The organism is Flagellimonas sp. (genome assembly GCF_965222555.1).
GTDB lineage: Bacteria > Bacteroidota > Bacteroidia > Flavobacteriales > Flavobacteriaceae > Flagellimonas.
In genome coordinates, this window is sequence record NZ_CBDCUG010000004.1 from 1 (window position 1) to 115,343 (window position 115,343).

98 protein-coding genes and 2 pseudogenes (1 of these 100 running past the window's edge) are annotated in these 115,343 nt (G+C 38.2%); 63 read left to right on the plus strand and 37 right to left on the minus strand.

What is annotated here, in order from left to right:
* Positions 1-2,848: 2,848 nt before the first annotated feature.
* From fabZ to ACOQO1_RS04565, 20 genes and pseudogenes are all read left to right on the plus strand, one after another.
* A pseudogene (gene fabZ / locus ACOQO1_RS04470) lies at positions 2,849-3,263 on the plus strand (3-hydroxyacyl-ACP dehydratase FabZ); the annotation flags it as partial.
* Entirely contained in the window at positions 3,260-4,045 is a 786-nt protein-coding gene (lpxA, locus tag ACOQO1_RS04475; protein WP_420601661.1) for an acyl-ACP--UDP-N-acetylglucosamine O-acyltransferase, read from the plus strand. The pseudogene fabZ and the gene lpxA, both read left to right, overlap by 4 nt.
* Positions 4,046-4,049: 4 nt before the next feature.
* Positions 4,050-4,617, plus strand: a pseudogene (efp, locus tag ACOQO1_RS04480) (elongation factor P).
* A 6-nt stretch (positions 4,618-4,623) separates the two neighbouring features.
* On the plus strand, positions 4,624-5,559 hold the full coding sequence (locus tag ACOQO1_RS04485; protein ID WP_420601662.1) for a UDP-3-O-(3-hydroxymyristoyl)glucosamine N-acyltransferase: 936 nt from the start codon (positions 4,624-4,626) through the stop codon (positions 5,557-5,559).
* Positions 5,560-5,624: 65 nt separating this feature from the next.
* A complete protein-coding gene (gene sucD / locus ACOQO1_RS04490) occupies positions 5,625-6,497 on the plus strand; it encodes a succinate--CoA ligase subunit alpha (RefSeq protein ID WP_420601663.1) in 873 nt (290 codons plus the stop codon).
* A 108-nt stretch (positions 6,498-6,605) separates the two neighbouring features.
* Positions 6,606-7,352: a 3-oxoacyl-[acyl-carrier-protein] reductase gene (gene fabG / locus ACOQO1_RS04495; protein ID WP_420601664.1), complete on the plus strand. Its 747-nt coding sequence runs from the start codon at positions 6,606-6,608 to the stop codon at positions 7,350-7,352.
* A 5-nt stretch (positions 7,353-7,357) separates the two neighbouring features.
* Entirely contained in the window at positions 7,358-9,388 is a 2,031-nt protein-coding gene (locus tag ACOQO1_RS04500; protein ID WP_420601665.1) for a VWA domain-containing protein, read from the plus strand.
* A 10-nt stretch (positions 9,389-9,398) separates the two neighbouring features.
* Positions 9,399-10,211: a prohibitin family protein gene (locus ACOQO1_RS04505; RefSeq protein WP_420601666.1), complete on the plus strand. Its 813-nt coding sequence runs from the start codon at positions 9,399-9,401 to the stop codon at positions 10,209-10,211.
* 202 nt (positions 10,212-10,413) lie between these two features.
* Positions 10,414-11,271, plus strand: coding sequence for an ATP phosphoribosyltransferase (gene hisG / locus ACOQO1_RS04510; RefSeq protein WP_420601667.1), 858 nt, complete (start codon positions 10,414-10,416; stop codon positions 11,269-11,271).
* Complete coding sequence (gene hisD, locus ACOQO1_RS04515; RefSeq protein WP_420601668.1) at positions 11,271-12,554, plus strand: histidinol dehydrogenase; 1,284 nt, start codon at positions 11,271-11,273, stop codon at positions 12,552-12,554. The genes hisG and hisD overlap by 1 nt, the downstream gene beginning before the upstream one ends.
* 35 nt (positions 12,555-12,589) lie before the next feature.
* Entirely contained in the window at positions 12,590-13,636 is a 1,047-nt protein-coding gene (gene hisC, locus ACOQO1_RS04520) for a histidinol-phosphate transaminase (protein WP_420602461.1), read from the plus strand.
* Positions 13,636-14,772 carry a bifunctional histidinol-phosphatase/imidazoleglycerol-phosphate dehydratase HisB gene (gene hisB / locus ACOQO1_RS04525; protein ID WP_420601669.1) on the plus strand — a complete coding sequence of 379 codons (1,137 nt, stop codon included), beginning with the start codon at positions 13,636-13,638 and terminating at the stop codon, positions 14,770-14,772. Before hisC ends, hisB begins: the two co-directional genes overlap by 1 nt.
* The gene (hisH, locus tag ACOQO1_RS04530) at positions 14,773-15,354 is read left to right on the plus strand and encodes an imidazole glycerol phosphate synthase subunit HisH (RefSeq protein WP_420601670.1); all 582 of its coding nucleotides are present in this window, start codon (positions 14,773-14,775) and stop codon (positions 15,352-15,354) included. It abuts the gene before it with no gap.
* Positions 15,354-15,776, plus strand: a complete 423-nt coding sequence (locus ACOQO1_RS04535) for a GNAT family N-acetyltransferase (RefSeq protein ID WP_420601671.1) — start codon at positions 15,354-15,356, stop codon at positions 15,774-15,776. Before hisH ends, ACOQO1_RS04535 begins: the two co-directional genes overlap by 1 nt.
* Complete coding sequence (locus ACOQO1_RS04540) at positions 15,773-16,552, plus strand: HisA/HisF-related TIM barrel protein (RefSeq protein WP_420601672.1); 780 nt, start codon at positions 15,773-15,775, stop codon at positions 16,550-16,552. The genes ACOQO1_RS04535 and ACOQO1_RS04540 overlap by 4 nt, the downstream gene beginning before the upstream one ends.
* On the plus strand, positions 16,545-17,063 hold the full coding sequence (locus ACOQO1_RS04545; RefSeq protein WP_420601673.1) for a DinB family protein: 519 nt from the start codon (positions 16,545-16,547) through the stop codon (positions 17,061-17,063). Before ACOQO1_RS04540 ends, ACOQO1_RS04545 begins: the two co-directional genes overlap by 8 nt.
* The gene (gene hisF, locus ACOQO1_RS04550) at positions 17,064-17,819 is read left to right on the plus strand and encodes an imidazole glycerol phosphate synthase subunit HisF (RefSeq protein WP_420601674.1); all 756 of its coding nucleotides are present in this window, start codon (positions 17,064-17,066) and stop codon (positions 17,817-17,819) included.
* A gap of 2 nt (positions 17,820-17,821) precedes the next feature.
* Positions 17,822-18,421 (plus strand): bifunctional phosphoribosyl-AMP cyclohydrolase/phosphoribosyl-ATP diphosphatase HisIE, encoded by a 600-nt coding sequence (gene hisIE, locus ACOQO1_RS04555; RefSeq protein ID WP_420601675.1) that lies wholly within the window; start codon positions 17,822-17,824, stop codon positions 18,419-18,421.
* Positions 18,422-18,492: 71 nt separating this feature from the next.
* Entirely contained in the window at positions 18,493-19,641 is a 1,149-nt protein-coding gene (locus ACOQO1_RS04560; protein WP_420601676.1) for a vWA domain-containing protein, read from the plus strand.
* 16 nt (positions 19,642-19,657) lie between these two features.
* Positions 19,658-21,127, plus strand: coding sequence for a magnesium chelatase (locus tag ACOQO1_RS04565; protein WP_420601677.1), 1,470 nt, complete (start codon positions 19,658-19,660; stop codon positions 21,125-21,127).
* Between the two features lie 9 nt (positions 21,128-21,136).
* Here ACOQO1_RS04565 and ACOQO1_RS04570 read toward each other — a convergent pair whose 3' ends face one another.
* Positions 21,137-21,619: a hypothetical protein gene (locus ACOQO1_RS04570; RefSeq protein WP_420601678.1), complete on the minus strand. Its 483-nt coding sequence runs from the start codon at positions 21,617-21,619 to the stop codon at positions 21,137-21,139.
* Positions 21,620-22,295: 676 nt separating this feature from the next.
* On the opposite strand from ACOQO1_RS04570, the gene ACOQO1_RS04575 reads away from it, so the two are divergent.
* Together ACOQO1_RS04575 and ACOQO1_RS04580 are read left to right on the plus strand one after the other, a co-directional pair.
* A complete protein-coding gene (locus ACOQO1_RS04575) occupies positions 22,296-23,171 on the plus strand; it encodes an alpha/beta hydrolase (RefSeq protein WP_420601679.1) in 876 nt (291 codons plus the stop codon).
* The gene (locus ACOQO1_RS04580; protein ID WP_420601680.1) at positions 23,158-23,955 is read left to right on the plus strand and encodes an alpha/beta hydrolase; all 798 of its coding nucleotides are present in this window, start codon (positions 23,158-23,160) and stop codon (positions 23,953-23,955) included. The genes ACOQO1_RS04575 and ACOQO1_RS04580 overlap by 14 nt, the downstream gene beginning before the upstream one ends.
* A 1-nt stretch (position 23,956) precedes the next feature.
* Here the strand turns inward: ACOQO1_RS04580 and cysM are convergent, their stop codons facing one another.
* Together cysM and epsC are read right to left on the minus strand one after the other, a co-directional pair.
* Entirely contained in the window at positions 23,957-24,841 is an 885-nt protein-coding gene (gene cysM / locus ACOQO1_RS04585) for a cysteine synthase CysM (RefSeq protein WP_420601681.1), read from the minus strand.
* Positions 24,834-25,625: a serine O-acetyltransferase EpsC gene (epsC, locus tag ACOQO1_RS04590; protein ID WP_420601682.1), complete on the minus strand. Its 792-nt coding sequence runs from the start codon at positions 25,623-25,625 to the stop codon at positions 24,834-24,836. The genes cysM and epsC overlap by 8 nt, the downstream gene beginning before the upstream one ends.
* A gap of 94 nt (positions 25,626-25,719) precedes the next feature.
* On the opposite strand from epsC, the gene ACOQO1_RS04595 reads away from it, so the two are divergent.
* Positions 25,720-26,400 carry a DUF2461 domain-containing protein gene (locus ACOQO1_RS04595; RefSeq protein ID WP_420601683.1) on the plus strand — a complete coding sequence of 227 codons (681 nt, stop codon included), beginning with the start codon at positions 25,720-25,722 and terminating at the stop codon, positions 26,398-26,400.
* Here ACOQO1_RS04595 and ACOQO1_RS04600 read toward each other — a convergent pair.
* A complete protein-coding gene (locus ACOQO1_RS04600; RefSeq protein ID WP_420601684.1) occupies positions 26,392-26,799 on the minus strand; it encodes a glyoxalase in 408 nt (135 codons plus the stop codon). The two genes, ACOQO1_RS04595 and ACOQO1_RS04600, sit on opposite strands and share 9 nt — an antisense overlap.
* Positions 26,800-26,925: 126 nt before the next feature.
* On the opposite strand from ACOQO1_RS04600, the gene ACOQO1_RS04605 reads away from it, so the two are divergent.
* Together ACOQO1_RS04605 and ACOQO1_RS04610 are read left to right on the plus strand one after the other, a co-directional pair.
* Positions 26,926-27,825, plus strand: a complete 900-nt coding sequence (locus ACOQO1_RS04605) for a DUF72 domain-containing protein (RefSeq protein ID WP_420601685.1) — start codon at positions 26,926-26,928, stop codon at positions 27,823-27,825.
* A 217-nt stretch (positions 27,826-28,042) separates the two neighbouring features.
* Positions 28,043-29,560: a PQQ-dependent sugar dehydrogenase gene (locus tag ACOQO1_RS04610; RefSeq protein ID WP_420601686.1), complete on the plus strand. Its 1,518-nt coding sequence runs from the start codon at positions 28,043-28,045 to the stop codon at positions 29,558-29,560.
* 11 nt (positions 29,561-29,571) lie between these two features.
* Here the strand turns inward: ACOQO1_RS04610 and ACOQO1_RS04615 are convergent, their stop codons facing one another.
* Positions 29,572-30,855 (minus strand): dipeptidase, encoded by a 1,284-nt coding sequence (locus ACOQO1_RS04615; protein WP_420601687.1) that lies wholly within the window; start codon positions 30,853-30,855, stop codon positions 29,572-29,574.
* Between the two features lie 124 nt (positions 30,856-30,979).
* Between ACOQO1_RS04615 and ACOQO1_RS04620 the strand changes: the two genes are divergently transcribed.
* Positions 30,980-31,765 carry a hypothetical protein gene (locus ACOQO1_RS04620; protein ID WP_420601688.1) on the plus strand — a complete coding sequence of 262 codons (786 nt, stop codon included), beginning with the start codon at positions 30,980-30,982 and terminating at the stop codon, positions 31,763-31,765.
* 15 nt (positions 31,766-31,780) lie between these two features.
* Positions 31,781-32,134, plus strand: a complete 354-nt coding sequence (locus tag ACOQO1_RS04625) for a hypothetical protein (RefSeq protein ID WP_420601689.1) — start codon at positions 31,781-31,783, stop codon at positions 32,132-32,134.
* A gap of 470 nt (positions 32,135-32,604) precedes the next feature.
* Here the strand turns inward: ACOQO1_RS04625 and ACOQO1_RS04630 are convergent, their stop codons facing one another.
* On the minus strand, positions 32,605-33,468 hold the full coding sequence (locus ACOQO1_RS04630) for a sigma-70 family RNA polymerase sigma factor (protein ID WP_420601690.1): 864 nt from the start codon (positions 33,466-33,468) through the stop codon (positions 32,605-32,607).
* Positions 33,469-33,713: 245 nt separating this feature from the next.
* On the opposite strand from ACOQO1_RS04630, the gene ACOQO1_RS04635 reads away from it, so the two are divergent.
* The 3 genes from ACOQO1_RS04635 (at position 33,714) to ACOQO1_RS04645 (ending at position 39,779) form a co-directional block, all read left to right on the plus strand.
* On the plus strand, positions 33,714-35,225 hold the full coding sequence (locus ACOQO1_RS04635; RefSeq protein ID WP_420601691.1) for a DEAD/DEAH box helicase: 1,512 nt from the start codon (positions 33,714-33,716) through the stop codon (positions 35,223-35,225).
* Positions 35,226-35,336: 111 nt separating this feature from the next.
* The gene (locus ACOQO1_RS04640) at positions 35,337-36,575 is read left to right on the plus strand and encodes a glycosyltransferase (RefSeq protein ID WP_420601692.1); all 1,239 of its coding nucleotides are present in this window, start codon (positions 35,337-35,339) and stop codon (positions 36,573-36,575) included.
* 168 nt (positions 36,576-36,743) lie between these two features.
* Positions 36,744-39,779 (plus strand): carboxypeptidase-like regulatory domain-containing protein, encoded by a 3,036-nt coding sequence (locus ACOQO1_RS04645; protein ID WP_420601693.1) that lies wholly within the window; start codon positions 36,744-36,746, stop codon positions 39,777-39,779.
* 20 nt (positions 39,780-39,799) lie between these two features.
* Here ACOQO1_RS04645 and ACOQO1_RS04650 read toward each other — a convergent pair whose 3' ends face one another.
* Together ACOQO1_RS04650 and ACOQO1_RS04655 are read right to left on the minus strand one after the other, a co-directional pair.
* Positions 39,800-41,077 (minus strand): Kelch repeat-containing protein, encoded by a 1,278-nt coding sequence (locus ACOQO1_RS04650; RefSeq protein WP_420601694.1) that lies wholly within the window; start codon positions 41,075-41,077, stop codon positions 39,800-39,802.
* A gap of 114 nt (positions 41,078-41,191) precedes the next feature.
* The gene (locus ACOQO1_RS04655; RefSeq protein WP_420601695.1) at positions 41,192-42,115 is read right to left on the minus strand and encodes a phytanoyl-CoA dioxygenase family protein; all 924 of its coding nucleotides are present in this window, start codon (positions 42,113-42,115) and stop codon (positions 41,192-41,194) included.
* 67 nt (positions 42,116-42,182) lie between these two features.
* Here ACOQO1_RS04655 and ACOQO1_RS04660 point away from each other — a divergent pair, with 67 nt between their 5' ends.
* Both ACOQO1_RS04660 and ACOQO1_RS04665 read left to right on the plus strand, forming a co-directional pair.
* Positions 42,183-43,352, plus strand: a complete 1,170-nt coding sequence (locus tag ACOQO1_RS04660) for an acyltransferase family protein (RefSeq protein WP_420601696.1) — start codon at positions 42,183-42,185, stop codon at positions 43,350-43,352.
* Positions 43,353-43,454: 102 nt separating this feature from the next.
* Positions 43,455-44,297 carry a 1,4-dihydroxy-2-naphthoyl-CoA synthase gene (locus ACOQO1_RS04665; RefSeq protein ID WP_420601697.1) on the plus strand — a complete coding sequence of 281 codons (843 nt, stop codon included), beginning with the start codon at positions 43,455-43,457 and terminating at the stop codon, positions 44,295-44,297.
* Between the two features lie 294 nt (positions 44,298-44,591).
* Here the strand turns inward: ACOQO1_RS04665 and ACOQO1_RS04670 are convergent, their stop codons facing one another.
* On the minus strand, positions 44,592-45,926 hold the full coding sequence (locus ACOQO1_RS04670; protein WP_420601698.1) for a serine hydrolase domain-containing protein: 1,335 nt from the start codon (positions 45,924-45,926) through the stop codon (positions 44,592-44,594).
* Between the two features lie 46 nt (positions 45,927-45,972).
* On the opposite strand from ACOQO1_RS04670, the gene ACOQO1_RS04675 reads away from it, so the two are divergent.
* The 4 genes from ACOQO1_RS04675 to ACOQO1_RS04690 are packed head-to-tail and all read left to right on the plus strand — an operon-like array spanning position 45,973 to position 49,442.
* Positions 45,973-46,863 (plus strand): pirin family protein, encoded by an 891-nt coding sequence (locus tag ACOQO1_RS04675; RefSeq protein ID WP_420601699.1) that lies wholly within the window; start codon positions 45,973-45,975, stop codon positions 46,861-46,863.
* 20 nt (positions 46,864-46,883) lie between these two features.
* Positions 46,884-47,315: a 3D domain-containing protein gene (locus tag ACOQO1_RS04680; protein ID WP_420601700.1), complete on the plus strand. Its 432-nt coding sequence runs from the start codon at positions 46,884-46,886 to the stop codon at positions 47,313-47,315.
* Positions 47,312-47,974 carry a peptidoglycan recognition family protein gene (locus ACOQO1_RS04685; RefSeq protein WP_420601701.1) on the plus strand — a complete coding sequence of 221 codons (663 nt, stop codon included), beginning with the start codon at positions 47,312-47,314 and terminating at the stop codon, positions 47,972-47,974. Before ACOQO1_RS04680 ends, ACOQO1_RS04685 begins: the two co-directional genes overlap by 4 nt.
* Before the next feature lies 1 nt (position 47,975).
* Entirely contained in the window at positions 47,976-49,442 is a 1,467-nt protein-coding gene (locus ACOQO1_RS04690; RefSeq protein WP_420601702.1) for a M14 family zinc carboxypeptidase, read from the plus strand.
* Here ACOQO1_RS04690 and ACOQO1_RS04695 read toward each other — a convergent pair.
* Positions 49,439-49,606 (minus strand): hypothetical protein, encoded by a 168-nt coding sequence (locus tag ACOQO1_RS04695; protein WP_420601703.1) that lies wholly within the window; start codon positions 49,604-49,606, stop codon positions 49,439-49,441. The two genes, ACOQO1_RS04690 and ACOQO1_RS04695, sit on opposite strands and share 4 nt — an antisense overlap.
* Positions 49,607-49,646: 40 nt before the next feature.
* Here ACOQO1_RS04695 and ACOQO1_RS04700 point away from each other — a divergent pair, with 40 nt between their 5' ends.
* On the plus strand, positions 49,647-50,387 hold the full coding sequence (locus ACOQO1_RS04700; protein WP_420601704.1) for a 3-keto-disaccharide hydrolase: 741 nt from the start codon (positions 49,647-49,649) through the stop codon (positions 50,385-50,387).
* Between the two features lie 58 nt (positions 50,388-50,445).
* Here the strand turns inward: ACOQO1_RS04700 and ACOQO1_RS04705 are convergent, their stop codons facing one another.
* A complete protein-coding gene (locus tag ACOQO1_RS04705) occupies positions 50,446-51,387 on the minus strand; it encodes a 3-keto-disaccharide hydrolase (protein ID WP_420601705.1) in 942 nt (313 codons plus the stop codon).
* A gap of 95 nt (positions 51,388-51,482) precedes the next feature.
* Complete coding sequence (locus tag ACOQO1_RS04710) at positions 51,483-52,571, minus strand: vWA domain-containing protein (protein WP_420601706.1); 1,089 nt, start codon at positions 52,569-52,571, stop codon at positions 51,483-51,485.
* A 170-nt stretch (positions 52,572-52,741) separates the two neighbouring features.
* Here ACOQO1_RS04710 and ACOQO1_RS04715 point away from each other — a divergent pair, with 170 nt between their 5' ends.
* From ACOQO1_RS04715 to ACOQO1_RS04760, 10 genes are all read left to right on the plus strand, one after another.
* Positions 52,742-53,203, plus strand: a complete 462-nt coding sequence (locus tag ACOQO1_RS04715) for a (2Fe-2S)-binding protein (RefSeq protein WP_420601707.1) — start codon at positions 52,742-52,744, stop codon at positions 53,201-53,203.
* Between the two features lie 30 nt (positions 53,204-53,233).
* The gene (locus tag ACOQO1_RS04720) at positions 53,234-55,468 is read left to right on the plus strand and encodes a molybdopterin cofactor-binding domain-containing protein (protein ID WP_420601708.1); all 2,235 of its coding nucleotides are present in this window, start codon (positions 53,234-53,236) and stop codon (positions 55,466-55,468) included.
* Between the two features lie 4 nt (positions 55,469-55,472).
* Complete coding sequence (locus ACOQO1_RS04725) at positions 55,473-55,727, plus strand: MoaD/ThiS family protein (RefSeq protein WP_420601709.1); 255 nt, start codon at positions 55,473-55,475, stop codon at positions 55,725-55,727.
* A 43-nt stretch (positions 55,728-55,770) separates the two neighbouring features.
* On the plus strand, positions 55,771-56,757 hold the full coding sequence (moaA, locus tag ACOQO1_RS04730; protein ID WP_420601710.1) for a GTP 3',8-cyclase MoaA: 987 nt from the start codon (positions 55,771-55,773) through the stop codon (positions 56,755-56,757).
* A gap of 18 nt (positions 56,758-56,775) precedes the next feature.
* Positions 56,776-57,378: an NTP transferase domain-containing protein gene (locus ACOQO1_RS04735; protein ID WP_420601711.1), complete on the plus strand. Its 603-nt coding sequence runs from the start codon at positions 56,776-56,778 to the stop codon at positions 57,376-57,378.
* Positions 57,379-57,547: 169 nt separating this feature from the next.
* The gene (locus ACOQO1_RS04740; protein ID WP_420601712.1) at positions 57,548-58,330 is read left to right on the plus strand and encodes a sulfite exporter TauE/SafE family protein; all 783 of its coding nucleotides are present in this window, start codon (positions 57,548-57,550) and stop codon (positions 58,328-58,330) included.
* Positions 58,327-59,523 (plus strand): molybdopterin molybdotransferase MoeA, encoded by a 1,197-nt coding sequence (locus ACOQO1_RS04745; protein WP_420601713.1) that lies wholly within the window; start codon positions 58,327-58,329, stop codon positions 59,521-59,523. The genes ACOQO1_RS04740 and ACOQO1_RS04745 overlap by 4 nt, the downstream gene beginning before the upstream one ends.
* Before the next feature lie 4 nt (positions 59,524-59,527).
* A complete protein-coding gene (locus tag ACOQO1_RS04750; RefSeq protein ID WP_420601714.1) occupies positions 59,528-60,538 on the plus strand; it encodes an XdhC family protein in 1,011 nt (336 codons plus the stop codon).
* Between the two features lie 3 nt (positions 60,539-60,541).
* Positions 60,542-61,153 carry a nucleotidyltransferase family protein gene (locus tag ACOQO1_RS04755; protein WP_420601715.1) on the plus strand — a complete coding sequence of 204 codons (612 nt, stop codon included), beginning with the start codon at positions 60,542-60,544 and terminating at the stop codon, positions 61,151-61,153.
* The gene (locus ACOQO1_RS04760) at positions 61,146-62,234 is read left to right on the plus strand and encodes an amidohydrolase family protein (protein ID WP_420601716.1); all 1,089 of its coding nucleotides are present in this window, start codon (positions 61,146-61,148) and stop codon (positions 62,232-62,234) included. Before ACOQO1_RS04755 ends, ACOQO1_RS04760 begins: the two co-directional genes overlap by 8 nt.
* 197 nt (positions 62,235-62,431) lie before the next feature.
* On the opposite strand, the gene ACOQO1_RS04765 is transcribed toward ACOQO1_RS04760, so the two are convergent.
* Positions 62,432-63,058, minus strand: a complete 627-nt coding sequence (locus ACOQO1_RS04765) for a GntR family transcriptional regulator (RefSeq protein WP_420601717.1) — start codon at positions 63,056-63,058, stop codon at positions 62,432-62,434.
* 192 nt (positions 63,059-63,250) lie between these two features.
* Here ACOQO1_RS04765 and ACOQO1_RS04770 point away from each other — a divergent pair, with 192 nt between their 5' ends.
* Positions 63,251-64,330: a DUF2652 domain-containing protein gene (locus ACOQO1_RS04770; RefSeq protein ID WP_420601718.1), complete on the plus strand. Its 1,080-nt coding sequence runs from the start codon at positions 63,251-63,253 to the stop codon at positions 64,328-64,330.
* Here the strand turns inward: ACOQO1_RS04770 and ACOQO1_RS04775 are convergent.
* Both ACOQO1_RS04775 and ACOQO1_RS04780 read right to left on the minus strand, forming a co-directional pair.
* Positions 64,327-64,653, minus strand: coding sequence for an ArsR/SmtB family transcription factor (locus tag ACOQO1_RS04775; RefSeq protein WP_420601719.1), 327 nt, complete (start codon positions 64,651-64,653; stop codon positions 64,327-64,329). The genes ACOQO1_RS04770 and ACOQO1_RS04775 overlap by 4 nt on opposite strands.
* Complete coding sequence (locus ACOQO1_RS04780; RefSeq protein ID WP_420601720.1) at positions 64,643-65,071, minus strand: SRPBCC family protein; 429 nt, start codon at positions 65,069-65,071, stop codon at positions 64,643-64,645. Before ACOQO1_RS04780 ends, ACOQO1_RS04775 begins: the two co-directional genes overlap by 11 nt.
* Before the next feature lie 131 nt (positions 65,072-65,202).
* Here ACOQO1_RS04780 and ACOQO1_RS04785 point away from each other — a divergent pair, with 131 nt between their 5' ends.
* Positions 65,203-65,742, plus strand: a complete 540-nt coding sequence (locus ACOQO1_RS04785) for a hypothetical protein (protein WP_420601721.1) — start codon at positions 65,203-65,205, stop codon at positions 65,740-65,742.
* Between the two features lie 76 nt (positions 65,743-65,818).
* Here the strand turns inward: ACOQO1_RS04785 and ACOQO1_RS04790 are convergent, their stop codons facing one another.
* Complete coding sequence (locus tag ACOQO1_RS04790; protein ID WP_420601722.1) at positions 65,819-68,107, minus strand: CRTAC1 family protein; 2,289 nt, start codon at positions 68,105-68,107, stop codon at positions 65,819-65,821.
* Between the two features lie 119 nt (positions 68,108-68,226).
* Between ACOQO1_RS04790 and ACOQO1_RS04795 the strand changes: the two genes are divergently transcribed.
* From ACOQO1_RS04795 to ACOQO1_RS04805, 3 genes are all read left to right on the plus strand, one after another.
* Entirely contained in the window at positions 68,227-68,646 is a 420-nt protein-coding gene (locus tag ACOQO1_RS04795; protein ID WP_420601723.1) for a DUF3052 domain-containing protein, read from the plus strand.
* 103 nt (positions 68,647-68,749) lie between these two features.
* On the plus strand, positions 68,750-72,004 hold the full coding sequence (locus ACOQO1_RS04800; RefSeq protein ID WP_420601724.1) for a VPS10 domain-containing protein: 3,255 nt from the start codon (positions 68,750-68,752) through the stop codon (positions 72,002-72,004).
* Positions 72,005-72,011: 7 nt separating this feature from the next.
* Positions 72,012-72,662: a class I SAM-dependent methyltransferase gene (locus tag ACOQO1_RS04805; protein WP_420601725.1), complete on the plus strand. Its 651-nt coding sequence runs from the start codon at positions 72,012-72,014 to the stop codon at positions 72,660-72,662.
* An 8-nt stretch (positions 72,663-72,670) separates the two neighbouring features.
* Here the strand turns inward: ACOQO1_RS04805 and ACOQO1_RS04810 are convergent, their stop codons facing one another.
* Positions 72,671-73,294, minus strand: a complete 624-nt coding sequence (locus ACOQO1_RS04810) for a hypothetical protein (protein WP_420601726.1) — start codon at positions 73,292-73,294, stop codon at positions 72,671-72,673.
* Positions 73,295-73,507: 213 nt separating this feature from the next.
* Between ACOQO1_RS04810 and ACOQO1_RS04815 the strand changes: the two genes are divergently transcribed.
* Positions 73,508-74,302, plus strand: coding sequence for a hypothetical protein (locus ACOQO1_RS04815; protein ID WP_420601727.1), 795 nt, complete (start codon positions 73,508-73,510; stop codon positions 74,300-74,302).
* Positions 74,303-74,436: 134 nt separating this feature from the next.
* Here ACOQO1_RS04815 and ACOQO1_RS04820 read toward each other — a convergent pair whose 3' ends face one another.
* The gene (locus ACOQO1_RS04820) at positions 74,437-75,309 is read right to left on the minus strand and encodes a hypothetical protein (protein WP_420601728.1); all 873 of its coding nucleotides are present in this window, start codon (positions 75,307-75,309) and stop codon (positions 74,437-74,439) included.
* An 8-nt stretch (positions 75,310-75,317) separates the two neighbouring features.
* A complete protein-coding gene (locus ACOQO1_RS04825) occupies positions 75,318-75,722 on the minus strand; it encodes a hypothetical protein (protein WP_420601729.1) in 405 nt (134 codons plus the stop codon).
* Between the two features lie 148 nt (positions 75,723-75,870).
* Here ACOQO1_RS04825 and ACOQO1_RS04830 point away from each other — a divergent pair, with 148 nt between their 5' ends.
* Positions 75,871-77,022, plus strand: coding sequence for a helix-turn-helix domain-containing protein (locus ACOQO1_RS04830; protein WP_420601730.1), 1,152 nt, complete (start codon positions 75,871-75,873; stop codon positions 77,020-77,022).
* A gap of 908 nt (positions 77,023-77,930) precedes the next feature.
* Here the strand turns inward: ACOQO1_RS04830 and ACOQO1_RS04835 are convergent.
* From ACOQO1_RS04835 to ACOQO1_RS04845, 3 genes are all read right to left on the minus strand, one after another.
* Positions 77,931-78,596, minus strand: coding sequence for a DUF3226 domain-containing protein (locus ACOQO1_RS04835; protein ID WP_420601731.1), 666 nt, complete (start codon positions 78,594-78,596; stop codon positions 77,931-77,933).
* Positions 78,597-78,601: 5 nt separating this feature from the next.
* Positions 78,602-83,278, minus strand: a complete 4,677-nt coding sequence (locus ACOQO1_RS04840; RefSeq protein WP_420601732.1) for an AAA family ATPase — start codon at positions 83,276-83,278, stop codon at positions 78,602-78,604.
* Positions 83,279-83,475: 197 nt separating this feature from the next.
* Positions 83,476-83,688, minus strand: coding sequence for a helix-turn-helix transcriptional regulator (locus ACOQO1_RS04845; RefSeq protein ID WP_420601733.1), 213 nt, complete (start codon positions 83,686-83,688; stop codon positions 83,476-83,478).
* Between the two features lie 193 nt (positions 83,689-83,881).
* Here ACOQO1_RS04845 and ACOQO1_RS04850 point away from each other — a divergent pair, with 193 nt between their 5' ends.
* Positions 83,882-84,106 carry a hypothetical protein gene (locus ACOQO1_RS04850; protein WP_420601734.1) on the plus strand — a complete coding sequence of 75 codons (225 nt, stop codon included), beginning with the start codon at positions 83,882-83,884 and terminating at the stop codon, positions 84,104-84,106.
* A gap of 27 nt (positions 84,107-84,133) precedes the next feature.
* Here the strand turns inward: ACOQO1_RS04850 and ACOQO1_RS04855 are convergent, their stop codons facing one another.
* The 5 genes from ACOQO1_RS04855 to ACOQO1_RS04875 all read right to left on the minus strand — a co-directional run bounded on the left by ACOQO1_RS04855 (position 84,134) and on the right by ACOQO1_RS04875 (position 89,747).
* Complete coding sequence (locus ACOQO1_RS04855; protein WP_420601735.1) at positions 84,134-84,970, minus strand: tyrosine-type recombinase/integrase; 837 nt, start codon at positions 84,968-84,970, stop codon at positions 84,134-84,136.
* A gap of 333 nt (positions 84,971-85,303) precedes the next feature.
* Positions 85,304-86,356, minus strand: a complete 1,053-nt coding sequence (locus ACOQO1_RS04860) for a hypothetical protein (RefSeq protein WP_420601736.1) — start codon at positions 86,354-86,356, stop codon at positions 85,304-85,306.
* 21 nt (positions 86,357-86,377) lie between these two features.
* Complete coding sequence (locus ACOQO1_RS04865) at positions 86,378-87,472, minus strand: carboxypeptidase-like regulatory domain-containing protein (protein WP_420601737.1); 1,095 nt, start codon at positions 87,470-87,472, stop codon at positions 86,378-86,380.
* A gap of 476 nt (positions 87,473-87,948) precedes the next feature.
* The gene (locus ACOQO1_RS04870) at positions 87,949-88,695 is read right to left on the minus strand and encodes a LytR/AlgR family response regulator transcription factor (protein ID WP_420601738.1); all 747 of its coding nucleotides are present in this window, start codon (positions 88,693-88,695) and stop codon (positions 87,949-87,951) included.
* Entirely contained in the window at positions 88,686-89,747 is a 1,062-nt protein-coding gene (locus ACOQO1_RS04875; protein ID WP_420601739.1) for a sensor histidine kinase, read from the minus strand. Before ACOQO1_RS04875 ends, ACOQO1_RS04870 begins: the two co-directional genes overlap by 10 nt.
* A 219-nt stretch (positions 89,748-89,966) precedes the next feature.
* On the opposite strand from ACOQO1_RS04875, the gene ACOQO1_RS04880 reads away from it, so the two are divergent.
* Entirely contained in the window at positions 89,967-92,324 is a 2,358-nt protein-coding gene (locus tag ACOQO1_RS04880) for a TonB-dependent receptor domain-containing protein (RefSeq protein ID WP_420601740.1), read from the plus strand.
* A gap of 300 nt (positions 92,325-92,624) precedes the next feature.
* Positions 92,625-93,290: a phosphatase PAP2 family protein gene (locus ACOQO1_RS04885; protein ID WP_420601741.1), complete on the plus strand. Its 666-nt coding sequence runs from the start codon at positions 92,625-92,627 to the stop codon at positions 93,288-93,290.
* 33 nt (positions 93,291-93,323) lie between these two features.
* On the opposite strand, the gene ACOQO1_RS04890 is transcribed toward ACOQO1_RS04885, so the two are convergent.
* Together ACOQO1_RS04890 and ACOQO1_RS04895 are read right to left on the minus strand one after the other, a co-directional pair.
* Positions 93,324-93,497: a hypothetical protein gene (locus ACOQO1_RS04890; protein WP_420601742.1), complete on the minus strand. Its 174-nt coding sequence runs from the start codon at positions 93,495-93,497 to the stop codon at positions 93,324-93,326.
* A gap of 277 nt (positions 93,498-93,774) precedes the next feature.
* Positions 93,775-95,856 carry a lipocalin family protein gene (locus ACOQO1_RS04895; protein WP_420601743.1) on the minus strand — a complete coding sequence of 694 codons (2,082 nt, stop codon included), beginning with the start codon at positions 95,854-95,856 and terminating at the stop codon, positions 93,775-93,777.
* A gap of 185 nt (positions 95,857-96,041) precedes the next feature.
* Between ACOQO1_RS04895 and ACOQO1_RS04900 the strand changes: the two genes are divergently transcribed.
* The gene (locus ACOQO1_RS04900) at positions 96,042-97,235 is read left to right on the plus strand and encodes a DUF4249 domain-containing protein (protein ID WP_420601744.1); all 1,194 of its coding nucleotides are present in this window, start codon (positions 96,042-96,044) and stop codon (positions 97,233-97,235) included.
* Positions 97,236-97,293: 58 nt separating this feature from the next.
* On the opposite strand, the gene ACOQO1_RS04905 is transcribed toward ACOQO1_RS04900, so the two are convergent.
* Positions 97,294-98,382, minus strand: a complete 1,089-nt coding sequence (locus ACOQO1_RS04905) for an amidohydrolase family protein (RefSeq protein ID WP_420601745.1) — start codon at positions 98,380-98,382, stop codon at positions 97,294-97,296.
* A gap of 361 nt (positions 98,383-98,743) precedes the next feature.
* Here ACOQO1_RS04905 and ACOQO1_RS04910 point away from each other — a divergent pair, with 361 nt between their 5' ends.
* From ACOQO1_RS04910 to ACOQO1_RS04930, 5 genes are all read left to right on the plus strand, one after another.
* Positions 98,744-99,169 carry a hypothetical protein gene (locus tag ACOQO1_RS04910; RefSeq protein ID WP_420601746.1) on the plus strand — a complete coding sequence of 142 codons (426 nt, stop codon included), beginning with the start codon at positions 98,744-98,746 and terminating at the stop codon, positions 99,167-99,169.
* A 335-nt stretch (positions 99,170-99,504) separates the two neighbouring features.
* Positions 99,505-100,107, plus strand: a complete 603-nt coding sequence (locus ACOQO1_RS04915; RefSeq protein WP_420601747.1) for a hypothetical protein — start codon at positions 99,505-99,507, stop codon at positions 100,105-100,107.
* An 18-nt stretch (positions 100,108-100,125) separates the two neighbouring features.
* Positions 100,126-100,722 (plus strand): hypothetical protein, encoded by a 597-nt coding sequence (locus ACOQO1_RS04920; RefSeq protein WP_420601748.1) that lies wholly within the window; start codon positions 100,126-100,128, stop codon positions 100,720-100,722.
* A 302-nt stretch (positions 100,723-101,024) separates the two neighbouring features.
* Positions 101,025-102,080: a hypothetical protein gene (locus ACOQO1_RS04925; RefSeq protein ID WP_420601749.1), complete on the plus strand. Its 1,056-nt coding sequence runs from the start codon at positions 101,025-101,027 to the stop codon at positions 102,078-102,080.
* Positions 102,081-102,153: 73 nt separating this feature from the next.
* A complete protein-coding gene (locus ACOQO1_RS04930; RefSeq protein ID WP_420601750.1) occupies positions 102,154-105,120 on the plus strand; it encodes a response regulator in 2,967 nt (988 codons plus the stop codon).
* A gap of 104 nt (positions 105,121-105,224) precedes the next feature.
* Here ACOQO1_RS04930 and ACOQO1_RS04935 read toward each other — a convergent pair whose 3' ends face one another.
* From ACOQO1_RS04935 to ACOQO1_RS04965, 7 genes are all read right to left on the minus strand, one after another.
* Positions 105,225-106,409 (minus strand): exo-beta-N-acetylmuramidase NamZ domain-containing protein, encoded by a 1,185-nt coding sequence (locus tag ACOQO1_RS04935; RefSeq protein ID WP_420601751.1) that lies wholly within the window; start codon positions 106,407-106,409, stop codon positions 105,225-105,227.
* Between the two features lie 101 nt (positions 106,410-106,510).
* Complete coding sequence (locus ACOQO1_RS04940; RefSeq protein WP_420601752.1) at positions 106,511-107,857, minus strand: RagB/SusD family nutrient uptake outer membrane protein; 1,347 nt, start codon at positions 107,855-107,857, stop codon at positions 106,511-106,513.
* Positions 107,858-107,873: 16 nt separating this feature from the next.
* Positions 107,874-111,128 carry a SusC/RagA family TonB-linked outer membrane protein gene (locus ACOQO1_RS04945; RefSeq protein WP_420601753.1) on the minus strand — a complete coding sequence of 1,085 codons (3,255 nt, stop codon included), beginning with the start codon at positions 111,126-111,128 and terminating at the stop codon, positions 107,874-107,876.
* A gap of 249 nt (positions 111,129-111,377) precedes the next feature.
* Positions 111,378-112,592, minus strand: a complete 1,215-nt coding sequence (locus tag ACOQO1_RS04950) for a FecR family protein (protein ID WP_420601754.1) — start codon at positions 112,590-112,592, stop codon at positions 111,378-111,380.
* Positions 112,593-112,806: 214 nt separating this feature from the next.
* Entirely contained in the window at positions 112,807-113,466 is a 660-nt protein-coding gene (locus ACOQO1_RS04955; protein ID WP_420601755.1) for an RNA polymerase sigma factor, read from the minus strand.
* Between the two features lie 65 nt (positions 113,467-113,531).
* Entirely contained in the window at positions 113,532-114,449 is a 918-nt protein-coding gene (locus ACOQO1_RS04960; protein ID WP_420601756.1) for a helix-turn-helix domain-containing protein, read from the minus strand.
* Between the two features lie 160 nt (positions 114,450-114,609).
* Positions 114,610-115,343: the 3' portion of a type 1 glutamine amidotransferase domain-containing protein gene (locus ACOQO1_RS04965; protein WP_420601757.1), read on the minus strand. The gene runs 370 nt beyond the window's last position; only the last 734 of its 1,104 coding nucleotides appear in the window; its start codon lies off the right edge, out of view; the stop codon is at positions 114,610-114,612.

A 115,343-nucleotide genomic window follows, 5' to 3' on the forward strand; every position in this document is an offset into this window, starting at 1 on the left:
ACTTATTTTTTATTTATTGATTGTGAGCTTTATGTATATATTTATGATTGTGTGTTTATAATATTTTATATAACAAAACACTTTTTTTCTTCAATATTTTTAAAGTATACAGTAAATAACGAATCTTCCCACGTAATCTATCTCTTCCATTCCCATTCTCCATTCCTCCATCCTGAAAATATATATCAAACATGTATTATTACTCAATCCAAAACTATATAATTACGACGGGGAAATCATCCAATAACTACGGGGGAATCATCCAGGACTGGTGGGAATCGTCCATGACTGGGAGGAATCGACTAGACGGGGAAACGTCTATGGTGGGATAGACTGGTTACCGACATGTCTGCCTTCACAAAAATATAACGGAAAATGGGGTCACTTAGAATATCCTAAATCTTATGGTAAGGTTGGAAATCTTCCAGAGAATCTCTAAAACATTTCATGAATGATTTGATCTAACAGAAAAAGCTACGAAGGGATCTGTTCGCAAACAAGCAACTCCAGAGTACAAACTCTTGCCCATCATACTGTAATGCCAAGTGAAAAACTTCAGCGTTACAGGTCTGTAGCTACCAGGGTACATGTGATCATAAGTGGATCATTATAGGTAAAATACCCAACAGTAACACTAGACCCATGAGTTGTTTCGATGCTCTACACTAAAGTGAAGAGTATCAAGAGGCATTTTCTGAGAATATCAGGCAGGTGGTGAAACAAGAGGTCCTCACATTTCAACCCATTTTTTTCTGTGGATACAACTATGGCCCATTTAGAAATTTCTCCGGTATTAGCTTTGTTCCAGATGTAACAGCTGAGATATAGGACATTGAATTATTTAAGGTAACAGAAACGTTTTTTGTTTTATTATATTCTCAGTAGAAAACTCAAATGAATTAAACCCTTGTTCCACATTTGGTCGAGCCTAAGTTGGCCTGAAGTCCTTAACTTAGTGTGTGTGGAGAACGTTAGGTTTATCCTAGCTAGTGTTAGCCCAACAGTATCCTATTTGACCAGTAAGTGCATTTATATTTGGCACAAATTTTAAAATATTTACCTGCAAAGCTGTTTAGTGAAGTTGGGCATGAATAAAGCCCAGAAGGAGCACTTTTCCATTTGATTTCTATAATGCATATTTTGCAATTATTGACCTTTAAATTAATGGATGTGAATACTATCAGTTATCACATGGTTGCCAGGGTGATACGGGAGAAATATCTGACCTGAGGAAACCTGAGCACCCTTGTTTTCACGACATAGTCGAGGGTAATACACGTGTGTCGAAGGTGATACAGGTTTTGAGCCTATTGTTATAACGGTTCATGGCCTACTTATTGTCAGAAAAATAAAAAATCAGAACAAAATACTTCTACTTGTTGTTTCACTATCAGAAAGATAAGAAGATTTTCCTTATGATAGGCTTTGTTGGATCTGTTAAGCTTTGCTAGTTTTACGTAAAGGAAATGAGATCGAAGGTGATATAATCGTCATTGCATGTCTTTTTGAATACCATTAAAGGGATGACTTTGAACACGTTTGAAATTAAATATAAAATAATTTCAAAATTGGCTCCGATATGAAAGCTGTCAAATGTAAACAGGAGGGCCCTTTCACATAAGAAAAATTATATAGTTTATCTAGGTCTAGATGCCAAAAGGTTTCTATGGAAAACGTCATACAAAAGAAAATGGTACATATATATCAGTTGTTCAAATTGGGGAGGTTTTTTTTTGTCAGTTTGTGCCAGTGTCAATTTTATAAACATTACGGCCTGAATTTACATAGGCTTAATAAATCAAAACTTGTACAGAGCAACCATTTGGTACTCTGGGGGAGGGTATCCTTTCTACAAGAAACACATTGTTTTTTTGAAAAAGCCACACACACCCCGCCCGATGATATCCAAAACTCGAATTTTTTCGTCAAATTTGGGTTATTTAGAGCCAGAGACACAAAAACAACTGTCTGTTTCATCTAGTTCGTATGATATTAATTTAACAATACTATAAGTGTAATAAGACCAATATAAATCTCCACCTATTCCGTTATACTAGGCTAAACGAAAATGCAGCCAACGCAATGATATAAATGATGAAATTCAAATGTTACTGTACTGCAGAAACTTTGACAGCCATAGAAAATTTGTTTTTGGAAAACTTAAAATCCCATAAAAACTTTTGGGAAAAAATTTCATCTGAAAATGACATACTAAATATTATACTTACCCATACAAAAATAAGTTTTCTAAATACTGTTACCAATTTCTCAACAAATCATGAAAACTAGACACAAATAGATCTAATATTTAGATGCATTGTCATTGTTAACATTAATTGCTTTCACAGTTTTTTGCATGTACATGTATCAAGTATCAATCCAAAAATGTATTATATTAATATTTTTTTTTACTTGAAGCCTAGTTATAAGTCGATAGTTTAATGGAAAAAACGTCGTATTTTGTATGTTACATTCCTGAATAAAATAATATTGATAATAGGCCTGTGTCGTTGGACGTTATGTGACATTACACCACTTCAGCGACATTGTGTCCTGCTTCCTTCCAGCCACAGGTCTTTGTCACCTTTTTAGTGGAGTAGTTAATAAAATACTGTTGTTTTTTTTTAAATTTTGTATTTTCGTCGATTTGATGTTGCCAGCCTTGTGTATTTTATTATAATACTCAACTAAAAAGGTGACAAAAGCCTGTGTTCCAGCAATGCTAAAAGTCAGTTTCTGACGCTAGGAATCGCTTCTAAGTTGTTAATCCTATTAAATATGAGACATTATATTAATAGAATTACTAACTTGTTGGAAAAACAAATAACAATTTTCAACATTTTGTGCCAATAGATCACCCTTTTTATTGGTCGATAAGATATTGGAGCTTTCCGATACTCATGTAGTAGGGGTGAAGAATGTTACCATGAACCGAACCATTTTTTGTTGGTCACTTTCCTGGTGCACCTGTAATGCCCGGTGTGCTTCAGGTTGAAGCAATGGCCCAGACAGGAGGCATCTTGGTTTTGAGCACAGTTCCTGACCCGGAAAATTACCTCACCTTCTTTATGAAGATTGATAACGTGAAGTTTAAGCAGCAAGTGGTTCCTGGGGACACCTTAATATTTAAATGTGATTTAATTTCGCCCATAAGACGTGGAATTTGTCATATGCAGGCCTATGCTTATGCCAATGGTAAATTGGTGTCTGAGGCTGAACTCATGGCACAGATAGTAAAAACAAAAAACACGGAGTCTAAATGAATCAGCCATTAGCATATGTGCACCCAGGTGCTAAAATTGCCAAAAATGTGGTGATAGAGCCTTTTACCACCATACATAATAATGTAACCATTGGTGAGGGTACATGGATTGGTTCCAATGTAACTATTATGGAAGGTGCACGCATTGGTAAAAATTGTAATATTTTCCCTGGTGCTGTTATTTCTGCCATGCCTCAAGATTTAAAATACCAAGGAGAAGAAACTACGGTCCATATTGGCAACAATACTACTATTAGAGAATGTGCTACCATTAATAAAGGTACAGCAGATCGTATGAAAACGGTTATAGGAAACAACTGTTTGATCATGGCCTATTGCCATGTCGCCCATGATTGTTTTATTGGCGATGGCTGCATTTTCAGTAACAATTCAACCTTAGCGGGCCATGTAACTATTGGAGAAAATGTGGTGTTGGCCGGTATGGTAGCGGTACATCAATTTGTATCCATAGGAAACCATGCCTTTGTAACTGGGGGGTCTTTGGTAAGAAAAGATGTACCACCTTATGTGAAAGCTGCACGTGAGCCCCTTTCCTATGTTGGAATTAATTCTGTAGGCCTGAGACGAAGAGGTTTTGCTGCTGAAAAAATTAGAGAGGTCCAGAATATTTATCGAATACTTTATCAAAAAAACTACAATAACTCTCAGGCAGCTTCCATAATAGAAGCAGAAATGGAGGCAACTCCGGAGCGAGACGAGATTCTACAATTTATCAGGGATTCGCAAAGAGGAATCATGAAGGGTTATTTCAGTTCAAACTAAAACTATGGCAAATACATCAGATATACGCAAAGGGTTGTGCATTAAATACAACCATGATATTTATAAAATCATAGAATTTCTTCATGTTAAACCTGGAAAGGGTCCTGCATTTGTAAGAACAAAACTCAAAAGTGTCACAACAGGAAAAGTGATTGATAAATACCTTTTCTGCCGGTCATAAAATAGACGATGTCAGGGTAGAAACACGTTCGTATCAATACTTGTACGCCGAAGGAGATACTTTTCATTTTATGAACACTGATGATTACAATCAGATTTCATTGCAAAAAAGCTCTTTGGATGCTCCTGACTTATTGAAGGAAGGTGAAGTGGTCACGATTCTTTTCAATACGGAAGATAGTATGCCACTTTCTGTGGATATGCCTGCCAGTGTAATTCTAGAAGTTACCCACACCGAGCCAGGAGTAAAGGGAAATACCGCTACCAATGCCACTAAACCTGCCACAGTTGAAACTGGTGCAAGAATCAATGTGCCACTTTTCATCAATGAGGGCGACAAAATTAAAGTGGAAACTGAAAAAGGCACCTACCAAGAAAGGGTAAAAGAATAATCAGGAATGAAATTTCCCAAACCCTATTCCCTAAAAGAGATTTCAGAAATCATAGGTTCCGAATTTGTCGGAGATGCAGATTTTCCAGTATTGGGAATGAATGAGATTCATGTGGTCGAGAAGGGTGATATTGTATTTGTTGATCATCCCAAATATTACGATAAGGCATTGAATTGTGATGCTTCCGTAGTACTTATCAATAAAAAAGTGGAGTGCCCAAAGGGGAAAGCCCTATTGATATCTGATGAGCCGTTTACAGATTTCAATAAACTAACCCAGTTTTTTGCCCCCTTTACCAGCGCTAATGCTGCAGTAGCGGAAACAGCAGAAATTGGAAAGAACACCATAATACAGCCCAATGTCTTTATTGGAAATAATGTGAAAATAGGCGAGAATTGCCTTATTCATTCCAATGTTTCCATTTATGACAATTGCATTATAGGAGACAATGTTACCATTCATAGTGGTTCTGTTTTGGGATCGGATGCTTTTTACTATAAGAAAAGAGCCGAAGGTTTTGAAAGACTACTTTCCAGTGGCCGTGTTGTTATCGAAGATAATGTGGACATAGGTGCATCCTGTACCATTGATAGGGGAGTCACCGGTGATACAACAATTAAGGAATGGACCAAATTGGACAATCAGATTCAAATTGGTCATGATACCGTAATTGGGAGAAAATGCCAGATTGCATCCCATACCGGGATTGCTGGCTGCGTTGTTATCGAGGATGAAGTTGTTCTTTGGGGTCAGGTTGGTGTAATAAGCGCCATTACCATAGGTAAAGGAGCTATTGTGTACGCACAATCTGGAGTTGCAAAGAGTTTGGAAGGTGGCAAGACCTATTTTGGTAGTCCTGCTGAAGAAGCAAGGACAAAAATGAGGGAACTGACCATGATCAAAAACCTGCCATCATTATTTAAAAAAAACAAAGGGAAATAGCATAAAAATTACTTTAAATTGTATAGGCAAAACCATACTTTTGTCCTGCTTAACAAACAAAAAATATGAGCGTTTTAGTAAATAAAGATTCTAGAATAATTGTTCAAGGTTTCACAGGAAGTGAAGGAACTTTCCATGCCGGTCAAATGATTGAGTATGGAACAAATGTTGTTGGAGGGGTGACACCAGGTAAAGGAGGACAGGAGCATTTGGGAAAACCTGTTTTTAATACGGTTGAAGACGCTGTCAAAGAAGTTGGTGCGGATACCACAATTATTTTTGTGCCCCCAGCATTTGCTGCAGATGCCATTATGGAAGCAGCTAGTGCTGGAATCAAAGTGATTATTACCATTACTGAGGGTATTCCTGTAGCCGATATGGTTAAAGCCAATGACTATATAAAGGATTTGGACTGTACGCTTGTTGGTCCAAATTGCCCAGGGGTCATTACTCCAGAAGAAGCAAAAGTGGGTATTATGCCAGGTTTTGTTTTCAAAAAAGGAAATATTGGTATTGTCTCTAAATCTGGGACATTAACTTATGAAGCAGCTGATCAAGTTGTACGTCAAGGTTTGGGAATTACAACCGCCATTGGAATTGGTGGAGACCCTATTATTGGAACCACTACAAAAGAAGCAGTGGAATTATTGATCAATGATCCTGAGACAGAGTGTGTGGTAATGATTGGTGAAATTGGCGGTCAGTTGGAAGCAGATGCTGCCAAATGGTATCAAGAAAGTGGTAGTAAAAAACCAATTGTTGGTTTTATTGCTGGTGAAACTGCACCTGCTGGAAGAACCATGGGGCATGCTGGCGCTATTGTTGGCGGAAGTGATGATACAGCTCAGGCCAAAAAACGAATTATGCGGGAATGTGGTATCCATGTGGTGGATTCTCCTGCTGAAATAGGCGTTAAAGTAAAAGAAGTGGTTGGATAATCAACCGTTAAAACTATTGTAAATCCCGTGTAATACGGGATTTTTTTCTTCAATACGTAAAACAAAAACTATATTTGGTCAACGACCAATCGAATAAACCTAAACATCATGAAACTTTTAGAAGGCAAAAACGTAATCATTACCGGAGCAAGCAGAGGAATTGGAAAAGGTATAGCTCAAGTATTTGGACAGCATGGTGCCAATGTGGCTTTTACATATAGTTCCAGCGAAGCTCCTGCTTTAGAATTGGAAAAAGAACTGGCTGCTATGGGCGTAAAAGCAAAAGCATATAAAAGTAACGCAGCAAGCTTTGAAGAATCCGCGGCATTGGTTGAAAAGGTTTTGGAAGATTTTGAGGGAATTGATGTATTGATTAACAATGCGGGAATCACAAAGGACAATTTGTTGATGCGAATGGGAGAAGAGGATTTTGATAAAGTGATCGAAATCAACCTAAAGTCTGTTTTCAACATGACCAAAGCCGTTCAACGTACCATGTTGAAACAACGCAAGGGATCTATTATAAATATGAGCAGTGTTGTAGGGGTTAAAGGAAACGCCGGTCAGACCAATTATGCTGCTTCTAAAGCAGGGATGATAGGTTTCACTAAATCCGTTGCATTGGAATTGGGGTCGAGAAACATTCGCTGTAATGCTATAGCCCCTGGTTTTATTGAAACTGAAATGACCGATAAATTGGACGAAAAAACTGTCCAGGGATGGAGAGATGCCATTCCTTTAAAACGAGGTGGTAGTCCTGAAGACGTTGCCAACGCATGTCTTTATTTAGCTTCAGACTTATCTGGTTATGTAACTGGGCAGGTATTAAATGTAGATGGCGGTATGCTAACCTAAAATGAATGGAGATAAAGACGGTACTTCTTATTATTCTTGCAGCAATTGTTGCATTTACCGTCGTATTTTACCAATACTTTTATAAGAACAGCAAAAAAGGCTCGCTAAAAATACTATTGGCAAGCTTTCGGTTTATTGCGCTTTTTAGTGCCTTATTGCTATTGATAAATCCCAAGTTCACCAAACAAGATTACTTTTTGGAAAAAGCCAATCTTGTTCTTTTGGTGGATGACACAGAATCCATACTTGAGGGTGCGGAACAAAGCGAAATTGCTGAAAAGGTCAGCAGGATTGTCACGGACGGGAAATTAAATGAACGTTTCTCAGTGCAACAATATGCTTTTGGAACAAAACTTCAACAAGTTGATTCTTTTAGTTTTGAAAGTAGAAACACGGACATAGAAACGGCCCTTGCCACAACAGATGAGATCTTTGCAAATAGCACTAGTGCTGTGGTTTTGTTTACTGATGGCAATCAAACCCTTGGGAGGGATTATGTATATACGAATTTGAGTGACGATTTATCCGTGTATCCTATAATTGTTGGCGATACCACTGCGTACGAGGATATTTCAATTGGACTGGTAAATAGCAATACCTACGCTTTTTTAAAAAATAAGTTCCCTGTTGAGGCAACCGTTCTTTACAATGGAACTGGGAATATCTCAAAAACCCTTACCATTGCTGTAAATGGCGAATTGGTGCATAGGGAACGATTGACTTTCAGTGCAAATCAAAATAGCAAGACAGTCACCGAACTTATAGAAGCCAAATCCATTGGGGTGAAATCGATTAAAGTCGAGATAGAATCTCTGGACAACGAAAAAAACAAGTTCAATAATAGTAAGCAAACGGCAGTAGAGGTTATTGACGAAAAGACCAATGTAGCAATTGTTTCGGATATGCTTCACCCAGATATTGGCACACTGAAAAAATCAATTGAAACCAATGAACAGCGCTCTGTATCCATTTTAAAACCAACAGTAGCTTCGGATAGACTTGAAGATTTTGACCTCTTTATCCTGTATCAACCCAACCATAAATTCAAGTCGGTCTATGATTTTATTGCAAAGTCAAAATCGAATAGCTTCACCATTTGTGGTAAACAGACCAATTGGGGCTTTTTAAATAGGATTCAGCAAAGCTTCTTTAAAGAAAACTTTAACCAGAGCGAAGAAATATTGCCGCTTCTCAATAATGCATTTAGCATTTTTGGTTTGGGAGATTTCGATGTAAATGACTTTCCTCCTTTGGAAAATAATCTGGGCAGCATTGAAATTAAGAAGGATGGAGAGGCTATTTTATTTCAGAAAATAAAAGGAGTGGAATTGGATGCTCCACTTTTTTCAATTTTTGTGGAAGGCAAGCAGAAGGAGGCCGTATTGTTTGGGGAAAACATTTGGAAATGGCGGGCGCAGAGCTATCGTAATCACCAAAACTTTGAAAACTTCGATGATTTTATAAGTAAGTTAATGGTGTATCTGAACAGCACTAACCAACGGAGCAGATTGGAATTGGATTTCCCATTGGTTTTCCCAAATTCCAGTGAGGCAAGGATTCGGGCATCATACTTTGATGAAAGTTATGGTTTTGATTCGGATGCGGACATTGCAATCAATGTCAAAAGTTCGGAAAATAATTTTTCCAGGGAATCCCCAATGTTATTGAAAGGTTCTTTTTTTGAAGTGGATTTAAGTGATCTGGAAGCTGGCGACTATACTTTTACAGTTACTGTGAAGGGAGATTTAAAGCGCTCGGGCTCTTTTAAAATCCTCGATTTTAACCCTGAAAAGCAAATGATTGCTGCCAATTATGGCAAACTTCAAAGATTGGCTGACGAAACTAATGGAAAAGTTTATTTTCCAGATGATATTGACTTGTTAATAAGTGATTTATCAGAATTAGAACAATACACTCCAATCCAAAAGAGCAAGCAAAATGTCGTATCTTTAATTGATTTTAAAGTCTTACTTGGCCTTATAGTATTGGCTCTTTCTTTGGAATGGTTTATCAGAAAATACAACGGACTAATATAAAATAGATAAAATGGATAGATTACCTAGAATTGCATTGCCCGCGGTTTTTATTGCGATTGTTTTAATTATTTTACTTTCAAAATCAATCGTACGGATAGGGCCGGGTGAGGGAGGTGTATTGTTTAGACCTGCCGGTGGTGGGGTTGTGACCGATAAAACCTATGGAGAAGGATGGCATATTGTTGCACCATGGAACGACATGTTAGTGCATAAAGTGAGACAGCAGTCCATTTCTGATGAAATGAACGTGCTTTCCGTAAACGGTCTTGAAGTCAAAGTCAATGGTACCATTTGGTTTGAGCCAGAGTACAAAAGCCTTGGACTTTTGATAAAAACAAAGGGGGAGGAGTATATCATTGAATTATTAGATCCCGCAATAAATGCCGCTGCCCGTAGTGTGGTGGGGCGTTATACTCCGGAACAATTATATTCCAGCAAAAGAGATGTAATTGAACAGGAGATTTTGGACGAGGTTCGTAAGGAGTTGGATGGACAATACCTGAATGTAAAACGTGTTTTAGTCGAAGATGTAAAACTGCCTACTACGATCAAAGACGCTATTGAGAGCAAATTGAAGCAAGAACAGCAATCACTAGAGTACGAATTTAAGCTGGTTACCGCTCAAAAAGAAGCAGAAAAGGTTAGGATTGAAGCGCAAGGTAAAGCAGATGCGAATAAAATTCTTAGCGCATCACTAACAGATAAGATTTTGCAGGACAAGGGTATCGAGGCCACTTTGGAGCTTTCAAAATCCCCAAATTCTAAGATTGTGGTGGTTGGATCTAGTGGGGATGGATTGCCATTAATTTTGGGAAATAACTAAATACCCCTTTTTTGATATAAAAATATATTCTACTTTTGACATCGAAATGAGAAATAAAAACACACATCATCACCATTTTTATACTTGCCCTCAAGCGAGATAGAAATGTATTGTTGTTTTTAAAATATATTCTAACCCGTTTGAGAAATCAAACGGGTTTTGTTTTTAGGCCAGTTTGGTTTCCGAACAAAATGTAACAGAAATGACTAAAATTAGAATAGCGGTTCAAAAAAGTGGACGCTTAAATGAGGATTCCCTTAAAATTTTAAAAGACTGTGGAATTTCAATTGATAATGGGAAAGATCAGTTAAAGGCCACGGCACGCAATTTCCCTTTAGAGGTCTTTTATCTCAGGAATGGAGATATTCCCCAATATTTAAGGGACGGAGTGGTTGATATTGCCATTATTGGTGAAAATGTATTGGTTGAAAAAGGGACGGATATTGCTATTAAGGAAAAACTCAATTTCTCCAAATGTCGTGTGTGTTTGGCCGTACCCAAGGGAATGAAATATGACTCTGTCAAAGATCTTGAAGGAAAACGTATCGCTACTTCATACCCTAATACGGTAAAAGGTTATCTGGAATCCAAAGGGGTATCGGCAGATTTACACATTATTAATGGATCCGTAGAGATAGCGCCCAATATTGGTCTTGCCGACGGTATTTGCGACATTGTCTCCAGTGGCAGCACACTTTTCAAGAATAATTTAAAAGAGGTTGAAGTAATCCTTAAAAGTGAAGCGGTTCTTGCTGTTTCTCCGCAAATCTCAGAAGAACGTAAGGAGATTTTGGAAAAACTTCGCTTTCGGATAAAATCCGTACTTCAAGCACGCCAAAACAAATATGTATTGTTGAATGCTCCCAATAATAAATTGGATGAAATCGTCTCCATTTTACCAGGGATGAGAAGCCCTACGGTTTTGCCTTTGGCAGAAGAGGGATGGAGTTCGGTGCATACAGTTATTAATCGGGATACCTTTTGGGAGGTTATCGACGAATTGAAACAAGCTGGAGCCGAGGGAATTCTGGTATGTCCAATTGAGAAAATGGTATTGTAATGCAGCGTATCAATTATCCAAAGCGAGAAAATTGGGAGGAAATCTTAAAACGACCTACCCAAACGGTTGCTGATATTGAAGCAACTGTTACTTCAGTTTTTTCGGAAGTGAAAGATGGTGGAGATACGATTGTTAGGGATTACACGGAAAAGTTTGATAAGATCAGGTTAGACTCCTTTGTGGTGTCGAAAAATGAATTGGAAAACGCCTCTGCCCAAATTCCAGAGGACTTAAAAGATGCCATTTCCTTGGCAAAAGGAAATATTTTACGATTCCATACTGCACAGAAAACTAAAAAGGTTCAGCTTGACACCATGCCTGGGGTAAGCTGTTGGCAAGAAAAAAGACCTATCCAAAAAGTAGGCCTTTACATTCCTGGTGGCACAGCGCCGTTATTTTCAACCATTTTAATGCTTGCTGTACCGGCCAAGATTGCTGGTTGTGAGGAAATCATTCTTTGCACGCCACCTGACGAAAACGGAGAGGTGAATCCTGCTATTTTGTATACGGCCAACCTTTGCGGAATTACCAAAGTATTTAAAGTAGGGGGTATTCAGGCTGTTGCCGGTATGACTTTTGGTACGGAAACCATTCCCAAAGTGTATAAAATATTTGGTCCGGGAAATCAATACGTAACTGTTGCAAAGCAATTGGCGACTAAGTACGGAGTAGCCATTGACATGCCAGCAGGGCCAAGTGAGCTATTGGTGGTTGCCGATGATACGGCAGAACCTTCTTTTGTAGCTTCTGATTTACTGAGTCAGGCAGAACATGGTGCGGATAGTCAGGTTATTTTGGTTTCAACTTCTGAAAACTTATTGAACAAAGTGACTAAGGAAATCGAAGACCAACTGAAAGAATTACCACGTAAAACCATAGCTGAAAAAGCAATTGCAAATAGTAAGTTGATTTTGGTGGAGGACGATGTAACGGCGATTGACTTAATCAATGTGTATGGCCCAGAGCATTTTATTGTTTGTGTTGAAAATGATAGTTTTTATATTAACAACATCCAGAATGCTGGTTCCGTATTCATTGGAAATTATACCCCTGAGAGTGCTGGGGATTATGCATCGGGAACCAACCACACCTTGCCTACAAATGGGTATGCAAAACAATATAGTGGTGTGAATCTGGATAGTTTTATGAAGAGTATGACCTTCCAAAAAATAACCAAAGAAGGTATTAAAGGAATTGGGAACGCAGTTGAACTCATGGCAGAAGCCGAAGGCTTGCAAGCCCACAAAAATGCAATGACCCTACGATTAAAAAGCATAAACTAATGTTAGGTCCAGTACAGTCGCGATCTATTATAGGAATGAAGAATTTTGATTTAAAAAAACTGGTTCGGGAAACGGTGAAGGATTTAAAACCATATTCTTCGGCCAGGGATGAGTATGTTTCAGATGGTTCCGAAATGATTTTTTTGGACGCCAACGAAAATCCATTTGAGAACGGTGTTAACCGATATCCCGATCCACAGCAGAGAAGTCTCAAAACTTTGTTGGCAAATCAGCGACAGGTTGCTGAAGAGAATATTTTATTGGGTAATGGAAGTGACGAGGTGTTGGATTTGATCTTCAGGGCATTTTGTGAACCCAATCAAGACAATATTATCACGTTACCGCCAACCTATGGCATGTATAAAGTACTGTCAAGCATCAATGCTGTTGAAAATAGAGAAGTTTTACTGACAACGGATTTTGAACCAGATGTACTGGCAATCCTGAATACTGTGGATGAAAAATCCAAGGCCATTTTTGTTTGTTCTCCTAACAATCCAACGGCCAATGCCTTTTCCCAAGAACTCATCCAACAATTGTTGGAAAGCTTTAATGGGCTTGTGATTATTGATGAGGCCTATATTGATTTTTCAGAGAATGAAAGCTGGGTTTCCCGTTTGGGAGATTATCCCAATTTAATCGTTACCCAAACGCTTTCCAAAGCCTATGGGATGGCAGGGATTCGGTTGGGAGTTTGTTACGCCTCAAAAGAGATAATTTCGATTTTAAATAAGATCAAGCCACCCTATAACGTAAACCAATTGACTCAGGATAGGGCCTTGGATAGGGTAGTGGCTTCCAAACTGGTTAAAACGGAAGTCGAAAGGATTTTAAAGGAAAGGGATTTGCTTGTCGAAGCCTTGAAAGGATTAAGTTTTGTATCAACCATATATCCAAGTGATGCCAATTTTGTGTTGGTCAAAGTGGATAATGCAAATCAAAGGTATCAAGAGCTTTTGGAGGCCAATGTGGTCGTTCGAAACAGGAGTAATCAACCCTTATGCGAGAATACATTGAGATTCACAGTGGGTACTTCAGAAGAAAACAAAAAACTAATAGCCATTTTAAAAGAAATAGGATAATGGGCAAAAAAGTACTTTTTATAGATAGGGATGGCACTATCATCAAAGAAACTGCAGATGAGCAGATAGATGCTTTTGAAAAAATGATTTTCTATCCTAAAGCATTTACTTTCTTGGGGAAAATAGCAAAAGAACTGGATTATGAACTGGTCATGATAACCAATCAGGATGGATTGGGAACGGATATTTTTCCAGAAGATACCTTTTGGCCGGTTCACAATTTCATTCTAAAGTCCTTTGAAAATGAAGGTGTTGTCTTTGACAAGGTTTTTATAGACAAAACATTTCCAAAAGAGAATGCAGATACCCGAAAACCGGGTACGGGATTGTTGACAGCGTATTTTTCTGATTCTTATGACTTGGAAAACTCTTTTGTTATTGGAGATCGTTTAACAGATATAGAATTGGCCAAAAACCTTGGAGCGAAAGGGATTTTTATTAATGATGACACACATCTAGGGATCGGGGAAATTACGGTGAAACGAGAGGAACTTGATGATTACATTGCATTGGAAAACAATGATTGGGAAAAAATCTATGAGTTTCTAAAGTTGGAAAACAGGATTGCCGATATTTCCAGAAAAACCAATGAAACCGATATCAATATCAAACTAAACCTTGATGGTACGGGAAAGAGCACTATTGATACTGGACTGGCATTTTTTGACCACATGTTGGACCAACTGGCAAGACACGGCCAAATGGATTTGGATATAAAAGTCAATGGAGATCTGGAAGTGGATGAGCATCATACCATTGAAGATACTGCAATTGCTTTGGGAGAGGTTTTTGCTAAAGCCCTGGGCAGTAAACTAGGGATAGAACGGTATGGCTTCTGCCTACCCATGGATGATTGTTTGGCACAAGTGGCCATAGATTTTGGAGGTAGAAATTGGCTCGTTTGGGACGCAGATTTCAAGCGTGAAAAAGTGGGGGATATGCCCACAGAAATGTTCTTGCATTTTTTCAAATCATTCACAGATGGAGCCAAGGCCAATTTAAATATAAAAGCAGAGGGTACGAACGAGCACCATAAAATTGAGGCCATTTTTAAGGCATTTGCAAAGTCCATTAAAATGGCGGTAAAACAAGATGTTGAAAAGATGGTATTGCCATCAACGAAAGGTATGCTGTAAATGAAGATTGTAATTATCAACTATGGCGCCGGAAATATCCAGAGCATCAAATTTGCCATAAACCGCCTGGGTTATGAGGCGGTCTTGAGCAATAATGTGGAGGAAATCCGTAATGCAGACAAGGTCATTTTTCCCGGAGTAGGAGAAGCCAGTTCTGCAATGACAAAATTACGAGAGAGTGGATTGAATATGTTGATTCCTGAACTAAAACAGCCTGTCTTGGGTATTTGTTTGGGGATGCAACTCATGTGCAATTCCTCTGAAGAAGGTAATACAAAAGGACTGGGAATTTTTGATCTGGATGTAATAAAGTTCCCAAAAACAGTTAAGGTACCTCAGATAGGGTGGAATCAGATAAAGGAACTGAAAACCAATTTGTTTGCCAATACTCCGGAAGGTGCGCACATTTATTTGGTGCATAGCTATTACGCTCCAAAAGGAGAGGACACGGTTGCAGTAACTGAATATGCATTACCTTATAGTGCCGCTTTGCAAAAGGATAATTTTTACGGAACGCAGTTCCATCCTGAAAAAAGTGGGGAAGTAGGTGAATGGATTTTGAAAAATTTCTTGGAATTGTAATGATGGAAAGATTCACGGTATCCACAGATAAAAGTAAAATGGATGTTCCAATGATTCATGAATACCTAAGTGAGCAATCCTATTGGGCAAAGGGTAGAAGTGTGGCATTGGTGGAGAAAAGTATTGAAAACTCGCTATGTTTTGGTGTCTTTGATGAAAACAACGATCAAATTGCCTTTGCCAGGGTAGCAACGGATTTTGTGGTCTTTGCATGGCTCATGGATGTCTTTGTCCAAGAATCTCACAAGGGCAAGGGCATTGGAAAACTTTTGTTGGAAGCTATAGTTGACCACCCGGATTTAAAACAAGTAAATGGTTTAGGGTTAAGGACTGATGATGCCCATAATTTCTATAAGCAGTTCGGCTTTGACTCCGTTCCAAGTCCTGAAACCTGGATGTTTAAAAAGAAAAAAAGTAAATGAGGATAATTCCGGCCATAGATATTATTGAAGGAAAATGTGTAAGGCTTTCCAAAGGGGATTACGATACCAAAAAGGTATACAATGAGAGTCCGCTGGAAGTGGCGAAACTATTTGAAGGTCACGGGATTCAATATTTGCATTTGGTAGATTTGGACGGTGCCAAATCAAAGCACATTGTCAATCATAAAGTATTGGAAAGTATAGCTTCCAAAACCAATTTAAAGATTGATTTCGGTGGTGGATTAAAAACAAATGAAGATTTACACATTGCATTTGAAAGTGGAGCAAATCAAATTACCGGAGGTAGCATTGCTGTAAAAGATAAAACCACTTTCATGGGGTGGTTGAAAAACTATGGACCAGAAAAAATCATTTTAGGAGCCGATGCCAAAGATGAAAAAATAGCAGTTTCGGGCTGGCAGGAAGAATCGGACCAGGAGTTGGTGCCATTTATCAAATCCTATCAGAAAAAAGGGGTGAACTATATTATTTGTACGGACATCAGCAAGGATGGTATGCTGGAAGGTCCTTCATTTGAACTTTATAAAAAAATTCTATCCCAAACAAAAAAAGTGGAAACGCTGATAACGGGCAGTGGTGTGGAGGACAAAGAAGTGTTGGGAATTAAATTGATAGCCAGTGGTGGAATCTCTGACTTTGAGGAATTACCTAAACTTGCCCAGATTGGTTGCGAAGGAACCATTATTGGTAAGGCCATATATGAGAATAGAATCAGTCTAAAACAACTGGAGAACTATATTTTGGAGAATGGATAGCGACACACAATTTCAGCAAGAGTTTGTTACAAATGCATGTTATCGGATGGATGAGAGCCTGCGGATGATTAAAATCTGTTTGGACAAGCTTCCGCAAGAAGCGATTTGGAAAAAACCAAATGAATCAACAAACAGTATAGGGAATCTAATCTTGCATTTATGCGGTAACATCACCCAATATGGAATAGTATCATTGCAGGGACTGGAGGACAATCGTGATCGTGACGCAGAATTTGCCACACTTTCCGGGTATTCCAAGGAAGAACTTTTTCAAAAGCTCGAGGAAACCGTTCAAATGGCAAAAAAGGGTTATGCAGAAGCAAACACGGATGAACTACTAAAAAAAAGGTCGGTTCAAGGATTTGAGTTTTCAGGAATTGGAAATATTGTTCACGTGGTGGAGCATTTTTCTTACCACACAGGACAAATAGCACTTTGGACAAAACTATTGAACAACGCTGATTTGGGTTTTTATGATGGAATAAACCTCAATACAAAAAACGAAAATTAGATGCTGACAAAACGAATCATACCCTGTCTGGACATTAAAAACGGACGCACCGTAAAAGGTATCAACTTTGTTGATTTAAGAGATGCAGGCGACCCTGTGGAGCTAGCGGAAATCTATGCCAAAGAAGGTGCAGATGAGCTGGTTTTCTTAGATATTTCGGCAACGGAGGAGCGAAGAAAAACCTTAGCAGAGTTGGTGTACCATGTTGCAGAAAAGGTGAATATACCCTTTACGGTTGGGGGCGGAATTTCATCTGTTGAAGATGTGGATATTTTGCTTCAAAATGGCGCGGATAAAGTTTCAATTAATTCTTCAGCAGTAAAAAGACCAGAGCTGATCAACGAGCTTGTTGCCAAGTTTGGTTCGCAGTGTATTGTAGTTGCCATAGATGCGAAACAGATTGATGGAAACTGGAAGGTTCACCTGGTTGGGGGTAAAGTCCCTACGGAAATTGACCTTTTTGAATGGGCTAAAGAAGTTGAAGAGCGTGGCGCAGGAGAAATTTTGTTCACTTCTATGGATCATGATGGCACCAAGAACGGTTTCGCCAATAAGGCACTGTCAAAATTGTCCAAGCTTGTAAATATTCCCATTATTGCTTCTGGGGGAGCAGGGGCTATTTCACATTTTACGGATACTTTTACCGATGGAAAAGCAGATGCCGCACTCGCAGCCAGTATTTTTCACTTTAAGGAAATAGAAATAAAAGGTTTAAAGCAAGAATTAAAAAAAGACGGTATTCCCGTTCGATTATAAAAATGGAAATAGATTTCAATAAAAATGGCAACGGTTTAATACCGGCCATCATCCAGGATGCAACCACCAAAAATGTCTTGATGTTGGGTTATATGAATCAAGAGGCGTTGAATGTTACGCAAGAAACCGAAAAGGTGACATTTTACAGCAGGAGCAAAAAAAGGCTATGGACAAAAGGAGAGGAAAGCGGGAATTTTTTAAACCTGGTCAATATAAAAAATGACTGCGACAATGACACTTTGCTTATAACCGTAAATCCCGTTGGTCCCACATGTCATAAAGGAACAGATACCTGTTGGGCTGAGGAAAATGTTCAAGATTATGGTTTTCTTTCTGCTCTGGAGAAAATCATCACTTCTAGAAAGGAAGATGTGGATAATCCTGATAGTTATGTTGCTTCACTGTTCCGAAAGGGTATCAATAAAATAGCCCAAAAAGTGGGAGAGGAAGCTGTGGAAACCGTTATAGAGGCAAAAGATGATAATGAAGAGTTGTTCTTAAACGAGAGTGCCGACCTGTTATTCCACTACCTTATTTTGTTACAAGCCAAGGGGTATCATTTAAAGGACATTGTGAATACACTCAAAGGACGTCACAAATAGAGCCTTAAACAAGACCGTTAAGTTTTTTTTAAATCCAAAGCCTTTACATTGAAATAGTTTAACTTTATGTAATGGCTATGAATGCAAGAAAGGGATTTCGTTTCACTACCTACGAAGCTCCCCATCAAACTCCGTTTGAAAAACTTTTTGAGATTTTTCAAGAATTGATCACGCATACCTCTGGAGATGTGGAGGAAGCATTGGATTGGCTCCGCGAACTGGATAAAGAGTACGAACTGACCGATGAAGATTACACCATTGATGATTTTATTGAAGATTTAAAAGCTAAGGGTTTCATCCGTGAAGAATTTGATACCGATGGTGAAAGAACGGATGGAGAGGAAGGTGATGGAGGTGGGGATTTATCCATTACCGCCAAATTGGAACGTATGTTACGGCAAAGGGCTTTGGAGCAAATCTTTGGTAAGCTGAAGCGAAGCGGCTCTGGGAGTCATAAAACTGGGAAATCTGGAAGAGGTGATGAGCATACTGGAGAGTTTAGGGAATACCGTTTTGGAGATGCCTTGGAACATATTTCCATGACCGAAAGCCTTAAAAATGCCCAGATTAATCATGGTTTGGATAGTTTTTCATTGAGTGAAGAGGATTTGGTGGTCGAGGATACCCAATACAAGGCCCAAATGAGTACCGTGTTGATGATTGATATCAGTCACAGCATGATTCTTTATGGGGAAGACAGGATTACCCCAGCCAAAAAAGTGGCCATGGCCTTGGCTGAATTGATTACAACTCGTTATCCGAAGGATACGTTGGATATTTTGGTGTTTGGAAATGACGCATGGCCCATTCCCATAAAGGATTTACCTTATTTAAAGGTTGGCCCTTACCATACCAATACAGTTGCTGGACTTCAATTGGCGATGGATATGCTCCGAAGAAAAAGAAATACCAATAAACAGATTTTTATGATTACCGACGGGAAGCCTTCATGCTTGAGACTTCCAAATGGGGACTATTATAAAAACAGTGTTGGATTGGATGATTATATAGTGGAGAAGTGCTATGCCATGGCCCAGCAGGCTAGAAAGTTACATATCCCCATAACCACATTCATGATAGCGGAAGACCCATACCTGATGCAATTTGTAAGGGAGTTTACCCAGGCAAACAAAGGAAAAGCATTTTATACCGGCCTGAAGGGTTTGGGTGAAATGATTTTTGAAGATTACGAACAAAATAGAAGAAAAAGAATCAAGTAATACTATTTACACGATAATGAAATTGGATCACACTAAAATAAAAACCCTAGGTCAACTTAAAGCAGAAGGATACCAAAGCAAAAGCATCAAAGATGAATTGCGTGAGAACCTTTTAGAGAAAATGGCTAATGGGGAAGACACATTTCATGGGGTCTGGGGCTATGAAAATTCTGTTATTCCAGAATTGGAGCGTGCTATTTTGTCCAGGCACAATATTAATCTTTTAGGGTTGAGAGGTCAGGCTAAGACACGGCTTGCTCGATTGATGGTTCAGCTTTTGGACGAGTGGATTCCGATTGTGGGAGGTTCTGAGGTTCATGATGATCCTTTTCAACCCATTTCGAGATATGCAACAGAGCTAATTAAGGATAAAGGAGATGATACTCCCATTGAATGGATACATCGCGATGAGCGGTTTTATGAAAAACTGGCCACCCCGGATGTTACCGTTGCCGATTTAATAGGTGATATTGATCCTATAAAAGCGGCTAACTTAAAGCTCTCCTATGCAGATGATAGGGTGATTCATTTTGGAATGATACCGCGTGCCAATCGCTGTATTTTTGTGATAAACGAATTACCCGATCTTCAAGCAAGAATTCAAGTAGCACTATTTAACATACTACAAGAAGGTGACATACAGATTCGTGGATTCAAACTTCGTCTTTCTTTGGACCTTCAATTTGTATTTACCGCAAACCCAGAGGATTATACCAATAGAGGTAGCATAGTTACCCCATTAAAGGATAGGATCGGTTCTCAAATCCTTACCCATTATCCGGAAAATTTAGAAATAGCGAAGAAAATAACCCGCCAAGAGGCACAATTGGATAAAAGACAATTGGATGTTGTCCATGTGCCGGAAATAGCTATGGATGTTTTGGAACAAATCAGTTTTGAAGCAAGAAACAGTGAATATGTTGATACCAAGAGTGGGGTCAGTGCACGATTAAGTATTACAGCGTTTGAAAATTTACTAAGTACTGGAGAACGTAGAATCATTAGGTCAGGAGATAAGAAAACCACAGTTCGATTAACTGATTTTATCGGAGTGATTCCTTCCATAACTGGAAAAATAGAGCTGGTTTATGAAGGAGAGCAAGAGGGGGCTGGTTCAGTGGCTGAAATTCTTGTGGAAGATGCCATTAAATCATTATTTCCAAGTTATTTTCCTGAGATAGCCAAACTGGAACGCAAAGATGCTGAAACGGCTTACGACGATTTGGTGCATTGGTTTTTTGATGGAGAGGGATTTGAACTGCTTGATGAAGACACAGACAAAGAATACCGAGCAAAATTGGATTCTGTTTCTCCTTTGAATAACTTACTTAGAGAATATCAACCTTCAATGGCTAAGGAAGACTCTTACTTTATGAAGGAATTATTGCTTTGGGGATTGGTTGCACATAAAAAACTGAGTAAACATCGTTTTACCCAAGGATACCAGTTTAAGGATTTGTACGGTAGCTATATTAGAGGATTATAGCTATTTGGACTATTGCCAAATGTTTAGGTTATCGTTGTAGTTTTCAAAATTATACTCTCCTATTAGGCGCTTTCTATACCAAAAGGAAATCAAAGTGAGAATGGGCAATAGACAATGTAAAACTAAGATTAGGATGCCTATGGGTTTGAATGTAGCTGGTAATACATGTTCCTGATACTCTGAAAAAGAACTTAAAATATGTACGGTATCATAAATTTTAAACACGTAAACCACCATAAGCACATACAATACATATTCAAGATTTCTCATTTTAGGATCTGGTAGTTCACTTTCGGTGATTTTAAACCAAATCACGTAGAGGTACAGAAAATGTATAACACTTAATATTGGGAAAATGTAATTGTCTGGTTTAAAAAAATAGAACTTATTGGTATAAAGGCCATAAAAATTAAGAATCACCAAAGCAAAAAGCATAATCCCGATGATTATGGTGTTTCTTTTCCACGGTAAAAATTTATTTAATAAGTTCATCGTTGTTTGAGATTTGGAAAACTCTAAAGTTTGGGTAAAGAACGGTATAACAAACAGCTTATTTTAAAGAAATCGTTAAACCGTTGGCAATTCTGGACAATCCGAAAGATGAAATGGTGCAATGTGTAGAGATATTACATTGGAATAAGACTAAAGTTCATACTTATTAGTTTGAAAAATGGCTCATCTGTTAACAGATGAGCCATGAAAGACATAATCGATTAGACAAGGTCGGGATTACAACTGGAAAGACACATATATCCTTCTGTCGAATTCCCGGCGTTTGCGCATCCCACATACCCATTATAGGGATAGGATGACATACAATACTCCAGTGAATTTCCTGCACCCATAATTTCACTTAATTGATTACGGGTTAATTTGTTTTCTTCTAATTCTTTAAACAAACTCATGCGAATAAGGTTTTAATTATTATACATTATAAATTTATAAGTAAAATCTTACAATTATGTTAAAAAAATTAAAAGAAATAGACAAAACTTATAGGAACAGTTGACAATTAGCCTCCCTGTGTAACAATATCCCGAGTACTATATTTTTAAACCTAGGGTTTGACTTTATACCATAGTGCATTCCGAGTATTGGTCTTTTGATTTATACACCTATAAAGAAGTCTAACAGGATTTTTTTGTATTTTGGAACAAACACTTTTTGAATGCAAAATTGGCACTACATCTTACTGATTGTACTTGCACTATATTTTCTGATTAGTGTCTCGTTGTATTTTCTTCAGGATTATTTTCTTTTCAAACCGGAAAAGCTCTCCAAAGACTTTCAATTTTATTACGACAATCAGGAAATAGAGGAATACAATATAGAGACCAGAGATGGTGCTACCATTAATGGACTACGTTTTAAGGCGCAAAATCCAAAGGGTGTTGTTTTCTATTTAAAGGGAAATTCAAAAAGCATAAAAGGCTGGGGGAAGTTTGCTGTTGATTTTACTCGCCATGGATATGATGTAATTATGGTCGATTACCGTGGTTTTGGAAAAAGTACGGGCCGAAGAACGCAAAAGGCGGTGAAACGTGATATGCAGGTCATTTATAATAAGATAAAAGAGAAAGTCACGGAAAAATATATCATACTTTATGGTAGATCCATGGGTTCCGGTTTTGCCGCAAAGCTGGCTTCCATGAACAACCCTAGGATGTTGATACTGGATGCTCCATACTATAGTCTCAGTAAAGTTGCAAAAAAATATATACCCTTTATGCCTTTGTCTTTGCTGATAAAGTTCCCGATGCCTACCTATAAGTGGTTAAAGTACGTTAACTGTCCCATCCATATTATACATGGGACAGATGACCGGTTGATTCCCTATAAAACCAGTGTAAAACTCTCCAAAATTAAACCCGAGCTTACAAAGCTATATACCGTAATAGGAGGGGGCCATAAAAACTTGAATACTTTTGAATCCTATCATAAAATGCTTACAGAAATAATTACAACACGACCAAAGAAGGTCAACCTTGAAGGTTCCAGTATCAATGTGAGACATTCATCAAAACGTGCCAATGCAAAAGCTTAAGCGAGTAGGTATTGCTATTTTAATTCTATTATCGCTGTTGACCCTAATGCTTACTATGTTTCAAGAAAAACTCATTTTTTTGCCCACAAAATTACCTCAGGACTTTGGTTACTCGTTTCCATATGACTTTGAGGAGTTGTTTTTAGCAACCGATGATGGGGCTAGACTAAATGCGATTCATTTTAAAAAGGAAAATCCCAAGGGGCTTGTGCTGTATTTTCATGGAAATGCAGGTGACTTGTCCAGATGGGGACAGATTATGTCGCCTTTTGTTGATCTGGGTTACGATGTGCTTGTTATGGATTATAGGGGGTATGGAAAAAGTGCAGGAGCATTAAGCGAAAAAGCATTGTATAAAGATGCCCAATTATTCTATGATTATGTGAGAAAGGAATACCAAGAAGATGAAATTGTGGTATACGGACGTTCATTGGGTGCTAGCATTGCGACCCAATTGGCATCTAATAATAACCCTAAAAAACTAATATTGGAAACCCCTTTTTACAGTTTATTGGATGTTGCTGAGGGACGTTTTCCATTTTTGCCCGTAAGATATGTGTTAAAATATAAGATGCCTTCTTTTGAATACATACAGAAGGTTCAAAGTCCCATTCGTATTTTTCATGGGACAACGGATGATGTGGTTCCCTATGAATCTGGGAAAAAGCTATTTGATGCTATACCAATTTCTGATAAGAAAATGTATACCATTAAAGATGGAAATCATAACAACCTCATAGAATTTGAGGTTTACAGAGAAGGTATAAAACAAGAATTGAACTGAGTTAGTCAAATAAATCTGAAGACAAATAGCGGTCTCCGCGGTCACAAACAATAGAGACAATAACACCACTTTCCAAGGATTGAGCCAGCTTTAAAGCTACGGTGGCGGCACCTCCACTACTAACTCCTGCAAAAATACCTTCTTCCTTTGCCAACCGTATTGCCATTTCTTCGGCCTCTTTTTGACTTACCTCCATTACAGTATCCACTTTTTTGGGGTCAAATATTTTTGGCAAGTATTCTTCTGGCCACTTTCTAATCCCTGGAATCCTTGAATCATCCGTGGGTTGAACCCCTACAATCTGGATATCAGAATTTTTCTCCTTTAAAAAGGTAGATGTACCCATTATAGTACCCGTTGTCCCCATACTGGACACAAAATGAGTGATTCTTTCTTCTGTATCCTTCCAAATTTCTGGGCCTGTGGTTTTGTAATGCGCCCTCCAATTGTCATTATTGGCAAATTGGTTGAGCATTTGGTATCCTTCATGCTCTACTTTGGCTTCCGCATAGTCACGAGCACCTTCAATACCTACATCAGAAGAAGTTAATGTTACTTTGGCACCATATGCCCTCATGGTCTGGACACGTTCTTTTGTGGAATTTTCAGGCATGACCAATTCAATGTCCAATCCATAGATTCCGGCAATCATGGCCAGGGCAATTCCCGTATTTCCACTGGTTGCCTCAATCAGTTTGGAGTCTTTGGTGATCTCACCACGTTCCAAACCACTTCTGATCATGTTCAAAGCTGGTCTGTCTTTTACACTTCCACCTGGATTATGTCCCTCCAACTTAAAGAGCAACTTTACCTTGGGATTGGTGTTGAGCACCTTGGATTCCACCAAAGGGGTGTTCCCAACTAGGTCAAGAATGCTTTTAGACATTGGAAACCGTTTTTATTTTAATTTCAGGAGTATGAAAAACTGTTGAATTGGCCGGGACTGATTCCGTTAGCCAGGCATTACCACCAATCACCGAATTCTCTCCAATAACTGTTTCTCCACCTAAAATTGTTGCATTGGCATAAATGGTTACGTTGGACATTATAGTAGGGTGCCTTTTAATCTTCTGAAGATTTTTGGCAACATATAACGCGCCCAAGGTAACCCCTTGATAGATTTTTACATTATCATGGATAACCGCTGTTTCGCCTATTACCACTCCTGTGGCATGATCAATAAAAAACGACTTGCCTATTTGCGCACCGGGATTAATATCCACACCTGTCTGCCTATGTGCATACTCGGTCATCAATCTAGGAACCAATGGAAAACCTTGAGCGTAAAGCTCATGGGCCAATCTGTATATGGCAATGGCATAAAAACCGGGGTAGGCCATATAAATTTCCTGAATGGACAATGAAGCCGGGTCACAATTCAATATAGCCTCTGCATCAAGGTTCAGCTTTTCTAAAATTGAGGGAAGGGATGCTACATAATTATCCCAAACCTTAGTACATGGCTTGTTTAAGTCCCAACAGGCCAAATTCACCAGCTCGTTGAACTTTTCCTCAAGAATATCCAAGTTTTCAGCAACAGGAGTATTCACATCAAACAGCGTGTGGAAAAGCATGTTCGTGAAAGCCTCAGTTTCTTCTTTTAGCCTATAGTCTAAATAGGGTTGTTTTTTGTGTCTCTTCAGTTCTTCTATTATTTTTTCTTTATCCATGATGAAAAATAAAGTTTAAAAATAGCTAAATGATCATCACCCATTAACAGAAATGGCTAACTTTAGCTTAAAAATAACACATCACCATAGTCCTGTGAATAATTCAATAATTACAAAAGATGCCTTCAATTTTTTAAAAGAGCTGGCAAAGAACAACAACAAGGAATGGTTTCAAGAAAATAAAGCCATTTTTAAAGCGCATGAGGCCGACGTTAAATCTTTTTATGCCAATGTTCAAGAACATCTAAATGAACATGATGAAATTGAAAAGATGAAAATGTTCCGTATTTATCGTGACGTTCGCTTTTCCAAGGATAAGACCCCTTATAAAACACATTTTGCAGGTTCGTTCTCAAGGTTGGGTGCCCACTTACGTGGGGGGTACTACCTTAGGATAAAACCGGGTGAATCTTTTGTAGCTACCGGATTTTGGGATCCCAACAAGGAAGATTTGTTTCGTATCAGAAAAGAATTTGAGCAAGATGCGTCAGATTTGAGAAAGATTTTGAATGATAAATCCTTCAAGAAAATATGGGGAGAGTTGGAAGGTGATGGTGTAAAGACTGCCCCTAAGGGTTTTGATAAGGAGCACCCCAATATTGACCTGATCAAGAAGAAGCAATTCGTTTTTGTAAAGAATTTTTCAGATAAAGAAGTGCTTTCCAATACTTTTATAAAGGAAGTGGATACATCTTTTAGGGCAATAAGACCCTATTTTGATTTGATGAGCGATATTTTGACCACCAATCTTAATGGCGAGTCACTTTTAGACTAGAACATCACTTTCCAATAATTGCACCTGGTCTTTTAATCGTTCTATGACCATGTTCATCATCCTTTTATTGAGTGCCGAGGAGTTCAGTATATAGGTTTGGTATTCTTCCAACGTGAATTGCCCAATTACAATTCCTTTTAAGGAGTTTCTGAATTTGATGTCTTTTTGAACGGAATTTTCAATGTAATCCAAACGCTTCTCAGCAGATAGGTCATAAAACGAGCCTTTGTGCTTGCGGATATAATTTTTATAAACCTCTATTAAAAGTGCATTTTGAAATTTGATAATTGGCCTTAAAATTTGGTTTTGAAAACGCTCATCAGAGCTCATGTCATCATGCAAAAGACTTTGTCTGACATCAGGGCGAATGCCCTTGAGCTGATAGGATCGTGAGTCCATAATTGCAAGTTTTACTAAAGTTACATAATCATGTAATGGACATTTTTGCCGGGAACATTAGTTTTTAACGATGTTATGAACAGCTCCCTTTTATTTATAACTTAGTCTTTTTATTAAAATCAGCGCATGAAATTTGGCAAGGTAGACCATCCAGAACTAGTAGATTTTACAATTCCTAAAGACCATTCAGATACAGGAGTTGTATTGGCTGGCAATAAGGTCGAAGGAGAGCCCAAAATTTATGTTGGATGCGCAAAATGGAACCGACAGGACCTCAAGAATTTTTACCCAAGGGGTACCAAAGATGAGTTGGTTTATTATTCCTCACAGTTTAATTGTATTGAACTGAATGCTACTTTTTACCGAATTTTTCCGGCAGAGCAGTATCAAAAATGGTATGATAAAACTCCAGAAAATTTCAAGTTTTTTCCAAAGATGACCAATGAGGTCAGTCACCTACGGAGATTAAATGATAAAGTTTATGAAGTAGCAGATCGTTACCTTGAAGTCACATCACTTTTAAAGGATAAGTTGGGAACCATTTTTTTGCAGATGCATAACAACTTTGGCCCAAAGAATTGGGATAGGGTAGTGCGCTTTGTGGAATATTGGCCAAAAGAATTTCCACTTGCCATTGAATTTAGGCATACGGACTGGTTCAATGACGATGGTGTTGCACAAGAGCTTTATCACTTGTTACAGGAAAACAGCATTGCCAATGTATTGGTAGATACTGCCGGAAGAAGGGATTTGATGCATATGCGATTGACAAACAATGAAGCATTTATAAGGTATGTTGGGGCAAATCATAAATCTGATTATCCCAGATTGGACGATTGGGTTGATCGATTGTCAACCTGGAAAGAAATGGGATTGAAAAATTTTCATTTTTTTGTACACCAAAACCTTGAGTTGGAGTCCCCCTTACTTTCTGCATATTTCATTGAAAAACTGAATGTGCAATTGGAATGCAATCTTTCTATTCCTAAAACTCTATTAAAAGATAAACCGAATACGTTATTCTAATAGTAAACGTTATTTCTATACAGGCAGGAGTAATGCTTAGGCTTCGCTAAGAAGTTCTTTTTCAACTAGATAAAACCAAAAAAGTAGAAGAGTACAGCTCTTCATTTTTAAAGTGAAGAAAAAATTAGGGTATTTAAGCTTTGTCTTGTTATATATAAAAGGTCGCTTCTGAAGCAGTAAGCACTTTACCCATTGTCTTATATCTAAAAGAAAACTAATGAACGCAATCACCCCAAATTCGTTTTCAAAAATCGTTACCATATTATCTTTTGGCATGAAAAACCTTTGCGGTACATTGAGAATTTCTGTTGCCGTTATTTTGCTTGGTTCCTTACTTAGTTGTAGTGACTCCCAAGATAATCCCACTCCTTCTGAAGAAGAGAATGGTTCGGGTACCGAAATTGTAGATAAGGAAAGGGCCGCTCTTAATTACCGTAATCATTGTGGAGGATGTCATGGGCAAAACCTTGGTTCGTTTGTGGAGCGCCAATGGACACATGGCAATTCTGCGGAAGAAGTGTTGAATTCCATAAAAACAGGGTACGCAAATAATGGTATGCCCGCTTATGAATCGACCTTTAGTGAACAGGAGATTAAGGACCTAACCAATTTTATATTATCGGAAATAGATGGTAAAACAAAACAGATGTTGGAAGAAGATAATCCTGACCTATCTGGATTGACCACTTCAGATGACCTTACTTTTAGATTGGAAACCATAACCAATAAGATTCCTGGTATCCCTTGGGGTATTGAGCAATTACCCAACGGAGCATTTTTGGTAACAGAGCGAGGAGGAAAATTGTTTTTGATTGGTAGTGATAAAGAATTGGTTGAGGTGGCAGGTGTTCCAAATGTTGTTTCAGCAGGTCAAGGCGGGTTGTTGGATGTGCTCATTCACCCAGATTTTGAAAACAATTCATTTGTATATCTATCCTATTCACGTGCTAACCCAAATAATTCATCCGAAAGAACAACAGCAGTGGCAAGAGCTAAACTTAATGGGAACAACCTTGAGCAAGTAGAAAATATCTTTACAGCACTTCCTTATCTCAGTTCCGGTCACCACTATGGTTCTCGATTGGTATTTGATACGGAAGGATATTTGTATGTTTCCGTCGGTGATCGTGGGCATAGAGATGAATATCCACAGAAGTTGGACAATCACCTTGGTAAGATACATCGCATTCAGGATGATGGGCAAATTCCAAATGACAATCCTTTTATCAACACCCAAGATGCTGTTAGTTCAGTTTTCACCTATGGCACGCGCAATCCTCAGGGATTAAGCCTACATCCAGTAACCGGTGCTGTATGGGAGGGCGAGCACGGACCACAGGGTGGTGATGAAATCAACATTTTAGAAGCAGGGAACAATAATGGATGGCCGGTGATATCATATGGTATCAACTATGATGGAACTACATTTACCGACATCACCGAAATGGATGGTATGGAACAGCCCGTGCACTATTGGACCCCTTCCATTGCTCCATGTGGTATGAGCTTTGTCTCAGGTGATTTTTATGGAAAATGGGAAAATGATTTATTTGTCAGCTCGCTCAAATTTGAATACCTCCACCGTCTAAAAATGGATGGCAATGTAGTTGTAGGCCATGAAAAATTACTGGAAGGCATTGGCAGGGTGCGAGATGCACATATGGGCATTGACGGCTACCTATACGTTGTTGTAGAGGGGCCGGGCAGACTTATTCGTCTAATCCCTGAGCAGTAACCATCTTTTCTTTATTTAGTGGTAGAGGCTATTTTTTGCACCTCATCCAACACCCTAAGTAGGTTTTCGCCCCATAATTTGGCAATTTCTTCCTGGGAATAGCCTCTTTTCACCAATTCTAGGGTAACATTGAAAGTTTCAGAAGCATCTGACCAACCCTCGATACCGCCACCGCCGTCGAAATCAGAGCTGATACCCACATGATCTATCCCAATTAGTTTCACCATATAATCAATATGGTCAACCAGATCGGATACGCTCACCGCTTCAGGGGCATTTTTGTCCTTACTGGCCAAATCATTGGCCATTTGACTCACTTTTGGATAATTATCCATGTATTCTTCTTGTTGTTCCTTGGTCAAAGAAGAGAATTGAGAGCGCTCATACCAATTCAAACCCAAGGAATCAGCAGCTTTTTGGTTGATTTCTTTCATATACGCAGCTCTGGTCTCATGCTTTTCCGTATTTAGATAAGAACTAAAAGCAACCGTTTGCACCACACCTCCATTTTCCTTTAACAATAGCAGCTGTTCATCGTCCAAATTTCTACTATGATCACATAAGGCACGTGCCGAGGAATGGGAGGCAATGATAGGCGCTTCGGATAACTCGACCATTTGCTTCATGGATTCCTTTGAAGGATGGGAAATATCTATCATCATCCCCAATCTATTCATCTCTTTTACAGCCTTTTTACCTAAGTCACTTAAACCATTATGTAGCCAAATACTATCTTTTTCACCTGTATTGGAATCGCAAAATTGACTATGCCCGTTGTGACTTAATGAAATATAGCGTGCCCCTCGTTTATGGTATTCTTCAAACTTGGAAAGATCTTCAGCAATAGGATACGCATTTTCAACTCCAATCATGGCAACTTTTTTACCAGAAGCACTAATCCGTCTAACATCTGCAGAAGTCAATGCCAATTCTATCCGGTCCGGGGCATAGGTATCACAAAGTCTGTGGATGGCCTCAAACTTGGCAATAGCGTTTTTAGATGCCTTAGCATAACCCTCTGTTGTCAGAGAATCTTGCCCAGTATAAACTATCAACCATACGGCATCCAAACCACCGGCTGTCATTTTAGGTAAATTGACCTGTGTATCCAGATTTTGTGCGTAATTGATACTGTCAGTAAAATTCTTGACATTAATATCGTCATGGGTATCAATGGTAATCACTTCTTGATGTATTCGTTTTGCTTTTTCTTCCAAGGTTTCTGTAGTTTTTGGATTTTTTTCAGCACATGAAATCAACAATGTTATGCTGCATATTAGGTAGAAATATCTCATGACTTTTTTTTACACATACAAATAAAGCAATTTGACAACAAAATGCTCCAGTTATAGAACAATAAGTTGGGATATCACGACCATTTCAAGATTTTTAGTTGGATAACCATTAATCATTGATAGTTTGGGAACTAGGGAACTACTTACTTATTTGGAAAAATTGGAAATTGGATTGAGCAGCTTTTCATATGAAGAACTGGGCACTGTTGAGGCCGGAAAACTTAAAAAATCGTTTGACGAATTTAAAACAGGTTTGGAGGACAAGGTTTTTGGTGTTCCAGAAATGAAACAGCTAGAAGTAATTTATGACCAGGTGGGCATTCAATCTTCAAGTTCCCACGATTCAATAAAAAGTGAGGCAAAAGATGTTGATTTACTGGTTTCCTTGGTTGGTTTATTGGAGAAGACTGAGTTAACGAAAAAACAAAAGGATATCGTTAAAACCCTAAAAGCTACAAGTAAACGACTTCAAGAGCGTACTGAGACCTCAAAAAAGGACAAAAAAGTAGTTTCCAATGCATTATTGATTGAAAAAAACCTGGAATCTGTTCTTTCAACAGAAAAGGTTAACCTAAAGCCTGTGCTTACCGAATGTATGGGGCAAATGGAGCTGTTGGAAGAGCTAATAAGACTTTACAAACAGAACATATTGGAGTTCATTGGTAGTCTAAAAGTATACTTGCAGACAAAGAACTTTAGGGGGGTCGATTTTGCCTGTCAAAAGATTCAACCTTGCCTTAGAATGATGAAAACTGTAAGTTTGTTAGAAATAACCGAACAAATGATAACTGTCTGTAAGACAGATAATGACATTAAGTACCTCAACTTTTTATATGATCAATTCTTGGTAGAACATCCTAAGGTTGAAGAATTGGTGGATTTTGAAATTGATGTGCTGAGGAATATGTAGAAAAACAAATAACATATGAAAGATAGTAGTCTTCCCGAATACCATCATAGTATCTTTCATCAGTTGTTAGAACACGCTTCTGATCTAGATTGCAAACTCCTTCTCTTGGAGCAAATTTTAGAACTGGGTGATACCAAAGAAATTGCTTTGCTTGAAGAACTGGAGAATCATACCAACCTCAAAATAAGCGAAAAGGCATCTAGTGTAAAGTCTGAATTGCTATCCAAATTGGGAAAACCGCAGACGGAAGAGGATACGCTACTCCCTATGAACCTTTGTTTCTTATATGACGAGTTCAATATTAGCCCAGCCAAGGTGGATAAAGACCTGGACTTCGGTGTGACCTTGGATATTTTTGAGAGTGAATGAGGCCCTAAGACTTCTAAACACCTATAGATTTTCGACATATTTTTCCTACATTCTTCATGCAATCAATGTTTCACAACGTAATGATGGAGTTTCACCACAATTGGTTGGTTTTAAACAATCTTTCACATAGGTTTACGTTATAACTACAACCCAAATATTAAACCAGTTAATACCATGTTGTACGATACCTACGGAGAAGAATACTTGGCGTTCTTACAAGAACTAAATGAAATTTTAAGCATTAACGAACTTGCAGAGTTAGATTATTTATAGATAACATCTCCCCAAAATAACACCCCATGAAAAATCATAACCAAGAAAATTCAGCCTACTTGAATTTTATTCAAGATCTAAATGAAATGTTGACCGATTTTAATATTAGTCAATTGAGTCGTCCGTAATAGTTTAAAGTGGATATCATGAAAAAGGGGATGTTTTAAAACATCCCCTTTTTTATTTTCAATGGAAAGTTATCCCAAATAAGATTTTAGAATCTTACTTTTTGAGGTATGCCTTAACTTTCTAATGGCCTTTTCACGAATCTGTCTAACGCGTTCCCTGGTCAAATCAAAAGTGCTTCCTATCTCTTCCAAGGTCATCGACTGTTGATCACCTATCCCATAATATAAACGAACTACATCTGCTTCGCGTGGAGATAAAGTCTCCAATGCCCTGTTTATCTCCGTATACAATGATTGATGCATTAAATCTTTATCCGGTTTTGGAGATTCGGCAGAATTTAGAACATCGTACAAGCTAGAAGTTTCCCCTTCCTTGAGTGGCGCATCCATTGAAACATGCCTTCCCGTATTTTTTAGGGACTGTTTTACCTCAGAAACGGTCATATCCAGCTCCTTGGCTATTTCCTCAGCAGACGGCGGGCGTTCATGCGCCTGTTCCAAATAGGAAAATGTCTTCTTAATTTTGTTTATAGAACCAATTTTATTCAACGGAAGCCGTACCACTCTTGACTGTTCGGCCAAAGCCTGAAGAATGGACTGCCTGATCCACCATACCGCATAGGAGATAAACTTAAATCCGCGGGTTTCATCAAATCGTTTGGCTGCTTTTACCAGACCCACATTGCCTTCATTGATAAGGTCGGGAAGTTTTAATCCTTGGTTCTGGTATTGTTTCGCCACCGAAACCACAAATCTCAAATTGGCATTGGTCAATTTTTCCAACGCAGCCTGATCACCAGTTCTTATGCGCTGGGCAAGCTCCACTTCTTCTTGGGCAGTGATCAAATCAATCTTACTGATATCCTGAAGATATTTGTCAAGGGATTTGGATTCTCTATTGGTAACTTGCTTAATGATCTTGAGCTGCCTCATACGATATGTCGGATTTCAATTTTGAATATAGCTTACATAATACATCTTTAAACCCTATTTTCCAAGTGGCAATGGCTATTATTATCAAAATGTTATGAGCATTCTCCGTGCTGCCTCTAAAAAAGCCTATTAGTGCAATTGTTGATAGTATCTTAATAGAAATGCGGAAACAAATCCTAGCTGTAGTATAAAAAACTCCTAATTTTGTAAGGTTTGTTAGTTTGGAACATTTAATCCATTTTCCATTGGAGGTAGAAAGAGAAGTAAGTAAAAAAACGTTATACGATTATCAACTAGAAGATTTAAAGAAAATCTTCAAACACATCAATGAGCTGCCCTCTGGCACCAATATCCTCTATCAGTTACCAACAGGTGGGGGAAAGACGGTGGTTTTTTCCGAAATAACCCGGAAATTTATCCAGGATACCGGTAAAAAAGTCATAGTGCTCACCCATAGGATAGAATTGAGCCGGCAGACTTCCAAAATGCTGCATGGATTTGGGGTGGCCAATAAAATCATCAATAGCGAGGTAAAAGAACTGCATGATCAAGATGAATACATGTGCTTTGTTGCTATGGTGGAAACCCTGAACAATAGGCTACAGGAAGAAAAGGTCACCCTAAAGAACATTGGGCTTGTAATTATTGATGAAGCGCATTACAACTCCTTCAGAAAATTGTTCAAGTATTTTGAAGAGTCCACCATTCTAGGCGTGACGGCAACACCGCTAAGTTCCAATATAAAGCTCCCAATGAAAGATCATTACAAACACCTGATCATTGGGGAGTCGATTAAATCGTTGATCGAAAAGCGATTTTTGGCCAAGGCCAATCTCTATAATTATGATGTAAGCCTTAGAACCCTAAAATTAGGAATTCATGGAGATTATACCGTGAAATCCTCAGACGAGTTCTATGGCAACCACAGCATGTTGGGGAAATTGCTCACTGCGTACGAAGAAACGGCAAAGGGTACCAAAACCCTTATTTTCAATAATGGGATAAACACTTCACTTTACGTATACGAGACCTTTAAAAAAGCAGGTTATCCCGTTCGTCATTTGGACAATAAGAACACGGCGACCGAGCGAAAGGAGATATTGGATTGGTTTGCCAATACCCCAGATGCCATTCTAACTTCCGTGAGTATCCTTACCACGGGTTTTGATGAACCCAGCGTACAATCCATAATATTGAATAGGGCAACTCGATCACTTACGTTATACTTTCAAATGATTGGAAGGGGATCTAGGGTGTTACCCGATAAGGACGATTTTACTGTTATTGATTTGGGGAACAATATAGCACGTTTTGGACCTTGGGACGCCCCTGTGGACTGGCAGGAAATATTCCACTTTCCCGATTTTTATTTGGAAAACATCAAAAACGATGAAGATATTGAGCATGAATTTGTTTACGTCATGTCAGATGAGCTCAAAGCAAAGTTCAGTAAATCGGAAAACATCACGTTTGATATCAAGGAAGAGTACAAAAAGGTTTTCGCCAAGGGCGGAAAGTCCAAACAAGTATTGGAAATGAGCATTGAGCAGCATGCCCAGATATGTGTGGAAAACAGTGAAGATGTTTTTGATGCCAGAATCTTGGCCAAAGAGCTCAAAGAAGAAATTGCCTATCGTGTGCGCCAATATTCATATTGTATTATGAATAATACCAAAAACTACAAAGAGTGGTTAGAGGAAGACTATGAACGTAAATTGCGCTCCAGCATTTCCAAAAAATTTGCGGCGCTAATGTAGTCGGAAAGGTTCTTGGATTGTTGGAGTACAGGCTCAGTTGAAATTTGGTATTCGTAGTTTGGGATTTGTGCTATGGTAACCGGCGGTTAAATTTTTATGTGAATCTCCCCAATGAACAAAATTCTTTTGATAATTGGTAATGTATGGCCAGAACCTTGTACTACGGCCGCAGGGCATCGCATGTTACAACTGATTCATGCTTTTAAAGACTTCGGATATCATATAACCTTTGGTTCAACCGCTAGCGAATCAGAATTTAGTTTTGATTTGGACAAGCTGGGGATTACGTCCGTTACCTTACAATTGAATCATTCCAGTTTTGATGAATTTGTACAAGTTCTACATCCGGATGTGGTAATCTTTGATCGGTTTATGGTTGAAGAACAATTTAGCTGGCGTGTGGCCGAGTTTGCTCCTCAAGCACTAAGGATTTTAAACACGGAAGATTTGCACTCACTACGCAAAACGAGGGAAGAAAGTCATAAAAAAGGAGAGGAGTTCACCCTAGGAGCCTGGAGGAAACACCCTATGACCCTACGTGAAGTTGCCAGCATTTATAAATCTGATCTTACCCTAATGATTTCTTCATACGAAATGGAAATTCTTCAAAAAGAGTTGGCAATTCCGGAAGATTTGTTGGTCCATCTGCCCTTTATGCTTGCGAAACTGACCTCAAAAGAGATAACTGCCTGGCCCAATTTTGAAGAACGCGAGGATTTTATTTCCTTCGGAAACGGGAAACATGCCCCCAATCTGGATTCCATCCTGTGCCTTAAGGAATCTATTTGGCCATTGATCAGGGAAAAATTGCCCCACGTAAACTTGAAGATCTACGGAGCGTATCTTCCAAAACACATTCAACAATTGCACAATCCAGAGGAAGGGTTTCATGTATTGGGATGGGCAGAGCATTTAGATGAGGAAATCCAAAAGGCATGTATCTGTCTAGCTCCACTCCGGTTTGGTGCGGGAATTAAAGGAAAATTGATGGATGCCATGAAAAATGGAACACCAAGCGTTACCACCTCTATAGGTGTCGAAGGTATGCATGGCGATTTACCGTGGAATGGTACCGTAACCAATGATTGGACATCTTTTGCCAAGGCAGCAGTAGAACTTTACGGCAATCAAGAAAAATGGAAACAAGCTCAGGGGAATGGTGTTAACACGATTAATAAGCTTTATAATAGAGAACTGTTGCCTGATAAATTGATTCAAAAGCTACAAGAAACTCAAAAAAACCTGGAAAATCACCGTAATAAAAATGTGGTCGGTAGAATGCTACAACAACAGACTGTAGCCAGTACCAAATATATGGCTAGGTGGATTGAGGAAAAGAATAGGAAATAGGCAGGTTTCGTTTTAATTTCTTTTAAAATCAAGAAAGTGATATTTAAATTGCTCTAAAGTGTGACCACTTTGCCTACTCCTTAAACTAAGGTAGAAATCCAAACTCTTATAATCTTCCAATCATAAATGCATGGATTTTGTATCTTTTCTAAGAAAATACTGACCTCTATGAAAAAAATGGCCATATGCCTTACCCTATTATTCGGGTTTGCAATCAACATTTTAAATGCCCAAGTAAACTTAAAAGGAAAGATTGTTGAATATGATACGGGCAAACCGGTGGAATTTGCCAATATTGGGGTCACCAAGATAGCCAAGGGAACAGTCTCTGATTTTGATGGCACTTTTTCCTTTGCTTTGGAAGAAAATGAAATCAACCAAAAAGACACCTTGCAAATATCAAGGATAGGATATAAGACCATCCGATTTTCAACCCAGGATTTTAGAGAAATTATCAAAACAAAAGGAATTGTTCAAATTGAAGCAGTGCCTTATGAACTTGAAGGGATTACGGTGACAAACAGTGATGCCGACAAACGAAAGATAGGGTATCAGAGTAGTTCCAAACGCCTTTTCGGGTTTTGGAACGATAGTTTGGCGTTAGGAGGGGAGCATGCCTCAAAAATTTTGGTTCGCAAAGGCCCTGTAAAGCTTGAGGATATATCGTTCAATGTGATAGCAAACATCTCAGATAGCCTTTTGGTACGAGTTAATGCCTACCAATTGGAAAAAGGGCTTCCAGGGGAGAACATTTCCAACGGAAACATCTTGTATACCATTAAACAACGACAGGGCACCATAACCATAGACCTCTCTCCCTATAATATTGTGGTAGAAGACCACTTTGTGATTAGCTTGGAGCTTCTTAAAATTTATGGAGGCAGGGTAGGTATTGGCATATCTGCTTTTGATGATGGTTCGCGGTCTTTTACCAGATTGGTGAGTCAGGGAAGATGGAAACGAATGCGTAAGGGCTTTACCATTGCATTCGGTTTAAACACCTCTGCCGTGGACAAGATGGAAATAACCCAAGAAAAAATGCGGACAAGACAAAAACCAGATATGATAACGCTTTTATGGGATACCTCGGAATCTATGAAAGATAGGGATTTGGCAAATGAACTCCGTTTTTTGGATGCTTATTTCAAAAACCTGAACAATGTTTCTGTTTCATTACAAAAATTCAGCAATGCCATTTCCGACAGGAAAACATTCAAAATAACCGATGGTAATTGGGATGTTTTGAAACAAGAATTGCAATCAACCATATATGATGGAGGCAGCAGCAACAGATTATGGGAAGAACTTGAAATTTCGGAACACACCCTTTTATTCACAGATGGTAAAAACTTTCCTACCGATGTTGGCAAGGATTGGTATGGAACTTTGTTTACCGTAAATGGGAGTATCAATGCCAACCATAAATTGCTTAAAGAACTGGCCGAAGACCATGGAGGTAATTATCTAAACCTCGAAAAACTGGAAGGCATGGAAGTCGCTGTTGGTTTTACAAAATACCATCAAGCGGATAATCTTGATTACATTACTAGGGAGAGTAGACAAAAGCTTTCAGAAATTACAGGAAGTGTTGGTGATCTGGATGACCCCTTGCCCAACGTTGTGGTTAAAGTAAGGGGCACGGAGCGGAAAACAAAAACAGACTCTAAAGGCAATTTTACTTTGCAGGCCCATGATGGTGAGATTTTGGATTTTTCATATCCAGGAAGGGAAAAGGCATCCTCTGTGGTAAGCACATCTTCACGGATGCTAAAGATTATAATGCCCATTGGAGTTACCGCTTTGGATGAAGTGGTTTTGGAGGAAAATCTTAAACTGAAAGAATTGCACAAGCCCCTTAACAAGAACATTACCACTCGTTTTGGCACTTTGGATATGGAAAAAGTTGGTTTTAGTGTAAAACAAATTGATGGGGAAAAACTTAGCAAAAGTGCCCAAACCATAATGGAGGCATTGCAGGGAAAATTCCCTGGAGTGAAAATCATTAGGGATTACAACAAGAATATAGACCTTGTCTTCATACGCCCAGATCCATTATTAGGTTTTCCTGCTTCTTGGGATGTGGATGGACATATTTATGCTCCAGACCGTCCTCCTTTTCATATTAACCTTCATAACATTAAGGACATTACCATTATGCCGGCAGCCTGGGCCACTGCTAGATATGGTAGGCTGGCTCCGGGAGGAATTATAATCATACGTACAATAAGCGCCACTTTTGATGATTTGGAGACCACTAAAAATGGCGTAACAAATGGTCAAAATGTACAAAACAGGTATAATAACGATGCAATAGAATTGGCCAATGGAATTTTGAGCAAGCCAAGGTATGCCCAGCGTATTGCCGGTAATGAAACAGCCGCACAAGGCTATTTACAATATCTGGAAGAAAAAGAGAATTATGGGAACTTGTCAAGCTTTTATGTGGAAGTTGCTAAACTGTTTTTAGATAAATGGCAAGATTTAGAAAGAGCCAACCAAATACAATCCAACATACTTGAGCAATTCCCGGATCAAGTTGATGCGCTCAAGATTCTTGCCTATTCCTATGAAGAAGAAGGTCATTTTGAGGAGGCATGTTACGTGTACAAACAGATTCTTAAAGCAAACAGTTCGCCCCAGTCCAAAAGAGATTTGGCAAATGTGCTTTATAAACTAAAAAAATACAAAGAAGCCTGGTCTATGTATAAAAACTATATCGGCAGCAAAAACATTCTAGAAGCTGAGGGTTTGGATCAATTGGTTAAAAATGAAATGTTGCGTTTGGTTGAAACCCATGGAGAGGAAATAGGAATGGATAAATCTAAATTCACGTTTGATGAACAGAGCAATTATAGTTTGATTGTGGAATGGAACAACCCCAATACCCAGTTTGAGCTACAGTTTGTGAATCCACAGGGCCGTTATTACAATTGGAACAATACGGTTGAAATTTCCAATGAAGAAACCACAAAGGGTAATCTTTCGGCCAGTTTTGAATTGGATGATATGCAACAAGGCCAATGGTTGGTGAATATGACCTATGTAGGCAACCAGATTAATTTGCCTACCTATCTTAAGTTTACGCTAAAAAACAATCAAACAGGAGAAGATGAAGTTAAGATGATTACACTTCGACAACGGGATGTAAAGTATAAAGTCATGGATTTATCTAACCAAGGAATGCAATTTTATGAAAGCATGTAAAACCAAGAAAGTAATACATATCAATCATTTACAGCATAGAATAAATATAAATCGTTGTACATAGTATTTCCTTTGATGCCGAATCCAGCATAGCCCTCAGAACCAGTTGATCCATAGGTGCCATTAAATCTGGGTTCTCCTGGAAAGGATTCTACCTCACTCCAGATCATGTTTTGTGGGTCATAGGTCCAAAAATCGACACCTGGAACAATATTGGTAATACTTCCAAGTCCAAAATATCCTTTTCCTTTAATAGTAAAGCCAATGCCCTCAAGTCTTTCAGTGCCGGGAAATTCATCTATTTCATTCCAAGTATCATCAATGCTGTTGTAAACAACGTGCCTTTTGGTTCTTTGATTAACATTGATTACCCCTGCAATTAAATGGGCCGTTCCTTCAATACTAAATGAAGTGAAACCGTAAGTTGCATCGCCATTGAAATCTGAAATAGGGGACCATTGGTTGGTAGACTGGTCATATTCGAAAAATTCATTGGTAGAATCGATTCCATTTACATTTCCAGATCCTACATATGCTTTATTGCCAATTACAAATGCGGTAGCCGAAGAACGCGAAACACCAGGGACGTCAGAAAGTTGTGTCCATGATTCATTTTCTGAATCAAACTCCCAAAATTCTTGGGACCTAGAAGAATCTTCATAGTAACCAAGACAAATATATCCTTTATCCCCAATGCTAAAAGATAGTGCTGCAAAGCGCTTTCCGCCAGGAAAATCTGGCAATTGCCTCCATGTGTTGTTTTCGATTGAATAAACCCACCAATCCTGAAAACGTTCATTTTGGATACTTGACCCAAAACCAACATAAAGGTTTTGTCCAATGACAAATGATGAAGGTGCAAACCTCTTGCTCAGTGGAGTATTCGGAACCTCAACCCAACCCTGTCGTTCAATAGCCTGAATCTCAACGGATATGTTCAGAGTATCTCCATCTTTAATAGTAAATTCATTGGATATTCCAGAAAATACAACATCCTCAATAGTTTGGTGTTTTGCTAATTTAGAGAGGATCTCAAATTTGTAGGTTCCAGCCTCCAATGGAATGTAATTGGGAGTTTGTTCCATATCTTCATTGCTCTCCAAAATATCCCCGCTTGAACCCAATGTGTTCAGAGTAAAAGATTCGTTTTCTATATCCAACCCAACAAATTCAATTGCCACTTGTCCCAAAGGTTGGACAGGAGGTTTTTCTTCAGGAATTGAGTCATTATTCTCGGCACAGGCCATACAAAAGAATAAAATGACAAGGTAGGTTTTGAAATGTAGTTTGATTGACATATTCGTTGCGCTTTGTTAAAAACGCCTAAATTACACGTTTAAATAAAAGAGCAATTATTTTTAGCCATTTGTAATTCTTTTGTCGCTAAACGACATAAAAAAACAAAACAAATTTTATACGTTTTTAGGAGCTCTATCAAATAGAACCGGATTCAAGTGTGAATCGATTATGTTGCCCACTTTCACATTGGGGCACCATGTGTTCCAGTCGTTCATTTGCCCCTCATTTTCAGGTTGTTTTAATATCATATCCTTATCCATATAGATAATAGTCATGACTTTTCTGGTTTGGCCAGTGGTATTGGCTCCAGCGCGGTGAAAAACCCATCCTGAGTGAAAACTGATTTCACCAATATCAAACGGTTCGGCAACTTTTGGACAATCTGATAGTCGCATTTTTTTACCAATGATGATTTCACTTTCATCACTAATGGAAAGATCCCTCCCTACTTTTATGTGTTGACTTCCCGCTGCAAATTCGAGCGGTCCCATTTCCATGGGAATTGCCTGTAACGGAATCCAGGCCGTAATGGTTTTATCCGTAGTCAATGGCCAATAATATTGATCTACATGCCATGGAGTAATACCTCCGCCACCTTCCTTAAAAAGTGCCTGATCATGATACATTCTAACGCCGTCAACTTCCATCAAATCTGAAGCAAGTTGTGCCAATCGTTTGCTAAATAGCAGTTGTTTTATGTTTTCATCCTGTGTCCACAAGTTGAATACCTGCAAAAATGCCTTGCCGTAGGTGTCACGTTCTTCCAGAGGAAGGGTTTGTGTATTCATTTCGTCAACCTTGGCGGATATTATGGTATTTAAATAGGCAACTATCTCTGGAGGGAGTACCTCCTTAATTTTTATAAAGGAATTCTTTCTATAAAAATTAAGCTGTTCATTGCTTAAAGTATAAGGCTCCTGAAGAATATCTAAATTCATATTTATGGGCAACAGTGTTTCTAAAGATACTAAAAACCCAAATGTCGTTTTAAATGGGAGGGGAGCATAAATTCCATACGATTGGTAGACCTTTTTCATGATCAGGCAACCATTTGGCCAATTTTAATGTCTCTTAAAATAGGAAGCACTAATCTTACGAGACATCATGAATGAAAGACTTCATTATATTGATTGGTTAAGAGTATTGGCATTTGTCACTTTAATTTTGTTTCATTGTGCGGTTCCATTTGTGGAACATTACACATGGGAAATCAACAATAAGGAAACATCGGCATGGATAACAAGGATAATTTGGTGGTTGCATCAATGGAGATTGCCGTTGTTGTTTTTTATTGCAGGAGTAGGTGTCCGTTTTTCCCTTAGAAGAAGGACAATTGCATCTTTTTTTGGCGAGCGGTTTGTCCGCCTGTTTATTCCACTAGCCTTTGCAATATTCTTTATTACCCCCATTCAGGTATATTTTGAATGGTTGCAAAAAGGGAGAATCAACACGAGCTACTTGGATTTTTACCCTTCAGTTTATGAAATAATACCCTATCCTGATGGGTCATTTACATGGAGCCACATGTGGTTTGTAGCCTATTTATTTGTTTTTACCATTCTCTTACTTCCCATTTTTTCGTTATCAAAAGTTAAATGGTTCAACCGCTTTAAAGCCTTTTTGAACAAAATATTCTCCTTGCCCATTATCCATCTGCTATTAGCCGTTCCATTTGTTTTCTTTTTTTATGGGTTATATATAGATTGGCCGGAACAAGGCAGTTTAATCAACGATTGGTATGTGTTTGTCACATCCATGACCTTTTATTTTTTCGGATATGTATTAAGTGCCATACCTGCTTTTTGGGAAGGCTGTAAAAAGCATAGAAGATTGTTTCTGGGGATTGCAATGCTATTGGCCATAGCACTAATGTGGAAATATTATTGGAATTGGGAATTTAACCAGCCTACGGAACAAGATGACAATTTGTATTTGTATGGTTTTCTCAATGCTTTTCATATATGGACCATTATTCTATCGGCAATTGGGTATACCATGAAGTATCTTAATTTTTCAAATTCCTATTTAAGTTATTTGAACACCGCGGTTTACCCATTTTATATTATGCACCAAGCCGTTATTGTGACATCTGGTTACTATGTATTGCAATGGCAAGTCGGTATTACAATTAAACTGTTTGTATTGATTCTGATTTGTACTTCAACCATCTGGGTTCTTTATCATTTTCTTATTCGAAAAACTGTTGTTACACGTGTGTTGTTTGGAATGAAATGGAATCCAAGAAGTAAAACAAAATCTGTAGCTGTCCCATAAGTTTTTTCATATTTAAAAGAACACAGGTTTTTAATGTTTACTGCGGAATTAGGAAGAAGCATTCTTAAAATTCCTTTATTTTGCAGCATACAAAATGAAAGTATGAAATCTCCCAATTGGATAACTGCCATAGAATTTGAAGATATCACCTATAAAAAATGCGATGGGGTTGCCCGCATAGCGTTCAATAGACCCAATGTTAGAAATGCTTTTCGACCAAAGACCACCAGTGAATTGTACAAAGCCTTTTATGATGCACAGGAAGATACTTCCATAGGGGTTGTCCTCCTTTCTTCGGAAGGACCATCAACCAAGGATGGTGTGTATTCCTTTTGTAGCGGAGGGGATCAAAAAGCAAGGGGCCACCAAGGTTATGTTGGCGATGATGGAATGCACAGACTAAATATCCTGGAAGTGCAGCGATTGATTCGGTTTATGCCCAAAGTGGTCATTGCCGTAGTGCCTGGTTGGGCCGTTGGTGGTGGACACAGCCTCCATGTAGTCTGTGATATGACCCTGGCCAGTAAGGAACATGCCATTTTTAAACAGACCGATGCCGATGTAACCAGTTTTGATGGAGGATATGGTTCTGCCTATTTAGCTAAAATGGTGGGGCAGAAGAAAGCCCGTGAAATTTTCTTTTTGGGAAGAAACTACTCTGCTCAGGACGCTTATGAAATGGGAATGGTAAATGCCGTGGTTCCACATGATGAACTGGAAGATACGGCATACCAATGGGCACAGGAAGTGTTGGAGAAATCTCCAACATCCATTAAAATGCTCAAGTTTGCCATGAACCTTACCGATGATGGCATGGTTGGGCAACAAGTGTTTGCAGGTGAAGCCACCCGTTTGGCGTATATGACCGATGAAGCCAAAGAAGGAAGAAATGCCTTTCTGGAAAAAAGAAAACCCGATTTTGGAAAGGACAAGTGGATTCCTTAGTTCAATGTTCAGTTGACAATGGACAATTAAAGCTGGGAGTATCTAAAAGAAGCTATCTGTTATAGTGTCACTTTGAGCATAGTTCATACGTCAACTTACCAATTTCCATAAACTAAAAAGAGCCTTGCCGTTATGGTCAAGACTCTTTTACGAGAACACTATATGAAAATGAAAAAATTTACTTTCGTTATTATTACATTGTAAATGTACCACCAGTGTTCCCGTAAATGAAATTATTGTTGTGAAGCAGCGTTTTATTGTGGTTTGCTGTTCTTTTTAAGATATATCTTCGACCTATGGTACAGATTTTACGATGGCCGACAAGAAGCTATTTACGTCAAAATCAGGATCTTCGGCCAACCCAGTACGTACAACAACCAAATTTTTGGATGGAATCACGAAAACATATTGCCCTTGATAACCGTTGCAAGAAAACAAATCTTTAGGTACATCTGGATATTTGCCATTGGCGTTCAACCAAAAGTGCGCTCCGTAGGTGCCATCTGAATGTAAGGTGGGGTTGGTGATATAATCTACCCATTCAGGATGGAAGATTTGCTCCCCGTTCCATATTCCTCTGTCTAAATAAAGTTGTCCAAACCTCGCCCAATCCCGAGTGCCGGCCCAACTATAGGATGAACCAACATAATTACCGGCAATATCCGCTTCTAAAACCATGGAATACATACCAATTTTGTCAATCAAAGCAGAGTAAGGGAAATCAAGATATTCCTGATGTGAACGAAATTGTTGTCTTAAAATGCCCGACAACAAATTTGTGGTACCCGAAGAGTAGTTCCATATTTCAGTTGGTTGGGCAATGAGTTTCTTTTCCTTTTGGGGTTTGGTCATGTCAGCATCCAAAAAAAGCATTTGGGTAACATCAGAGATTTTGGAATAATCTTCATCCCATTCCAAGCCACTTTGCATACGCAACAAATGGTTTAGGGTAATGTTCTTGCGCTCATCCTTTTCCCATTCTGTGATAGGAGCGGGCCAAGACATATCCAATTTTCCTTGATGCTCCAGAATCCCGTAGCAAGTGGCCAAGACACTTTTGGTCATGGACCATCCTAGAATTGGCGTATCCTTGGTAAAACCATCAATATATTTTTCAGCAACAAGATGTCCCTTGTAAAGAACCAGCAGCGTTCGTGTTTTCTGACTCTCAGGATTCGCAAAGGCCAATGCCACTGCTTTATCCAATTGATCCATGTTAACATCCGCAGGAACAGAATCCTTAGGATTGGCTTGTCCGTATGGATAAGGGATGGTATCGCTTGACTGGTGTCGAGCCGGAGAGGGCATAGGTTTGCTCTCATCATAATCATCATTGATTAAAACCGTTCCCAGCCCTTCCCTGTAAATAGCTTTTCGGTTCATAAGACCATATACCGAAGCAGAAGCCCACTTCTTTTCGGTATTGACTTCAGTATCTGCAAGCTCAATAAGGGGTACATTGTTATCATTTTGTGCAAGAGAAGCAGCTGATCTGTTTGCCACAAAAACACCAGAGGCCATATTTTTGGATGCATAGCCAGAAATTATGGTCAATTTTGGATAATTGAGGTACACAACAACCCCGACAACCAATAACAATAAGATAAGCGCGCGTTTAAGTAATTTCATGGATTAAGATTTGTAACTTTCTGGTACTAAAATAAACAATTAGAATATGTCCAATATAGGAATGATCATTGAAGAACGGAGTAGGGACATTGGTGATTTCTTGGTGGGTCGGCTAATCCCTTTTCGAAAAAAGCGTATGATAGGCCCTTTCGTTTTTATAGACCACATGGCACCTGTGCAATTGGGTCCACACAAATATATGGATGTAGACCAGCATCCCCATATAGGTTTGTCTACCTTGACCTATTTATTTGATGGAGAAATTATGCATGAAGACAGCTTGGGTACCAAACAATTGATCAAACCAGGTTCAGTGAATTGGATGACAGCTGGAAGAGGTGTTTCCCATACCGAACGGACCCCCGACCATCTTAGAAATGGGAAGACTTTCATGGCACAGGGATACCAGATTTGGGTGGCATTGCCAAAAGATTTGGAGGATATGGAACCTCAATTTCATCATGTTGAAGCCAAAGATTTGCCTAGATGGCAGGATGGGGATACAACTTTCACTCTTGTTGCCGGTGAGGGATATGGAAAGAAATCCCCAATTCCCACATATTCCCCTTTGTTCATGGTTGAAATCAAAACCAATAGTAGTTATCATCTAAATGTCAATGGGAAACTAAAAGGTGAAATAGGAATCTGTGTGGATAAAGGAAGTATTGATGCCTGCGGAGAAATCATCAAAAAAGGAAATATTTTGGTGAGTAAAGTTGAAGATACTTGTGATATCACAGTACATCCAAATTCGCATTTATTGTTGTTTGGAGGGGAGCCTTTTCCGGAGGAAAGACATATTTATTGGAATTTTGTCTCTACAAGTAAGGAAAAAATAGCTCTGGCATTGGAAGATTGGAAAAACAAAACTTTTCCGATGATGTCCAATGATAATACTTATGTACCACTTCCAAAATCTGTTTTCAAGAATACTTAACTTTAAGAAACATCTAAAACGTGATTATCAAAAAAGCGCTTCTTTTTTTTCTGATTTTTGTTGGATGTAAAGAGGAAAATACTCTTGTGGAATCCCAATCCTTTGATTGGAGAGGACTTGAGGTGACCATTTCTGCTTATAACTCGGTTTCATGGCAAACACAAGGTGATCCCAATCTTGCGGCATGGGGAGATACCTTAAAACCGGGAATGAAGAGCATTGCTGTTTCAAGGGATTTGTTGAAAATGGGAATTGGACATAATACGATGGTTAAAATTGACACTTTTCCTGATACTTTTTATGTGAAGGACAAAATGAACAGACGTTGGAAAAACAGGGTTGACCTCTATATGGGTACAGATGTAAAAAAAGCCCGGGAATGGGGAAGAAAAAAACTGTTCATCTGTTACGCGGTACCATTGGATAGTACCGGATTAAATAATTTGAAATGAGAAAAATAATTCTTGGATTACTTTTAGGCGGATTGCTTTGGTCTTGTCAGGTACAAAGGACCATTATTGACAAACCCATTGTTTTTAATGAGGAGCGCATTGCTCTTACCAAAGAATATCTATTGCAACGTTATAATTTGGAACAGGACTCACCAGAGATAGAACCAAAAATGATTGTGTTACATTGGACGGCTCTTGGAACACTGGAAGATTCTTTTGAAGCCTTTTATGATATAAAACTTCCTAATTGGCGTAAGTATGTTAGCGGAGTAAGTGGATTGAATGTTTCAACCCAATTTTTGGTCGATAGGGACGGTACGATATACAGATTAATGCCAGAAAATTATATGGGAAGGCATGTAATTGGCCTTAACCACTGTTCCATTGGGGTTGAAAATGTGGGAGGAACTGATAATTGGCCTTTGACAAAGGAACAGTTAAAATCAAATATTTGGTTGGTTAAATATTTGGCAGAGAAATATGAGATAGATTATCTGATAGGCCATTACGAGTATACAAATTTTGAGGGACACCCACTTTGGCTGGAGGTAGATGATGGCTACCGTACGGAAAAGACCGATCCAGGAATAGATTTTATGAAAAAGGTGCGAAAAGCAACAAAAAGATTTAATTTTAAACCCGTGCCTTCAAAAAAATAATATGCGCTTTATAATTTTTCTTCTAGTGGGATGTTTTAGCTTTTATGCATATTCCCAAGAAACCATTACCAACGAGTTATATGCAACCTACGAACAGTATAAGGAACCCTCCTTACAAAAACGAAGAATCAAACATCATCAAATACAACCCTTGATTAAGAGGTTTGATGCCAATCCTAAATTTGAGGTTCAAAAAGTCGGGGAGTCCATTGAAGGACGTGACTTAAACTTAATTAGTATAGGTTCAGGCCCAATCAATATTTTTCTGTGGTCGCAAATGCATGGTAACGAACCTACTGCGACCCAGGCAATTTTTGATATCCTGAACTTTTTGGATGCTCCACAGCTCAAAAAAGAAAAAAGGGAAATCCTTTCAAAATTGAAATTACATTTTTTGCCTATGCTCAATCCAGATGGGGCAGAAGTGTACGAAAGACGTAATGCTCTGGGCATTGACATTAATAGGGATGCTCTTAGATTACAATCTCCTGAAGGAAGAACGTTGAAAAGAATTCGAGACAGTCTGGATGCGAAGTTTGGATTCAATCTGCATGATCAAAGTACATATTACAATGCAGAATTGACCGATAAGCCTGCTACTATTTCATATTTGGCCACTGCTTACAACTATGAAAAAGATATTAATGAGGTGCGCTCCAATGCCATGAAGGTAATAGTATATATGAATGACATCATTCAAAAATATGCACCTGGTCAAGTAGGACGATACAGTGATGACTTTGAGCCAAGAGCTTTTGGGGATAATATTGCCAAATGGGGAACAAGCCTTATTCTGATTGAATCTGGAGGATATACCAACGATGTTGAGAAACAAGAGATACGTAAGCTAAATTACGTTTCCATTCTTTCCGCACTTTATACCATTGCAAAGGAGAGTTATCAAGACATTCCCATTAAAGATTACGAGAAAATTCCGCAAAACGACAGAAAACTTTTCGATTTAAAAATTGAGAATGTCACTTATGAGTTATTGGGCAATGATTATATATTGGATTTGGGAATTTATCGGCAAGAAGTAGATGACGAAAACCATGATTCTTTTTACAATAAAAGTATAATTGTTGACCAAGGAGATTTGTCCACTTTTTATGGATATGAAACTTTTGATGCATCGGGTTATAGAATTATTCCGGGTAAATTGACGGACCAATCATTTGAAAGTCCAACCAAAATGAAAGACTTTAATGTAGTTGACGCGTTAAAAAATGGAACGGCTTATGTTATGGTCAATAATTTGGTTGAAAAACTATCTTTTTTCAAATTACCTATCAATTTAGTTGAAAAAACATATAGACCGGGAGAGTTTGTGCTGAGACCAGGAGTCAATCCCACTTTCTTTTTGGAAAAAGAAGGGAAATTGACCCATGCAGTTATCAATGGTTTTCTATTGGATTTATCTAAACCTTTAAATGAACAGAAGTTTGGTAATGCATTGATTTACCGTTAATAACCAAATTGTATATTCATTTCTGGACCATATCGTAACAATACAACCAACATAGTTAGCAGAGTTCCAACTATAGAGGCAAATAGGGAAAGTACCAAACCTTTATATCCATTGGACCAAGTACCTATTGCGCTATTCTGAATTATTTCTTTTACTACATCCATAACATCATTTTTTTGGGTTAAAATTTCATTGGTCCTTAGGATGCAATTAGTTGTTGTTTATACTTTAAAAACAATCATTGGTCTAAAAACCCTACCAAAAGCTGTTCCAAACCATCTATTTCATAGTGAAATTATTACCTTGAATGCTTGTAAAATCATGATAATATCAAAAATGAAAACAAGATTAACTTTAATTATTACAGCCTTGTGTCTAGTACAACTTGGTCATGCTCAGGAAACTATCAGTTTGTTTAATGGAAAGAACCTGGATGGCTGGGTGAATCATGGCGAAGAAAAATGGTTTGTGGAAAATGGTGAACTAATCTGTGAAAGTGGCCCCAAAGCAGGTTACGGATATTTGAGCACCGAGGAGTTTTATGATAATTTTGAACTTACCTTAGAATTCAAACAAGAAAATAACGGAAACAGTGGTGTTTTTATCCGTTCCACTGTAGAAGGCACAAAAGTATCTGGCTGGCAGGTAGAAGTTGCACCGCCCAACAAACATACTGGAGGGATTTATGAATCTTACGGCCGTAATTGGTTAATCAAGCCTGAGCCAGAAAAAGAAAAGGCTTTAAAAATGGGGGAGTGGAATACTATGAAAATTCTGGTTAATGGCCCAACGGTGACTACTTGGCTCAATGGAGTTAAGATGGTCCACTTGGTTGATGACATAATTGGTAAAGGAAAAGGTGCTATTGCGCTACAAATACATGATGGAGGCGGAATCCGAGTAAAATGGAGAAATATTAATCTAAAACCTATCTACCAAGATTAATATCGATAGTTAAAAAACATTGAAGGCACGTTAACGGGGTTAACGTGCCTTTTTAAGTTTATTTAATGGGTGTCACTTCAAATTTTCTAAACTCTACAGCGCCATGGTCACCTTGAACCATAAATGCTCCAGGCTCACCCTCTTTGCTGTCCAAAGCCCCTCCTGTGATTCCAGGAATCGTTTGATCCGAAATCACGGTTTTACCGTTAGCTACAATCGTGACCCTACGCCCAATTAGGGTTATGTCGTAAGTTTGCCATTCTCCTGGTTTTTTTGCCGTATTCTCATTAGGTTCTAAAAAGCCATAGATGCCACTGAAATAAATATCCGAAGGGTCATAGCCCATGTTATCTGCAATCTGCACCTCATAACGCCCCCTTAAATAAATCCCGCTATTACTTCCTTTAGGATAGCGAAACTCGACCTTTAGCTTAAAATCAGTAAACTTTTGATCGCTAATGAGATTGGCACCTCCTTTGGCATTCTTTAAAATTCCGTTGTCCACAGACCATTGACTGTTTTCCGAGTCCATGTGCCATCCATCCAAATTCTTTCCATTAAAAAGAGCTATGGGTTTATCCCACTTCGGATTGGCAGTGGCTTTTAATTTTGGTGCGCGGATACCTTCCCATGATGTAACACTTCCATCCGTATAGATCATAGTGCCCTTAAGGGCATCATCAATCAACTCCCCATGAAAAACCATATCGTTTCCTTCTGGTTCCCATTGTCTTGGGATATCAAAACTGAATTTATTTCCGTGTATTTTGACTTCTGCCACAGGTCGGGCACTGCCCATTGCAAAAACAAATCGTCCAACTAAGGTTTCATGCCCAGAATGACGCACCTCCAACCACGATGGGACTGTTTTGCCCTCAAATTCCATTTCTAAGTCCCATCTGCCTTCAAGCGGATGGAAGTTTTGGGAATATACTTGGAATGAACTTAAAAGGACTATACTGAAAATCAATACATAAGATAGCTTTCTGCCAAAAATCATGATAAAATGCATTTAGTTTGAAGGCCAAGATAACTATTTATGCAAGACTTTGGTCGATTTAATTTGTTGTAGAAAGAGCAGAAAACAACAATTTGCTACTCGCACCCTCCAGTAAAATCTTTGGCATTGAATTTTGTTTGCACCGCTCCCTGTAACCCTCCATTTGTGAGCTGAATGACAAGATTGTTTTCTCCACTTCCATCTCGCTTTGGGGTACAGTATTCAAACAAGTAGAAACTATTGGCCTGTTCTGAAACACGTTGCGAAATTTGGGTGAACGTAGCCTCCAACTCTTCCTTGTTACTTGCAAAAACACTAGCTGTTTTTCCAATGTCTTCCAATATATCGGTGTCTATTTCGCCTCCAAGTCCTATGGTAAAGAAAGAAATATTTCGCTCGGCCTGGGTTACTGCCTTAAGGGCGGCATCTTTGGTATATCTGGAAGCTTGGTCTGTCCCATCGGTAAATAAAACAATGGAAGCCGCACCAATCACATCTTGTTGATTACTCTTCAGCAATAAGTCATCTGCAATATCAACTGATTTGATTACAGCTCCATACAAATCTGTTGAGGGGTCGTTGCTAATGTCGGCGGTAATTCCATCAACGGCGGCAGTTAGTTCCGCGGTTGAAGAAGTCAAGTCATTCAAAAGGGGCAATTCATCCTCACCATCAAACCAATAAATGGCCATTTTAAAGGAATCGGTTCCTGGAGAAGGCATTACGTTATTGATAAAACTAGTTGAAGCTGCTTTTAGCTCTTCCAAACTGCTCTCCAAAACGCTATTGCTCAAATCCAACACCAACAATGTGTTATTACTGAATACTTGCGAGTTTGGGGAAATCCTAGCTAATGATTCAGAAGACGAAATGGTATTAAAGCAGTCATCATTTCTTCCTTGTTCATAAATAGTGAACTGATTGGCAGTAAGTCCAGATATTGGATTTCCAAGCATGTCGGAAACCTTAAAAAGAATGGAAACTTTCCCGGGTAGCGTGGTAAATTCATCTTGTATGGAAAGCAACAATTCGTTGTCAGCAAATCCTAGGCAGGCATCGGCCTCTTTTCCCTTTCCAAGCTCTCCATGGTTAATGTCAAAATTAACATCGTCATCTGCATTACCGCATGAAACAAGAAAGATTACAAAAAAAGATATGGATAAGTATTTGATTGCGTTTTTCATTTTCTTAAAATTGGGTTCTGCATGAAAAACGTTCAATTCTCCCGAAAATTATTTTGAATGGCGACAATAGATTTAAAGAAAAGTTAAAAAAACACGGTCGCTGTTAAAAAAGAGCCAATCAACCCAAATTTTGGTAACTTCAAGCAAACAACATCTCAATTCAAAAAACTATGCCAACGTATCAAATTAAAGTGAATGGGGAATCCAAAACAGTCGATGTGGCTTCGGATACTCCGGTTTTATGGGTGCTACGTGATCATTTAGATCTTGTAGGCACAAAATATGGTTGTGGAATAGGGCAATGTGGTGCTTGTACCGTTCATGTAGATGGTACTGCCATGCGCAGCTGTTCTTTGACCTTAGCCCAAATTGATGGAAAATCAATTACTACAATAGAAGGGCTTTCTGAAGATGGGACCCACCCAGTACAAAAAGCTTGGAAAGAAGTTGACGTGCCTCAGTGCGGTTATTGTCAGGCGGGACAGATCATGACAGCTTCGGCTTTCTTGGAAAACAATTCAAACCCTTCAGAGGAGGATGTGAAAAATGCCATGCACGGTAATATTTGCCGATGCTCTTCCTATTCCCGAATTCGTAAAGCGGTTATGATTGCTGCTGAGAATATGGATTAAAGATTCCATTGTACACCTAAAAACTAAAAAATGTCAACAAATAAATCCAAAACATTAAGTAGAAGGGCCTTTATCCGCAATTCTTCTTTAGCAGGAGGCGGTTTGGTTATCGGTTTTAACCTGTTGCAGTCCTGTAAACCTAAAGTTATTGCCGAACCAGCCATAGATTTGGCCAGTCTGGATTACAACGATTTCAATGCCTTTATAAAAATAGCGGACAATGGTGCCGTAACCATATTCTCACCAAACCCTGAGATAGGACAAGGAGTCAAAACCTCCATGCCCATGATCATAGCTGAAGAACTGGATGTGGCCTGGAAGGATGTTTACGTGGAGCAAGGTATATTGGATACAGAGAATTACCAACGCCAGGTTGCAGGGGGCAGTCAATCCATTAGATTTGGATGGGATGCATTACGACAGACCGGTGCCAAGGCAAAGCATATGTTGGTCAGTGCCGCTGCCGCACGATGGGGGGTGGACCCGTCAGAATGCACTGTGAATGAGGGAGTAATAACGAATGCAGCTGGAGAAACTTTAAGTTACGGAGATGTAGTCAACGAGGCTGCTTTATTGGAAGTTCCAGAGGAAGTACCGTTGAAAGAACCTAAAGATTACAAAATTATGGGCAAGGATGCTTCCAATGTTGACATCGATAAGATTGTGACAGGAAAGCCCTTGTTTGGCCTTGATTATAAAGCAGACGGAATGGTTTACGCCTCCGTACTGCGTCCGCCTTCGTTTGGACAGAAGTTGGTTTCCTTTGATGATACTGAGGCCCGTGCCATACCAGGTGTTATAGATGTGGTTACTATCGGTGAAAAAGTAAGGGGGCTATTGGCCGAGGATCCAAGTTTTGGAAGTAAAATTTCCTCTAGTGATAAAGTTGCGGTCATTGCTGAATCCACCTGGCAGGCGATGAAAGGCAAGGAGGCCATCAAAGCGGTTTGGGAAGAAGATTCCAAAGTTGAAAGTACGGAAGAACATGATAAAATTTTGAACGATTTGTTGGATGGCAATAAGTTCGAAACTATGCGTTCCGATGGAAACGTTAAAAAGGCTTTTGCTGAAGCAGATGAGATTCTGGAACGTACCTACGAATCTCCTTTTTTACCACACAATTGCATGGAACCTATGAATTTCTTTGCAAATGTGACAGATGAAAAGGTGCATTTGGTTGGTCCAATCCAAACTCCAGCCTGGAAAGCAGGATTGGTATCCAAGATGTTGGGAAGGGAAGAAACGGATATTCATCTAGAAATGACCCGAATGGGTGGCGGTTTTGGTAGAAGGCTGTATGGTGACTTTGTGATTGAAGCTGCCGAACTTTCGGATAAGATCAGAAAGCCAGTGAAAGTTGTCTACTCTAGAGAGGATGATATGGAAGATGGTATCTATAGAATGGCCATTAAATACAGAATCAAGGCTGGTGTTAAAGATGGAAAGATAACGGCATATCATCTGAAAGAAGCCGCTGTCAATTCGAATATGTATGGATTGATTCCTAATTTCTTTCCGGCTGGCGCTATCGAAAACTATCAAGTAGATGCAGCCAATTACGAAAGCAACATCACCACAGGTGCGTGGAGAGCACCATATACCAACTTTCTGGCCTATGCGGAGCAAAGCTTTTTTGATGAATTGGCAGAATTAATGGACGTAGATAAGATTCAATTACGATTGGATTTGCTGGATAATGTTAAGCCTGAAGAAGATGAGCGAATCCAGTATTCTCCTGAGCGTATGAAGGAAGTCATCAAGACAGCGGTTGAAAAATCAGGGTGGGGAACTAAATCCAAAGATGTTTACCAAGGCTTTGTAAATTACTATTGCCATAACACCCATGTAGCTGAAGTTGCAGATGTTGAAATTGAAAATGGAGAGCCTGTGGTCAAAAAGATTACCTGTGTTGTGGATTGCGGAATTGTAGTCAATCCTATGGGTGCATTGAATCAAATTGAAGGTGGAGTTATCGACGGAGTAGGACATTCCATGTATGGAGAGTTGCAATTTAAGGATGGTAGACCCACGGCAAACAATTTTGACCAATACCGTCTGATTCGGATGAAAGAAGCACCGATTGTGGAAACCCATTTTATACAGAATGAGCTTTCGCCAACAGGTTTGGGAGAACCAACACTGCCACCAGCTGGAGGAGCCATTGCCAATGCTTTTAAAGCAGCAACCGGAAACAGACTGTACAAACAACCATTCACCAAAACACCTGAATTATTAAAAGTACCTGAAAAGGAAATTATTGGTTGATTTTATGACGATACTATTGTTTGGGATTACAAAGGACATTGTGGGAAGCTCCACTTTGTCCGTCCCCACTTCGAGTGCCACTGGCCGCAAAATTCCAAGAACAGTAAAAGAATTAAAACAGTTTTTGGGGGAAACCTACCCAGAACTCAATAAACTTTCCTCATTGGCCGTAGCTGTGAACAACAACTACGCCGATGATGGGGAGGCCATTAATTCTTATGATGAAATTGCACTTATTCCCCCTGTAAGTGGGGGATAATAGGTGTAGAAGTAGTATCTTTCGAGTACTTTCATGATAGCGTATGTTGGTCGATAATCACAATAGAAAAATAAACTACCTAAGGCTCGCAGTTACAGATAGATGTAACCTCAGGTGCAACTATTGCATGCCGTCTGAGGGAATTGAATTTGTTAAGAGCAACAAGCTCCTTTCCATAGACGAGCTCTCCCAAATCAGTGAAATTTTGGTTGGACAAGGAATCGATAAAATCCGCATTACAGGAGGGGAACCCTTTGTTCGTAAGGATTTGATGGTTTTACTAAAGAAACTGAGTGCTCTTGAGGGGCTCAACGATATTTCGGTGACCACCAACGCAACCTTGATAGGGCCCTATATTGATGAATTGAAAGCGTTAGGTATTCAAAATGTCAATGTGAGTTTGGATGCTATCAACAGGGAGACCTTTGAGCGTATCACCAGACGTAATCAATTTGATACTGTGCACAATAACCTTATTCGGTTGATAACCGAGGGATTCAATGTAAGAATCAACTTTATAGTGCTTGAGGGCCAAAATGAACAGGACATTATTCCTATTTTAGAGCTGATGAAACATTATAACGTTTCCGTGCGGTTCCTGGAGGAAATGCCCTTTAATGGAGGAACCAAAAATTTTACCGGAATTAAATGGGACTATAAGACAATTCTAGAGCATATTTCAAAAACATACCCAAATTTTGAAAAACTGCAATCTCCGCCAACTTCAACATCTATCAACTATAAAATAGATGGGCATAAAGGCACTTTTGGTCTTATTCCTTCCTTCAGCAGAACCTTTTGTGGAAGTTGTAATAGACTACGAATTACCGCTACTGGTGATGTGATTACCTGTTTATATGGAAAACCCAAAGCCAACCTTAGAGAAATTGTCCGTGGTGAAAATGAAGTCGAAGAAGTTAAAAAAGCAATTTTAAAAGCTGTGGGAAGTCGCGCAAAAACAGGATTTCAGGCGCAAGAAGAACATTCCAAAACCATCTTTGAGAATTCAATGACTTCCATTGGGGGTTGATAAATCAAGAAAAAGAAAATGAAGAACGATATCCCAAAATTATATGGATTGGTATTGGCTGGTGGCAAAAGTACCCGTATGGGTTCGGACAAAGGATTGATTAAATATCATTCCATTCCCCAGCAGGAGCATCTTTATAATTTATTGAATGAAGTTTGTGATACCGTGTATCTAAGCGTGCGTCAGGAACAGGAAGGTAATTTGGTGGATGAATTTAACGTCATAGTTGACCAAAACGAATATAGGGGGCCTTTCAATGGAATTTTGAGTGCCTATAAAACACATCCCAATGTGGCTTGGCTGGTTTTGGCCTGTGATCTTCCTTTGATAGATTTATCCTCATTAAAAGAATTGGTCAAAAATAGAGATCCTGAAAAATTGGCGACTTCGTTTGCAACAAAAAAGTCGGGATTACCTGAACCCTTGATTACGATATGGGAACCAACGGGCCTTACAAAGGCAATTTCGCATTTGGAATCGACCGATAGTAGTTGTCCGCGTAAGTTTTTGATCAACGCTGACACTTCCTTGGTGCACCCAGAACAGGATGAAGTTTTGTACAATGCCAATTCACTTGAAGACTATGAGTTTGTGAAATCTAAAATTGCACTTTCCAATTAAAACTTTTGATCCTTGAAATAGTGAAATACAGGGTAAATTAAACCAACGCATTTTAATTGGTAAAATGAGAATTTAAAAACATTCCAATAGCTGTGAACTACTTAGGTATAGGACAAACCAACTTAGCTTTTTACCCTATTTTAGATGTGATGAACAAAACGTTGGCCCTATGTCCATAGCCTCAGGCGATTTTATCTTGTTACTTTTTTCTTTTTTTGTTGTAGCAGCACTGTATTCTGCTGTGGGTTTTGGAGGGGGGTCAAGTTACTTGGCCATTTTGGCATTGGTCATTACCAGTTTTTTGACCATTCGGAGTACGGCATTGCTTTGCAATTTAATTGTTGTTCTTGGGAGTTGCATTCTGTTCTATAAAAACGGACATCTGCATTTTAGAAAATTCTTGCCCTTCATCGTCACAAGTATCCCACTGGCTTTCTTGGGAGCTTCCTTCCGACTTGAAGAGCAGATTTTTTTTGTCATCCTTGCTCTGGCACTTGTTGTTTCTGCCATTGCTTTAATCTATCAGACCATAGCACTTAAATCAAGTTACAAATTGAGAAAGTATCCAACCTATCTTTCCTATTTCCTTGGAGGGGCAATTGGGTTGTTATCCGGTTTAGTTGGAATTGGCGGAGGTATTTTTTTGGCTCCGGTGCTCAATCATATGAAATGGGATAAGCCAATAGTTATTGCAGCTTTAGCTAGCTTCTTTATTTTGGTCAACTCGGTTTCAGGATTGGGAGGCTTGGTTTGGAGTGACTCATTTCAGATTTTCTGGCCAGAAATTATTGGATTATTATTGGCTGTCTTTTTGGGAGGGCAATTGGGCGTTAGAATAAGTTTGGGAAAACTTTCCGCCAAGCGTATACGTTTGCTTACAGCTATCCTGGTACTATTTGTTGGACTAAGAGTACTCATTAAAAATGGATTACAACTAACATTATTTTCATGATTTCATTTGAAACGGCCGTGCAAAAGGTTCTCGCGAATACGCAAGATTATGGTAGTGAATTGGTTTCTTTACAGTCATCTGCTGGACGAATTCTTGCTGAAATAATTGTAGCGGATAGAAGCTTTCCTCCCTTTGATAGGGCAACCAAAGATGGTATTGCTATAAAATACAATCCCAATATTGATGGGAAAACATCATTCAAAGTAACCGGTATTGCACAAGCTGGTAGTCCACAATTGACCCTGGAAGATGAATCATCATGTATTGAGGTAATGACTGGGGCGGTAGTTCCCAAAAATGCAGATACAGTTATAATGTACGAGCATACGCAAAGGGAAGGTGATAATATCAACATCAATAAGCCCATTAAAAAAGGACAGAATATCCATTACAAAGCCAGTGATACCAATAAAGGGGAAGCGTTACTCCAAGCAGGTACAGTTATTACTCCTGCCGAAATTGGGATTCTGGCCACAGTTGGAAAATCAGAAGTGTTGGTAAAAAAGCTACCGAAAATAGTTGTCATTGCAACGGGCAACGAGTTGGTGGGAGTTGACCAGAGACCACTTCCACATCAAATCAGAAAATCGAACACCTATACCTTAAGTGCACTTTTGAAAAATGAATCTATAGCGGCAAACATGTTTCATTTGAAAGATGAACCCAACATTTTAAAAAGTAGACTTGATGAATTGTTAAAAGAGTATGATGTGCTATTGCTTAGTGGTGGGGTTTCCAAGGGGAAGTTTGATTTTTTGCCTTCAACCTTCGATGATTTGGGAGTAAAAAAGATTTTCCATAAAGTGCTACAACGTCCAGGAAAACCCTTTTGGTTTGGGAACCATGAATCCCACAAAACAGTGATTTTTTCCTTTCCAGGGAATCCTGTTTCCACCTTTGTGAACTATCATGTCCATTTTCTGCCTTGGCTTAACAAAACTTTGGGAGTTAAGACACCACAATTTGCCGTATTTTTAAATGAACCTATAGAAAATAAGACTGACTTGACCCGTTTTGTAGGGGTCGTGATCAGCATTATAGGCGGAAAGTTGATTGCTCAAAAGATTCCTACAACAGGTTCAGGAGATTTACTAGGCTTGGCTAAAGCGGACGGATTTATTAAGCTAAATCCTTTTGAATCTGTAGAAACCGATAGCTTGGTTTCGTTTGTTCCGACTAAAAGGATTGTTTAAAAATATGACCCACGAACTAAAAACCATTGTCCAGCATTATGAGAAAAGGCAGCCCTTGGGAGAACAAGCTGTTTTGGCAACAGTGGTGGCTTTGGAGGGCTCATCATACAGGCGCCCGGGTGTGCGAATGCTGATCTTTGAAAATGGTGATATAGTTGGAGCCGTAAGTGGTGGATGTGTAGAGAAAGAGGTTTTAAGACAGGCCCAATCCGTTTTTAGGAGTGGCACATCAAGGATCATGGTTTATGATGGTAGATATCGCTTGGGCTGTGAAGGTATTCTGTATATCTTGCTCGAAGTTTTTGAACCGGACAAAGCATTTTTATCTGCATTTTGGAATACTGTTCAAAATAGATATCCATTTAAGATCAAATCCCATTATGAGAAAAAACAAGGAGATAGCCCGGACTATTTTACTTGTTTTCATTTTGGTGAAATGTCCTTCCCTATAAACCAGCATGGGAAAAATGTTGAAAAGGAATTTCTTGATTTTGAGCAGGAAATGCACCCTTGTTTTCAACTTGTTATTATTGGAGCGGAGCACGATGCAGTTCAACTTTGCAAGTATGCTTCCCTTACAGGTTGGGAGGTTACCATTGTGGCTAATCCTAGAGAAGAGAAAACGGCAAAGGATTTTCCAGGAATTCATAAACTGATACATTCGGAAGCTGAAACTTTTCATTTGGCTCTTGATGAACAAACTGCGGTAGTAGTCATGACCCATAGTTTTGCGAAAGACTTGCAGTTTCTTATTGCTCTTAGAGAAGAAAAAGGGGCATACATTGGGCTTCTGGGCCCGATTAAGCGACGTGAAAAATTGTTTGATGAGCTTTTGGAACGATATCCGGACATTTCCGAAGAATTTATTGAACAAATCCATGGGCCTGCTGGTATAGATATAGGGGCAGAAACACCGCAAGAAATCGCAATATCTGTTTTAGGCGAAATCCTTTCCGTTGTAAATGACAAGGAACCTCAGTTGCTCAAACATAAAATAGGGAAAATCCACGGTTAATTTATGTCCCACTCTATTTCCATTTTAATCCTAGCTGCAGGCGCCTCAACCAGAATGAAAGGGGATATCAAGCAATTATTGCCTTGGGGAGCTACTACACTATTGGAAAATGCCGTATCCCAGGCAAAAAAAGTTTCCGATGATGTATTTGTTGTATTAGGCGCCAATGCTCAAAGGATATTGGATTCTACTTCTATGGGTGTTGACATAATACAAAACCATGAATGGGAATCTGGAATGGGAAGCTCCATTTCATGTGGGGTAAAACATATCATTCATAAGGAAGAACCTAAAGCGATATTGATAATGTTGGCGGATCAACCTTTAATAGATGCTGCATTTTTATTAGAATTGATTAAAGGCTTCAACCACAATCAGGGTAAGGTCAAAATCACGGCAACAGCTTATGAGAATGGGGCAGGAGTCCCAGCAATTTTTGACAATTCACTATTTCAGGAACTTTTAGATTTGCAAGCAGATTTTGGTGCGAGGAAAGTTATCAAAAGGCATAGACTATCCACTAATCTTATAATTCCAGATGGAAAAGAAATTGATATTGACACAACAGATAAATATACTCAAATATCTGGCAAACAAATATTTAAAGATGAATAAATATATTATTACTTTAAGTTTTTTTTTGGCACTTTCTTGTTTAAATATAAAAGCCCAAGAAATGAGTTTTGAGGAATATAATCCAAAATCGACCCTGGTTGTACCTCAAAATCCAGTTAAAAAGGCAAAATTCCCCTTTATCGATGTGCATAGCCATCAATTTAGAATGGCGACCCAAGATCTATCCCAGTTAATTGCCGACATGGACAAACTAAATATGGGTGTTATGGTAAATTTGAGTGGGGGTTCTGGTGAGGGACTTCGGGAGATGCTAAAAAACGTAAACGATCATTACCCAAACCGATTTGTAATCTTCGCAAATGTCGATTTTAGTGGTGTTGGTAATCAAAACTGGGGAGAACAAGCGGCCGCTCAATTGGAATTGGATGTTAAAAATGGCGCAAAGGGCCTGAAAATATACAAGAGCTTAGGACTCAGAAACAAAGATATCTACGGGAAAAGAATCGCAATCGATGATCCAAGATTGGACCCAGTTTGGAAAAAATGCGGAGAGTTGGAAATTCCAGTATTGATTCACGCTGCGGATCCAAAATCGTTTTGGGATCCTATGGACAAAGACAATGAAAGGTGGTTGGAATTGAAAACAAGACCCAGGAGAAAGCGCTCAGCCACTAATCCAGCTCCATGGCAGCAAATTATTGATGAACAACACCGGATGTTCAAAAAACACCCCAAAACCAAATTCATCAATGCTCACATGGGTTGGTATGCCAACAATCTGGACAGGCTAGGAGAACTCATGGAGGATATTCCAAATATGTCTGTAGGCATTGGTGCTATTATTGCCGAGCTTGGCAGACAACCTAGGAGGGCCAAACAATTTTTCATAAAGTATCAAGACCGGATTTTATTTGGAAAAGATAGTTGGAAGCCTGAAGAGTTCCCAACATATTTTAGGGTATTGGAAACGGCCGATGAATACTTTCCCTATTATAAGAAATACCATGCCTTTTGGGCTATGTATGGTTTAGATCTTCCGGATGAGGTACTGGAAAAAGTGTACTATAAAAATGCGTTGAACCTGATTCCAGGGTTGGACAAATCCCTTTTTAAAAAGTAGTCTGGCTAAGACTTCGGTGAGGTACTTTTACTTTTATGTTTAAAGTTTTCCAAATCCTGGAAAATTCCGCAGGAGATTTGTCGCTTGACAAGCGATTTTGATTTTTTGTTTTTCACCAAGGTTTCAATCTCTCTATTTAAAAATTGCATGGGACGGTATTTTAAGAACTAACGAAATCTTCTTTGCTTTATTTTAGTCTAAACAAGTTGCTTTTCTATGTATTGCAATACCACCATCCAATTCATTTTTAGAATAAGGGCAGCCGTTGGCACGTTATCTTCGGCGATGGCATGGATAATAGCTTCATTCTGATTGTCCACATTTTCATAAAAAGAAGCGTCTTGTCCAAAACCTTGCTCGTAAAAAAGCAATCTGGCTTTAAGATCGTCCAAAATCTGCAGTAATACGGTATTGGTGCAGTTTTTTAGCAAAAGGTCATGAAATTCAAACCGTGCCTTGAGTCTATTTAAAGGTGTATGCGTTTGTTGAAGTTTTACTTGCTGATTTCTAAGTAATTCCACATCTTCTTCTGAAAAGCTGGAGTGTTCCAATGCCACGATTTCCAGTTGCGCCGTGGTCTCATACAAATTTTGGGCTTCCTGCTGGGTCAATGAAGCTACAACAAACCCTCTATTCGGAATCGCTTTGATTATTCTTGCTTGTTCCAACTGGCTCAGTGCTTCACGAATTGGGGTAACACTAACTCCAAGTTTTCTGGAAAGAGCGGCAAGATTGATCGTTTTTCCAATTTCCAATTGTCCCTTATGGATTTCGTCAAGTAAGTACGACCGTACTGCATTACGGATGTTTGAGGTTTGCTGCATACCACTAAAATATAAATCGTATACGATTTTGGAAGCAATTTATTGGTCAACTGCGAGAAAATGACGTTTAAACCTTTGAAAAAGTCACAAACATGCAAAAATGGATAGCAAAAGAATATAACTTTGGATTTAAGTTGGTAAGTTTAAAGATAATCTACAGACCAATTAATAGCTAACTCATCGTTTCAAAAAATGTCCAAATCTCTTTTGTTCATTCCAGACATATCAGGCTATACAAAGTTTATCCAAAGCACAGAAATAGAACATAGTCAGCATGTAATTTCTGAATTATTGGAAGTTCTTGTGAATGCTAATACCCAAGATTTGAAATTGGCAGAGATTGAAGGAGATGCGCTCTTCTTTTATAAGGAGAATGAAATCCCGTCCCAGGAAAATCTTTTGGCTCAGATTGAATCCATGTTCACTGCATTTTATAGCCATTTAAAAATGTTGGAAAAAAATAGAATTTGCCCTTGCAATGCCTGTGCAACGGCGCCAAATCTTGAGTTAAAGATTATAGCTCATAGTGGTAATCTCCAACATATAGAGGTACAGGGAACCAGAAAACCTTTCGGGGAACAGGTTATTGAGGCACACAGACTACTTAAAAATTCAGTTCAGAGCGATAATTATGTGCTCATAAGCCGAACATTGGCTTTGGATATTATGTTGTCTCCGTATTATTCCAGCAAGATTTATAGGTTTAGACAAGGTTCGGATGTGTATGATGATAGGGAAGTAGAATATATTTATTCACTTATTGATGCCAAAGAACTTAAACTGAAAAGTTTTTCAGAACCCAAAAAAGTCTTCTTTGCCAAACCGCCTCCGATAGTCAAAAAGAAACAATTTCCTGTTTCGGCTCAAACATTATTGGAATACATTACCAATTACTCTTATCGAAATTATTGGGCGGAGGGATTGGATCGATTGGATTACAATGAAAACGAGGTAACAAGATTGGGCACGGAACACGCTTGTGTGGTAAATGGAAAACACTTGAACTTCATTACCGTAAGCAAAGAAGAAAGACTTGGAAGTCTGCTATACGGAGAATACACCAACAGTCCACCCATAGTGGACGGATTCTATCAATTCTATCACTTTACCCCAATTGGCGAAAACAGTTGTGAACTGGAAATAGAGGCTTATTGGGAAGCCAAATCTCCCATTAAAAAGCTTTTTCTAGCGTTGATGGGGAAAAAATTCTTTGGCAAGAACATTGAAAAGGCATTGACCAGTCTATTCCGTTTTGTGGAAAGCAGAAATTAAGATTCCTTTGAATCCAAAAAATTCCCAAGGTTGTCGATGGCCTTATCCCAAAATTGTTCGTAAAAGCTTGCCCACTCCGTGATTTGCTTCAAAGGTTTCGCATCCGCCACACAAAAACGTTCCCTACCATGTGTGGTAATTTCAACCAAACCAGCACTTTCCAAGGTTTTGATATGCTTGGTCACTCCTTGCCGGCTTATCTCAAACTGCCCAGAAATTTGGGAGATGGATAGGGCAGAGGAGGTAATGATCAAGGCGTGAAAAATTTCACGCCTTTTGGGATCAGCAATAGCCTTTAAAATTTTGGTGATACTATCCTGCATGTACTTCTTTGGTTAAGAATTCGGTTAATTTTTCAATACATTCAGTCCAACCACCACTGTAATTATTAAAATACGTAATAGCGGAATCACCGGGATAATTGGAAATTCCAGAGTGTTCCAAGAAGAGCTTGGTACCTTCATTGGTTTCCTTTAAATCCCATTTTACAACAGTTTCGGTAGTAGTGTTCTCTACAATCCAGGTATAGATCAAGGTGTAGGGAGAAGCACTCTTTACCTCACCGGTGATATTCAAACATCCATGTTCCTCGCTGGAAGTAAAAGTATACTGGTAACCTTTTTCAGCTTTAAAATCGGCCTTGATAAACCAAGTTGAGATTTCTTCGGCCAGAGAAATAGCGTTCCATACCTTGTCAATTGGATGGGCAAATACATGCTCTTTAGTGATTACATCTTTCATAATTGTCGTTTTTTGAATTTATTTATGCAACTAATCGGTTGCTAATATACAAACTTAATTTTAAAATGCAACTTTTTGGTTGCTTTTTATGGAAAGTGCTTTGCTATATTTGATTACAAGAATAAAAGTCAATGAAGAAAAAGTTTTGGACATCTGACAAATTAGTAGGTCTTGTTGCCATTTTAATAAGTTTGATTACGTTGATCATCTTTGTAAAGCAGACGAACATTATGGAACGGCAAAGCCGTTTATCCGTAATGCCCTATCTAATGATTTCCAAATCAGAAGTAGGTTCGGAAAATAAATATTCCTTTGAACTCATTAACTATGGGGTAGGGCCGGCAATTGTAGATAGCACGCTTATTTTTTACAAAGAAAAACTGTACCACAATATGGAATTTGTTGATTTTCTCAATGGGGAATTGAAAGTGATGGACAGTATACCGGTACTTAACCATGCCAGCATAAGGAAGGGGTTGGCCATTCCAGCAGGAGGGGAGCGAAATTTTTTAACGGTTGGGGGAAATGAGGAAGCGTACAAAGCTTTTTTAGAAGTATTCCAGGAGTTGGATTTGAATGGATTTTATTTCGAGATTTATTATCGTTCCATTTACGATGACAAATGGCGCATTACTTCTGAAACAGACCTTCCTCATAAACTTAGTGATTAAATCCAATGCCAGCAGGAACTTTTGAACCTGACCTTTTCACCAAGGGGCGTAAGCAACTTTTATTTCAGGACAATATTCAATGGTGCGCATGGCCATCAGATTTGAACTTAATATAGTTGTATGGTTGTTCTTCTATATTTTCTCCTTCAATAATGGAATATTTCTTATTTCCAGTTATGTTGGTGAATTCCTGTTGAGCTCCATTCTGCCATTTAATGATTAATGTTTTAATTATTGTTGAAGGCCCTAAGCCCAATTCTGCCTGTAAACTGCTAGAACCAAAACTTCCTCCTGTTCCCACGCTGTGGTAAATTTTCATTCCGTTGTCCAGTTCCATTTCAATGACCGTTCCAATAGCGTTGGAATTAGTTGATCGACCTACAAGTTCTATAATTACCCAATTGTTCTCCGACATTGGATTTTGAAAAAGTACATTGGTAAACGTATCTCCTTCATAAGCGCCCCCCATAACGGCATAGATTTCTTGATTGCCATCTCGATCTATATCCGCAAAACCAACACCATGTCCCTTTTGAACATGACCAAATAGTCCAGCAGAGGTAACCTCTTTAAATCCTTTGCCTTTTTCATTCAAAAACATCCTGTTAGGAACTACCGTACTATAATCCGGTGCTCCGGTGCCAACGTAAAAATCTAAATAGCCGTCATTATCCAAATCTCCAAAATTGGCGCCCATGGCATACATAGTCTTATCTAGTCCATATGCTTCCGTTTGATCAGAAAAAGTTTCATCACCATTGTTGATGTACAGTCTGGGTTTATCGGTTAACACCTGCTTTCCTTGCAATTCTTTGGAAAAATCAGATGACAGATTGTTCATGTTCTGTGGATCATATCCGCTGACAAAAATATCTTGATAGCCATCATTGTTAACATCCCAAAACCAACATGGGAAACTATTTATAGGTTGCTGTATCCCTGCGCTCTCACTGACGTTTTTAAACATTCCTTCTTCATTCTTGAAAAGCATGTTTTTAGCGCCCATTATTGAAATATATAGATCTGGCCACAAATCACCATTTATATCCCCAAAGGCAACGCCCTTTACGTAGCCTCCAATTTCTCCCAGTCCATATTCCTTGGATTTTTCCTTAAATGTCCCATTTCCCTGATTAATATATAACTCGCTATGGTGATTTCCCTCTCCCTTTACAAATTCATTACCGATGAACAGATCCAGATAACCGTCTTTGTTCACATCTGCCCAAGCGGCTGTTTGCGTTGGATGAAAAGATAGAATTCCAGAAGACTTCGTGACATCATCAAATGTATTATTTCCATTATTTCTCAATAAAGAATTAGGGTGTGCTCCTCCTTTTCTGAGCCATCCTCCCCGTAATATTAGAATATCCTTGTCTCCATCGTTATCATAATCGGCATGGATGCAATTTAAACCACCCACTATACCGGTTATGCCTGATTCTTTCGTCCAATCTTTAAATGTTCCATTTCCGGTATTGACAAAATACTTTGCCTGGTCCTGCATTCCATAAGAAGTGGCAAAAATGTCAACCAAACCATCATTGTTAAAATCATCCAAGCAAACCCCACCAGATAATCCGTTGATGTTTATCCCCAAGGAGGCAGCAATATCATTAAATCTTGGAAAGTTTCTTTCTTCCAAATCCCAATTTGGATATTGAATCAATATAGACTCCGGAACCTTATCGGGGTGCTCGCCCAACGTCATATAGGCTAGGTTAATAAGCCATCTATATTTGTCATTAGGATACTTCTTGTATAGGAGCGTATATACTTCAATTGCTTTTCTTGAGCCTTTTTCAATTTTGTGGATTGCTTCTTTTTGAATTGGAACAATACAGACATATTCGTTATGATTGTTAATACAATTTTCTTGCTCACCCAATCTTAAATAGGCAAGGGCCAATACCTCTAAAATTGGTGCCCAGCCTCTCTTCAATACATCATTGTAAGTCATGCCCCATTGTTTAAGATTAGATTCAATTTGATTAATGCAGTCCTGGCTTTCTCCTGAGTTCAGTAACTGAGATACATATTGATACCAGAACTCAATGTATTGGGTTCTGTTCGTAGCTTTTTCCATTTTTGATTTAAAGGATTCTGCCAACTTTCCATTCCAATGATAATACAGCTCTGGAGCTCCATTTGTCACTAAATTGTCCAACATATTGACCATTTCCAATGTTTCTTTAGATTGACTCGGCGTAATCGTTTTTTTTTCTTCTCCAACATTAACGTTGGCACCTTCGCGGCAAGAAGTGAGTGGAATGGCACAAAGGATTGCCGCTATTATGCAATAGCTTTTTATTTTTTTGGCTCCAGTCATGAATCTGTCTGATAAAATCTCGATACTAAATATCATTTTCTGCTTAAATATAATTCAAAAGGCATGGATATGAAGATATAACCTCAACCAACACTATTTGAGAAATTGTGAATGCTGATAGAAAAAACAGCTATATTTAAATCATAACCTTTTTCATGAAAAGATTATCAGGATACTCAGGAACATCACTCGCAAAGAAATTAGGCATAAAAGATGGTTTTTCAATTTTACTCCATAACCCACCAGAAAACTACTTCGATTTGTTTGCCGATTTACCTGAGAACATTTCAGTTTTGAAAGAGGTAAGGGCAGAGGAAGCTGATTTTATCCATGTTTTTTGTACTTCCTTTAAAGAGTTGGAAGAAATTGTTAAGGAATATAAGTCTTCATTAAAAATGAATGGAATGCTTTGGGGCAGTTGGCCCAAGGGGTCTTCAAAAATTCCTACCGACCTTCAAAGGGACCCCATCAGGGAATATTTGCTTTCTATTGGTCTTGTGGATATTAAAGTAGCTGCTATAGATGAAGATTGGAGCGGATTAAAATTTGTGTATCGTTTAAAGGATAGGTATTAATCAGATTTTTTTTACACCACTACAATTTTTTCACATTTTTTTTAGATTCAGGGCTAGTGCTTTTGGTTATCTTACAACGCTAATTCAACCTAACATTCTTCGTATGACACGTAGCTCAAAAATTTGTTATGCCTTACTGGCATGTATCCTATTTTCATTTCAATCATTTTCGCAAAAACCAGACTCCACTACCTTCAAAGGATTGGAATTTAGAAGTTTGGGACCAGCCTTGACCTCGGGTCGTATTGCTGACATTGCCATCCATCCAAACAACGAAAGCATTTGGTATGTGGCGGTGGGCTCCGGAGGGGTTTGGAAAACCACCAATGCAGGAACCACATGGAAACCCATCTTTGACAAGCAAAAAAGTTATTCCATTGGCTGCATCACAATTGATCCCAACAACCCAAGTACAATTTGGGTAGGTTCAGGAGAAAATGTAGGAGGTAGACATGTTGGTTTTGGAGATGGAATATATGTGAGCCATGATGAAGGTAAGACCTGGAAAAATATGGGGCTCAAAGCTTCTGAACATCTTTCAAAAATTATTGTACACCCTGAAGATTCCAATACCATTTGGGTTGCGGCCCAAGGACCACTTTGGAGTAAAGGTGGTCAAAGAGGTTTTTATAAATCAACAGACGGTGGTAAAACATGGAAAAGAACTTTGGGAGATAATGACTGGACTGGAGTTACAGACATTGTTATTGACCAAAAAAATCCAAATACTTTGTATGCAGCAACTTGGGACAGACATAGGACTGTAGCTGCATATATGGGTGGAGGTCCCGGTTCTGGAATCCATAAAAGTACTGATGGTGGGGAAACTTGGACAAAATTGACCAACGGCATTCCAAAATCAAATCTTGGGAAAATTGGACTGGCTATTTCACCATTCAATAATGAAACCCTATATGCGGCCATTGAGTTGGACCGAAAAAAGGGAGGGGTTTACATTTCAAAAAATCAAGGGGCATCATGGAGCAAGCAATCCGATGCTGTTTCTGGAGGAACCGGACCACATTATTACCAAGAACTTTATGCTTCTCCACACCAAGAGGGGAAACTGTACTTAATGAGCAACTATGTTCAGGTGTCTGATGACCATGGTAAACATTTTGTCCAAATGAACGAGAAGAAAAAGCATGTGGACAGTCATGCCATGGCCTTTAAGGCGTCTGACCCAAACTATGTGCTTTTTGGTACGGACGGTGGTCTTTATGAATCATACGATTTGACCAAAACATGGAAATATTTTGGCAACCTTCCAATTACACAATACTATAAGGTAGCTGTGGACGATTCCGCGCCCTTTTATAATATTTATGGAGGAACACAAGATAATGGTTCCCATGGGGGGCCATCAAGAACTCGCAGTAGTGTTGGAATCTTAAATTCGGATTGGTGGATCACGCTGGGGGCAGATGGACATCAATCGGCCATAGAACCAGGAAACCCTGATATCACTTACGGGGAATTTCAACAAGGTTGGTTATGGAGAATAGATCAAACAACGGGAGAAACCGTTTTTATTCAACCACAACCTTCTGCCGGTGAGCCCCACGAACGTTTTAATTGGGATGCCCCTATTTTAGTAAGTCCACACAATCCAACACGTTTATATTTTGCCTCTTACCGTGTTTGGAAATCAGAAAACAGAGGAGATGACTGGACGGCTATTTCTGGAGATTTAACAAGAAATGAAGAGCGTTTGGCATTGCCCATTTTGGGAAGACAGCAAAGCTGGGACAATCCATGGGATGTTGGGGCCATGTCCAACTACAATACCATAACATCGTTGGCAGAGTCGCCAGTTCAAGAAGGACTCATCTATGCTGGAACTGATGATGGAATTCTTCAGGTTACCGAGGATGGCGGAAACAGCTGGAGAAAAATTCTATTGGGAAATGTTAAGGGAGTGCCCAACAGAGCATTTGTAAATGATGTAAGAGCCGATCTTTATGATGCTAACACGGTGTATTTGGTATTGGATAATCATAAGGAGGGCGACTATAAGCCATACCTTTTGAAAAGTACAGATAAAGGAAACAGCTGGACTTTTATCAATGGAAACCTTCCTAAAAGATTGGTTACTTGGAGAATTGTTCAAGACCATAAAAAGAAAGGACTTTTATTTGCGGCTACGGAGTTTGGTATTTACTTCACCAATAATGGCGGTAGCAGTTGGTGGCAGTTGGAAGGCGGATTGCCCACCATATCATTCAGGGACATCACCATTCAAAGAAGGGAAGATGATTTAGTGGGGGCTTCTTTTGGACGTGGTTTTTATGTCTTGGATGATATTTCAGCTTTACGGGATTTCGATAGTTCCAAAATGAATGAAGCTACCCTTTTCAAAGTTAAGCCTGCGTATTGGTATATTGAAAAGGATGGAGTCTATGGTCAAGGAAATTCGGAATATGCTGCTAAGAACCCTCCATATGGAGCAACATTTACGTATTTCTTGCCAGAAAAATTAAAAACCCTGAAGGAGGCCAGAACCAAAAAGGAAAAAGCCCTTAACAAACAAAAAAGCAATGTTTCCTTTCCAGGGTGGGATGCTTTGGATAAAGAAAAAAATCAGGAAAAACCAGCCCTTGTTCTTTTGGTAAAGGATACTCAAGGAAATGTGGTGAACACCGTCAAAGGGACAAATAAAAAAGGGTTCAACCGGGTATCTTGGAACCTTACCCATGCGGATAGAACCGGAATTAAGCTTAAAAACCCGAAAAGTGATGATGATGACGATTTCTTTGGATCTCCTTATCGGGCCACTCCAGGAACATACTCAGTTGAATTATACCAAAGAGTGGATGGAAAACTGACGCAACTTTCAAGTGCTCAGACTTTTGAGGTAAAACCATTGGCAAAGGGAGCTTTACCCGCAAAGCCAACTTCTGAGATTGATGCTTTCAGGAAAATGTTCCAGGAATACCAGCAAGATTTAACCGCGACCAACTCAGTTTTGGATAAAGGCATTTCCAAAGTAAATGCTATGGAACGCGCTTTGAATGAAGCAGAGAGGCCAAGCGCAGAATTGACATCAAGAATTCATGCAGCCAAGTCACAATTACAATCCCTAAAAAAACAAATGGGAGGTAGTCCATCCAAGAATGAAGTGGGGGAGAAGACCCCTCCATCACCTGGAGACGGAAGCTTTGTTGGACAAGTTGCGTTGGGCAACACTTATGGGCCTACAGGCAATCATAAAGCAGCAATGCAACGTGCGCAGAATCAATTAAGAGGTATTAAGAAAGAACTTGGAACACTTACCAAAAGTACTTTACCAGCGCTCGAATCTGCTTTAAAAGCTGCAGGAGCTCCATGGATCCAAGGACAAGGACTCATTGAAGATTAGGTACTTAATGAAGAATGTTTTTTATTTTCTTATCGTCCATTTCTTCTCGGTAGTTGGAGTACACGCCCAATATACTGAGGAGGATTGGAAGGATAGGGATACTTGGATGAAAACAGACACCTTGCTCAATTTTTCTGGAATAAAAGCAGGGGATAAGGTTGCGGATATTGGCTGTCATGAGGGCTATTTGAGCATGCATCTGTCCAAACGCGTTATGGAAAATGGAAGGGTATATGCGGTTGATGTCCGTGAAGACCGTTTGGAGACCCTTCGGGAAAATGCTAATGATAGGAATCTCAAAAACATCATCACAATTTTAGGCGATTATGATGACCCAAAGCTACCGGAACGTGAGTTGGACATTGTCTTTATTATTGACACCTACCATGAGATGGACTCCCATGAGAAGATACTTAGGCATGTGAAGCGTTCACTAAAACCTGGTGGCAAGGTGATGATTCTTGAAAAATTAAAGAAACGTATCAGAGGTAAATCAAGAAGGGAGCAGGTGAATGCGCATTCTTTGGCGCCCCATTACGTAAAAAAGGAATTAAGACAGGCAGGGTTTACTGTAATTTCCGAGATAGAAAACCATGGGAAATGGGAAAAAGATGAGGATAAACAAATGTGGGTGCTATTGGCCCAAAAGCAGCAGTGACCAATTGTCTAATCCCTGTTCAATTCCTCTAACAATTGGTCGTAAGATGATATCCAACTATATAGTTTTCCTCCCAAACTGATGATTGGGTTGGAAATGGAATCCATTTGCTCCGGGGATTTCGCCAGAAAACTGCCCACTTGTTCTTTAACCTCAGGTTTTTCAGAAAGTAAAACATTCCTAAAAATGTAGTTGTTGCTTGTAAGATGGGTTACAATGCTATCACATGCCTCACAATTGGTAGAGGTATAAATAGTGATTTGCTTTTTGGGTTTGATTTTTGGCGGCGGAATGTCCAAAATTTCAAATTCCTTTTTTAAGGCCCGTTTGGATAGACTATCGTTTACTTTGATACTCTTTGTGTATGAAGCTTTTTTATCCCGAAAAACAATAATGCTTTTTAAGTGTACTTTAGAAGTTGCTGGGACACGTATTAACCTTGGTTTAGCCGCACTCTGCCTAAAGTTACTTCCCTTAACCTCAAACAGCACGTCATAATCTGTTTGGGTTTCGTTCACAGCATAAAAAGCTATCCTGTTTTTGGATGGCTTTTCAACAATTTTAATAGGGTTCTGTTGTCCATAGACTTGGTTCAAACAAATACAAAACAAGAAGAGTAGAAGTCTAGTCATAAGATTTATTTAACCGTTAATTTCAAAACTTTTTAGTAAAGTAAGACAATTCAGTGAAATATCACTCTTAAATAGGACAACAATGTCTTAAGCATATCGACAACTGAATTAAAAATCTGCTCCTTAACCCCTTAGTCGATAATAGGTTGAAACACATACTAAACACCAATATTTCACGTTAGTTTTGCGACGTAACCCCATAAAATAGATACCATGAACAAGCTTACAAGAATAACTTTCAAATTACTTTTTTTAAGCCTTTCCGTGCTGTGCTTTCAATCCTGTAGTGAGGATGCGGAGGCCTTGGGCAGTGAGCAAAAGCTGGCACAAAGTGAATTAAAGACCATTTTGGATACCGATGAGACCGCCGGAGTTGTGGATAATGCCCTTGCCGAACTCTTCGCAAATGGTGCCTTGACCGGTAAGGCGACCAACAAATCCAACGAATGTTATTCTGCTGAATATTCACAAACTGGTTTTGTGGCCACTTTCAATAATTGTGTGCTCAACGGAACCGAAAATATTAACGGTACGTTGACGGTAGCCTATGAAGTTGGTAATGAATCAACAGCTTTTACAGCAACTTATACCGACTTTTATGTAGGTTCCATAAAAATAAGTGGTACCAGAAAGTATACTTTGACCAGTAGCGTAAATGACAATACCATTTCTTTTACAGTGACCAGCGATATGTCCGTTGAAATGGAAGACGAAAGTGTTGTGACCGAAAAAGGTACCAAGACCTTTAGTTTCTCTTTTGGCGATAGTTTGGCGAACAGTACTTTTAGTATTGCAGGAAATTGGACCATAACCGCAGATGGCAACACATATAGCGTAGAAACCAAGGATGACCTTCAAGGTAGTTTGGGTTGTGAGCATTTGGTTGGTGGAAGTATGGTTGTTTCCAAAAATGGGTTGAACATCACTGTTGACTTTGGTGATGGTGAATGTGATGATGACGCTACATTGACTTACCCTGACGGTACAATGGAAGAAATTGACCTATAAGAGCTCTTCTTTAAATATTGATTAAAGCGTTGATTTAGGTCAACGCTTTTTTTGTTTCCAAAATCTTGTTTTTAACAATAGGAGTACTAACAGAGTAGGGGAGCACATTAAGTTATAGCATTGGTAACCACTACTCATTTTTTATGAAGCTCCATAATGTCCTGGGCCAATAATCCTTTTGGATCCATAACTACGGACTCAAATCGCATTTCATGGATCAATCCATCGGGTGTTGGCAAATACCCCAATCGATGAACGAAGGGAATCACTGTCCCATCAATATCCCTGAAATCATCAAAGACAACAAATCCAACCGCGTTGGAATCTACCACTCTTACCGTGTATTGTACAATCTCTAAAAGCTTGGTCTTTTTATTTATCCAAAAAATATACTGATCATATTCAGCATTGGCTTCCAATGATTTCCAGGTGCCAAAAACCAAATGATAGGTTTTATCATGAAGTACGGTATCCTTTACATAAACAGCTATAGGAATCTTCTGTATCCAATAGGGCAACTGTATAAAGTACTCCTTTCCAACCAGAGCGGGTATCATGTTGGGGTCGTCTATCTTGTCTACCTTCCCATGTATTATTTTGTACGGCACATTGTTGTCAATACCCCAGACTTCGCCTTTGGCAGGACCATTGAGCAATCTGGTTTTTGAATATCCCAACCGGAAGGACAGAAAATCATGTTGCAATTCTTGTTTCAAATGGGGCCAGTTGTTGAACACTTGAAGCGGTTCCGGGGCCATCGACCAATCATCAACATATTTTGCAGAAATGACACTTGATTTTCTCTTTTGCCATCCATGAGCATCTGAAGATGCATGTAAAAGCAGTCTTCCCTTTTGCTCCCTGTTCGAAATCCCCGTGGGGCTGCCATCTCCCATACTCATGAGCTCTTCCGGCCTAATGTCTACTGGTCCGGAAGGTATTTGGGCAGTAACGAGATATTGAAAGAAGAAGCAAAAAATCAAAACATTCCAAGTGCTGTGTCTCATATAATCATCTATTTAGAGGTCAGTTTCAAGGTTTTTTGATATCTAACTATCCCAATGGTCTGGAAAATTGCAAATACCGCAACGATCAAATTTGTTGTAATGATCAATAGTGAACCGCTTGTACTAATTCCGGAGGCTACAACAGACAGATTGTAAAACCCTAGCAACACATACAAAATGTCCAGGACGATAATTATCCATACCAAAATAGTGGGAACCCTTTTCCGATAGGCCGCAATCAGAACCACAGCTCCAAAAATGAACAGCTGAGCTGAAAACACAACGGGTAGACCATTGGCCATTTCATTGATGGCGATGACCGAACTACCCAATACCATGGTGAGTAAAGCTGTGGCCAATGAGAAAAAGCCATTGGCTTTGAGCGCTGTTCTCAATAATGTTAAACCTTCCATATTGTTCTTATTTGTTTGTTGAACAAGGTTAAGGCAACTACGGGGCAATATCGTATTTGTAAATTGAGAGTGACCCATTTTACAGGTCTATTTTCAACAATGGGAGGGAAGACAGTAAATTTGTATTTGGAACAGCTTATTTTTGAACATGGGAGATTTAGCGGACATATCATTTGACGCTTGGTCGGTACTTCTAATCTTTGGACTATTGCAAGGCTTGTTTTTAAGCGTTGTGTTGCTAATGGGATTTACCGGAAAGAAATCAAGCTATTTCTTGGTTTCGCTTATTATGATCGTCTGTTTGAACTTGTTGAACTATCTGGTAATCAATTCAAACCTTTACACCATAATACCACATGCTGCGCACCTGAGCCTTCCTTTGCTATTTCTGATAGGACCTTTATTCCTTTATTATATAAAATCCACTGTAGAGGATCAATTGTCCCTCAAGCTCTCTAATCTCTTGCATGCTTTGCCATTTTTAGTGGCGATTGTATTCATGCTTCCATTTTTTGTGCAATCGGGAGATATAAAGATTGTATTGCTACAGGCCCAAATACAGCCAAATGGTCAGGATTTTGACCTGGGAACCCAGGTATTTACAGTAGCTCAGATAATACAGAGCTTCATTTATGTGGTTGTTGCGTTGCGACTGCTTTCCAAAAAATCTCTTGGCATACTGGACAGGGCCTCAGCTAACAAATTGAAGTGGTTAAGGAAATTCGCGGTCGGATTCCTCATATTTTGGCTGGTTGATTTTTTGGCTTTGCTCTGGTATTTTCAAAAAGGGTATATTGATATTAGGGCATATTACCTTACCATGTTTTGTTGCGCATTGGCGATTAATCTCTTGGTTTTCCTTGCCATCAAGAGTAATAAAGCCTTTACCGAAGTTTTCTTGGGCATTACCAAGGTAAAATACAAGAGCTCAAAGCTTGTGGAGGCTGATTTAAAAAAACACCTCTCGGAGATTGTTTCGTATATGGAAGCTGAAAAGCCGTATTTGGATCATGAACTATCCCTGTCCAAACTTTCCAAAGACCTGAATAAGCCCAAATATTTGATATCGCAGGTATTGAATGTGGAATTGGGAAAAAGTTTTTATGAATTTTTAAGTGAGTACAGATATAAAGAAGTGCGATCACGATTGACCAATCCAGCATATCGACATCTTACCATATTGGCCGTCGCATATGATTCAGGCTTCAGTAATAAGAATACGTTTAATAAGGTATTCAAAAAACATTCCGGTATTACGCCTTCAGAATTTTTAAAATCTACCTCAGAGGCTAGTGCTTAATTGTTATAATACATATAAAAGAAAAGGAGTGAAATGGTTGGAGAAAAGATGGTGCCAAAACATTCTATTTTACATAATGTCAATTATAGTACAAATGCCAGGAGTTTCTTATTTTAGTAGAATAATCAAACCCATATGAAACATTCCGTATACTATAATTGCAATTTTAACCATATTACAATCAATCACGTTCACATTAAAAAACCAGCCAAAAATATTCTTTTGAAACTTTTAAAGAGTTTGTGGTCAGCCATTCGTAAGCTATAATTCCTCATTATGTAAAATATCCCTCGTGTTTGTGTCTTGTAGCGAAATCTCAACGGGGTCATGAAACTTTCTTTAAGCGGTCGGCTACGCCGCGTCAATTCATTTGTATCTATAATCAGTCGCTATGTAAAATAGCCGCTCGGCCAACAGCACATTGCTTTCATAAAAAGTAAATGCCCTTGCATTTATTTTTATACGCAATTCTCAGCCACTTGGCCAGCGCCATTAAAAGCTCAACTTTTCGTTTTTATTGAAACCTTTGGTTCAATTGAAAATTTTGAGAAGAAAAATTTCACGGGCTTTACATCAGCTTGTCGCAAAAGCTTAAAATTTAGCAGAACATAAATTTCTAAGCACTTGCTAACATCCTCCTCTGATTAAGCCATTTTCTTTGACGCTTATAATATTATGTAAAATAGAAATTGTATTTGGGTTGTTATTTCCTTTCTTTTTCCTTGATGAAAAAGAAACAAAAAATCAAGAAGAAAATATGCTTCCACGCTCCCTTTGTGTCTTAATAGCTTCGCTATTTGGGCTACGCCCCTACACAAAGCCCAGGGCAATTGCGCTGTCGTGTAAGCCACAAATTCACACCCTCGCCGGCCCGCATTTTCTTCCAGGCCCTCATCCTAGACCTATACTTACAAATTTAACTTCTCTACTAGAAACTCTTTAACTGGAGTAAGAACGTTATGATTTAAGTCCCAATATTCACTTAAATAATTTCTGTTTTTTTCATTGGACTCTTTCATACCAGTATATACTTGACAATAATTAAAAATCAAATACTTCTTTTGCAATAATTCACTTGCATGTTCTTTACAACTAAAATTCTCTACCTCACAAGAATAACCTTTATAGTTTTTATAAAAAGTGCTATATTTTTTTATATCAGCAATTTGCAATAACATGTCCTCTAAATCTCCATCATCTTTGTTGTTTGGAAGTAAAAAAACATCAAAATTAATCTCAAATTCTTCCTTTATGCTTTCTAAAAATTGATTTCTTTTTTTAACACCTCCTAATACAGCATCCTTTAAAGAACTATCAGCGTCTTGAATAAGAATTACTTTATAACCTGAATCTATATACTCTGATATTTTGACATTATAGTTACGAATATGAGCACACCCACCTGAAACGAATAAACTTATAGAGGGATTCTCACAAATTTCGATAAGAACACCTTTTTTGAACTTTTTAAGATCCGTAAATGGTTTCGCTCCTTGAGGTAAAAGACTAAATATCAAGTTGTTGAAAAAAACCGCATCTGAACACCCTTCAAGAAAAATAATATACTTAGCCATAACAATTACTCTCCTCGCAATTCAAAATCGTTCCCTAATTCATAATTAAACTCATTGTATAATCTAACATATGCCTTTATTGAATTGTTGGGTAATTGTTTCAATGTTATCACTCTGGACTTATCCTGTAAGTTTTGAAAGCCTTCCTTTTCAAGAAGGGCATCAAAATGTTTAATACATTCAAGATTATGGGTGGTCGCAAATATTTGAGTATTATTTATTTCTGCAAAAACAAGTATAATCTTCCAAAACTCTAAAAACCTAGAGTGATGTATGCCTGCATCAATCTCATCTATCAATAATTTGTTGTCCTTATGTAAAGTAATCTGAACAAGAATCCTGAACAGCTTATTTGCTCCCTCTCCAAATTCATATAGTTTATGTCCATACTCCGAGCTTGATTCTTCAATAATTATGTCTCCATTCTCTGTATCTACAATTATTCTTTCAATATCAGGTATGAATACTTTCATATTTTTTATGAACTCATTCCGAATATTTTTGAACTTATCAATATTATCAAAATATACTTGTGCTAAATCTAAAGAAAACCCTTTGCCATAAGGTATTAATGAGCTCTTGGTTGATTCGGATGGCTTTAATGTTTCTAAAATATTCTTGATTTCAACAATCTCCAGCATACCATTGTCATAGAAACCAATAAAATCGTCATTAATGATTCCAAAATTTACTTTTAGTAATTCTTTTAGCTTTTCGTCAGTCAATCTACCAAAAGAATACTCCCATTTATCCGAATCATCCCAAATCAAATACTCCACGGATTTAGCCCCTGATTTGCTACACAGAAAATCGTCAATGTAGGTACTTGTAATATTATAGGATGATTCAGTGGTAATACTGTTCTGTTGTCTAGGTAGATTTAACCTTTCTTTATAAGCATATGCTAAATCTCTAAAATATATTTTAGTGTCAGCAGAAAAAAGTAGTAACTCAAGAAGAGATGTTTTTCCAACATTGTTGTCACCAACAATAAGGTTGTATTGCCCTAAATTTTTAAATTCGAGTTCTTCAAATTGTCGAAAGCTTTTAACTCTTAAATTTTTGAAGTGCTTTGGTGGGTCAAATAGGATTTTTGATGGGACGCTGCTAATTTCTTTAACACCTTCTAAATCGTATTTTTTTAAGTTCAAAGTGTTATTTTGAACTATATCATTGTAATCAATTAGTATTTTCTTATAGGCAACTTCTAATTCAAATCCTTGGTTCAAGAATTCTATATAACCACATTTTAGATAACGTTTCGAGACGTAGTCTTTAACCTTGGTTGCAAGCCTATTTTCCAATAGTAGTGTCTTATAACTCTCCAAGATTAATTCCATTTCATCCTGGAAACTCTTTTCCACTCTCTCTCCCAACAAATGTACTTCCCGATTTGGTTTTTGGGTTAAGATTGATTCATATGCAATCAAATGATACATCTTTGAATCTTCAGAAATATCAACGTTGCTTAAATATATATTTATTATTTCGTTTTCAATTTTCTCGCGCCTTAGTCCATCTTCGTAGAATTTACCAAGTCGGCCTAACCAGACTAGCTCGTTGATTTTGTTTCCTTCGTCTTTAGAAATTTCAATCTTCGCCAGTATATACTTTTCTGAATCAATATTACCAACTCTTTCCCAAGCTTTAGTTGCTTTTTTATAACTATGGACTTTATAAAAAAGATTACCTATTATACCCCAAAGTTCTTCATCGGTGCTATTGGCAATATTATTAAGGATTTCGGCAAATTCGCGAATTTCATTGGTTTTGTTATCGGCAATCGGAAATTGTACCAACTTATCAATAAATAATCCTCGCCAGGTGATATTATCCAAAATAATCCGAAGTAATTCTCGGTTGTTATTTAGCTTTTTGATTTCATTAATTTCAAGCTTATTTTCAGTCATAAATCTGGAAATTATTAATCTAACATCCTGATTAATACTCTTCAATTTAGAGCCAGCATAATTCTCCAATTCGTTGAAATGTTGCCCATTAAAATAGCATCGAGCAGCATGTTCTACATTTTTGCTACCCTCAGCTTTTATGTAGAACTCAGCTGCATTTTTCCAGTTCCCTTTATATTCAGCCGCCAAAGCTCTACAGAAATAATATTCGTTTAATTCTCCGATTTTATAAAACTGATTTGCCGCTACAATCAGTCTAGACGAATTTTTATCATAAGTCCCTTGAAGTTTATCCTGCTCAGCATTGAACTTAGCATCCTCTTTGTTACTTTTTAAAACGCTACTAACCGAATCTGGATTATACTCAATAGCTTGTTCCTTGTATTCATTTAAGATGCTCCAATAATCTCCATCTATTTCTGCTGAATTAACCAGTTGTTCCCAAAACTGACCCTTGGCCCTGTCGCTGTCGATGATTATTAGTTCTTTTTGCGCACGAGTAATTCCTACATATAGTTTATTAAAGAAATAGCTTTGCTTGAATTCATCATTATTTGCCCCTTGCTCGCCACCTAAGTCCTCGAAAAGTTTGAGATAATATTCTCCAAAACCATATAGGACAATCTGTTTGTATTCTGCTCCTTTCGCTTCGACCGATGTCTTTATTTCTGCATCTTCCACCAGGCTTAACAATTTGCTATTTTCACAGTAATTGTCTTTCTCTGTTGTGTCTACAGGCACAATGAATATTTTATATTGAATCTTTTCTAATAGGTCTTCGCTTAATTTAATGTTATCGAGTAATTTACTTTCACTAAAAAAAAGATTTGGTTCTGGATGAGGCATATCATCTGGCCTCTTTGGTATTTGGGGTCTAACAAGTCGTATCTCTAAGTTTTTCTTTCGATAATATTGAATAAAGTTTGCAAGAGTCACAACAGGTTGCTTTGACCTGTAATTATATTTTGGGTTATAAACACTATCTTCCTTTTTATAATCAAAATTTGCCAATGATTTAAGCTCAGTGTGAAGCATTTCGGTCATTTCTCGTTCTCTAAATCCCGTAGGATTTACAGTTTGATTTGGGTCGCCTGCAAAGATTATCGGGATTTGGTCACATTTACTTAAATCATATTCTAGATAAGATGATAAGTTCAAGATGAAACGTAGTTCAACTCTACAGAAATCCTGAGCTTCATCACAGATAACCAAATCATATCTTGGTATTCTACTTTTATTTTTCTCAAGATGTTTTATTACGCTTAATCTATCCCAATAACTTTCCTCGTTTATCAATCTTTCATAAAAAGGCAATACACTTTCTTCTATACCCTTAAACTTATCAAGAGGTATTCTTTGAGACTTGGTGTACACAATATTCAAATAGTCGTTACTTGTTATATTTTTGCTACTATCATAACCATATATGTAAGTCCTAATTGTAAACCAACATTCTTCAGCAGTATACTTTCTTTTAATACTATCTTTTAGATAGGAACTCTCATATAGTTCTTTGAATTTCGAAAAATTCAAATATTTATCTTCTACAAATAAGCCCTTGTCTTCTTTCGGAACCAAATTGAATAGAAATTCTTTAAAAGAGGAAAAGTGATCGTTTAAATCAGAAAGATGATTCCCTGTAACTCCTTCAAATTCAGGATTATTACTCAGTAAATCAAAAACTGATTTTTGAGTTTGTTCTAAGAGGTATTCATTTTCAGTAAGAAAAATCAAATCTCCTTTTATTTGGTCAAGACATTTATAATAAAAACCATTAGCAAATAGATAATATAACATTGTTGATTTACCACTACCTGCTTGGCCGTTTATATAATAGGGAAATTGAAAATCCTTGAAGAAAATCAACTGATCTTCAGTTAGTGAAAGATTGCTTACTTCGTTATTTTTTTGAATCACAAACCATAATTCATCATTTTTAAGAGTCCATTTAGGATACGCTCTAAATGAATATCGGGCTAAACTTTCAATATTATTCTCGTAACTTGGATTCTTCTGTTTTAGTTTTTGAATGGATTCTTCCCAATGTTCAAGTTGTGTCTTTAGATGAGCACCATTATGCAAGATATAACGAGGGGTATTACCCACGGATAACTTAGAAAATAAAACACCAACCGTTTCAGATTTAGCAATAAATATTTTTAATCCATTTTCAAGAACAATCTCATCGCTGATAAACTCCTCGTATACCACTTTACTGAGTAATTCGGAAAAGAGTTTGACGTCTCTATCTCGCATTTTAACTGCGTCAGATTCACTTAATGCGTATTTAACCCAATCTTGAGTTTCAAAAATGTCATACTTAATGTTAAGCTTATATTCGGACAGCCATGATAGCATTTCCTTAGGGGGTGGTGAGGGCTCATTTTTTTTCCGCATAGCAATGGCCTCCTCAGCTTTTCGATTATCGAGATAAGTTTGTATTTCCTCATCAGGAATAGGATTTGACTCCAAATATCTACCAGATTTTAATTCTGGATAGTAATATGTATTGTATAAAAACCCTCGATCTTTGCTTACAATATAATCTCTAACGAAATAGACATCTTCACCTTCTATTTCTTTCAACTGAATTATTATCTTGGCAGAAATGGAGTTAATAGTCAGAGTATAAAGACCATTACCGTAATCCCGTACGGTACCAGAGTTAACCAGCCTATTTCTGTTGCTTAGCTCATTGAATTTGTTCTCAACCTGCGGCACTTGACCGTTAACTTTTTTTTGATATTGCTTGCAATAATGAAATCTTAACATATTAAATTCAAAGATTGAGTATAACCTAGTAATTTAATGCTTGTAAAAGTTTATATGGGTTATTAGCATATTTTTTTTTAACAGAGTTATTAAGACTATTAACCTTTTATAAATTGCACCTCTATAATATGGATAATATTACCTTGGATTTATTGAGTTTTCAGAAGAAAAAACCGTAAAAGGAAAAAATACTAACTTTATTTTTTTGTCGACACCAAAAGTTCTCGAATATCCACACTCAAAGCTTCAGATATATCACGTAGCGTTTCAAGAGATGGTTGCATATCATTGGTACACCATCGGGAAACTGTAGTTCTGCTCTTCCCTACTCTTTCAGCCAACCATTTATTAGTTCTATCCTGTTCTGCAAGAACAACTCTAATTCTATTAATCGGCTTTTTGGTGCTCATTTGAATCGTTTTACGTTAAATGCATAGCATTTTACACAAACTTAGTTTTCTTATCTGCATTTTATTAATAACTTTAAACGACTAAATTGAACTGTTTTAATTTATATTTATATCGTTTTAAGTAATTAATTAATAGATAAACGATATTAAATAGCTCATTTGTGGTTTTTTCAACAATCAAATAACTGACTTTATGAATGCAAAAAAACTTAACCTATCCCCTATTTCAACCTATATAGAAAAATGCCATGAAGGTGATCTTCTTTCCTTTACGCAAAGCTTGGACAAGACTATTTTTATGTTTCACTTTATCCCTATGGACACCTTTTCAGATTTGGAAAGACAAAATTGCTGTCATGTTTTAATGGAGCTTAAAGAGGCGGTTATGGAGATTTATTTAAACAAAAAAGATAATTAGTCACGCTAGCCATTCCATACACATTTTCTAGGGTTTAGATTCAATATTTTCACTGTATATCTTATCTAACGGATTTATACATGATTTCAGTTTCGTTTTAGATGCTTTTATATATCGGAAGGTCGAATTAATACTTTTATGTCCTAATATCTTTTGTATCGTAAACAAGTTTTCTCCTTCCTCGGTTAGCATAGTAGCAAACGAATGTCTGAATGTATGAGGTGTAATCTTTTCCTTGGTTTTTAGAATAAAATTTGCCTTCCAAATAACTCGATTAACCGTTATTCTATTCATTGGTTCCTCTTTACTCCTGCCGTAAAAAATATAATCTTTAGGGTCATATTGTTTGTAATATTGTTCCAATTGTCCAAACAGCATTGGGCTAAGTGGAACGTAACGGTCTTTTTGCCCTTTTCCTTTTACTACTCGTATCACCATACGGCTAGGGTGTATATCTTGCCTTTTTAGGCCAACACACTCCCCCGCTCTAATTCCGGTGGAATACAACATTTGAACAATTACTTTATCCCTAAGCGTAGATAATGATTCAATAAATTGGTAAACCTGTTGTGGGGAAAGAACAAATGGCACCCTATCTGGAATTCTTGGACTTCGGAGTAGCTTTATCTTTTCAGGAGTTTTAGCAATGTTATGATAGAAATAAGTAAAACTAGCTATTGCAACCGCTACTTTATTAGGCCCAAATTTTTTATTGGAAACAAGAAGATAGAGGTAATCTTGTATTTGACGCTGATTTAAAACTCTTGGACTACATCCGTAATGACAGCAGATATGGTTCATTTCTTTGATGTAATTGCTTACCGTGTGTTTGCTGTAATTGCGAAAAGAAAGATGTTTATACATACTTTCAATCATTTCAGCATCTGTGCCTAGATATACTTTTTTTTCATATTAAAGTCTAATTATTATTTACTTCCTTTAAGATAGAGATTTTTATAAGAAAAACATTTCGCTTAAAGTATAAACGAGTATTAAAGTATCACTATCAGAATGGCTTAACCAAGCTGTTTTATATGTTTCATTATTTACCTGAAGAGTCATTTTCAGAATTTGAGAGGCAAACTATTTCTCATGTTTTAATGGAACTCAAAGAGGCTATTATGAAAATCTATTACAATCAAAACAAATAGAATCATTTGTTATTTTCTTTATTCTGCATATTTGTCTAAGTATAGATTATAGTATATTCTTATTAATTTTTCTAACACGCCGAATCTCAAATGGTGCAAACCAGTCCCAATTTACACCTGCACCAAACTGATTTCCGGAATCAACCAGCCTGTAGTTGTAATCGTCATGACCATATATGTAATTGATAAAAAAACCTATTTCTCTTGCTTTTCGGAATGGGTATAGAGTGAACGAGGTAACACTTCTTAACCTTTCTACATGGTTATGTGCTTTATCTATTAAAACGAGCTCTTGCTTAAAGGCATACCGAAATCGACTTTTGTATGTATGGATAAATTCATAGCCAACAGTAAACCGGTTTCTTCCATAAATATTTATATCAAAGTCTGTATAACCACCGATGTCGATTAGCCCAAGAAGATTATTGTGAAATAATTCCCACCCTAGGATAACCGAGTGTACTTTATAGGGGATTGACAATTCTGTTTTTCTTCCTTTTCTCTGGTATAAGTTATTAAACCTGTAATTCAATGTAATTTTGGTTGTATTTGTTGAAAAATTAGCGTTTCGACGATTCAACAAAGCGGTTAAATCAGCATTTGGTCCCACTGAGCGCAAAAACTCTTCGCAGGCTTCGGATTCAGCCTCTTCGCCTACTAAAAAAGGACAACCAGATTGACCATTTGAATAATGTCCAGATTCAATTGCCCAAGCAAAAAAGTTATGACGAGGTGTCTTATAGAGTCTTTGCCAACCTAATAAAATTTTGTATGATGGCATTTTCACGGGAAAGGAATTTTCCGAATACATTCTTAAATGTGGTTGGAAAGAAAAGTAAACAGCATTACTCGGCTTACGCTTATATTTTTGCATAACCCGCATCATATTGTTATGGATACTATAGTTAACAACAGGTCTGGCTTCAAAAAGTATGTCTTCAAGTGATGTCATATTTGAAGCATACCCTATGCTTGGTTTGATATGTATTGGATAGTATTCTTTAAAGACGTTTTTATCGCCTGTAATGGAATCATTAACCTGTGCAAATAGTAATTGAGCTGTTAATAAAAAGACTAAGAGTATCTTATTCGATTTCATAATTCTTAATTACACTAATTATTACTCATCATCATCATCATCATCATCATCATCGTCATCATCATTTTTGCTCAGTTCTGGCCGAATTATGATTCCCATTAAGAAAGCAGCCGATGTGTCAGGAGCAAATGTTCCGTTTGTATATAATCCAATTGTCTTGCTGAAAGGCAACGTTAAATTAATGTCCAAAGTAGTTAACGAGCTTTTGTCTTCTTCAAAGACTTTGTTGTACAAATTGTCGTCAAACAAATACAAGGAAACACCAGTAGATAGAGAAAGAGCTCCTCCGTTTTTAAAACCATAAAGTTCCCACTCAAATCCAATATTTGATACAAACTGTGCGAAATTTACTGTCTCATTTTCTTCGCCGACATCTTCAAAACTTGTGTAACGTGCGCCGGCCCTAGCGAACCATCTCCACGCAGATTGAACTAAATTCTCATCATCTTGGAGTTCATCAAATTGATGCGTAAAACCAAGACCAACTGAGATACCATTAATTGACTGTGCTATTTTTTTTAAATCGTCTGCATTGTCACCACTTTCTTTAAATCTGAAATTTCCAATATTCCCAATTATCCCAAATTGATCTAAAGGTTTTCTTTTACCCCTTTTTTGCTGGACTTCTGCCCGCTTTTCTGAACGATCTTTTCCTTCACTCTCCAAATTCAATAGATTTATGGAAACTGCAGCATTTCCCACAAAAAAGTTATCATCAGAGTCGCCAATAAAATTGTACCCTACCTTAGCACCTACCCAGTAATTTAACATCGAAATACTACTTCCACCTCCTCCACCGGGATTAGTAGTACCTCCTAATTTAATAGTTGTCAAATTCTTATTTAGCAAATCGGCAACTTCAATTTTTTCTGTCACGTATCCAACATAAGAAATGATAAGCACGGAATCATCGGGAATGTCTGTTAGGGTAAAATTACCGTCAAAGTCAGTTTGAACTCCCTCGGTCTTTCCCTCGACAAGTACGCTTGCTCCAACAATTGGCAATTGGTCAGGTCCGACAACAGTGCCACTAAAATCAATATTGTTTTGTGCAAAAATGGATGTGGAAATAAATAATAATACAAAGGCTAGACTAAATTGTAGTTTTTTTTTCATGTTAGAATTATTATTGGTTATTGTAATAGACTGGTCGCTCAGTAAACTTATATTCCAAAAAACATGGGTTCAATACCCAATAATGGGTATTTGTGCGGGGGAAGTAAGTTGTAGGAAGTCAATAACTTGGAGTGCATACAATATAGAAAATGAGCGCAAAAACTCATTGTAGAAAAACCTTAGAAATTCTGGGGGTTTTCTGCTATTTCAGGTTGTTTTTGACAATTTTTATCAACAATTTAGGTTTTAAGTCATTCCACACCCATTCCCCTACCCTTGCGGTCAGTGTAAAAAGTGTTCCATTACCTTTTTAAAGAAGTTTTAGAGAAGAAATTTTTTAGGAAGCGTAGTGCAAACTTTCGCTTTAACCAAAGCTCAAGTTACATAACGCAAGAACATTATAGTACATTTTGTTTTACACGAAAGATGATGCACAGGCATTTTAGTTACAAACCTGTGTTCCTATAATCAGTTAATCAGTCGCTATGTCTCCTTTGCTGGGAAAAGTATTTATTTTCAAAAAAACCTAAAACCTTTTCCTGATAGCTTGAGCCTATTGGAAGTTCATGTTCTTCCATTTCCACATCATGTTTTGTATAGCCGGTTACATATACTGAGTTAACAATATAGGACCGATGTATTCTCAAAAAACTTTGGCCCAGTTTTTTTTGAAACACACCAATATTTTCCTTAATCCTTATTTCCGTATTCGTAATATGAATGTTAATATAATCCTTAAAGCTTTCAATATACCTTACCTCGTTTAGATCCACTTTGATTTTTCGGTGACCTTGGCTCACAAAAATAATTTCTCCTACCTTCTCCCCCTTTACTTTGTCCACAAAAATGGGTTCTCTTTTTTCCACTGCTTTAAAGAATTTCTGGACGGCCAAGAAAAAGCGTTCAAAAGTTATTGGTTTCAACAGATAATCCAAAGCACTTACCTCAAACCCTTCCAAGGCATATTCCCGATAAGCAGTAGTGAAGATAACTTGGGGTTTGTTGATCAGATTTTTAAAAAAATCAATCCCCTTCATCACTGGCATGTTAATATCCAAAAACAACAAATCTACATGTTGCTTGGCAAGTATGGAAGAAGCTTGCATGGCATCATTGCATCGGCCAACAATCTTTAGCTCAGGTATTCGGGAAACATGTTCTTCAATAAGCTCCTGTGCCAAAGGTTCATCGTCAATAATCAAACAAGTATAGGTCACAGACATAGCTCCAGTTCCGTTAAGTAGGTGTTAGATTTTTCTATAATGTTTAAACGATGCTTATTAGGGTACAATAGCTCCAATTGCTTCTTAACATTGGACAATCCCAAATTTCTACGCCCAGATGCCTCTACCGAAACTTTCGGTTTAGTGTTTCTCAATCTAAAAAATAAATTATCCTCTTTATTTTCTACTTGAATCTGAATTGTTGCAGTATCGACCTCCTGCGAAACTCCATGTTTAAATGCGTTTTCAACAAAAGTGAGGAACAAAAGAGGGGCAATTTCCTCATTTCCGGTGATGGATTCATCAAAAATGACATTTACTCTTTTGCCATACCGGATCTGTTCCAGCTCAATATATTTATTGATCAACAAAAGTTCATCCTTAAGCTGAACATATTTTTTATCACATCGGTACAGCATATAATCCAAGATGTGCGAAAGGTTCTCAATGACACGAACTGTTTTGTCCGATTTTTTTAACGCAAGCAAATACAGACTGTTCAAGGTATTGAACAAAAAATGTGGGTTCAATTGGTTCTTTAAAGCATATAACTCGGCCTCTCTCTTCTTTTCATGAAGCTCCAAAAGCTGTTGCCTTTCTCTATAAAATAAGACGGCCATTAAAATGACACAAGGATAGGCATAATACAAGGATTTTGAAAAGAACTGGTTGAAGTTAAAATAAATGCTCCTGAAGGTAGGGGCATCAAAACGTTTCAGGAATGTTTCATACGAAGAAGGATAGGTTGGCACCAGATATTCCACCAGGTACAATGTGCACAGGGCATGAATCAGGGCAAACAATAGTAAAACAGAAATTGAAAATACTACGTTCCCTCTTTTATTGAGGACTTTGGGCACAAGAAACCCAATAATGGCATAGGCCATCACCATCTGAAGTAAAGTTCGAAAACCATATACTTCTGCAAGTTCCCAAGTATCTGCATAATACCAGCTTGCACTTGCCGAAGAAAACACAAAAACACAACTCCAAAAAAGAAGGTGGAGCAATGCTTCCCGTTTTATGCTCATCGGTTTTATTCCAAAATCCATATCAATTGAAATTTAGCCAAAATAACCTTAATTATTAATGAAACGATGAAGTAGTGGACGAAAACAGGTTTCTGGCATACAAAGAGTTGTTTTTACCCTCCAAATATAAATTATCACTAAAAATTGGCTTTTGGTGGGCCATGAACAGTGCTTCATCCACGTTTAAAATTCTGCATGATTTCCTCAATTAGATTTGGCAAAAATCAAAAAAACATAATCGTGCGGAAAACTCTTTTTTATGCTTCCTTACTCATAGGAGGCACACTGTTTGGACAACTTAACGGTACTATCTCCGGGCAGGTCCTGGATCAAGGAAACAACCAACCTTTGGCTTTTGCAAGTGTAGTACTTAAAACGCAGGAGGAAGCTATAATTTCTGGAACCATTACTGATAACGAAGGAAAATTTAAACTCATCGAATTAGCTGCTGGTACATATGTATTGGAAATTGAGTTTATTGGTTTTGCATCAAAGAAAACCACAATTTCGATAAAAGGAGATGAAATTATAAATCTTCCTGTTCTTTATCTTTCTGAAAGTGCTGAACGCTTGGAGGGAGTCACCATAACCTCCCAAAAATCCACCATAGAGCAACGCTTGGACCGCAAAGTAGTGAACGTGGGCAAAGACTTGATATCACAGGGGCCATCTGCTATTGACCTGATGAACAATTTGCCCTCTGTGAATATTAATTCTGATGGGAACCTTTCGTTTCGCGGTAGCGAAAATGTACGGATTCTTGTAGATGGCAAACTGAGCAATTTAGAAAATCCAGCGGAAGTGCTACAACAGATTCCTTCCAATTCCATTAAAAAAATAGAGCTGATTACCAACCCTTCAGCAAAGTACAACCCGGATGGTCTAAATGGTATTATCAACATTGTATTGAAAAAAACTGCACAAGAAGGATGGAACATGGCTTTTAGTGCCAACTCCATAATTGCCCAAGAAGAACGCTATAGTAGTAGTCTGTCCCTCAATTTTAAACCCAAAAAAACCAACTACTATTTGGAATACAACAATGGTTTTGGAGACCAAATTATTGATGGGTTGCTTAACCGCTTTGATTTGAATTCCAATCAAATTACCAGGAGCGCCTACAACAGAAAATCCAATGTTATAAAGTTAGGAGTGGACTTTTATCCTTTCAAAAACACCATTTTTTCCGTTTTTACCAATCAAAATTTCTACAATTTAGAAATTGATGGTGATAAAAATGTGGTCTTTGAAGATGATGCCTCAATGAATTTTGCCCTAAATGATTTGCTCATACGTGACAACCATACCCAGACCTATAATGCAGATTATAAATGGCTGATTGATGGTGATGCTCATTTTCTGGAACTAGAAGCCAACTATGACCTTTTTAATGGCGATTTGACCAACGATTTTGATTTTAACGGAAACACTACTGTTCCTTCTTATATAGAAACCATTGATGATACCCGTTCAGTATTGACCATGAATCTAGATTACAGTTTACCATTGGGTGAAAAAGCAAAGCTTGAAATGGGAGGTGAAAGCCGTGTCAACCGAATCGAAAACGATTATTCTTCTACCAATGTTGAACTACAAAACTCGGTCTTTCAATACAACCGGGACATCTATTCTTCCTACCTGATTTATTCCACTGCATTAGGTAAATTCAATCTTAATCTGGGGTCACGTTTTGAATACTATCTCGTGGATGCATCTTTTAATCAAGGACAATCTTCCGTTCAGCTTTTTAATCAGGAACTTTTCAATGCGTTCCCTTCAGTTTTTGTGAGCTATAAACCTTCCGAAGAAAGTCCCCATCAATATCAGTTAAGCTATGGCCGCAGGATTGAACGTCCATCTTTTAGACAAGTAAACCCTATAAGACAAACCACTACACCGCAAGTTTTGGTGACTGGTAATTTTGAGTTGCGTCCGCAGTTCAGCAACAGTGTAGAGGCCAATTATTTATATCGATTTAATAAAGGGAGTATTAGCTCAAGTGTATTTTACAGAAGGGTTCAGGATGAAATCAACCGCATTGGCATATTTGACCAAGACGACCCCAACCTTTTACGATTGAGCTATGACAATTTTGACAGCAATGATGCTTACGGAATTGAAGTGGGCGGCAATCTTAGATTTGCCAACTGGTGGCGTACAAATGTCAATATGGAACTCTATACCAGACAGCAAAGAGGTAACATAGAAGGTGAAGAAGTCACTGTGCAAAACACATTGGCCAACCTTAAATGGAGCCACAATTTTATCTTAAGTAAGCATATTACGGCAGCACTATTTGGATTTTACAGCGGCAGACAAGAAATTCTACAATATGAGTTAAAACCCAATTATTATATGAATATGGGCCTACGATACAATTTTGCCAATGGAAAAGGAAGTCTAAGCATAAACGCCAATGATGTATTTGGTACCCAGCGCTTTGCCTTTGAAACTTATAGAACGGTTTTTCAAGAGGGGCAATTTTTGAGGGATACCCAACAAGTTTTCTTTGGACTCTCCTATCGTTTGGGAGGAAAACTTTCTTCGGTTTCCAGAAAAAAACGAAATAGCAACATTAAAAAGGACCGTTTTTTATAAACCTAAATAAAGGGTAGAGTAAACAAGGCGAAATAGCAAAACCTATCCTTTAGCAGTTGCTGAAGCCCTAATCAGGAAAGGCTATGCGGAGGTGTTTCATTAGATAATGTAAATGGTAATTAAAAAGTACAACTAACATTATCGAATGATTGTTAACTTAACAAAATAAAAATCATTATTGGAAAACTAGATTTCATATTGTTAAAGGATAACCTTTTCAGTGGTTCAGGCAAGTATCTAATCATTATATTGGTTTTTACCTGGTATTCATCCAGTAGTTTTGGCCAAAACAGTCCACCTGTGGATTCTCTCACGGGAAGCCCAAAAATTCACGGACAATCTTCCTTATTAAAAAAACTAGTGGTTCCTGGATTGCTTACTGGAACAGCTTTAGTATTTAATAACAGCAGTTTTGAAATGGAGCTTCAGCCTAAAGTAAACAGGAATCTTTCCACCAATATTGATGACTATATTCGGTTTGCCCCATTAGCTGGAATGTACATAGCAGATGGTTTGGGTATAAAAGCAGAAAACCATTGGTTTGACCAAACCAAAAATGCCGCCTTTTCACTTTTACTTACACAACTTATTACAACAAGCTTAAAGGTTAATATTGATAAAGAGCGCCCCAATGGTGCCAACAATGAAGCTTTTCCCTCCGGACATACTTCCTTGGCCTTTGCAAGTGCAACAATTCTTTATGAAGAGTTTAAAAATACTGAGCCTTTGCTGGCTTATTCCGGCTATGCATTTGCGTTGACCACCGCTTATCTACGCATGGCGAAAAACAAACATTGGTTCTCTGATGTAATATTGGGGTCGGCAGTGGGAATGGCAGTAACCAAACTGGTATACCATTTTGACTATCTCTTTACTTGGAACCCTTTTAAAAATTCGGAAAAACTGGTAATCGCGCCTAACTTTGATTATACTGGTGCCGGACTTTATTTGGCCATTAGGTTTTAAAGAGTTGATGACCCATATTTTTCCAAAATTTACTTATAGGACTTCTAGAACACTCCCACATTTCAGCATTGCATCACCATAATAAGGATTTCGAATCTCATTTTCTGTACTTAACCAAACAGCTCCTTTATTGTTGTTCGCCATTGGACATTGTTGCACATAAAACGTATTGCCCAACGAATCTAAGTTACTAGTTATGGCGACCATATTTTCGTTCAAGATTACAAAGTGTTAACAATTATTACTTTGTTTAACAGAGGTTTAAAACGAAGCCATGAGCAAATTTGGGGCGGATCGGATACCTGAGTAGGAATTGTACTTTTTATTTTATCATCTCTTTTTTGAGTTGTTTTGTGTACATTTTAAAATATCACTGGCATGGAAATTATAAATTGATTTACAGTAATTTATCCGATATCGAGATTTTGCATATTACACTTTTTAAATTGCCACTTACAAAATATCTCTTAGAAAACTAGTTGTATTATGGAGAATCAATAATCTCTACAAAAATTTCGGCTCGGTCTGTAAAATCAGTTAACCTATCTCTTTTTAGTCCGCTAGAGATACTTATTATTTTTCCATTCGCATCTTCAAAAACGATATGAGGATATCCAATTGTTGGTAAAGTTTCAATTTCTCCCGTAGTCCGATCTAGTATCACAGCCTCTTTTTTATGTAAGCTACCTTGTTCTATTGGCCATTCCGGATCATTGTTGCTTCCTAAAATTAAATTTCCATCTATACTGGTTCCTGAGGGGAAGTTAGGTTGTGTCAAAGTTTCGATCACGTCAAAAGTTTGAGTGGAATATAATTGTTTTTCAGTGGTATTAAGAATAAATTCACTAGTTTGATTATATAAGGTTTCATCTCTATAATCAGATGCATAACGTACATCAAGAACTTGTGGGTCACTTAATATTAAACCATTTTCATCTATAGCGTATAAAAGACTGGTAGAGGAATTGAAATGGCCTGCTATTACTTGGTTGTTGCCTATTGATATAACCTGAAAGCCAGAAGAGTTTCCATTTTCTATGGTATGTGGCTGCCTATCCAAGAAAACCAATCTATCGGTTTCTCTACGAAATGTAAAAACCTCGGAAGTATTGATAAACATAAACAAATCATCACCAAGAAAGGTGAAATCGTCAATAGAGTAAAATACGTTTTCATCAGTTAATGCAGATTTGAATTCAAGACTAAAAGCGTCATAAACATAGAGTTCATCACCTTGCTCAACAAGCAATTCTTTTCCAAAACTTGAGTTTATTAACTTCATATTCGCGCCAAACGAAGTTGTAGGTCTGTTATTGGAAACCGCCTCGGTTCTCTGTGTTTCATAATTAAATTTAAGGATGTTGGACGTTGGAGGTACTGCATTCAATTCGCGTCCATAAAAATAAATAATAGGTTCTTCCTTATCTATGGTTACGAACTCAATATTTAGCAAACCAAGCATTTCTTCTCTTATAAACTCTACTTCTTGACTGCTATTAGCGTAATCAGGACTCGTAAAACTTACTGTTCCAAAAATGTTTATTGTTTTTACGGCATATACTGGATTTGAAAAATATGGAGGAGTTTCATCTGTAAAAGTGACCACACTTTTATCTGTTATTTCCGCAAGTACTACTTCTTGGTCATCGAGGGTCCAACCAGGCTCCCTATTGTTAACGGTAATTAAGTAATGTGAGAAATACTCTCCTTTATAAGGCTCCCAATTAAGCATAATTTGACTGTCTTGTACCGTTGGAGGTGCTAAGTTTACAGTTGGCACCTTTAACGATTGTGGCGAGATTGATTGTTGCAGGCTTTCACCAAGCAGTTCATTATTAACATAAATTCTAATAAAGTAACATAGTTCTTCCCTTGGTGGAGGATTTATGTCAGTATATTGATTTTGGTCAGCATCAGTAATCGTAGCTATTAATTCCGCATTGTTTTTTGAGCAGTTTTCGCTTCGGAAGATTTCATACCTATTAAACATATTTGCACCGTTATATGCATCCCAATTAAAGCTAATTAAGTTTTCAAATTCGTCATCATAGTTTCTATTGAAGGTTTGTGAATAGAAATCTACATCAGTAGGTTCATATCTTCTTGCAAAAAGAATCAATACATCTAATTCACCATCCTGGTCAACATCAAATCTTGATTTAAATACCAATTCTTGTGAACCGAGCTTTGTGATTACTACATCGTCAGATTGACCGAAAGAATTACTTAGAGTAACAACTCCACCATCCAGACTCCAGTCAAGCCTGTCAATTTGTGGTCTACAATCACCACTTTGATATATATATTCACTATAGGTTCCATTTTCCGAATACACAAAAAAGTCTCTGTTACATTCAGAATAATTTGCAGGAACATCAGTCCGTTCCCCATCGAATTCAGCACTAAAGATTGACCAAATTCCTTTTAATTGACCCTCGGATGCTGAACTATCTGCACCACTGTAAAAATTATCAATATTTCCATGGTCTATATCGTTTTCTGAACAGCCAATAGTCAAAACTAGAATAACGTAGTAAAAGCGCTTTTTTAATTTTATTCGTTTCAAAATCCAAGTTGATTAATTCCTATAAAGGAACATCATTTTCTTGTAATAATTGTACAAAAAAGATGACACGTCGATTTTAACAGCTAACCATCCCTTTCCATACACATTAATCTCTACTATCTTCCTTCTTGCTGCAAAGGATTCACTTGCACAAGAATATAATCTGTAATTTTAATCTTCGATGTATGAAGCTTTTCAGTCAAAATAAAGGAAGATTTGATCTAAGGCCATTTTTTTTTACCGCGGTACTTTCATATGGCTGTACGGAACCGCTAGCTATTGATATCACAAACTCTGACAGTGTACTCGTAGTTGATGCTTCGATTACCGATGAACACAAATACCACGAGATTTTGCTGAGTAGATCCTCCCAATCTGACATCGAAGACCCGATTCCGGAACAATCTGCTCAACTAAAGATTGTGATGGAGGATCAACAAGAATTTTCCTTTTCTGAAGTGGAACCAGGGAAGTATGTTTCGGATATGGCTTTCGCTGCCCAAGCCAATAATCTATATGAGCTGAGGATTACTTCTTCTAATGGAAAAAGGTATCGCTCTAACTCTGTAGAGTTGCAACAGGAAACCCAAATCGATAGTGTTTACGCGGAGTTTACGCAAACGGACAGTGGTTTGCAAGGTATTGATATTAAGGTTGATAGTTTTGATCCAACAGGAAACTCCACGTATTTTAGGTACAAGTACACAGAGACATATAAAATAATAGCTCCAGAGTGGTACCCATGGGAATTGGTGGTTGTAAATGAAAACCCCTTGGCCATTTCAGATGAACTACATACCGAAGAGAAGAGGGTATGCTTTGCAACGGAAGCATCCAATAATATAATATTGACTAATACTAAAAATGCTACAGAAGATAGGGTAACCGGTTTTACCGTTAGGTTCTTGAGCAAGGATAATTTCATCATTTCCCATCGTTATAGCATATTGGTGAGTCAGTATGTATTGAGTAGGGAAGCCTATGAATTTTATGATAGACTAAAGGCTTTTTCAGAATTGGAAAGTATATTTTCTCAGGCCCAACCTGGATTTATAATTGGGAACATCTTTCCGGAAGATGATTCAAATGAAAGGGTCGTAGGTTTTTTTGAGGTATCATCGGTATCAAAGAAAAGAATATTTTTCAGCTATGAAGATTTTTTTCCAAATGAACCATTACCGCCCTTTATTGATGAATGTAAGAGGACACTGGTTTTGGACAAATCTGCCTTGGCCATAGCGGTTAGGGATCAATTAATAAGTCTTGCTGGCATACAGAATATTAGCCTTGGGGAGGTTCTCTACTACGTTCAACCAAGGCCTTGTGGAGATTGTACGGCTTTGGGCAGTAATGTTGTTCCAGGTTTCTGGGAAGAATAATTTCTAATTCGAACTTATGAAACTTTTCTACTAGGTGCTCTTAAATTCCACTGAGGCTCTATTTACCATTGAATAAATCTGCCATGTTTTGGTAATAGATTTTTTGTAGAACGGTTTTTGAAAGATTCAGCCCTACCGTCTTTTGATTTCTTATTTCCACAGAATCCGAACTGCTCAAATACGTCCATCTATCGCTGTATCCCTTATAGAGTTCGTCACGCTCTTTTTGAAGTTCATCGCTACTTAATACCTCTTGGGAGTTGTTGTTTCCGTAGTCCGTTCCGAACATAATCCTGTTTTGATATTTTTCAAAAAAAGCTCTAACCTTTTTTGAATCCTGACCTGCCAAATCACCAAATCTAGCCGCTGGCTCTACATACATATTCTCAAACTTGTCCAGGCGTTCAGCAATCATATCAACATCATGTGACATACTGCCCATATGGGCACACAATATCTTTAGACCGGGGTTGTTTGATATCCAGTTGTCCCTCGCAGAAATAATCGTCTCGTAAGTTGGAATTTCAGGATGCTGAAACGCATGGTACTGTGGGTTTTGGGTATAATAACCATAGTGAGGATTGTTAGGATCATCCAAGGGGCGCCAAGCCTGTACTGGTTCGCCAATATGTGCCATAACCGGTATCCCTTTTTCCTTCAGAAAATCCCAAATGGGCTGTAACCTCTTATCATCTATCTGTATAAACGTTCCACTGGCATCTTTGGTTACCATACCAAAATTCTTCCAAACCTTGACCATTTTGGCGCCTTGCTCAATTTCCTTGGTAAGACGTGCAATCTCCCTTTCTGCAAAATCAGAATCACTTATCCCTACTCCAATCAAAGAAGAACACAGCCAAAATAAATCTGGTCTGGCTTGGGCCAGTTCAACATATGTATCCCAACTTCTTCTAATCTCAGTGGAATCCTTAATAGCTACATCAACCAATACACCTTGCATATTCCATTCCTCAAAAAAGTCCTGCAGATAATCACGATCGTATTTATAATGTGCATGAACGTCTATTTTTTTTATTGATTTCTTATCGAGGATTACGGTTTCTTTTTTCTCCTGGTCATTACTCGATTTTTCCTTGCAGGAAACAATAAACACCACAGCAATTAGCAAATAGATACAATTCTTCATAGGATGGTTTTTATGGTTAGAAACTCATTTTGAGTTGCTGAAATTCACTACAGATTTACTGTCGACTTCCGTCTTCTACCTGCTACAATTCCATGCTCCAGGAATGCAACTTAAAGAATTACTGCCTTATTCCAACAATTTTGACTTTAATTCTTGTTTAAAAATAGTGAATGGTAATGAATATTGGGGAGATCCAATTTCCAGAAGAGTCATGAATATTTCCCTAATTGAAATGAGCATCAACTGCTTCAATTGTCTTTGAGGTTACCTCAATTAACAATTAGGACGGTTCACTTAAAATGTAACCATATAAAATGTGAAGTGCTAGTACGTTTGAACAGAAATTAAAAATAAAATTAAGATGAAAAATTTGAAGTACTTACCCATTATGATTGTTGCCATTGCCATGTCATTAACATCATGCAGCAAAGACGATTATGACGACCACGATTATCACTTAGAACATGTAAAAGTGGCAAGCGCAGAGCTTCCGGAGGAATTTAACTATGGAAGCACCTATCAAATTGATGTTACCATAGAATTACCAAACAGCTGTTATTCCTATTACAACCAATTTGACTACATTTATAAAGGAGCCGAAAGACTTATCTATCCCATAGCCCATATAGATGATGGAATTGCTTGTAACCCAAGCATTACAGAAACTGTTTTTTCAATCCCGATACAAGTTCTTCAACATGAACCTTATGTGTTTAAATTTTATCAAGGTGAAGACGAAGAAGGGAAAGATATGTTCTTAACCATTGAAGTTCCAGTAACCAATTAAAGGTTTAATACATTTTAAAAACGTTTCTTAATTCAATAAACATATATTGGTTTTTAAAGGTAGTTTAAGCTATTCCGTCCTTTAAAGGACTGAGTGGTTTAAACTACTTTTTTTTGGTTTATTTCATTTTAAAGAATAGGCGTTTTATGTACCAATATTGATTTTAGGCCGTGTTTTATACCTTGTTACATATCAAAAAGTATTTGTTACATATCAAAAAAACATTGGATAAGCTGCTTCATATTTTTGATGCACCAATGGTTTTCACTGCTAGTATGAACAAATCCTAAGGAAACTTCCCCCAAAAAAACAAGGTTAACATTAAATCTAAAGTCATGAAAACAGTACGTTTCAGTTTTTGGGTCATCCCTTTTATTATAATGTTTACAATTCTATCTTCCTGTTCAGCTGAAGATGGTGCGGTTGGCCCGGCAGGACCTCAGGGACCGCAAGGTGAACAAGGAGTACCTGGCACAGATGGCCAGGACGGGGTAGATGGACAAGACGCGAATTCAAGTGTGATTTCCTCTGGATGGTTTCAAATTGATACTTGGACCACAAACTTACCCGATTTTAAATTTGTCAGGATTCCTGATCTAATACTTACCGAGTCTCAAATTGAGAACAATGTGTTCTTGATGTACCGAAGGCATCAGCCATTCCCAACCAGTACGATCATAGAATTGTTGCCCTTGGTGCAACATGATGGCAGTGGGGCCATTGAACTTTTATATAAAAGCCCAATTCAAGGTAATGGTCTGTTTATTCAAATAGAGTCTTTTGGCCGCAACGTGTCGGACAACGAATATCTAGGTCCGGAAACGCAGTTTCGGTACATGATAATTGAACCTCCATCCACCGCAGATAAAAGAAACATCGTGGATTTCTCTAAAATGAGCTATCAAGAAATAGTTGAACACCTTGGAATTAATCCATAAACCAAAAAATAAAGCAACATGAAAAAATCTAGATTATTTAAATTCATGGGTCTATTGACATTTGTAATCATCTTCTTAGCCTGTAGTGCAGAGGATGGTGCAGATGGAGCCATTGGTCCACAAGGTGAGCAGGGTACACCAGGGATTGATGGACAAGATGGTACAGATGGGCAAGATGGAGCAGATGGAGAGGACGGCAACGCCAATGTGATCTTTTCCAATTGGATTGATGCGGATTGGAATGTGCAAGATGACCCTAGGGCAAAGTCAATGAACCTGTTAATTACGGAGATAGACAATATTGAACTTAGGAATAAAACCTTGGTGTTTGTGTATCTACAACAATGGGGAACTTCGAGTATTTATCCTATGCCCAACGCCGGTCGTTGGTCTAACACCTGGTATTCCTTCACGTTTGGAAACAACGGAGTAACATTGAACGGCATAACCGTAACTCTTATAAGCACCAACGGTGTTGATTTAACAGACTTACAATACTCTGGCTCCAGGGGGAACAGGTTCAGATATGTGTTGGTACCTGAAAGTGCTCAATCTAGCAAACTGGACTACTCCAACTACGAGGCGGTAAAAGCCTTTTATAACCTAATGGATTGACGTTATTTAAGCCTCAAAAAACAAAAAGCACAATATTGTTTTGTTTTTCTTCACTTTTTTTGAGTCCCATTGAGTATCGCATCATAGGCATAATCAAATATTGTTGTAAATTATAAGAACGAAAGAATGCTAACAGATAGAAATGTAAACAAAGGACAGTATGGAAAGACCATACTCCCAACTCTTTAATGTAAAATGGAACAAGGCCTCTATTCTGTCCTAGGGATTCTATGGCCAATGACCAAAGATTGCACAGATTTACTTATAAGAACAAAATTTTTATAGCAAAAAATAAATGAATCATGAACAGGAGCAGCATTCAAACTTTGATAATAATTGCCATGGGAGTTATGGTGAACTCTTTGCTGCTTGCCTGTGGAAGTGATGAAGGCAACCCTAATGAACCACCACCTTCATCGGCATGTGAAACTGGTTCCAATCCCAATGTGACCTTTACGGCTGCTTTTACAGATCTTGAAGATATCCAGCATATTGAGCCCTTGGGTGAACTCCAGGTATTCCATAATTTTTCTGCGCACACCTATGTATTTATTAAGCCTGAAGTTACTGAAGTGCCCATTTATGCTCCTGTTGATATGGATTTAGTCAATGTCACCTTTGACGGAACTGACTATCAACCCATGTTTAGGGCCAGTTGCGAGGTAGTGCTACGATTTGGTCATATAACAAATCCAGTTACCGCCATACGGGATTTGGTAGTAGGCCAAGGCATAAGTATGTTTGAAGGTCAGGCTCCTACCCTACTTAGTTTTTCGGCGGGAGAGTTAATAGGCACTACCTCAGGTACAGCACAAGCAAAAAGTTTTGACTTTGGGGTATACCATTCCGAACGTTCTCAGACATTTTTGAACAATGACCGATTTCACCCTGTGGAAACCTTCAGGCATTCCACTTGTCCGTATGATTATTTTACAGCCGACTTACGAAATCAAATGTATGATCTATTCGGACCCAAACCCCTAGCTCAACCATTAAATTGTAGAGGACCAAGAGGCAAGGCAGGGACCATTGCTGGGCCTTGGTTTGATACGGTAGAAGTATTTTCAACTCCCTATCATGGCCAAACTGAATTTTCGCCCTTGCTTGTGGCTACCACATTAAATGGAACCGTGAAAATTGTAAGAGGTACCGAAATCAACGTATATAGAACACTTTTGGGTGCGGCAACATATGCCGATCCTGAAGGGGTGACCACGGAACATTGTTACGAAGTTGAATCTGGAGGATATTTTTATTTTCAGTTACAGGCCGATGGCACATTGCGTGTTGAAAGGGAAACTTCAGGTACTTGTCCTTCGGAGTTTCCATCTACCGGGTATTTGACTTATTATCGGTAAGCTTTAAGCTTTGTAACCCTTTAACTAAATACCATTCATGTGTTTTTGTACCTTTTTATAATTCAACCTTAAGATGAAAAATACAGCTTTCATACTATTGTCTTTATTTAGCCTTTCTGTGACATGGAGCCAAGCTGGAAAAGAGATTGATTCTTTAAAACAATTGTTGATAAGAAATAACAGTGTGGAGGAGTCCATTGGATTAAATGAGGAGATTTTTGTGGCTTATCTCTATATTTCACCTGATTCCGCCAATCGGTACCGTAAAAACATCAAAGCGATTGCCGAAAAAAACAATCATACCGATGGCCAGTATTTGTACTATTCTTTGAGTGGTAGATATCAATTCGCAAAATCCGATATAGACAGTGCTTTTTACTACATCAACAAAGCCGCCAAAGTAGCTGAAAAGCTTCAAAACAAGTCCTATTTGGCAGACTGCTATAAGAAAATAGGGGTGATTTATAATATCCGAAGAAACGATTCACTATCAAAAAAATATGCTCAGTTGGCTTTGTTCAATGCAAAGCAAACCAATGACTGGAGAACACTTTCCTCCATATATATTTTGATAGGAAACCGACACTTTGAACGGACGGAATACCCAGAAGCACTTACGCATTATTTAAAACTGGATTCAATTTATACCTCTCAGGATGAGATGGATAAATCCTTGGCTGCGGCCTATACGAACATTGGGATGATATATTCCGAACTAAGAAATCCAGAAGCTGTAAACTATATTGAGAAGAGTATCAAGGTGTACAGGAAATTGGGTATGGAAGAGGGAGTATATTATGGTGAGGTGGCCCTGAGTACTTATTACGATTTACTGCAAGACCATGAAAAGGCCATAGAACACTCGTTGAAAGCTAAGGATTATTATGAGGCATATGGAGACCTACGCATTCTTGGAAATATTTATAGAAGATTGGGCAGTGTCTATTTGGAGGTAAATGATTTGGAAAATGCTGAATTCTACCTTTTAAAGGCTTCTAAGATTCCGGAAAGTTCCCAGCAAGGCATACACAGCGTTTCTAACCAGACCAACCTAGGAGATCTGTATTGGCATAAAAAACAATATGAGAAAGCCATCTTTTATTTTAAGAAAGCAGCGGAACAGATAAAAAATGGAGATCAAGACGATACAATGCCCATCCAACTGCTCAATGTTTATCGTGGACTATATGATGCATACAAAGACAGCAAAGATTACAGGAATGCAATGATAGCACTTGAAAGTCAAATGGAGTTGGAGGCTAGCATCCAAAAATCCCAAAACGAGTTGGAAGTTGAGGAACTCAACAAAAAATATCAGAACGATAAACAACTGCAAGAAATAGAACTGCTCACTTCAAAGTCCGAACTAGCTGCACAAAAAGCCACAAACCAAAATAATCTTTTGATTGGAGGCATCTCTATTTTGGGATTGGCCTTTGTCACTTTGTTTTTTCTTTTTAGAAACAAACAAAAAACGAATCAAAGACTAAAGGAGTTGGAGTCGGCAAAATCAAAGTTCTTTGCCAATATCTCCCACGAATTCAGAACACCCCTGACTCTGATATCAGGCCCTGTGGCTCATCAGTTATCTAGGAGTGACCTATCACCTGATGACAAAACAGATTTGGGACTGATACAACGAAATGCCAATCGGTTATTAAAACTTGTAAATCAAATTCTAGATCTTTCAAAAATTGAAGCTGGGCGGAGAAAATTGACAATAAAAAAAGGCAACATGGAACTTTTCCTGAAACATTTGGCAGAGCCTTTTGAATATCAGGCCACCCAAAAAGGCATGGTCTTCAAAGCTCAAATTGATATACCTGGCGGGGTATGGTTTGACCATGATGTAGTGGAAAAAATTGTCACCAATCTTTTGTCCAATGCGCTGAAATATAGTGTTGACTACGGGCATATTGGGTTTGAGGCAAGCTCAAAAAATCAAAATGCCATCTTAAGAATAGTAAATCAAAATGAGGAGTTGTCGGAAAAGGAATTATCACAATTATTTGATCGTTTTTTTCAAACCAATTCCCTAAACCAGGGATTTGGAATAGGTCTTTCCTTGGTGCAAGAGATGACCTCCCTGGCTCACGGAACAGTAAATGTCCAAAAACCTGATGAGCAAACCGTGGAGTTTGTTGTTACCTTACCTATTTCCAAACACGTCTTTTCCAAAGAGAATCTGATCATAGACGGCGTAGAACAGCAATTTGAGGACCGATCAAACCAGGAATGGCTGTTTGAAGCCAATGAGAGCGAGGAGGAATCAGCTAATTTTTCACATCCCGTTTTGCTGGTGGTGGATGATAACGAAGAGATTCGGTTATTCATCAAAACCCTGTTCAAAAAAGAATATCAAATACTTGAAGCGGAAAACGGCGAAAAAGGAGTGGATATGGCTCTAAAGACGGTACCCGATTTAATCATATCGGATATTATGATGCCGGTAAAAGATGGAATTTATTTGAGCAATACACTTAAAAAAGATGAACGAACCTCACATGTACCCATTGTTTTGTTGACTGCAAAATCAGGAGAGGAAAACGAATTGACAGGTTTAAAAACTGGAGCCGATGCCTATATGGTAAAGCCTTTCAAAGAAGAAAAATTAAGGGTAATCATTGATAAGCTGATAGCGACTAGAACCGCCATCCAAGAAAAATTTAGTAAGGAACCATTCCTAAAGACAAAAAATATTGAGCTTACCAGTATAGACAAAAGGTTGCTAAACAGAATTCAGCAAATATTGGATGTTGAATTGACCAATCCTGGATTCAATGCAAGATCTTTTTCCGACCAAATTGGATTGAGTCGCATGCACCTGCATCGCAAATTAAAAGCACTTACTGGACTTTCCACATCGGAATTTATAAGGGTTCAGCGGTTAAAACTGGCTGCTAAGCTATTACAAAAGGGGCATGACAATATATCCGAGGTCGGGTACGCCGTAGGGTTCAATCAACCAGCTTATTTTGCTACCACTTTTAAAAAACACTTTGGCTGCTCACCTTCCCAATATATGGAATCCAAGCAATAAGTCAGAATGAAAAGAAAATATGAAAACCACTATATAAATTGATGTAAGTGGAACTTTTCCAATCCAATACATTACAAAATGGTGTTTTGTACTTCGCAAATTGTTCAATACATCTTTATCGCATCAAATACTCGTTTATAATCCTCTAAATTTTCAAAAGAGTCAAGAACTTCCACGGAATCATTTTGCTCTATCCAACGCCTCAATTTGTCAGTTCCATTAATGACATCAATGGGGTTTTGTGTGTAATTATATTCATAAGGAGGTTCTTTCCATTTGAAATCATCCTCTAAAAAATGATACAGCTCTTTCATAATGAACTGCCCTGTACGCCACGGTTTAAACTTCACCCGGTCGGTCACATGGATTTGAACCCCTCCGCAGACAATGTTCCCATGTTTTTGAAAAGTGGGAAGAAAAGTTATGGGCCTCAGCACAAAACCCTCAAGTTTTGATGCCTTAATCTTGGAAACCATATGGTCTTTATAAAAGGAATAGGGTTCAATCTTGGGGTGACCTACAATTTCCAATGGTTGTGACGTGCCTCGTCCTTCACTTAAAAGTGTTCCTTCAAAAAAAACAGTTGCGGGAAAAGTAATGGTACTTTCAGGCCTTGCCAAATTTGGAGATGGTAAAACCCATGGCAACCCAGTATCTTCGAAGAACATTTCCCTGTTCCAATTCTGCATTTTTATGATTTCTAGATTGGTCTTTTCCGGGGCCCAACGTTCCTGGTGCATTAGACCTACTTCGCCAATGGTCATAGCATGTCGAATGGGAAGCGGATGCAATCCAACAAACGACTCAAATCCCGGCTCAACCAAATTACCTTCAATATCAATTCCGTTGATTGGATTTGGACGGTCCAAAACAATCACCTGAATATCTCTATCGGAGCATTTTTCCAACAAGAGGGTAAGTGTATAAATGTAGGTGTAGATTCTACACCCAACATCCTGTAGATCAACAAAAAAGTGGTCTATGCCCTCTAACATCTCATCCGTAGGAATACGTGTTTCCGAATACAGGGAATACACCGGTATATTAAAATATGGGTGTATCACATGATTGGTTTCCACCATATTGTCTTGCACATCCGTTGAAAAACCATGCTGAGGTCCAAATAATTTCACAAACCTAGCTCCAAACATTTCCTGAAATCGTATTGCCGCATGGGTATGGGTATGGTCAATGGACCCATTGTGGCATAACAAGGCCACATTTCCGTTATACTTCTGTTGAAGAATCTTATCCTTTACTATAACATCAAGGCCTGTGTAAACGTTCATTTTGCTCGTTTTTAAAGAATTTAAGGATAGTCGTTGGTTGTATAGGGACAGCCACGCCGCTGCCCCCATACAGAATTAAACTAACCAACTCAAATTTTTTATTAAATAGAAGGGTTTGCTGGAGTATTGGGATTGTTTTCCCTTTCTATTGTTGGGTATGGATAAAAGTTCCTGTTCCTCTGGTTGGTGGTATTTGCCTCCGTTGGAACCGCAAAATCTGGAAAAAACCGCTTGTTATCGCCCCATCTCAATCCGGTTAAGAACAGCTCAATTGACCTGTTTTTATAGATTTCATTCAGAATATCAGTTTGGCTTGCAGCATTGCCTGCCCATGCGGGCAAATTTGCATTTACCCCAAGAGGGTCGTCACTCTTTTGCCGCACCAAATTTATCTGTGTTACCGCATTGTCCAACTGATTCTGTCTTGCATAAGCCTCTGCCTTGTTCAGCATCATTTCTCCTGGAAGATAAATAGGAACAGGGGTAGTATTCGTGGCTGCAAAACCAAGCATTTCACTAATAGCCTGGCCTCCGGCATCTGCATTGGCAAACCCGGCATCAGCTCCCAAATAAAAAGCAATTCGTCCATCTGCCACCTCGGGAATAAAAGCTCCTAGCAAACCAAAATTGGTCTGTGGCTTTAAATCTGTTGAATTGACTGTCCTGTTCCATATAGGGTTTTGATTGTTTGCATCATAAATCCACATGGAATTGGTCGCATCGCTGTCATTCAGAACAGCATCCGCGGCAGTAATTGATTCCGCATAATTGCCTGCCCATAGTTGATACCTGGACAAGAATGCATTTATGGTCTTTGGTAAACTTAAATCCGCCCATAATACCGTTGATTGGAATTCATCAGACATTGGAGTTCCAGCAAGTGCATCTCGTGCTCCTTCCAAAAGCGCTATGCATTCAGCCAACACTGCGGCCCTATCGCTAAACGGAGCTTCTCCATCTGCGGAATTGTTAATGGGTACTTGTTCAAACATCTGAATCATGGACCCCAAACACATGGCCTTAAACAGATTTCCGTAAGCCAAAAGCCCGCTACGTGTACCCGCAGTGAGTTCTACTGTGTTGGCTCCTTCAATTAATGATTCAGCCATTCCTTTTGCCCGAAGAAGATTGACCCATGGGTTGGTAATACCCCCACTTTCAGGAGGTAGTTCTGCCCCACCTTTGGCCAATTCATTAATATTTAAAAAAGTATTGGTCACTCCAAGCTCCCTTGTTGTTATTCCTGGTGCTTCAACTACCTGTCTCAATGCAGTTACCGAATAATATTGTCTTATTCCCGTAGCCAAAGCAAAGAGCCCGTCCTTTGTTTTTAAAACAACTTCCTCGGTAGGGTTATTTGGATTTTCAAACTCTGTTTCACATCCTGTAAACAAACCAGTTACAAGAAGAAAAACACCTACTATGCTATATATTTTTATATTTTTCATCTTTTCAATTTTTTAATTAGAATGTAGCCGTTATACCTAACTTAATTACAGCCGGTATGGGAATCAGCCCCATAATACCACCCCTTGATCCATTGCTTTGGGCATCAATGTTTACTTCTGGGTCATAACTTGAAAAATTGTCTATGGAAAATAAATTACGTCCGGTCAAAAAGAACTTGAAACTATCGACCCCTTTAAGCGGTTCTCGTAACAAATAGCCTAATGATATCTCGCGAAGCTTGATATAAGACCCATCTTCAATATAGGATTCCGCAATGCCAAAATTTGCACTACCAGTTCCTCTAACTTCATCTCCCCTAAGCTCGCTGGCAGTTGCAGGACCACCACCAAAACGATAGAACATTCGTTGGTCCCAGCTCAAAATATCAACACCTTGAACCGCATCCAATTGCATTCTAAATGAAAAGTCCTTGTATTTTAACTCGTTAATCAAAGAAGCAATGAAATCTGGGTTAGGGTCACCTATAACCTTGCTCAAGTTGGCACCACTAGGCTGCCCTGAGCCGTCCCTTTCTGGAACTGGGTTTCCATCGGCATCAAAAGACCCCTTTTCTCTTTGCGGAAGTCCACCTGGAGTCAAGAGTAAACTTCCATCCGGGTTTCTAGCATAAAAACCTTGGTAAAACACACCTAAAGGTTGACCATTTTTGGCAACGGAGAATCCAAAATTCCCTATTCCAAACTGTTCCCCTGCAATATCATTCACCTCGTTTCTATTGGATGAATAGGTTCCTGTAACGGACCAACTAAAATTATTGGTTTGAATTGGAGTGGCAGTAATCATTGCCTCAAACCCTTTATTGGTCATCGTTCCAATATTCTCGACCCTAGATCCAGCGCCTGTGCTTGGTGATAAGGTCCTTGCCAACAACAAATCTTCAATGTCCTGTGAATAATACGTGAGCTCAATACCCAACCTGTTATCAAACAGGGCCATATCCACACCAAATTCCAGTTCCGTTTGCCTTTCAGGCTTCAAATCTGGATTCCCAAGTCGGGTTGGAGCTATCAAACCCGAATTTCCATCTATACTTGTAGCTATATAATTGGACAATCGGTCAAAAGGCCCAATAGCTGTAAGATTCCCTGCTTGCCCCCATGCGGCCCTAAGCTTAAAACTATTGAACACATTCCCTAGGCTATTTTTCCAGAAATCTTCTTCGGAAATCAAGTATGATGTACTTGCTTTTGGATAGAATTGATTTCTTTCGTCCTTGCCAAATACCGAGGATCCATCCAATCGAATTGCACCTGTGAGGAAAAGTTTATTGTCCAAACCAAATGTTTGTTGTAAAAATCCACCCCAAAACGTTCTCTCGCTTCTATTTTCATTTGTAGTAATTGAAGCCGCTCCATCTGTAGTTCTCACACCTAGAGCCAATCCCGTACCCGAAATTGACCGTAATATGTTTTCATCTGCCTGCCATGAAAAACCTGCTGTCGTAGTAGATTTTAAGTTATCATTGAGCATTTTATCAAAAGAAGCGTTCAAATCACTATTGAACAACTTGGTGCTTATGGTGGTGGTACTTGCACTACCCAATGGTACCGTTGTGGTTCCAATAGGAACATATCTGGTCCCTCTTGATTCCGCGTTGTCGTACCCCAACGTATAATTTATTTTAAGATCATTGGTCGGAGACAGGTTTATCTGTAGATCACTGATGGTCCTGTTATTATTCTGTTGAAAGTCAAATGTTTCTATATACTCCAGAATGTTCGGATAAAAGGTCATTTGCGGATAGTTGCCATTTTCATCCGGAGCTGGGTCAATTTTGTTGTTCGTGAACAAAATGGTTTGTAAAACCCCAAATCCATAACCTCCATTGGGAACATCATTGCTATGACTTGTGGAAAAGTACATTCCAGCAGAGGCAGATGCCCAATCATTAAATTTCTGATTGATTCTTATTCGCCCTCCTTTTCGTTCGTAATCCGTGGATTTCATGATTCCTTCATTCTTCAAATAAGAGAGTGAAGCAAAATAATCCGTGTTTTCCGTTCCTCCGGATATCGAAACATAGTTATCCGTTCCTGCGGAATTCTGAAAAACCATATCCTGATAATCATACCGGGTAACTGGCTCCGTATCCAGCACAGTAATATCAGAGGAGGTCCAATCAAGGGGCTCTTGATTAAAATCACGTTTTTTTCTCAGGAAATTAAAATTCACGCTGGAGGATACCGTAATCACAGGCTTTCCCGACCGTCCTTTTTTAGTGAAAATCTGCACTACCCCATTGCTTGCACGTGATCCATATATTGCGGCCGCTGCGGCTCCTTTAATCACCTCTACCCTATCAATATCCTGTGGGTTAATGTCTGACAACCTATTTTGAACCACACTTGTCACATCCAATACGTTGGTGGAGTTGTTATTCACAATTACACCATCAATTATATATAGTGGATCAGAGCTTCCATTAACGGTACTGGCGCTTCTCAGCCTAACACTTATACCTGCAGCAGGATCACCTGAATTTTGGGATACCTGAATCCCTGCCAACTTACCTGAGAGTGCACCAGTGACATCAACCGCTCCTGACTCGGAGATTTCAGACCCGGTAACACTTGATATCGTGTTTCCTATTTGTTTTTTTGCCGTCAAAGCTCCTACACCGGTTACCACAACCTGGTCCAATCCCAAAATATCGGTGGCCATGGTAACATTGTTTACAGCCGTTGTTTGGGAGCCAAGTGCTATGGTTACTTCTTGTGTAGTAAAACCAAGCGACCTAAAAACTAGAACATAGTCCCCAGCCTCTAGTGTTGTCTGCAACATGTAATTACCTTCAAAATCGGTAATCACCCCTTGATTGGTGCCTTTTATCTGAACGGTTACTCCGGGAAGGGGATCTCCAATCTCATCGGTGACTTTTCCAGAAATACTATAAGATTCTTGTATTTTATTTTCTTCCAATGGCACTTTTTCATAAGGTGTATTCGCTTTATTCAACGTCAATACAATCTGGCGGTCAATTATTTTATAATTGATACTACCGTTGGGAAAAAGTCTTTTAAGAACCTTTTGTATTTCTTGTTTTTTTACATGAATGCTAACTTTTCGTTCCAAATCCAATTCTTCTTTACTATAGAAGAATTTAAATTCTGTTTTGGATTCTATCTCCTCAATGATTTTGGATATGGAGGCATCATTTATGCTTAGATCAATCTTGATTTTTTGCGCATACCCAGGTTCCGCTTTTAGCTGAAAAAGGGCCACCATGAAAAACAAGAGTGAGAATTTCATTTTTAAATCAAATTTTGGAAAGGTGCGGGAACACCTCGCCAGTGAGTTCATTAGTTTTTTCATAATTTTGTTTTGATTTTTGTTGATTCGTACGACTTAGATCAAATCTGTAATCGGAAAGTGCGGGAACACTTTCCGATTTTTTGGTTTCGGCGGTGTTCAATTCATATTTTATTGGTTTTGGTTGCTTTCATATATGCGTGTTTAAGGCAAAAAAACATTATATGTAAGCTGGGTTATACTTGTTTATCATTGTTGGTTATTGACAATGGTTATGATGTCATCCTTTACCGTATAGCTAAATGGGGTATGCTCCTGACAAATCCTTAAAATTTGATCCAAGGATTCCTTGGAGAAGGTTCCTGTAAACTTTTTCTCGTTCAATTGATAAAATTGATTGTTGATGGTCACATTAAAATGTCGTTCCAACTCTTTTATGATCAATTCAAACCGATCGTCCACAAAAAATAGCTCTCCCTTTGTCCAAGCAGTGTACTTGGATACATTTACCTGATCCACAGCAATTGCACCTTCCGTAAAAACCGCACGGTCACCGGAGGCCAGAATAATGGGCTGTTGACCTTCTGCATTGTTTGATTTGTACACCCCCACACTGCCCTCTACCAATACCGTGGAAGTGTTGTTTTCATTTTTATAGCTGGAAACATTGAATTCTGTGCCATATACGCTAGTGTTCATATCGTCTGTGATTACGGTAAAGGGCCTGGTTTTATCCTTTTCAACAGAAAAATATGCCTCCCCTTCCAGATACACATCCCTGGGTTTTCCTTTTAAAAAGATAACAGGATACCTTAGTTTGGACCCGGAATTTAGAAAGACATGTGAGCCGTCCGACAGTATCAATTCAAACTTCTTCCCAAAAGGAACGGACAATTGGTTATAGGATACATTCTCTGTTGCAGTGATGCTTTCAGCGTTATACAATAAGGTATTCTGTTTCTGATTTACGATTTGCCGTCCTTCGGTATTGGTTATGATTCCAGAAGATGTGTCATCCAATACTTTAATGGTACCATCCTCCAATTCCAATGTTATACTTGGCTCAGTGACAACAATTGTTTTTTCGGTTTTGTTAGGTGCTACAGCAAGAAATATTAGATAAGCGGTTCCAATCAATCCAACAAAAAGTGCTGCTATTTTTAAGACATAGTTTCTTTTTAAGCGATGCTGTCCCCCGCGTACATAGAGGTTGTTTTCAACACCTTTTCTACGTTGGATAACATTTTGCCATATGGCATCAAAGTCTTTTTGGGGAAGTTCTTCAATATCAAAATCCAGTAATTGTATAAACCGTGATGCATTTTGAACAATCTCTTTTTTTTCCGGATTTGAAGCTAGCCAGTTATCCCAAAAATTTGAGGTCATTTCATCCGGGTCTAAAACCCATTTTTGGAAATATTCATCTTTTATAAAATCTTCTTCCTTATAGTTGGCGTACTTCATCTAGTTAAATAAGTAATGGGCGAACACCCTATTTTTTAATAAGAGAAGAAAATCCATTTTTTACCCCACAAAAAAAGAATTATTTTTCAGATAAATTAGTAACAATTTGATTTTCAAAATATTAAATTATTCAATCTATACTAAAAAATTAAATTGACGAGGAGTGTAATCGCGGTGTTCAAGGTTTCATCTGGACCATAAATGGTATAAAATATCAATCAAGAAGAAGGGATATGGCCAAAAATGGCAAGGTGTCCATGTGTTTTCTTAGAAACTGAATGGATCTGCCCATTAGTTTATAGGCGCCTTTTTTGCTCAAGGACATTATTTCGGCAATTTCAACATAGCTTAGCAGGGCATAATACTTTAGATATATAATTTCTTTTTGTCTATCGGTAAGTTTCTGTATGGCTTCTTTCAGTTTCAATTGCTGTTGGTCAAACACCTGCTTTTCGGCCAAACTGTGCTCGATGGAATGGACAACATTGCCTCCCACGTTCACTTTCTGGGCTTCAATGGATGTAGTTCTTCTCTGCACTGCTTCAGAAATCAATTTTCTTCTAAGTGATTTGAAAAGATAAGATTTTATGGACTTTACGTCGCTTAACCTATGCTTGGTATCCCATATTTCAATGAATAAATTTTGAATACAATCTTTGATCAAGCTTTTATCCTTCACCAACTTTAAACCATAATTGTAAAGCAAAGAAGCATTATCCCTGTATATTCTGGCAAAAGCAGCTTCACTACCAGCTTGGAATTCTTGCCAAAGCTGGGAATCCTCAATTTTAGTCTCCTGAGCTGATTTGGAGGCATACTTCTTGTCTGCATTCTCCGAAAAGTGTTTTGGTTGGTGTACGGGTTTTAAAGGCAAAATAGCTAGCAGTAGTGAGTTTTCATTGTGAAAGTTACAAAAATTATTTGCTGAAATTATTGGTTTTATGAGCTCATATTTTTCCTATAAGCCGACGGTGTTATCCCCTCGAACTTTTTAAAAGCACCATTGAATGAGGATAGGCTACTAAAACCAGAATCAAAAGCTATGGCGGATATGGTGTACTTGCTATTTTCGTCATCCAAGAGCATTTTTTTAGCCTCTTGAACCCTATAGTAATTTACAAAGTCATTAAAATTCCGCTTGGCATATTGATTAATTACCTCTGAAGCTTTTTGGGTACTTTTACCCACCAATTTACTTACACCGGAAAGAGACACGTCCGGTTCAAGACATAATTTATCCTCCACAATCAGTTTAGAGATTTCATTAAATAGTGTCATATCATCATTCTTTTTAAACGTATTGCCATCAACATCCGTTACCTTCAGCTGAAACGCCTTAATGCTTAAAAAATAAACTACCGCTGAATACATTATGGGACCTATGATATATGGAACGGCATCTTCTATAATATTTAGAAAGTAGGATATCCAAATAACAATAAAACCAACGATTAATAAACTCAACCAAGAAAGTATTGCCTTTTGGGATTTTGTCTGTAGTTCTTTGGCATAGTTTTTCTTTACCCTTTTTACCGTACTTGCAGCCATAAAAATGTAAAAAGCAAAATGGAGATAAATAAAAATAAGAACACTTCCAAATACAATAATAACCTGTTTATCATTGGTCTCGAACCAATTTCTGGTCACAAAAAAACTAGCCGAAAAGATGATGAAAAATGGTAGCAGTTCTAAAAGATAATGACGTGGCAATCTAAAATTTGCATGGGTCATTGCCACGTAATACCATCGTAATAAAGGGCCTATCAACAATAGAAAAGCCAAGCCTGCAAAAATAAACAATGGTTCCAAATCGTTACCAAAATTCAACATTACTGACTTGCCAATTCTAAAGGCCATAAAGACCAGAATTAGTGCCAATAGGTAATTGGCCAGCTTTTTTTTCTTTTTAATAAAGCATAGATAGATAGCAAATGCTATCCCATGTAAAAGGCCTGCACTACTTATAATAACAAGAAGAATATCCAAAAAACCCAAGCAGCTGTTTTCTCAAATGTACCTATATTTTTTCGCTTTCCGATTCACATTTTTTAGCAAAAGAAACCAAGCTTATAAGTTTTGGGAAATCACCCAGGTCACCTTTCATAATGGACATGATTCCATGTTTGGCCATCAACATCCTATCCACGGATTTGTTGTCCTCATATATGGTCTTAATCATTTTCTTTGCCTGCTTTTTGCCATTTTTCTCAAAGTCCAAAAGTACTTTCATAGCATTTTCCTCCGCGGTCAACTCCCTATGTTTTGGGGTATATCCCATTTGCTGGATCATACGCTCGGCTAAAGTCCACGTGGACCATGGGTTTTGACCAGTAATCAGATTTTGGTCATGACTCACGTTGTCCAAATACATGCTACCTTCATCAAAATTAGCGCCCTGTTCCACCATTTTATCTTGCAGTAGAAATGGAAATATGGTTCTTGCATCGGAAATTAGCAGTAGTTCCTCCTTGTTGGTAAATCCGCTCACCGTTTTGTTTTCCAAAAGAGGTTTTCCGTTATCCAACTTAACATTCACCAAGGCAGATGGCCCATGACAGACCGCGCCCACAACTTTGTTGGATTGGTAATAGTCCCTTACCAAGGATTGAATGGCCTCATTATCCGGAAAATCGAACATGGCTCCCTTCCCACCAACAAAATAGACAGCTTCATACTGTTCCGGAACCACATTTTCCATTGGAATGGTATTACTTGTTTTGAACTGTGCAACGGAATCATTTAAAAATGCAA

Excerpts from the sequence above, each read along its gene's own strand:
- ACOQO1_RS04745 (WP_420601713.1), top strand. The coding sequence starts at position 58,327 with ATGATTTCATTTGAAACGGCCGTGCAAAAGGTTCTCGCGAATACGCAA.
- ACOQO1_RS04710 (WP_420601706.1), bottom strand. The coding sequence starts at position 52,571 with ATGAAAAACGCAATCAAATACTTATCCATATCTTTTTTTGTAATCTTT.
- ACOQO1_RS04855 (WP_420601735.1), bottom strand. The coding sequence starts at position 84,970 with ATGTATAAACATCTTTCTTTTCGCAATTACAGCAAACACACGGTAAGC.
- ACOQO1_RS04500 (WP_420601665.1), top strand. The coding sequence starts at position 7,358 with ATGGAGATAAAGACGGTACTTCTTATTATTCTTGCAGCAATTGTTGCA.
- ACOQO1_RS04835 (WP_420601731.1), bottom strand. The coding sequence starts at position 78,596 with ATGGCTAAGTATATTATTTTTCTTGAAGGGTGTTCAGATGCGGTTTTT.
- ACOQO1_RS04535 (WP_420601671.1), top strand. The coding sequence starts at position 15,354 with ATGATGGAAAGATTCACGGTATCCACAGATAAAAGTAAAATGGATGTT.
- ACOQO1_RS04700 (WP_420601704.1), top strand. The coding sequence starts at position 49,647 with ATGCAATTAGTTGTTGTTTATACTTTAAAAACAATCATTGGTCTAAAA.
- ACOQO1_RS04860 (WP_420601736.1), bottom strand. The coding sequence starts at position 86,356 with ATGAAATCGAATAAGATACTCTTAGTCTTTTTATTAACAGCTCAATTA.
- ACOQO1_RS04790 (WP_420601722.1), bottom strand. The coding sequence starts at position 68,107 with ATGATATTTAGTATCGAGATTTTATCAGACAGATTCATGACTGGAGCC.
- ACOQO1_RS04505 (WP_420601666.1), top strand. The coding sequence starts at position 9,399 with ATGGATAGATTACCTAGAATTGCATTGCCCGCGGTTTTTATTGCGATT.
- ACOQO1_RS04610 (WP_420601686.1), top strand. The coding sequence starts at position 28,043 with ATGAACGCAATCACCCCAAATTCGTTTTCAAAAATCGTTACCATATTA.
- ACOQO1_RS04485 (WP_420601662.1), top strand. The coding sequence starts at position 4,624 with ATGAAATTTCCCAAACCCTATTCCCTAAAAGAGATTTCAGAAATCATA.
- ACOQO1_RS04960 (WP_420601756.1), bottom strand. The coding sequence starts at position 114,449 with ATGGCCTTTAGAATTGGCAAGTCAGTAATGTTGAATTTTGGTAACGAT.
- ACOQO1_RS04940 (WP_420601752.1), bottom strand. The coding sequence starts at position 107,857 with ATGAAAAATATAAAAATATATAGCATAGTAGGTGTTTTTCTTCTTGTA.
- ACOQO1_RS04800 (WP_420601724.1), top strand. The coding sequence starts at position 68,750 with ATGACACGTAGCTCAAAAATTTGTTATGCCTTACTGGCATGTATCCTA.
- ACOQO1_RS04695 (WP_420601703.1), bottom strand. The coding sequence starts at position 49,606 with ATGGATGTAGTAAAAGAAATAATTCAGAATAGCGCAATAGGTACTTGG.
- ACOQO1_RS04765 (WP_420601717.1), bottom strand. The coding sequence starts at position 63,058 with ATGCAGCAAACCTCAAACATCCGTAATGCAGTACGGTCGTACTTACTT.
- ACOQO1_RS04705 (WP_420601705.1), bottom strand. The coding sequence starts at position 51,387 with ATGATTTTTGGCAGAAAGCTATCTTATGTATTGATTTTCAGTATAGTC.
- ACOQO1_RS04580 (WP_420601680.1), top strand. The coding sequence starts at position 23,158 with ATGCAAAAGCTTAAGCGAGTAGGTATTGCTATTTTAATTCTATTATCG.
- moaA (WP_420601710.1), top strand. The coding sequence starts at position 55,771 with ATGTTGGTCGATAATCACAATAGAAAAATAAACTACCTAAGGCTCGCA.
- ACOQO1_RS04760 (WP_420601716.1), top strand. The coding sequence starts at position 61,146 with ATGAATAAATATATTATTACTTTAAGTTTTTTTTTGGCACTTTCTTGT.
- ACOQO1_RS04890 (WP_420601742.1), bottom strand. The coding sequence starts at position 93,497 with ATGGTCGCCATAACTAGTAACTTAGATTCGTTGGGCAATACGTTTTAT.
- ACOQO1_RS04930 (WP_420601750.1), top strand. The coding sequence starts at position 102,154 with ATGAAAAATACAGCTTTCATACTATTGTCTTTATTTAGCCTTTCTGTG.
- ACOQO1_RS04795 (WP_420601723.1), top strand. The coding sequence starts at position 68,227 with ATGAAAAGATTATCAGGATACTCAGGAACATCACTCGCAAAGAAATTA.
- ACOQO1_RS04845 (WP_420601733.1), bottom strand. The coding sequence starts at position 83,688 with ATGAGCACCAAAAAGCCGATTAATAGAATTAGAGTTGTTCTTGCAGAA.
- ACOQO1_RS04870 (WP_420601738.1), bottom strand. The coding sequence starts at position 88,695 with ATGTCTGTGACCTATACTTGTTTGATTATTGACGATGAACCTTTGGCA.
- ACOQO1_RS04715 (WP_420601707.1), top strand. The coding sequence starts at position 52,742 with ATGCCAACGTATCAAATTAAAGTGAATGGGGAATCCAAAACAGTCGAT.
- ACOQO1_RS04645 (WP_420601693.1), top strand. The coding sequence starts at position 36,744 with ATGAAAAAAATGGCCATATGCCTTACCCTATTATTCGGGTTTGCAATC.
- ACOQO1_RS04770 (WP_420601718.1), top strand. The coding sequence starts at position 63,251 with ATGTCCAAATCTCTTTTGTTCATTCCAGACATATCAGGCTATACAAAG.
- ACOQO1_RS04945 (WP_420601753.1), bottom strand. The coding sequence starts at position 111,128 with ATGAAATTCTCACTCTTGTTTTTCATGGTGGCCCTTTTTCAGCTAAAA.
- ACOQO1_RS04570 (WP_420601678.1), bottom strand. The coding sequence starts at position 21,619 with ATGAACTTATTAAATAAATTTTTACCGTGGAAAAGAAACACCATAATC.
- hisB (WP_420601669.1), top strand. The coding sequence starts at position 13,636 with ATGGGCAAAAAAGTACTTTTTATAGATAGGGATGGCACTATCATCAAA.
- ACOQO1_RS04825 (WP_420601729.1), bottom strand. The coding sequence starts at position 75,722 with ATGGAAGGTTTAACATTATTGAGAACAGCGCTCAAAGCCAATGGCTTT.
- ACOQO1_RS04565 (WP_420601677.1), top strand. The coding sequence starts at position 19,658 with ATGAAATTGGATCACACTAAAATAAAAACCCTAGGTCAACTTAAAGCA.
- ACOQO1_RS04910 (WP_420601746.1), top strand. The coding sequence starts at position 98,744 with ATGAAAAATTTGAAGTACTTACCCATTATGATTGTTGCCATTGCCATG.
- ACOQO1_RS04905 (WP_420601745.1), bottom strand. The coding sequence starts at position 98,382 with ATGAAGAATTGTATCTATTTGCTAATTGCTGTGGTGTTTATTGTTTCC.
- ACOQO1_RS04830 (WP_420601730.1), top strand. The coding sequence starts at position 75,871 with ATGGGAGATTTAGCGGACATATCATTTGACGCTTGGTCGGTACTTCTA.
- ACOQO1_RS04920 (WP_420601748.1), top strand. The coding sequence starts at position 100,126 with ATGAAAAAATCTAGATTATTTAAATTCATGGGTCTATTGACATTTGTA.
- ACOQO1_RS04685 (WP_420601701.1), top strand. The coding sequence starts at position 47,312 with ATGAGAAAAATAATTCTTGGATTACTTTTAGGCGGATTGCTTTGGTCT.
- ACOQO1_RS04755 (WP_420601715.1), top strand. The coding sequence starts at position 60,542 with ATGTCCCACTCTATTTCCATTTTAATCCTAGCTGCAGGCGCCTCAACC.
- ACOQO1_RS04735 (WP_420601711.1), top strand. The coding sequence starts at position 56,776 with ATGAAGAACGATATCCCAAAATTATATGGATTGGTATTGGCTGGTGGC.
- ACOQO1_RS04875 (WP_420601739.1), bottom strand. The coding sequence starts at position 89,747 with ATGGATTTTGGAATAAAACCGATGAGCATAAAACGGGAAGCATTGCTC.
- ACOQO1_RS04690 (WP_420601702.1), top strand. The coding sequence starts at position 47,976 with ATGCGCTTTATAATTTTTCTTCTAGTGGGATGTTTTAGCTTTTATGCA.
- ACOQO1_RS04640 (WP_420601692.1), top strand. The coding sequence starts at position 35,337 with ATGAACAAAATTCTTTTGATAATTGGTAATGTATGGCCAGAACCTTGT.
- ACOQO1_RS04600 (WP_420601684.1), bottom strand. The coding sequence starts at position 26,799 with ATGGACTCACGATCCTATCAGCTCAAGGGCATTCGCCCTGATGTCAGA.
- ACOQO1_RS04810 (WP_420601726.1), bottom strand. The coding sequence starts at position 73,294 with ATGACTAGACTTCTACTCTTCTTGTTTTGTATTTGTTTGAACCAAGTC.
- hisF (WP_420601674.1), top strand. The coding sequence starts at position 17,064 with ATGCTGACAAAACGAATCATACCCTGTCTGGACATTAAAAACGGACGC.
- ACOQO1_RS04850 (WP_420601734.1), top strand. The coding sequence starts at position 83,882 with ATGAATGCAAAAAAACTTAACCTATCCCCTATTTCAACCTATATAGAA.
- fabG (WP_420601664.1), top strand. The coding sequence starts at position 6,606 with ATGAAACTTTTAGAAGGCAAAAACGTAATCATTACCGGAGCAAGCAGA.
- ACOQO1_RS04670 (WP_420601698.1), bottom strand. The coding sequence starts at position 45,926 with ATGAAATTACTTAAACGCGCGCTTATCTTATTGTTATTGGTTGTCGGG.
- ACOQO1_RS04750 (WP_420601714.1), top strand. The coding sequence starts at position 59,528 with ATGACCCACGAACTAAAAACCATTGTCCAGCATTATGAGAAAAGGCAG.
- hisH (WP_420601670.1), top strand. The coding sequence starts at position 14,773 with ATGAAGATTGTAATTATCAACTATGGCGCCGGAAATATCCAGAGCATC.
- ACOQO1_RS04545 (WP_420601673.1), top strand. The coding sequence starts at position 16,545 with ATGGATAGCGACACACAATTTCAGCAAGAGTTTGTTACAAATGCATGT.
- ACOQO1_RS04925 (WP_420601749.1), top strand. The coding sequence starts at position 101,025 with ATGAACAGGAGCAGCATTCAAACTTTGATAATAATTGCCATGGGAGTT.
- ACOQO1_RS04775 (WP_420601719.1), bottom strand. The coding sequence starts at position 64,653 with ATGCAGGATAGTATCACCAAAATTTTAAAGGCTATTGCTGATCCCAAA.
- ACOQO1_RS04720 (WP_420601708.1), top strand. The coding sequence starts at position 53,234 with ATGTCAACAAATAAATCCAAAACATTAAGTAGAAGGGCCTTTATCCGC.
- lpxA (WP_420601661.1), top strand. The coding sequence starts at position 3,260 with ATGAATCAGCCATTAGCATATGTGCACCCAGGTGCTAAAATTGCCAAA.
- ACOQO1_RS04950 (WP_420601754.1), bottom strand. The coding sequence starts at position 112,592 with ATGAAGTACGCCAACTATAAGGAAGAAGATTTTATAAAAGATGAATAT.
- ACOQO1_RS04780 (WP_420601720.1), bottom strand. The coding sequence starts at position 65,071 with ATGAAAGATGTAATCACTAAAGAGCATGTATTTGCCCATCCAATTGAC.
- ACOQO1_RS04660 (WP_420601696.1), top strand. The coding sequence starts at position 42,183 with ATGAATGAAAGACTTCATTATATTGATTGGTTAAGAGTATTGGCATTT.
- ACOQO1_RS04815 (WP_420601727.1), top strand. The coding sequence starts at position 73,508 with ATGAACAAGCTTACAAGAATAACTTTCAAATTACTTTTTTTAAGCCTT.
- ACOQO1_RS04935 (WP_420601751.1), bottom strand. The coding sequence starts at position 106,409 with ATGAACGTTTACACAGGCCTTGATGTTATAGTAAAGGATAAGATTCTT.
- ACOQO1_RS04630 (WP_420601690.1), bottom strand. The coding sequence starts at position 33,468 with ATGAGGCAGCTCAAGATCATTAAGCAAGTTACCAATAGAGAATCCAAA.
- ACOQO1_RS04725 (WP_420601709.1), top strand. The coding sequence starts at position 55,473 with ATGACGATACTATTGTTTGGGATTACAAAGGACATTGTGGGAAGCTCC.
- epsC (WP_420601682.1), bottom strand. The coding sequence starts at position 25,625 with ATGGATAAAGAAAAAATAATAGAAGAACTGAAGAGACACAAAAAACAA.
- ACOQO1_RS04650 (WP_420601694.1), bottom strand. The coding sequence starts at position 41,077 with ATGTCAATCAAACTACATTTCAAAACCTACCTTGTCATTTTATTCTTT.
- ACOQO1_RS04560 (WP_420601676.1), top strand. The coding sequence starts at position 18,493 with ATGGCTATGAATGCAAGAAAGGGATTTCGTTTCACTACCTACGAAGCT.
- ACOQO1_RS04575 (WP_420601679.1), top strand. The coding sequence starts at position 22,296 with ATGCAAAATTGGCACTACATCTTACTGATTGTACTTGCACTATATTTT.
- ACOQO1_RS04785 (WP_420601721.1), top strand. The coding sequence starts at position 65,203 with ATGAAGAAAAAGTTTTGGACATCTGACAAATTAGTAGGTCTTGTTGCC.
- cysM (WP_420601681.1), bottom strand. The coding sequence starts at position 24,841 with ATGTCTAAAAGCATTCTTGACCTAGTTGGGAACACCCCTTTGGTGGAA.
- ACOQO1_RS04665 (WP_420601697.1), top strand. The coding sequence starts at position 43,455 with ATGAAATCTCCCAATTGGATAACTGCCATAGAATTTGAAGATATCACC.
- ACOQO1_RS04900 (WP_420601744.1), top strand. The coding sequence starts at position 96,042 with ATGAAGCTTTTCAGTCAAAATAAAGGAAGATTTGATCTAAGGCCATTT.
- sucD (WP_420601663.1), top strand. The coding sequence starts at position 5,625 with ATGAGCGTTTTAGTAAATAAAGATTCTAGAATAATTGTTCAAGGTTTC.
- hisG (WP_420601667.1), top strand. The coding sequence starts at position 10,414 with ATGACTAAAATTAGAATAGCGGTTCAAAAAAGTGGACGCTTAAATGAG.
- ACOQO1_RS04805 (WP_420601725.1), top strand. The coding sequence starts at position 72,012 with ATGAAGAATGTTTTTTATTTTCTTATCGTCCATTTCTTCTCGGTAGTT.
- hisIE (WP_420601675.1), top strand. The coding sequence starts at position 17,822 with ATGGAAATAGATTTCAATAAAAATGGCAACGGTTTAATACCGGCCATC.
- ACOQO1_RS04820 (WP_420601728.1), bottom strand. The coding sequence starts at position 75,309 with ATGAGACACAGCACTTGGAATGTTTTGATTTTTTGCTTCTTCTTTCAA.
- ACOQO1_RS04915 (WP_420601747.1), top strand. The coding sequence starts at position 99,505 with ATGAAAACAGTACGTTTCAGTTTTTGGGTCATCCCTTTTATTATAATG.
- ACOQO1_RS04605 (WP_420601685.1), top strand. The coding sequence starts at position 26,926 with ATGAAATTTGGCAAGGTAGACCATCCAGAACTAGTAGATTTTACAATT.
- ACOQO1_RS04655 (WP_420601695.1), bottom strand. The coding sequence starts at position 42,115 with ATGAAAAAGGTCTACCAATCGTATGGAATTTATGCTCCCCTCCCATTT.
- hisC (WP_420602461.1), top strand. The coding sequence starts at position 12,590 with ATGAAGAATTTTGATTTAAAAAAACTGGTTCGGGAAACGGTGAAGGAT.
- ACOQO1_RS04865 (WP_420601737.1), bottom strand. The coding sequence starts at position 87,472 with ATGAAAAAAAAACTACAATTTAGTCTAGCCTTTGTATTATTATTTATT.
- ACOQO1_RS04840 (WP_420601732.1), bottom strand. The coding sequence starts at position 83,278 with ATGTTAAGATTTCATTATTGCAAGCAATATCAAAAAAAAGTTAACGGT.
- ACOQO1_RS04740 (WP_420601712.1), top strand. The coding sequence starts at position 57,548 with ATGTCCATAGCCTCAGGCGATTTTATCTTGTTACTTTTTTCTTTTTTT.
- ACOQO1_RS04625 (WP_420601689.1), top strand. The coding sequence starts at position 31,781 with ATGAAAGATAGTAGTCTTCCCGAATACCATCATAGTATCTTTCATCAG.
- hisD (WP_420601668.1), top strand. The coding sequence starts at position 11,271 with ATGCAGCGTATCAATTATCCAAAGCGAGAAAATTGGGAGGAAATCTTA.
- ACOQO1_RS04540 (WP_420601672.1), top strand. The coding sequence starts at position 15,773 with ATGAGGATAATTCCGGCCATAGATATTATTGAAGGAAAATGTGTAAGG.
- ACOQO1_RS04675 (WP_420601699.1), top strand. The coding sequence starts at position 45,973 with ATGTCCAATATAGGAATGATCATTGAAGAACGGAGTAGGGACATTGGT.
- ACOQO1_RS04615 (WP_420601687.1), bottom strand. The coding sequence starts at position 30,855 with ATGAGATATTTCTACCTAATATGCAGCATAACATTGTTGATTTCATGT.